Genomic DNA, 110,640 nt, shown 5'->3' with positions numbered 1-110,640 from the left:
GCTCCCAAGTCATTGGTGAAAGAAGCTTCGTTAGTCACTTCTGCTTCGTCTACTCCTAATTTGTCAACAATGATCTTTTTAACTCTAGTTGCGATGTCTGACATTGTAGTAAAGTTTAGTTACGGCTGCAAAAATATACTTTTTGAGTAAATAACAATTTTTGCCTCTTTTTTTAATTATTGAATGTCAAATCCTTTTTTCATTTCACAATTACTAACATTTGTAAGTAAAAACGGTACGAGTACCTGATTTTTGTAATTTAGGCAACTTATTTCTTCCAAAACCAATCGCGGATGGCACTTAAAATCATTGATTATGGCTCGCCTGAATATTCACAGATGATCCGGCTCCGGAATGATATTTTGCGCAAGCCACTTGGTCTCAGCTTCAGCCAGGACGAACTGGACAGGGAGCGGGAAGAGATCCTGATCGGTGCTTTTGAAGACGAAAAGATGCTGGGGTGCTGCATGCTGGTAAAGGAAGACAACAGCATTGTCCGCCTGCGACAGATGGCAGTCAGCAATAACCTGCAGGGAAAAGGGATCGGCAGGGCGCTGATGAACTTCGCCGAGAATATTGCGCGGGACAGGGGATTCAAGAAACTCACCATGCACGCGCGCAAGACAGCTGTAGGTTTCTATGAACACCTCGGTTATGAGGTTTGCGGCGAAGAGTTCCAGGAAGTCACCATTCCACACTTCGTCATGGAAAAGAAGCTCCGGTGATTTTTACCATCTACTGCCAATTCTTCACCTATTGCCATCCCATAGCCATCCTATAGCTATCCTATTACTTAAGGCTTTCCCCGCCTGGGCTGTTCTACGGTAAATTTTACAGGTTTCGTCAGGCTTCTGTCTTTTCACTTTCCGTTACTTTCCGGTGCATCCGCTGGAGGAATTGCAGGATGGTCTTCATATCCCGCTGGTCTTCCACCACCAGCAGGAAATTCTTGCCGGTCTGCTTCAGCCTTGCCTTATTGGTATCCGTCTGCAGGTAGGCCAGGATGCGGTGAAACAGGTCGGATTCAAAATACGGCGAATCGTGTTTGTTGATAAAGAAGCACTTCAGCGTTTCGTCGCGTAATAACAATTTTTCAAAGCCCAGCTCCACTGCGATCTTGCGAACCCTGACCGTATCGAAAAGGTCTTCCACCTGCTGGGGTACCGGGCCGAACCGGTCGTGCATTTCGGTGTGAAACGCCTGCAATTCCTTTTCGCTTTCGCAGTTGTCAAGGCGGGTATAAAGCGACAGCCTTTCCGTTATACTTTCCACATAACTGTCGGGAATCAGGATCTCAAGGTCGGTATCGATCGTACAATCCTGGACATAATCCTCCTGTTTCTCGATCTCCTCTTTGAAAAGCTCGCGGAAGGAAGTCCGTTTCAGTTCCCTTATCGCCTCATCCAGGATCTTCTGGTACATCTCGAATCCAATTTCGGCCATAAAGCCACTTTGCTCGCCACCTAGCATATTGCCGGCTCCCCGGATGTCAAGGTCGCGCATGGCGATCTGGAAACCGCTTCCCAGGTCACTGTGCTGCTCCAGGGTCTGAAGCCGTTTTTTGGAATCCGAAGGCAGCGTGCTCATTGGTGGTGCAAGCAGGTAACAGAATGCTTTTTTATTACTACGTCCTACCCTGCCCCGCAGCTGGTGCAGATCACTCAGTCCAAACTGGTGGGCATTGTTGACAATGATCGTATTCACGTTGGGAATGTCAACCCCGCTTTCCACGATATTCGTACAAACCAGGACATCATATTTTTTGTCGATGAAATCCATGATCCTTTCTTCCAGCACGTGGCCTTCCATTTGTCCGTGTGCATAACCGACACTCAGGTCGGGACAATGTCCCTGGATTATACCTGCCATTTCTGCCAGCCCATTCACCCGGTTGTGAATGAAGAATACCTGGCCGTTCCGTTCCGTTTCAAAATAGATGGCATCACGGATAAAGTCTTCATTATATACCTGTACTTCCGTCTGGATCGGCTGCCTGTTTGGTGGCGGCGTATTAATGATGCTGAGGTCTCTCGCTCCCATCAGGCTGAACTGCAGTGTTCTTGGGATGGGTGTTGCCGTTAGTGTAAGGCAATCAACGTTTGTGCGGAGTGTCTTGATCTTTTCCTTATGGGCTACACCGAACTTCTGTTCTTCATCGATGATGAGGAGCCCGAGGTCTTTGAACTTGACTTCCTTTCCGAGCAATGCATGCGTGCCGATGATGATATCGACCTTTCCTTCTTCAAGCCGTTTCAGCGTTTCCTTCTTCTCTTTTGTTCCCTTGAACCTGTTCACATAGTCAACGGTTACAGGAAAATCCCTCAGCCTTTCACTGAAAGTTTTATAATGCTGGAATGCAAGAATGGTCGTTGGCACCAGTATGGCAGCCTGTTTTCCATCCACCACTGATTTAAATGCTGCGCGTACAGCGATCTCTGTTTTTCCAAATCCGACGTCGCCGCAAACCAGCCTGTCCATCGGCGATGGGTTCTCCATATCCTTCTTAACGTCTGCAGTGGCTTTACTCTGGTCGGGTGTATCTTCATAAATGAAGGAAGCTTCCAGCTCGGTCTGCAGGTAAGTATCCGGTGTATGACGGAACCCCGTCTCCGCTTTTCGCTGGGCATACAGTTTGATCAGGTCGAAAGCGATTTCCTTGACTTTGGTCTTGGTTTTCTCTTTCAGTTTTGCCCACGCATCGCTGCCCAGTTTATTGACCTTGGGAACTGTTCCTTCCTTACCGGTATACTTCGAAATTTTGTGCAGTGAGTTAATGTTCACATACAGGATATCGCTGTCTTTGTAAATGATCCTGACTGCTTCCTGTAGCTTACCATTCACGTCGAGTTTCTGGAGACCACTGTATACTCCAACACCATGATCGATATGCGAAACAAAGTCGCCGGGTTGCAATTCGCGCAGGGTCCGCAGGGTCAGAGCCTTATTCTTGTTGTAAGCCTGCTTGACTTTATACTTATGATAGCGCTGGAATACCTGGTGGTCGGTATAACACACCTGTTTCAGGTCTTCATCTATAAAGCCCCCATGGATGGCAACGGGTATGGGAGTAAAATGGATCTCAGCTTTAAGATCATCGAAAATACTGTGAAGCCTTTCGAGCTGGCGCGGGTTCTCCGCGAATAGATACAGGCCGAAACCTTTCTTTTCCCATTGCTGAAGGTCTTTTATCAGTAGTTCGAATTGCCGGTTGAACGACGGTTGTGGCCGGGTATGAAACTGAATTTCAGTTTTGAGGTGACCAGTGATCGTGGAATTGCCTTCCATTTCAAGAAGGTGCATGGACTTGAGTTTATCTTCCACTTCAATTGCGGTCACGAATTCTTCACGGTTCACCGAACGCCGGATGAGTTTATCCTCTTCTTCTTCCGGCTGGCTGACGCTTTCCTGCCTGTCCAGGAACAGTTGCAGATCTTCTTCCTGGATCTCAATCCGTTCTTTCACGAATTGCCAGTCGTTCATCCAGACTGCGGTGTTATCAGGGAGGAAATCAAACAGGGTTACCGTCGCTTCTTCCGGCAGTTCAGCCTGCAGGTTAGGGATGATATTAACCTGCAGTAATTTTCTTTCGCTCAACTGGGTTTCGGGATCGAAGAGCCTGATTGAGTCCACATCGTTACCGAACAATTCGATGCGATAGGGCTTTTCATTGCCAAAGGAATAGATGTCGAGGATACCACCGCGAACGGCAAACTGCCCCGGCTCGTATACAAAATCAGTCCGGGTAAAACCGGCATCGGTGAGCTGTCCGTACAATTTCACACTATCCAGTACATCGTTCACTTTGATGCGGATAATGTTTCGGTTAAGCATTTCCGGTCTTACTACCTTTTCAAACAGTGCCTCGGGATAAGTGACCACGAGTTTTTTATTACCGCCGGAACTGAGCCTGGTGAGTGTTTCTGTCCGAAGCATCACGTGGCTGCTGTTCAGGATCCGGAAGTTTTTTTTATTCCTGAATGAAGAAGGGAAATAGAACAGGTCAAGTGCCCCGGTCAAGTTTTCCAATGTATTGTGGAAATAAGCGGCTTCCTCCGCATCGTTCAGAACAATGATATGATTGAGTTGTTCGGTGATGCTGTGGCGGAAAAGCGCTGAGACGATGAATTCCGGGGAGCTGCCGGAAAGATTTTTCAGTACCATGTGTTGAGGTTGGGACATGGTGAGCCTGTCCGCAACCTGAAAAATGCGGTTATCATTAAGGTACTGCTCCAGTAAATGTTCCAGATTCATTTATCACAACCCGCTGGTGAAGCGGGAACGGCAAAGATAATGATATGTAAATTTAAGGTATCTTAGTAAGAGCCTCTTTCTTCCGAAATGCCTATAATACGCGCTGTATGTTCAAATCCCTGCCAGTTCTTGCAATCATAGCTGTGTGTGTTGTCGTTTCAATTTATTTTTTGCGGAAAAACCCGTCGGAAACAGAACACAGGAAAATCTACCTGGGCAACGGAAAGAAAAAGAAAAAGACACAGCAGGAACGCGCGATGTTCACCGAGGAAAGGATAAAGTATGAGTATGATATGATCAAGGATGGTGGTACCGGGCTCATTCCCAGGGGAATTCATGAACGTGAACTGCAGCAGGCATACCGGTTGCCGGTCAAAGAACGTGACCAGAGCATGCGGCTGTCACCTTTCGCCGACAACAGTTATTCTGAAGCAGGTCCACACAATATCGGCGGTCGTACGCGGGCTGTTGCGTTTGATGTTCGTTTCGGTACGGCAGGAAACAGTGTTATAATAGCGGGAGCTGTGAGCGGTGGCCTGTTCCGCTCAGCAGATGGTGGCGCAAACTGGACGAGGGTAACACCGGAAAATGAGATCCACAATGTAACGGCCCTTGCACAGGACCCCCGACCTGGAAAGCAAAACATCTGGTATGCAGGGGGCGGTGAACCAATCGGCAATTCCGCATCACCTCCTGCAGGTGGCGCGTTTTACTATGGATACGGCCTGATGAAATCAGTGGACAACGGGGCTACCTGGCAACGGATCCAAAGCACGTACACAGGAACGCTGGAGGAATTTGACGATGTATATGACATTGTACACAAGATCATTGTAAACCCGGTTAACGGTCATGTATATGTGTGCGGCCACCGGCGGCTGATGCGCAGTACCGACGAAGGGGTAACGTTCGGTGCAGTATTCGCCGGTACGCAGCTTGCTGGAGCAGATAACGGGCAGATGGATATTGTGGCTACAAATACGGGAACCCTGATTCTTGCGGTAAATGGCGGGTTTCCGGAACAGTCGTTGCGGGGCGTCTGGCTCTCGAATACAGGCAACCAGGGTAGCTGGTCAAGGTTTGCAGGTGGACAAACGCTTTCTGGTGATTCCATTGTCGGGTGGCGGGGAAATTCCTATGGCAGCGGTGGTACTGTTTCTGAAGCGTCGAAGCGGATCCTGCTGGCCCTGGCTCCATCGAACAATAACATACTTTACACTTTTTATGAGAACGGGCTCTCACAGGAAGGCTCAAACGGCAAACCCGAAGCGGACCTGTTCAAGTTCGATTTCAGCAACAGTTCTTTCACCAATCTCTCCGCTAACATGCCCGATTTCAACGGCCAGCGTAATGGCATTGACCCGCTGGCAGTGCAGGGCGGATATGATATGCTCGTTGCCGTTAAACCAGACAATCCCAATGTCGTTTTTGTTGGCGGCACCAACCTGTACCGCTCCACAAACGGGTTTACGACCAAAACCGCTACAAGCTGGATCGGTGGCTATCAATACTGGGGGCCGAATACTACCGAGTACGATGTGGTTCAGTATGAAAACAATCACCCCGATATCCATAATTTAATTTTTGATCCTACCAATGCCTCGCGTGCATTGTGTGCAACCGATGGTGGATTGCACCTGGCGGAAAACATCCTGGCAAACGCAGGAGCAACCAAACCTGTAACCTGGCAGATGATCGGTAACTACCAGACCACACAATATTATCATGTCAATCTTGAAGTAAGGCCATCTGGTAACCAGGTGGATAATTTCATTGGTGGCATGCAGGACAACAGTACTTACCTGCGGGTTGCCGGCAACAACGATCACGTGAATGCAGGCAGCGGTGACGGAGGTGCAGCTGCGATAAGCAAATTCAATAGCTTCAGCGATTACATGATGTATGTGACGAGCCAGCTGGGCAGTATATCGAGACTGATTCCCAATGATGCCACCAACATCAGGCCGAATGGGCTTACATCGAATTTCAGCGGTGGCTTTGGCGAATTCGTTACCTACTTCGCTCTCGACCACGATAACACGGAGGACATGTATTACGTGAACTTCAACAGGATCTTCAGGACAACTGCCGCATCTTCGGTAACCCCTTCTACCTGGACCGAACTCACGGGGGTAGCGAACAGGGTGAACCCGGGCAACTCCAATGGTACGGACATAGGCATCAGGGCTATTGAATTGTCACGCGGGCCATATATGAGCTCACATGTAATGTATCTAGGGTCAACGGAAGGAAGGGTGTTCCGGCTGAACGACCCAAGGAATGTTGCGGTCGCCACGGCTCCGGTCGACATAACACCCCCTGTAATTGAGGATCTCATAACAGGTGGCACTTTGCAGAACGCCAGGGTGAACGTATCCGATATCGCTGTAAACCCTAACAATGATGACGAGGTAATGGTAGTGTATTCAAATTACCAGGTTACAGTGGGAACCACGACACATACTGATATCAATATCTGGTGGACCACCAACGCCAAAAGCTCTTCGCCGACATGGACGCTGATAGAAGGCAACCTGACGCTGCCGTCTATCCGCAGTTGTGTGATTGTAGCCCGTAAGGATCCGGCAGGCAATCCTTTCACTGAATATTATGTCGGCACTTCAGTGGGGCTTTACAGCACGCTGGGAGTAAAGGACACACTCAATGCCGGAAGACCGGTTACCTGGAAAAGGGAAGGCGGTTCAACGCTGAATTACTCTTTGGTCACTTCGCTGGCTTACCGTCCGCAAGATAACCGGCTGCTGGTGGGCACGCATGGAAACGGAATGTACTTTACAACCATCCCGTCCCCTAATTTTACACCGAACATCAATACAGGAACTGTTGATCCGGTGATCAACAACAAGAATTTTATCCGTTATTCATGGCCCGGAATTACCAGGTCCACCATTGGTTACCAGACCGGGAATATGTTCGAAATAAAGCGGATCACTGTCCAGGTTCATAACGTTAACGGCCAACTGGTATTCAGGAAAGAAACCGGGTACCAGAACGGTGATATTGATGTGGCCAGGTTACCAGGTGGCACGTATGTGCTTACCATAACAAGTGAGGACAACAAACAGCGATTTATAACGAAGTTCATAAAACAATAATCCATATGTTACAACCCTGGCAAACCGGTAAAGTTATCCGTATCGTGGATGAGTCCGCCAGTACGAAACGGTTCTGGATAGAAATGCAGGAGACTGAAAATTTCGACTTTAAGCCTGGTCAGTTTGTAACACTGGATCTTCCGATTCATGAGCAGAAAAACAAAAGGTGGCGCAGTTATTCAATCGCTTCCTGGCCGGATGGAACCAATGTGATCGAACTGGTAATTGTATTACTTGAAGGCGGGCTCGGCACTCACTATCTCTTCAACAGCATCCAGGAAGGCAGCCTTCTGACACTAAGGGGACCACAGGGAGTTTTCGTTTTACCCGAGGTTATTGAAAAGGATCTTTTCTTTATATGCACCGGAACCGGCGTTGCGCCATTCAGGGCGATGGTACATGATATCCTGATCAGGCAAAAGCCGCACAAGAACATCTACCTGATTTTCGGATGCAGGAAATTTTGCGACGGACTGTATGGAGATGAATTGAAGCAGCTGGAGAAGGAGTTACCTTCATTTCATTATATCCCAACTTTTTCAAGGGAGGAACCTTCAAACGGCGATTATCGCACGGGATACGTGCATTCAATATATGAGGAGATCTGCAGTAATGAAAAAAGGCAGGGCGTAGACAGCCCGTATCCTGCAAATTTCTTTCTTTGCGGATGGAAAAATATGATTGATGAGGCAAAGCAGCGAATCCTGGCGATGGGATATGAAAAGCGGGATATCCACCAGGAGCTGTACGGCTAAGCTCAGGCTTTGGCCTTGGTCTTTGACCCGCCTGAATCACCTAAACTTAGACTGATTACCGGCACTTTTATAGAAGAATCGTCTGACATTTCCGAGTTATGCTTATGTAATCGGAGGATTTCTGCGTGATTTTCAACCATTTCAGTTTCCAGCTCTAAAATTCTCTTTCTCGACTTGGCAATCTGACGGGAACGGAAGGCAAAACCTATCAAGGAACCTGTCAAGAACGCTGCGAACACCCAGACAAAGGCATTAGCGTTTATTAGAACAGACATCATAGATATTGGTTTGAGTCATTGTGGATATTCACAGGGTTACCCTTTATAAACGAACCGTTTATAAAATTATTGTCCGGCACTGCGGTCAATGGGAATTACTGTGAAGCAAGTTTGTTCTTACCGTTATCTGTCTGTGAGTCCTTTTCTTTAAGGGAAACCACTGGAGTGGCCGCGGGGTGGGAACTGTTCACCGAATCAGAAAGCTTTCGCTGAAGGGAAAGAATTTCCGCATGGTCGTCCATTTTTTCCTTTTCCAGTTCAAGGAGCTGCTTACGGAGCAGCTTCACCTGAATCCAACGGAACAAGAGTCCGACAGAAAATGCGAGGGCGCCGGCTAAAACAAGCAATCCTAGGTGTACAGTAATCTGCATATTGTTATTATAGGTCCCGGTCCGAAGGTCAGGGATTTAGGGTCTAACAAATATATAATTACAGAATGGCTTTGTCAACCAATTCTTTTACTGCCTTTAAACTAATTCTTTCCTGTTTCATCGAATCCCTGTACCTGATGGTCACTGTTCCGTCTTCTTTCGTCTGGTGATCTATAGTTACACAAAAAGGCGTGCCAATAGCGTCCTGGCGGCGGTAACGCTTGCCGATAGCGTCTTTTTCCTCGTAAAAACACCTGAAAGCCGTCTTGCATTCATTCATCAGTTCCCGTGCGATCTCGGGAAGGCCATCTTTTTTTACCAATGGTAAAATCGCAAGCTTTACCGGTGCAATCCGTGGTGGAAATTTCAGAATTACCCGGCTGTCAGGTTTTCCTTCCGTGCTTAGGTCCTCTTCTTCAAAGGCCTGGCTCAGCACCATCATAACGGTACGGTCAAGGCCGATAGAAGTTTCGATCACGTATGGAATATAATTCCCGTATGGTTTGCCGCTCTCATCAAGGTCATTATCGAAGTACTGCATTTTCTTCTTGCTGTACTCCTGGTGGTTCCGCAGGTCGAAGTCGGTACGGGAATGGATTCCTTCGACTTCCTTGAATCCGATCGGGAAGTCATATTCAATATCGCAGGCAGCATCCGCATAATGCGCGAGCTTCACGTGGTCGTGAAACCGGTATCTTTCTGCCGGGATGCCCAGGCTGAGGTGCCACTTCATGCGCTCTGCCTTCCAGTATTCGTACCATTCTTTCTGGGTGCCAGGCCTGATGAAGAACTGCATTTCCATCTGCTCAAATTCCCGCATCCGGAAAATGAACTGCCGGGCTACGATCTCGTTGCGGAATGCTTTACCAACCTGTGCGATACCGAATGGAATACGCAACCTGCCGGTTTTCTGAACATTCAGGAAATTGACGAAGATGCCCTGGGCGGTCTCAGGACGGAGGTAAATTTCACTTGCCTCTTCGCTCACACTTCCCAGTTGGGTGGAAAACATGAGGTTGAACTGGCGCACATCCGTCCAGTTGGACGTTCCGCTGACAGTACATTTAATTTTTGAATCTTCGATAAGCTGCTTCAGGCCGCCGAAATCTTCTTTAGCAAGAAGCTGATCCATTTTTGCGAGCAACTTATCCCCTTCTTCTTTCGGCAGGGTTTCTACATGCGCTTCGATAAGGTGATCTACCCTGTACCTTTTCTGGCTGTCTTTGTTGTCGATCATCGGGTCGCTGAAGTTGTCAACGTGCCCGCTGGCTTTCCAGGTGGTAGGATGCATAAAGATGGCTGCATCGATACCTACGATATTCTCATGCATCTGGGTCATTGATTTCCACCAATAGTCCCTGATGTTCTTTTTAAGCTCTGAACCGTTCTGACCATAGTCATAAACAGCACTAAGGCCGTCATAGATCTCACTCGACTGGAAAATGAATCCATATTCCTTACAATGCGAAATGATCGCCTGAAATTTATTTGAATCGGTAGCCATAAGTGGGCAAAGATAATAGAAAGTAAAAAGTTAAACCAACTTCTCATTGTCCCGATGGCGGTCGGAATCCCTGAGATTTTTCTTTTCGAAATTCTTTTTAAGGGCTGCCGAAAGGTCAACTCCGGTCTGGTTGGCCAGGCAAATGAGTACCCAGAGCACATCAGCCATTTCGTCGTCAAGGTCTTTCCCCTTATCTGACGACTTCCACGACTGTTCCCCATATTGACGAACCATGATCCGGGAAAGTTCACCAACTTCTTCCATTAATACGCCGAGGTTAGTGAGTTCATTGAAATAACGCACACCGACAGTCCGGATCCAGGTATCGACCTGTTGCTGCGCTTCCCTGATGGTGATGTCTTCCATTGCAAAACGGGTTTATTCTTTATTCTTTGAATCAATGCAGATCGTGACTGGGCCGTCGTTAACCAGCTCCACTTTCATATCGGCACCAAATATACCGGTACCAACAGGTTTACCGAGGTCAACCTCCACCTGCCGGACGAAATTCTCGTATAACGGGATTGCAGTATCCGGTTTCGATGCACGGATATAAGAAGGGCGGTTGCCTTTTTTAGTGCTCGCATGCAATGTGAACTGGCTGATCACCAGGATCCCTCCATCCACTTCCTTTACCGACCTGTTCATCACGCCCTGGTCATCATTAAAAACCCGCAGCTGCACCAGTTTGCTGCTTATCCAGTTTATGTCTTCCTGCGCATCGGTGTCTTCGAACCCGGCCAATACCAGTAATCCCTCCCCGATTGAATCTTTTACCTTTCCGTCAATTGTAACCGAAGCCCTGCTTACCCGCTGTATGACCACTCTCATAATTTGTGTAACTTTCTGGTGTGAATACCGAAAATAGATATTCTCTGCTTATCCTGTGCCTTACCTTGATGGTGATTGGCACTTCGTGCCAGAAAGAACTCAGCAGTGATTCGGCAGCAACTGCATATATCAGCATCCGCTTTCATCCTAAAATCAATGGTACGCCGTTCCGGTTGAACGAAACATATACCAATTCCTTTGGTGAAAGCTATTCGGCTACGATATTCAAATTCTATTTCGGGCAGATCGCGCTTTCCGGAAACCCACAACATTCGCAGGCTGTAAACGGTGATCCATATTACCTGGTCGACCTTGCCGACCCGTCAAGCCTGGAAATCAATACAACCATAAAGCCAGGCACGTATAACGCCATTTCGGTGTTGCTTGGGGTTGACAGCGCAAGGAACGTGAGCGGTGTCCAATCCGGGGCACTTGACCCCGCGAAGGGAATGTTCTGGACCTGGAATACCGGTTATATCTATACGAAACTTGAAGGTACTTCGCCTTCAAGCACTCAGGTGAACGGCAAGTTCGAATATCATATCGGTGGATTCCGGTGGCCTTACAGCGCCATCAGGAATTTTACCGTTACACTTACGGACACGGACACCTGGCAACTGCAGGAAGGCAAAACGCTGGAATTGGATATATCTGTTGATATGGATGCCTTCTTTAACTACAGCTACCCGGTACGGATAAGCGAAGAACCGGTTTGCATGACTCCCGGTGAGTTGGCCTACCAGATCTCCGGGAATTTTGCCGGGGCTTTCCAACTAACCCAATTCGATATTAACTGATGCGCAGCCGGATCCTGATAATATGGTGTATGCTGGTAGCGATAGCTTCGCTTTGGGGGTCGGGCTGCAACAAGAGCGACGACAGCCCCCAGCGGGCAACACCGTTGGATTTTCCAAAGCCTGCGGGATGGCCTGACACCAGGTACGATTTTGCTTCCAATCCACTCACCAAAGAAGGTTTTGAGCTGGGTCGGAAGCTGTTTTTTGACGGTCGGCTGTCGAAGGATGGCAATTTTCCCTGCGCAAGCTGTCACCAGCCCTTCGCTGCATTCGCCACTTTTGAGCACGATTTCAGTCACGGTTTCAATAACCAGTTCACTACCAGGAATGCACCGGCGTTGTTCAACCTGGCCTGGCATACTGAAATGCACCACGACGGCGGGATAGCAAACCTGGACCTGCAGCCACTGGCTCCATTAACTGCCCCAAATGAAATGGCCGAAACGATCCCATCAGTACTCGAGAAGTTAAATGCCGACCCCCAATATCAAAAAGACTTTGCCCGTGCGTTCGGCAGCCCGGAAATTTCGACCTCCACGCTTACAAAGGCCCTTTCGCAATTCATGCTGATGCTGGTATCCGCCGACTCAAAATACGACCGGGTGAAAAATGGTAGTGACCTTTTCAATGTAAATGAAGAAGCGGGCTATGCCATTTTCCAGCAAAAGTGCAGCAGCTGTCATACCGAGCCGCTGTTCACCAACCTGGCTTATGAAAAGAACGGGTTGCCTGTTAATCCCGATCTCAATGACCTCGGCAGGATGCGCATCACCGGTAGCAGCCAGGATTCACTTCGTTTTAAAGTGCCCAGCCTCAGGAATGTTCTAAAGACATTTCCCTATATGCATGATGGACGGTTCTGGAACCTGTCCGATGTATACACTCACTATAATGGCAACGGAATCTCACTCTCGCCAGTGGAGAGAAGCTTTCTTACCGAATTCCTGCGAACCCTTACAGATTCCACCTTCCTGTCGGACCAGAAGTTCTCAGGAGGTGAATAAGGGTGTAAGAGTGGACTTATGATTTCCGGCGCGACTTCGCTGCTTCGAGGGCTACGCGTTGCTTTTCCAATTCGGCAGCCTGCTGTTGGAGCGATGTACTGTTCAACATTATCTTTTCTTCAAGCTGGAGTTTTTTGCGTGACAGGTCAGTGCTGTCACTTAACAGATCAGAATATTTCTTTTCGAGTTTCCGGATATTATCTTCCTGCGCCATTATTTCAAGCTTCAGGTTAAAATCTTCCAGGTAAGGGGTGAAATCGTTCAGGAACTCCTTGCCGTCACCAACTCCATGGCGATCACCGGCAGAACGCGCAGAAACCATTTCATTCGGCTTTGCAAGAACGATATATACAACAGACGCATCTTTTTGCTTTCTGCTCTTGCGTTCTGTCTTTATGTACACATCAAAAATATTTTTTCCCGAACCGACAGGAACAGAACGGAACAACTGGTAATCTTTCGCTTTATTGGCTTTGAATCCTCTTTCTGCAAGTTTTTCGGCCAGGGCCGTTTCCACTGTTTCCGGCGGATAAGGAAATTCAATTACGGCAGCCGCAACATTTTTACCCTGGATTTCGGCCACTCCCTCAATAGCTTTTGGCTGTGCCAGTGAGGCCAGGGAGAAGAACATTGTCACCACGGTCACATATAAGGGTTTTATCATAAGGGGTTATTTAAAGGTGAAAGTTACAAAATCAAAGGGCGCAGTTGAAATCCGACTAAATTTGCCCAAATTCATTCATTCCTTTTGAGCGAAATAAAGAAACTGGCAGGACAAACGATCTGGTATGGCGTACCCACCATTGTCAGCAGGTTTTTGGGCTACCTGATGAATATGGCCCTCCCCTTCCTTTTTGCACAACCCGCAAAAACGGCGGATATCACCCAGGTATATGCGATAATTCCCTTCCTTAATGTATTATTCACATATGGACTGGAAACTGCTTACTTCCGGTTTTCCCAGGAAAAAGAACGCCAGCATTTATATAATACACTTTCGGTTTCCCTTTTTGTCAGCAGCATTCTTTTTACGGTCATTTTATATATTTCCCGGTTTTACATCGCCGAAGCATTCAACCTTACCGCACACCCTGAATACCTTAGCTGGATGTGCGGCATCATCTTTTTCGATGCGCTGGCTACACTGGCTTTTGCCCGGCTACGGCAGGAAAACAGACCCCGGCGCTATGCTTTTGTCCGCGTCGCAGGTATAGTAGTGAACCTCACCATAGTCTTTTTCTTTCTTGGCTTTTTACCTGGCTATACATCAAGACACCCTGAGGGCTTCCTGGCAATGATCCAGCGACTCGATATCGGTATAGGTTATTACCTGATCGGCAACCTGCTGGGCAGTATTGCGACTTTCCTGTTACTGATTCCGGAATGGAAGGAAGTGAAGCTCGAGTTTGATTCCGTTCTTTGGAAGGAAATCATGCACTATAGTTACCCGCTGATAATTGTCGGACTTGGGGGAATGGTGAACGAAATGCTCAGCAGACTGGTATACCAGCACCTGGTAGATCTACCCGCGGAGCAGGCCAAGCACGAGTTGGGAATTTTCGCCAATGTATACAGGTTGTCGGTACTCATCACCATAATGATACAGGCTTTCCGTATGGCGGCGGAACCCTTCTTTTTCAACCAGTCAAAGAACGAAGGTGCCCAGAAGAGTTATGCCCGGGTCATGAAATTCTTTGTAATTGCCTGCTGTTTTATGTTCCTGCTGATAGGATTGTATCTCGATGTCCTGAAATGGATCATCACCCTTAAGTCTGAAGCGTGGGGAGAAGGCATGTATATTGTTCCGATCCTGGCGATGGGAAATATTTTCCTGGGCATTTATTATAACCTGAGCATCTGGTTCAAGCTGACAGGCAAAAACCTGTCGGGGGCTTATATTACACTGGCCGGTGCCGTGATCACCATCATACTGAATGTGTTGCTGATTCCCCGACTGCATTACCTGGGGGCGGCCCTCGCAACCTTCTCCTGTTATCTTTTCATGATGGTTATCAGTTATATCCTGGGTCAGCGGTATTACCCTGTTCCTTATGCGAAGAAGAAACTGCTTTCCTACCTCGTGCTGGTGAGCGTGATCGTATTACTCCACCGACTGTTGCTGTATTTCTACAGTCCGCTTTGGTTCAGCATTGCAACAGGCACAATAATGCTTTTGGCTTTCGGGGCTTTTGTTGCAAAGGTGGAAAAAAGAGAGTGGACGAATTTGCGACGGGTCGGTAAGTCAATAAGTCAATGAGTGACAAATGACCTATGATTCGGGTAAGAGCCGAATATGGCAAACGGGTAATATGGAGTTGATTGTTTCAGGAAGCTGCAACGTATTCACTGAGCTTGTAAAAAGGGATTAAATTTCTTCTCATAACCGATTGTAGTGGATTCGCCATGGCCGGGGTACACTTTTACATCGTCGGGAAGCACGAAAAGCTGGGTGCGGATGCTGTTGAGCAGCTGCTGGTGATTTCCGCCTGGAAGGTCTGTCCGGCCTATGCTGCGGCGGAATAAGACATCGCCGCCTATCAGGAAATGTTGTGATTCACTGTAGAAACAGATGTGGCCGGGAGAATGGCCGGGAGCTTCAATTATGGAAAGTTCGTCGTTGCCAATCCTGATCTTTTCCTTTGGATCAAGAAAATGAAGAGGACCGTTGTAATTGCTGAAGGGCAGGTTCCATCGTTTACCCGCTTCAGGTGCATAATCCAGAACCTGTTTTTCGGCGGCATGAATATATAATTCGAGATCCCAGGTCTCATGCACAAACCTGTTGCCAAACACATGATCCAGGTGGCAGTGCGTGTTAAGCAACAGCCGGGGATGAAGCCGATGTTGTTTGATGTATTCTTTCAATACCTGCTCCTCACGCTGGTCATAACAGCCCGGATCAATTATGATGCACTCACTTTGTTCGTTATACAAAACATAAGTGTTTTCCATAATGGGACTAAATTCAAATTGGCGGACTGTTAACATAGCTCTATTATTTAAGAGGGATTTCACAGATAACCCTGAAAAACATAATTTTAGACTACAATCATTGGGTATGCAATTTCCGAAGAATCATTCGTTTTTGAGTGTTTGTTATACGATTGCTGTGATTTTCATCCTTTCCCTGTTGAACGCATTAAATCCCGTAAATGCCCAGGTCAATACAGTGGAATTTGGAAAGAACAGGGTACAGTATAAAAAATTCAAGTGGCAATATTACCAGACCGACAACTTCAACACCTATTACAGCCAGAAGGGCGAAAAGATAGCCCAGACCGTGGCAATGATCGCGGAAAAGGAGCTACCGGAACTTGAAACCTTTATGGAGTACGGCCTCCAGAGAAGGGCTAACCTGGTTGTTTACAACAGCTTCAACGACCTTCAGCAAACGAATATCGGGCTAACTACCGATTGGCAGACCAACGGTGGCAATACGAAACTCGTTAACAACAAAGTAGTCATTTATTACAACAGTGACCATGAAAACCTGCGCAGGCAGGTCAGGCAGGGTATTGCAAAAATTTTGCTTGACAATATTCTTTTTGGTGATGACCTGGGCGAATTTGCTGCAAACCAGGCATTATTAGACTTACCGAAATGGTTAACCGACGGATTTGTTGCCTATGCTGCGGAAAACTGGAGCACCGAACTGGACGACCGGTTGAAATCCGCTTTATTATCCGGCAGGTATCGGAATTTCTACCAGTTTGCGCACGACCAGCCGCTTCTCGCCGGTCATGCTTTCTGGAATTACATTGAAGAGATCTATAAAAAAGAGAACACCAAATATTTCCTTTACCTGGCGAGACTGTACCGTAATCTCAATGGAGCCTCCAACCGCATCTGCAAAAAGAAATTCAAGGATGTGCTGGCTGACTTTATGTTGTATAACGAAGACAAGTATTACAAGGATATCAAGGGACGGCGAAATAATCCGAAAGGCTCCATGCAGGTAGTTGAAGAAGTGAAAAAAAACAGGGACTTCTACAACTTCACCCCTAATCCCGTACCCCGGAGCCAGGCGTATGCAGTCGTTGAATACATTAAAGGCCAGCAGTGTGTTGCCTTCTACGAAGATTACAGCACCAAAAAGATCCTGCTGCGCAATGGTGTCCGTAACCTTGAAGCCAGGCAGGACCCGCATTACCCGCTGCTTGCGTGGAATGAAAAGGGCAACAAGCTACTCGTGGTCTACAATACGGAAGGCAAGATCCGGATGTTCACCTATGATATTTTTTCACGGCTCAAAAGGGATAAACTGGTGCTCGACCAGTTTGAACAGATCCAGGACGTTAAGTACATGCTCGATGACAATACTCTGTTGATGAGCGCTGTGCGGAACGGTCAGTCCGACATCTATACTTTCAAGATCGACAGGGAAAGGATAGAGCAGATCACAAATGACAAATATGACGACCTCGACCCCACGTTTGTAGCTTTCCCGAATAAATCGGGAATCCTTTATGCGTCAAACAGGCCGTCTGCCACCGCACCAACTGGCGACACCATTGTTCCTTCAAACAGTCGTTACAATATTTTCCTGGTAGACAATTTCAATAAGAGTGAATTCAAACAGATCTCACAGCTGACAAAGCTGAAATATGGAAACGCACGCTTTCCGACACAGTATAATACATCACACTTCACTTTCGTCGGTGATGAAAACGGGATACATAACCGCTTTGCAGGCTTCTTCACTACTGAAAGGGCAGGTGTTGACACGATTGTTGTTGTCGGTGATGATATCCTGAGAAATCCAGGTCGCCGTGATATCGACTCCCTCCTGCGCTTCTATGATAAAGCAGAACCTGATACCACTTTCTCCATGTCAATTACCAGTGATTCTGCTTATGTGTTTCCATTGACCAACTACCAGAGTGGACTTGTAGAAACAAAATCAGCTGGTGAAAAAGATGTGGTTAGTGAAGTTCGCCGTGAGGGTGACCTGAAATTCCTTTATAAACTGAAGGTGGACGAAAACGCACTGAAAAGAAGGAATGTGAATCCCAGGCCAACCGATTACCGCAGGCGCAGCATTGATAAAATGCGGGTTGCCAGTGGTGAAGCGCTCAAGTTCCAGGTGCCTGACAGTACTACCGATTCAGCCCGCAATGCCGTGAGTGAATTTGAATCTGAATTCGGGCGCGACAAGGCTGATTCAGCGATCCAGCAGATGATCACCAGGGGCCAGCAGGAAGAAAGCCAGCCTTCAGTGTTGAAAAGGGCCGGACGATTTGATTACCGGTTGAAGTTTTCAGTGGACCAGGTAACAGGGTCACTGTTCAATAATGATGTGTTGATAACCAGGTATGAGCCATTTACGGGCGCACTACCGGTAACGAACAGTTCAAACAACGGCTTTAACGGTATGTTCAAAGTGACGGTGTATGACCTGATGGAAGACCTTCGATTCACCGGGATGGTCCGTGCACCATTGATCAATACTGCAGGCCAGGGAATTCCTGTTGTGGTAGGTGATCCCAATATCTTCGTACCAGGATCACAGTCACTGTTCAACAGTGGTTCCGAATACCTTGCAAGAGTAGATTACCTGAAGCACCGGTTTGACTATTCATTGTTGTACTACAGGCGAACAGATGTGGGTAGTACTGTATTCCAGCAAAGTTTCCTTGTTCCTGCTAAGTTGTATACCAACCTCTTCCAGGGTGGTGTAAAGTATCCTTTCGATAAGCTAAGGAGCATCAGGGCGAACGTTGGTGTGCGGATGGACAAGATCGTTACAAAGGCATATGCAGGTCCGCCAAGCACGATCGCCGAGCCCGATAAGAAAAAAACATTTGGCCTTCTGCGCCTGGAATATATTTACGACAACTCCGTTGAAAAGGCAACCAATATCTGGAATGGTCTTCGTTACAAAGTGTATGTTGACTACAATACGCAATTGAGCAAGGTGGTTTATGCAGAAGGCAAGACCAGTTTCAATTTTGGATTTGATGCGCGTTATTATTACCCGATCATTGGCAACTTCATCTGGGCCGGGCGTGCAGCAGGAGACGCTTCATGGGGCGACCAGAAGATCCTGTATTATCTCGGCGGACAGGACGGATGGCTATTCCCCAAAGCAAATACAGAAGTTCAACCGCAGGATCCTACCTATGCATTCCAGGCACTGGCCCTGAACCTGCGCGGACACAACCAGAACATTACGAATGGCAACAATAACCTTGTTATAAACAGTGAGTTCAGGTTCCCGGTATTTACGACATTGTTGAAGAGACCTATCAATAATGCATTTGTAAGGAACTTCCAGCTGACCCAGTTCGTTGACCTTGGTACTGCATGGAACGGCAATTACAACGGGATTGCCCGGCCTTCAAAAGTGTACCAGGAAGGAAATATACTTGTACGCATCAAAGCGGGTGGAGTTGGTCCATTTGTCGGCGGTTACGGTTTCGGTGCAAGGAGTACGTTACTGGGTTACTTCATGAGACTTGATACCGGTTGGGAAATGTCCGGGTTCTTCAAAGGAAGACCTATTTGGCATTTTGCACTTGGTGTTGATTTCTGATCCATCATACTGAATAAAAAAAACTGCACATCGGTCGATGTGCAGTTTTTTTTTATTCAGTACAGCAATAATTATCCTATTGAGCGGATCATTTTTTCAAGTGCGTCCAGGTGCACTTTGAATGCTTTCTCCCCCGCTTTTGTCACGGAGTAAGTGGTGTTTGTTTTCCTGCCGATAAATCCTTTCTGAACCTTTATGTATCCGCTTTCCTCCAATGTTTTAACGTGCGTCGCAAGGTTGCCGTCGGTAACATCGATAAGTTCTTTAAGTTCATTGAAGTTCACTGATTCATTCACCATAAGTGCGCTCATTATCCCCAGCCGGATACGGCTGTCGAATATCTTGTTTAAATGCTCTATCGGGTTCTTCATCATTTTCAGTTACCTGTTCGTTCATATTTCCACCACATGGCAATGCCGTATACGATATGCAGCAATCCAAAGCCAATAGCCCAAAGGGATAATCCCAACTCCGGCAACCACAGGCTTATCAAGCCCGTTGCCAGTTCCGCATAACCCAGGTACCTCACTTCCCCGATGGTGTACCGGCTGCCATTGATCAATGCCAGTCCATAAAAGATCAATGATACTGAAATAATTATATCGTATTGTTCCAGGCTTACCAGTCGCAATATTACGAGCCCACCAGCTAACATGGGGAACAAGGTATTCCACAGCAGCCTGCGTGCTGCCGGTCCCCACAGAACACCGCCGTCACGGCGACTGCGCAAAAAGGTGAAAAAAAATGCCGTGGCAAACGCCGCCGCAAAAACCAGCGAGGCGATTACCAGCAGATCAGTTTTCAGGCAATCAATACATTGGGATGAAGCGCTGTTTGCCTGTGCATGAAAGGCGTTGATCCGTTGCCAGGCGAACCAGGTTCCTGCAAGCCCGCAAATGCCCGCCGATATGCCGCTCCAGCCACTGAGACTGATAAAACGACTGCTTTTTTCCATCATGTTGCGGATGTCCTGCAGTGTATTCAGTCCGGAAATATTCGTTGACATAAAAGTACTTTGGTCTTCAAAGTAAGCACTTTGCATCCGGATCTCAAAATTCTTCCCGCTTTTACACAACTGTTAAATGTTAAACTGCGTTAATGACTTGTAGTATTTTTGTCTCCTTATGGAATTGAGACCCAATAGCATACGTGCCGTCGGGGTGCTGACTTTTCTTCTTGGAACCTTATTCGCCGAGGCACAGAGCAGGACCATCCGTGGATACGTTAAAGATAAGCTGAGTGATGAACGCATTCCTTTTGCATCAATGAAGTTTACCCGGTCCCACCAGGGCAGGCTTACAGATTCTGCAGGTGCTTTTTCCTTTCATTTCGATACATGGCCAAATGACACCCTGGAAATCACTTATGTGGGTTACCAGGATGTCCGGATCCCGATCAACCCCGAAGTGGCTGCAAGGTTCAGCAATGACAATGGCGCGTCCTTCGAACTGGTAGTAGCGATGGAGCGGGGCAAGGTAACGAGCGAAGTGGTGGTGAAAAAAAAGATCGACCGAGGCTACCTGATGTGGAAGCGGATCGTAAAGAGAAAGCCTTTAAATGACCGTTACAGGTACACCAGCTTCTCCTATGAACTGTATAACAAACTGGAGCTTGATCTCAACCGCATCAAAAAAGAAAAGCTAAAGGAGTTTGGTCCGCTTAAACCGTTCGGATTTATTTTCGACAATATAGATACTACGGAAGGCCAACCCTTTCTGCCAGTGTACCTGACAGAAACAATTTCAGACTATTACTACCAGAAATCGCCCTGGAAGACCCGGGAGATCATTAAGGCGGTTAAAACGATCGGCATCAACAATGAGAGCATAAGCAAGCTTCTTGGCGGAACCGAGCAGAATGTGAATGTGTACAACAATTTCATCCCGGTATTCGACAAGCAGTTTATCAGTCCCATCAGCGATAACGGCGACGCATATTACAGTTATAAAGTACTGGATACACAGTATGTTGCCGGGCGGCGGCTGATCCATATGCTTTTCACTCCGAAGAGAAAAGGCGAAAATACCTTCAACGGGGACTGCTGGGTGCATGATACCACCTGGGCGATCCAAAAAATGACGCTCCATCTCAGCAAGGAAGCAAACATCAACTTCGTTGACAAGTTAAGCCTGATCCAGGAATACAGAATGATCAATGACAGCACCTGGTTCCTGGGTAAGGATAAGTTCGTTGTGGATATCGCTCCACTCGGCAAAAGTGGTTTTGGTGCCATCGGGCGTAAGACAACAACCTATCGGGATGTGATTGTGAATGAGCAGTACATCAGAGACAGTATCTCTAAGAACAAGGTGCAGTCTGAGATCCTTTTTGCACCGGGTGCCATGCAAAAAGCCGACACGTTCTGGTCGGATTCACGACATGAAGAGCTCAGCAAAAATGAGCAGGGCATTTACGCCATGATAGATACGCTCCGGAAAATGCCTCTCTTTAAGAGATATGTAAATACCATCAACTTCCTGGCCACAGGATACAAGAATGTGGGCAATTTTGAAATCGGCCCATGGTATAACTGGTTCACCGGAAACCAATGGGAAGGTTTCAGGATGCGTTTTGATCTCGGCACCAACCCGAAATTCCACAAGGATCTTTACCTGCATGGTTACCTTGCGTATGGTTTTGGCGATAAGGCATTTAAAGGAAAGCTGGAGGCAAAATATATCCTGACGCGATCACCAAGGTCACATATCCATGCGAGTTTCACGAAAGATCTTGACAACGGGCAGGTGTATTATGATGAGATCAGTACAGACAACATCTTTGCCCTGGCGATCCGTAAGCAGGGAGTCCCTATTAAATTCATGCAGATCCAGGAAGCCAAAGTGGAATATTTCAAGGAATGGAGTCCCGGCATCTCTGCGACTTTCATGGCCATAAACAAGAAATTTGACCCGCTGATGAACCTGCCGCCAAAGGAACTATTTGAAACGAATGGCGGAAAGGGAGAAGCGCTGAATAACTTCGAAGCCGGAATCCGGCTGCGGTTCGGTTACAATGAAAGATTCCTGGAAAGTAATTTCAACAGGTTCAGCCTGGGAAGCCCGTATCCTATTGTTGAATTCCTGTACGCCAGGGGAATTCCCGGGGTGTTTAACAGCAATTATAAATATGACAAGTTCTACCTCAGCGTATCTGATTACATGAAGATCGCACCGTTTGGCAGTCTCTACTATAATGTATTCGGTGGAAAGGTTTCAGGCACATTGCCATACATGATGCTTAACGTAATACCCGGCAACGAAATTTATTACTATAACAAGTATGCATTCAACCTGATGCAGCGCTGGGAGTATATCGGTGACCAATATGCGGGATTCAATATCGAACACAACATCGGCAATGGCCTGTTTCGTTATATCCCCATAACAAGAAAGCTGAAGTTCCGCCAGTTCTGGAGTGCCAAGGCTATTACAACTGATATAAGCCAGGCCAACTATAACCTGAATTTCCTGACACCAGAAAACAATTTCAAGAACCTTGGCGGAAAGATGTATATGGAATTGGGCACTGGCGTGGATAATATCTTCAAGGTGTTCCGGCTCGATTTCGTGTGGCGCGTACTACCTCAGCCACTGCCACCTGAAAAGGTTGCAAGGTTTGGTGTCTTTGGCAGCTTCAGGTTAGCTTTCTAGAACTGCGATAATTTAATAAGCGAATAGCTTAATAGGTCAATAAGTGAACGAAAAAGAATCACTTATTGACCTATTGACTTATTGACCTGAATGTAATTCGCATGACGAACGGATATCTTGTGGTTTTTGCTTATCTTAAAATGCAAAACCCAGCCTGCATGCCGGAAAAATTTATCCTCGCGCTTGACCAGGGAACTACAAGCTCAAGAGCCATTCTGTTTGACAAAAACGGGCACATAATCCAGGTTGCACAGAAAGAGTTCACACAGCTTTATCCACATCCTGCCTGGGTCGAGCATGATGCAGAAGAGATCTGGGCTTCACAATTTTCTGTGCTTGCAGAAGTGATCGCAAAGGCGGGAATCACCACCAGTGAAGTAGCTGCAATTGGAATTACGAACCAGCGCGAAACTACGGTTGTATGGGATCGTTCCACCTCCAGGCCTGTCTATAATGCAATTGTGTGGCAGGATCGCAGGACTGCAGACTACTGTGACCAGTTAAAAAATGAAGGGCTCACTCCAATGCTCCAGGAAAAAACCGGCCTGGTGCCTGATGCTTATTTTTCAGCAACCAAATTGAAGTGGATACTTGATCATGTGCCGGGGGCGAGAGAACGGGCTGTAAAGGGTGAACTGGCATTCGGAACCATCGACTGCTGGCTGTCGTGGAAACTTACTAACGGGAAGGTACATGTGACAGATGTATCCAACGCATCCCGCACCATGCTGATGAATATCCAGACATGCGAGTGGGACACGGATCTCCTGAAACTTTTTGATATTCCGGCATCATTACTACCCGAGATTATTCCCAGCAGCAGGATCTACTCCGTTACCGAAGCGATAGTAAAAAATGTAAACATTCCATTAGCCGGAATTGCCGGGGATCAGCAGGCTGCATTATTCGGCCAACAATGTACACAGCCGGGAATGGTTAAAAACACTTATGGAACAGGTTGTTTCCTTTTGATGCATACGGGAGAACAGATCGTGAGGTCGGCCAACAACCTGTTGACTACAGTCGCCTGGAAAATCAATAACCGCGTTGAGTATGCTGTCGAAGGAAGCATCTTTATCGGCGGAGCGATCGTGCAATGGCTTCGCGACGGGCTGTACATGATCAGGGCTTCTGCCGATATTGAAACGCTTGCAACCGGCGTCAGCGATACGAACGGAGTTTATATAGTTCCGGCATTTGCGGGCCTGGGGGCACCACACTGGAACCAACAGGCGAGAGGTACGATTTTCGGTCTCACCCGGGGAACATCTAAAGCTCATATCGCAAGGGCGGGACTTGAAAGTATTGCTTTCCAGGTTCGGGATGTATTGAAAGCAATGGAGTCAGATGCAGGTATGCCTATAAAGGAGATCCGTGTAGATGGCGGTGCAACGATCAATAACCTGCTGATGCAATTTCAATGTAATGTGCTGCAGGTACCGGTTGTACGACCACAGGTTTACGAAACAACGGCACTTGGAGCAGCATATCTGGCAGGACTGGGAGTCGGGTATTGGGAAAGCATTGCGGATATACAGCAGCAATGGAAGGCTGACAAATATTTCTACCCGGACAAGACCATGGAGGAAATGGAACCCCTGATACGGGGCTGGAACCGGGCGATCAAAGCCAGCATAGCCTGGGCTGACGAAACATGACCCTATGAAACGTTCAGAAATGCTAAGCAGGATGAACTCCAGGTCGCACTGGGACCTGTGCATAATCGGTGGAGGGGCTACCGGCCTGGGCATCGCCATTGATGCATCGTCACGTGGATACAGTACAATCCTGGTAGAGCAACACGATTTTGCAAAAGGAACATCATCACGTTCAACCAAACTCGTGCATGGAGGCGTAAGATACCTGCAGCAAGGAAATGTAAAACTTGTGATGGAAGCGCTGAAGGAAAGAGGTTTGCTGCGACAGAATGCACCACACCTTGTAAAGAACCAGTCGTTCCTGCTACCGAATTATAAATGGTGGGAAGGTCCATTTTACGGACTCGGACTCAAAATATATGATTGGATGGCGGGCAACCTGGGGCTGGGGCCTTCGGTAATTCTTTCGCGTGAAGAAGCATTGCAGCATGCACCTACCCTTGACCCGGAAGGCTTGCGCGGTGGCGTGTTATTTCATGATGGTCAATTTGATGATGCGAGGCTGGCCATCAATATGGCGCAGACTGCGGCCGGACAGGAAGCTGTTGTGCTTAATTACATGAAGGCAGAAAAGCTGCTGAAAACAAATGGAAAGATATCGGGTGTGCTTGCCCGTGACCAGCTGAATAACGACTCTCACGAAATACTTGCAGGCACAGTAATCAGCGCCACAGGTATCTTCACTGATGTGCTCCGGCAGGAAGATGACCCATCGCGTTCGCCGGTGCTGACCATGAGCCAGGGAACACACCTGGTTGTAGACAAATCCTTCCTTCCCGGTGATACGGCAATCCTTATTCCGGAAACTTCCGATGGCCGGGTGTTGTTTGCCGTGCCCTGGCACCAGCAACTTATCATCGGAACAACCGACATCCCGGTCAGCGAACCTGTCGCCGAACCAATTCCGAAAGAAGAGGAAATTGACTTCATATTGCACCAGATAGGTAAATACCTTGCCGGTGACCCCAAACGTGAAGATATCCGGTCGGTGTTTTCAGGGCTTCGCCCGCTTGTGAAAGGCTCGGCTGCAAGTACTGCCGCATTATCGCGGGATCATTTTATCGAAACGAGTGAGAGCGGACTGATCAGCATAACCGGTGGCAAATGGACAACTTACCGGAAAATGGCTGAAGATGTGTTGCGGGTTGCCATTCAACAGAACAGGCTGCCCGATATACCATGCGTAACACAGGATCTGAGTATACATGGCGCACAGGTTGTGAATGGGTATCATGATGCGGCTTACTATTATGGAAGTGACCTGGCTTTTATCCGGGAAATTGAACATCATGAACCCGCGATGGCTGAAAAGATCCATCCTTCCCTCCCCTATTCCAAAGCCAGCATTATATGGGCGGCACGTGAAGAAATGTGCATGACCGTTGAAGATGCTTTATCGCGAAGGACAAGGGCATTATTGCTTAATGCAAAAGCTGCAATTGAATCATCAACGGTGGTTGCAACATTGCTCGCCAAGGAATATGGTCATGGAGATGAATGGATAGAAGAGCAGGTATCCGCTTTCAGGTCGGTTGCTCTTCACTATCTACCCGAAATACAAACTAAAACCCACTGATGCATCCCTACCTGGCTGAAGTATTAGGAACACGCTGTTGCATTCAACATGGTAAGCTAGTCGTTTCAAACATTTCCCATTGCATGCAGGAGTACTTCACAGGTCCGTTTAATTTCTTTTTTAGAGATCGTCAGTGGTGGTGCAATGCGCAGGCAATTTGCAGCAAACAGGAACCAGTCTGTAAGAACACCATTCTCAATGCAGCGGTCAATTATCCTTTTACAGGTCTCTGCAGTATCAAACTCCACAGCAATCAATAAACCGCGTGACCTTACCACCCGGATAGCAGGGTGCTGAAGCAACTGGCGGAAAAGAACTTCTTTTGCGGCCACCTTTTCGATCAGGTCTTCCTTCAGCAATACTTTCATCGCAGCCATACCTGCTGCACAACAGACAGGATGACCACCAAAGGTTGTGATATGTCCAAGTACCGGCTTGTCAGTTAGTGCATCCATCAGCTTCTTGTCTGTAATAAAAGCTCCCAGTGGCATTCCGCCACCCAGCGCTTTACCAAGGAGAATTATATCCGGCACAATTCCAAATGCCTCGAATCCCCAAAGGTGACCGGTGCGTCCGAACCCAGTCTGAATTTCATCCATGATCAGCAAGGTGCCAACTTCAGAACATCGTTTGCGCAATGCCGATAGCCACTCCTTCGAAGGTGCAAATATTCCCCGTTCCGCCTGCACAGTTTCCAGGATCACACATGCCACATTATGGTCGATACTGTCGATCATGGAAAAGTCATTATACTGCATATGCAATATGCCTGGCAGTAAGGGACGAAAAGCATTTCTCCAGTATTCGTCCCCTATTATACTCAGGGCACCCTGCGTTGAACCATGGTACGACTGGTTGAAAGCGATAATCGTTGTGCGCCCTGTAACACGTTTGGCAAGCTTCATGGCACCTTCCACTGCTTCCGCGCCTGAATTGGTGAAGTACACACAATTCAATGAATCAGGGAGGTGATCTGTAAGCAGCTTTGCATATTGTACCTGCGGCGTTTCGATGAATTCCCCATATACGAGAAGATGGAGGTATTGGGAAGTCTGCTGGCGGATTGCTTTGACAACCCTTGGATGGCAATGACCGACATTGCAAACACTGATGCCCGCGATCAGGTCTATATATTCCCTGCCGGATTTATCTGTGAGCGTAACACCGCTCGCCTTAACTATTTCCAGTGCAAGTGGTGCAGGTGAAGTTTGTGCGACGTGCTGCAGAAAGATCTGCCGTTGATTCATAATCAGCTTTATTGCACAAAGATGCTGATATTTGTATCAAACCTCAGACATATTATGCCGCTTATAATGCATGTAGACGGAGTGTATCCACAGTTTGGTGTGAATTGCTACATCGCACCAAATGCCACGATCGTCGGAGATGTTGTAATGGGAGACGACTGCAGTGTATGGTTCAGCGCAGTTGTAAGGGGAGACGTGAACAGCATCAGGATGGGAGACAGAGTAAATATCCAGGACGGCGTTGTAGTACATGCAACATACCAGCAAACCAAAGTTATACTGGGAAACAACGTTTCTGTAGGACATAACGCCATCATCCACGGGTGCATCATTCATGATAATGTTTTAGTGGGAATGGGAGCAATCATTATGGATAATGCGGTTGTTCACAGCAATACCATCATAGCTGCGGGAGCAGTTGTACTGGAAGGCACGGTATGCGAACCAAACAGTATTTATGCTGGGGTGCCGGCCAAAAAGATAAAAGACATCAGTGGAAGCCAGATCAGTGGTGAAATTGACCGGATTGCGCACAATTACATGCGCTATGCGGACTGGTTCCGGGAACAAAAGGGAGAAGAAACGCGGGAACAAAACGGGTAACTGGCATACTATTTTCATGACTTATTCGTTTCTAAATAAAAGTGATATGAAATTCACCCGGTCAGGAGCCTTGTTATTAACCTTCGCATTTGCCTGCGTATTGATCTCATGCAATGCGTCGCGTAAATCCGGTTGTCCCAGCAATGGGAAAAATGTGGGTGCGGAAAGGCTGCTCAACGGCGAAAAAGTGCCGAAAGCGAAGAAGTTTAAGGCTTAGTGCCTTTTTGATCCGTTACCTAAATCCTACACATATGTGCCCCGTACTCCACACCCATGATGGTTTCACTGAAGCCGTAATTGATGAAGATGGCGGACTTAAACGATTTTATGAAGTAGCTAACCTGCTTGCCGAAGGACTTAAAGTAAGGTTCAGTAACAAGGTTGACGATTTCGATTCCCTGATCTGGGATTTTAACTACCGTGGAAATCCGCTCAGCCTGCATTATAACATCTATACCGGGATCTGCCTTTATCCGCAAAAGGTAAGCAAAGCCCTGGCTAATCACAACAAGGCTGTATCTGATGTGGCGCAGTTCCTGGAATCAAGACTGTTGATCAATACTGCTAAAAAGTTCATCAGCTGACCTGTCCTTCAGTAATCTTTTTCATCTATTGAGTCCAGTATGGTGCAATAGCTGACATAGCGGTCTATGTCAATTGTATCGTTACTGACAGCTGCTTTAACAGCACACCCCGGTTCATTCATATGAAGGCAGTTGTTGAACTGGCAATCGTTAAGCACTTTCCGCATTTCCGGAAAATAGTGTGACAATTCCTGCCTGGTAATGCCTACCAGGCCCAGTTCCCTTATACCCGGCGTATCAATAATACGTCCTCCGTCCGGAAGGTCAAACATTTCTGCAAATGTGGTCGTGTGCATTCCTTTACCACTCCATTCACTCACCTCCTGTGTGCGTAAAGCCATTTCCGGGAAAACAGCATTGATGAATGTGGACTTACCCACACCCGAATGACCACTGATCAATGTTGTTTTGTTCTGCAGAATGTCTCTTACAGCTTCAATGCCTTTATGTTCTTTCACACTGATCAGTTCCACGCGGTAGCCTATATCTGAATATACCGATTCAAGATGCGCATATTTGTCTGTTTCCTTCTTCCTGTAAAGATCAGCTTTATTAAAAACAAGAATTGCAGGTATATGATAAGCTTCAGCTGTTACAAGAAACCTGTCGATAAATCCCTGTGATGTACGCGGTTCCTTCAGAGTTGCAAACAACAGTGCCTGGTCAAGGTTAGCGGCAATGATATGGTGCTGAACTTTACGGTGTGGAGATGTGCGCGTGATATAATTTTCCCTGTCGTAGATAGATGTGATGATCACACTGTCTTCCTTTTCATTCTCCATTTCCGCATCCACCCAATCGCCGACAGCAAGCGGGTTAGTCGACGTAATGTCGCCGATCTTGAACACTCCCTTGATCCGTCCGTTGAATTGCTTTCCGGTCTCGTCTTTCAGGATATACCAGCTGCCGGTGGACTTATACACTCTTGCTTTGATCATGGGAATTTTTTTAAGACCGTAAAGCGCAGGACCCATTCGAGCATGAGAAAAAATAGCGCTGCTATAACAAGCGGAAGGAATCGTTCGGTATATCTGCGGATGGCAGTGACTTCAATCGTGGATTTCTCAAGCTTGTCAATTTCCGCATATACCTGTTCGAGACCTTCATTATCCTGCGCACGGAAATATTTTCCACCGGTTTCATTCGCGATCTGGGTGAGCAGCTTTTCATCGATGTTCACTTTTTCCCTTTGCATTACAATAGAGCCGTCAGAAGCCTGTACAGGTATTGGCGCATACCCTTCTGTACCCACTCCTATTGTATATACTTTAATGCCGATTTTTTTGGCAATCTCTTTTGCAGTAACAGGAGGAATCTGGCCACCATTGTTCTCTCCATCGGTCAGCAGAATAACGACCTTGCTTTTGGCCTTGCTGACACGAAGGCGGTCGGCACTCGTTGCAAGCCCTGACCCTATCGCAGTACCATCTTCAAGCAATCCGCTCTGGATACCGTAGAGCTGGGTCTTAATGACAGATTTATCGGTAGTCAATGGACATAAGGTGAAGCTTTCGCCTGAGAAGATTACGACTCCTATCCTGTCTGTTTTGCGTGTATCAACGAAACGTGCAGCTACTTCCTTTGCCGCTTCAAGCCTGTTCGGGGTAAAGTCCTGCGCAAGCATACTTCCGCTGACATCAATGCAAATGATGATATCCACCCCTTCCCCGCTAACCTGTTCTTCATCAAATCTTGTTTGAGGACGCGCCAGAGCCATAATAACGCAGGCAAGCGTAAGCAACCTTAACACGAAAGGAAAGTGTGCGAGCCTGGTTTTCCATCCCCTGTTATTCGTCGAAATGGATTGTGTCGTGGAAACCAGCAGAGTACCCGCCAGGGAGCTGTGCTTTTTCCAATACCACCAGCCAAGCAGTGGAATGATCACAAGCAGCGACATGACCCAGGGCCATGCAAAATCCACACTTTCAAAATACCGGGTGATCAATTGGTTTGTTTTTGATGAATTTGCTCATTGATTCCTTCAATTGCATGCTGAACTGAATTCAACACTTCTTCATTTTCACCGGATGACGGCTGATATTTTGCAAATTTAACTGCATCTACCAATCTGAGTGACTGCGCGAGACGGATTGCCTGTTCTTTATTGATATATCGTTTTATCCTGACCACAAGCTGATCATTTGTACTGTCCGGTTCCAACACCAGTTTTTCTTCACGGAAATAATCGCGAAGAATGTCATTCAATTCGATATACAGATTTTTTACGTGCCCGTTGCTCTGCATCAGTCTTGGTTTAAGCGCAGACAATAAAGACAATGCCTTCTCGTAGGCTGTCATTACAGGACCTGTCGGAATTTTGGCCTCAACTTTTTCTTTCTTTTTCCTGGTAAGCAGGTAGATCAGCCCAGCTATTGCGAGCAATGTCACAATCGCAATTATATAATTAACCTTGTTGGTTTCAGCAGCCGGCACTTCGATAATATCCCGGATATCATGATAAGGCTTGTTGGGATCGGCGTTGCTGTATTCAACACTTACTGGTATGGAATCTGTAAGGTAACTGCTGTTCTTCACCTGGAGGGAAAGCCTGGGAATGGTCCAGCTGCCCGAATCAAATGAGGTGATAGTTACCAGTTGTTTATACAGTTTTCCCTGTACCGCATCAAGGGTATCAACAGAACCTTTTGCCAGCCATTCAAAATGATCGATGGAATCCAGGCGGAACCAGGTGTATGATTCTCCTTCCGGAAGTTCAGCTTCAAGCTGGAGAACGATTGGTTCGCCGATAAGGATACGGTCCCGGTTAACGGAAGCTTTCACCCGCACCTGCTGCGCATATAACATGGTGCATGACAGGGTGAATATGATAGTCACAATTGTTTCTTTCCTGCTGAATCGCATATTCCGATCTAGGTTCTTCCGATAAAAAATTTCTGTAACACTTTAACGTAGTCTTCTTTTGTGGAGATGTGCAGCAAGTCGCACCCTGCACGGGTGAATACCTGCTTACACCATTCCGAGTGCCGGAAAAAAGCGTCCTGGTGTGCTTTCCTTACCAGGTAGTCAGAGGTATCGATCCTGGCTACCTGTCCGCTTTCAGCGTCTTCTATTTCAAGGACACCGGCATCGGGAAGTTGCATATCCATCGGGTCATATACTTTAATACCAATCACATCGTGTTTCTTACCGGCGACCCTTAATGCATCCGCAAAACCCGGATCAAGAAAATCGCTGAGGACAAACACAATACATTTCTGCCTGGTCGTATTGTTGAGATAACGCAGTGCCCGAGAGATATCAGTACCTTTCTTTTTTCCTTCGCGGGTAAGCAATTCCCGAACTATATACAGACCATGGTCCCTTCCCTTTTTTGGCGGGATGTATTTTTCGATGTCTTCACTGAACAGGACGCTGCCCACTTTGTCATTGTTACTGATTGCCGAGAATCCCAGCACGGCACCTATCTCGGTAACCATATCCTTTTTCCTGGCGAGCACTGTTCCAAACAACGAGCTGGCACTGATGTCAGCAAGAAGCATCATTGTAAGTTCCCTTTCTTCTTCAAACAGCTTGCTGAAAGGATGATTGAAACGGGCGGATACATTCCAGTCTATAAACCTGATGTCATCACCTGCGGTATATTCCCGCACTTCCTTGAATGACATGCCACGGCCTTTGAACGCACTGTGATACTCACCTGTAAACAGGTGACGTGTCAGGCGCTTGCTCTTGATCTCAAGTTCCTTTACCTTTTTTAGTATCTGTGAAGTGGTTAACAAAGTGAATATGTGAATTTGTCAATGAGTGAATGAGAACTCTCTCAAGGCACCTGTATTGTTTTGAGAATATCTTCGACAACCTGCTCAACGTTCACGTTTTCCGCTTCTGCTTCATAAGTAAGACCAAGGCGGTGCCGCAAGACATCTTTCGCGATCGCTTTCACATCGTCCGGAATAACGAAGGCACGCTTCGACAGGTATGCGTAGGCTTTGGAAGCCAGTGCCAGGTTAATGCTGGCACGTGGTGACCCGCCATAGGAAATCAGTGGCTTTAGTTTACTCAGGCCATATTGTTCCGGTTGTCTTGTAGCGAAAACAATATCAAGGATATACTGCTCTATTTTTTCATCCATATAAACCTTTCGCGCCAGGTCTTTCGCTTCGATCATTTCACGCATCCCGACAACCTGCTGGATCTTCGGCGTCTTGAATCCCTGGACATTCTGCCTGATGATCAGTTGTTCTTCCTGCTTTGACGGATAACCCACAATAACCTTCATTATGAAACGGTCTACCTGCGCTTCGGGAAGCGGATAGGTACCTTCCTGTTCGAGAGGGTTCTGGGTCGCAAGTACGAGGAATGGTTCTTCCAATGGATAAGTGTTATCACCTATCGTCACCTGCCTTTCCTGCATGGCTTCAAGCAGGGCACTTTGCACCTTGGCCGGGGCCCGGTTGATCTCATCCGCGAGGATGAAATTGGCAAAAATGGGTCCCTTCCGCACCACGAATTCATTTTTCTGCTGGTGGTAGATCATGGTTCCTATAACGTCTGCAGGGAGCAGGTCCGGTGTAAACTGGATCCTGCTGAAACGCGCATCTATGGCCTGTGCCAGGGATTTTATGGTGAGTGTTTTTGCGAGTCCGGGCACACCTTCAAGCAATACATGCCCATTACTCAGTAAGCCGATAAGCAAGCGGTCAAGCATATGGTGCTGGCCAACGATTACCCTTCCCACTTCATCACGCAGGCGATCTATGAATTCGCCCTGATATTGTATCTTTTCATTCAGCTGACGGATATCCTCCGAAGTAGGTAACATAGTGTAACTTTAATAATGTAAAATACGAACTCTATGCTTGCAATTCCTCTGCCAATGTATTCAAAATCATTTCGGGGACTAATATTTTTTTGCCGGCACAATAAAATACCCTTTTTCCTGTTATTAAAGGCAAAATCCACCCTTATGATCAAAAGCATGCGGAGTCCCTTGCTTTTTTTAGGTTGCTTGTTTTCTCTGGCCATGCTCTCTTGCGGGAAGGATAACGACGAACCCTCTTCCAAATCAAAAACTGAATTACTTACCGCACAGGTATGGAAAATCTCAACTGTGGGACTGGATATCGACAAGAACGGGACAGTAGACTTTCCTTATCCCCTGGAAGATTGTGATAAGGACGATAAGTTCACTTTCAAAACCGGTGGCACCGGTATAGCTGACCAGGGCACTTTAAAGTGTGATCCTGCCGATCCTCAAACCACCGACTTTACCTGGGCTTTCAAATCGAATGAAACTATATTGAATGTGTCCATTCCCAATTCACTGTTAACAGGGGATATGACGATCAAAACCCTCGACGCCAGTACGCTTGAAACGTATATTGATGTCGTTGATCCGGACACACAGGCGAATGTTCGCCTCCATATCAAACTGATTCATTGATTCATCTGATTACATCAATCCTGCATTAAGTTTTTATCTGCTGATTTCATAAACAGAGCCCCTGTATTTCTATACGGGGGCTACAATTTTTATGGGGTTGACGACTTTACACCTAGCTTAAATATTTTCCTACGATCGGCAATCTTCTTCCTACGCCGAATGCTTTTGAACTCACGCGGATGATAGGACAGAACTGGTTACGCTTGTATTCATTTGTGTTCACAAGCTTTAGGACCCTGTTAACCAGGGCGGCATCAACACCCATCGCAATGATCTCCTGTGGCCCCTGGAAACGCTCGATATACTGATACAATACTTTATCAAGCAAATCATACTCGGGCAGGCTGTCGCTGTCCTTTTGCCCGGGGCGCAATTCCGCCGACGGTGGTTTGGTGATGATATTGCCCGGGATAATCTCTCCGTTCCTGTTGATATAACGGGCGAGTGCAAACACCTGCATTTTATATACATCACCGAGTACACTGAGACCACCAGCCATGTCACCATACAAGGTGCCATATCCTGTCGCCAGTTCGCTTTTATTGGAAGTGTTCAATAGTATGTATCCAAACTTGTTGGCGATAGCCATGAGCAGGTTACCACGCGTGCGGCTCTGCAGATTCTCTTCTGCCACACTGAAAGGCAACTCACCAAATACAGGTTCCAGTGTTTCCATAAAGGAATCAAATACCTGCCTGATTGGAATAATATCATAAGGATTGCCCAGGTTAATACTCAGCTGTTCTGCATCAGAAACAGAATGAGTAGTCGAATACTGCGAAGGCATCAGCACAGCCCTTACATTGTCTTTTCCCAATGCATCGCACGCAATGGCGAGGGTAACTGCACTGTCAATTCCTCCACTGCTTCCAAGGATGGCTTTGTTAAAGCCCATTTTACTGAAGTAATCCCTGATGCCAAGGATGAGGGCATCATAGATCTGGGCGATATTTCTTTGGTCCGTCAGATAATCAATCACCTTGTCCGGATCTGTCACTTTTGAAACCCGCATTTCCTTATCCAGTTTTTTCAACTCCACGTCGTGAGCAGATTGCTGATGATCGCGCTCGTTCAAATCTATTAACCCGGTATCTTCTTCGAAATATTTCATTTCTTTTAGCAGCTCGCCTTTCGCATTGTAATATACACTTCCACCATCGAAGACTACTTCCGTCTGTGATCCAACGCAGTTGCAATAGAGCATTGGCAAACCATATTTCAACACATTCGCTTTTACGATTTCCTTCCGGTCTTCATCATGATCATAATCAAAAGGTGAAGCAGAAATATTGATCATCAGGTCCGGCTGCTGTTTCATGAGTTCATCCATCGGACTCACGCGATAAAGGGGATTTTCGCTTAATGCCCAGATATCTTCACAGATGGTGAGGGCGATTCGTCGGCCCTTGAACGGGATTACATTCCAGGAATATCCCGGCTCGAAGTAACGGTATTCATCAAACACGTCGTAAGTTGGCAGGCAGGTCTTGTGCGCAACAGCCTTAACCTCTCCTTCATAAAGAAACCATGCGGCATTGAAGAGGTCTTTCCCTTCGCTTACTGCGTTTCGCTGCGGGGCGCCGACAATAACTGCTATATCCTGTGTATATGCCCTGATCTCATCGATTGACAGGTAACACTGGTCGATGAAATCTTCAAACTCGAGGAAGTCGCGGGGTGGGTACCCGCAAACACACAGTTCGGAAAAAACAACCATGTCTGCTCCCGCTGACCGGGCCTCCCTAATGGCCTTAATGATCTTTGCAGTATTTGCACTGAAATTCCCGATATGATAATTCTGTTGCGCCAGTACGATCTTCATCTGAATAAATTTTCCCGGTTATCTTTATAGATACGAATGTACGTTACGGTATAACAACAAAACAAATGATCAAACGTTTCGGATTTATGAAATACAGCAGGCTCCTCGTCTTCAGCATATTATTCCTCCATGCTTGTAAAGGTGGCGTTAAAAATAGTCCGGATGTTTCCGGGATCAAAGTGGATACCCATATCGAAAGGTTCGACAGGGATTACTTTTCCCTGGATTCAAACAGACTTGATTCGGGCCTGAAAACGCTGTCTGCCAGGTATCCTTATTTCATAAATGATTTCACTGCCAATATTCTCGGTGCCGGACTGATGAATGATACTAATGAAGTTCTGCGTTCCGCCAACCGCCATTTCTTTACCAGTTATTACCAGGTATACACTTCTACAAAAAAACAATTTGACGACCTGTCTGCTGTTGAAAAGGAACTTAACAGTGGCTTCAGGCATATTAAATATTATTTCCCACGGTATGAAGTACCGAAATTCATCAGCTATCTCGGGCCGTTTGACGCCCCGGGAGCAGCCATTACAGAAAGCGCTGTAGCCATCGGTCTCCAGTTGTATGCCGGGCAGGATTTTCCCTTTTATACGTCGGTTGAAGGACAGCAGCTTTTCCCGGCTTATATCTCGAAAAGATTTGAAAAAGCATACATCCCGGCAAATTGTGTAAAGGTTGTTTTGGAAGACATTTACCCTGACCGGAGTGAAGCGCAACCCCTTATCGGGCAAATGATCTGGAAAGGAAAATACTGGTGGCTTACATCCAGGATGCTCCGGGAAACTGCCGACAGTATAATTACAGGATACTCGTCAAAACAACTGGAATGGTGCCGCGAAAATGAAGGGACAATCTGGAACCTCCTGCTGCAGAATGATCACTTATACAGTACCGAACCTGCCATTATCCAGATGTATATTGGTGATGCGCCCACAACACAGGGATTCCCATCCCTTTCACCAGGCAATATTGGCCAGTGGATTGGGATGCGGATCATCGAAGCATACATTGAAAAAAATCCATCCGTAACTCCCGAACAACTGCTCGCATTATCACCAGGTGAAATTTTCGAAGCAGCGAAATATAAACCGAGGTAAAGTCAGAAAGCATTGCAGTGCATTCACCTGCTGTTATTCGTTATCTTCCTTCGAAGCAGTTCTCTTGTTTCCTGTTGATCGGTAATGTTTGCAAAAGCGTCTTTCGGCACGAGAAAGAATGAGCGGTTATCAAAATAAAGGTGAAAGAAATATGGCGTTTCGATGAACTTGCTGAAACGCTGCCAGGGCCAGTGCTGGACGCCTCTTTCAGTCGTGAGGGTAACATCATTTTCGTTGATGGTCATCATGAATTCATCACGGAAAGTGTGCGATCGTTTATAGATGCTATTGGGGAGTATACGCCAGATCACAAGCATCAGCGCCATCCACAGTGTTGAGAAAAGAAGGAAAGAGAATGGCTGGATCTTTTTCAGGTAAAGCAATACCGCAGCAGCGATAGTAAATACGTTAATAAGAATCACGAGGATCCTTATTTCTACCCGGGTAAAGAAATGATACCGTAGTGCCTGGATTACCTGCTTCCTGTCGTATGAGAATGAAATTGTCATTGCCTGTTATTTTGCTTTCAGTTCCTTTTCGTTTACAGACCAGGTGGCGATCTCTGCACCTTTCAGATCCTTGTACACGACGGTGAGGGTTCTCTCACCTTTTGACCCCGTAACTGATATCCTGCCAAAATTCTGCTTTTGATCGATACCTACAATGCGGTAAGGATTGTCTTTTTCCGGACCAAAATTATGTGACCCGGAAGTTAACGGAGAAATGGTAATATCAATGAGCGGGTAATTGCCCGGGCGGTTTACTTTAATGATCTCACTGTGATGCCGGTCACCGGTCATGAATAATACGCCACTGATCTTCTGTTCCGCGATGAAACCAACAAGCTGGTTATATTCAAAGGGAAAGTCGAGCAGTTTATCCACTGCAGAAACCGGGTTCAACACCTGGCTTCCGACTGCTATGACCTTGAAAGTGGCATTGCTGAACAACAACGATTGCTTTAACCAGTTTAGCTGATCCGCACCAAACATCGTTTTATTGGGATTCGGCTGGCCGTTTTCGGTAGGTGGCATCCGGTCCGGGCTGCGCCAGGTACGGTCATCGGTGAGAAAGAAGTCAACATCACTATAAGAAAGTTTTGTGTATATACCTTTACCGTCTTCCCCATAGGAAGGATTACCCCAATAGCTCATAAAAATTTTCCTGCTTGCATCCTTCAGATGGTAAATGCTCCCGATGTCATTGGGTCCGAAATCGTGGTCATCCCAGATGGCATAATGCGGCATTGCTTTCAGGAAGGATTGCAGGATCGTCATACTCCGATCGCGGCTTGCCCTATACCACAATCCCCATTCACTGGAATAATCAGCCTCGCGGGTGTACCAGTTGTCACCCAGCCATAACATAAAGTCGGCTTTTTCATTTGCCATAGTACTGAAGATGGAGGAGTCCTGGCCGTACGGTTTGCCGGGGCGGTCAAAGGCAGGTTCGTTGAAATATGTGCAGCTTCCGGCAAGGAAGCTGAAGTCGGGTGCCGGCTTTCGGAATTGCCAGAGTTCCTTTGTAACAAATGAGCCGGTATAACTGGTTTCCCTGCCATTATATATGATGCGGTATTGGTAGCGGGTATTCATTTCAAGACCGCCGATCTCAGCCTGCATGGGAGAAAACCTGTCATAGCCATAAATCTTTGTAAACGGCACCTGGGAACTGCTTTTTTCACTCTCTTTCCAGTATTTAACGGTAGCCGATTTCAGATCGCTGCCCGCCTCGAACCAGATCCGCGCGGTACGTAATTCCACCTGTGCAAGCATCGGACCTGAGACCACTCCTGTTTTTTCCTGCGCCAGGAGCGGAAGGCTGTATGCCAGCAACAAGATGATGATCCGTCTTTTCATTCCTGTCTGTTTGAGGCTGCAAAGTAGTAAAAGGGTAAAAACAAACCACCCCGGCTCTTTGGGGAACCGGGGTGGAGTGTCAATTCATTTACCAATCAGGCTTAGCGAATAGCCCGGCACTTCTTGTATTTGTGGTTGGCAGCCTCACTCGGAGTAACCGCCCTGCTACAAGATGTGAGCAAAATCGCCAAAGCAAAAATGGCCATCAGTTTTTGCATACGGTAGGGGGATTTAGTTAACGATACGGATGAAATAACGCATTACTATGTCGGAAAGATATGCCAAATCATAAATAAATACAATTTATTAGGTCCTTCTACCTCTCAAAAAAAAAATGATCCACCTGTAAAAACAGGCAGATCATGGTATTAGAAACCGTCCATTAAACTAATTAACTGCAACCGAGGCTGTTTCCGCAATTCAGGCACTTATAGCAGGTACCGCTGCGTATGGTCAGGTGACCACATACATTGCAGGCCGGGGCATCACTCTGCATCGATTTATTGGCTGCATTAAGGGCGTCCAGTCCGCTTCCGTTTTCCACCTTTACCGGTGAGCCTGCTTTTGCAGTTCGCGCCGCATCGGGATTGCTTTTCGGCTGCGCTGCCGCAACAACACGCACATCACTCAGTTCCGGCTTTTGTTCCTGTATGTCATCCCAGGCTTCTGTTCCGGTATTCATTACTTCCGGCTTATCGAGCACATGAACCAGGTCGGAGCGATCGAGGTATTCATAGGCCAGTGACCTGAAGATGAAGTCAACTATGGAAGTAGTACTCTTAATATTCGGATGGTCTACCATTCCGGCCGGCTCAAAACGGGTAAACACAAATTTCTCTACAAACTCTTCGAGGGGAACACCGTATTGCAAACCGATAGAAACCGCAATTGCGAAACAGTTCAACATACTACGCATTGTTGCGCCTTCCTTCGCCATATCGATAAAGATCTCACCCAGTGTATTATCACCATATTCTCCTGTGCGGATGAACAGGGCCTGGCCATTGATCTTGGCTTTCTGCGTATATCCCCTTCGCTTGGCGGGAAGTGTTCTTCTTTCTACGATCCTTGCCAGCTGGCGTTTCAGTTTTGTATCCGGTGAAGCCTGAACCCTTTTCTGAACCTCATCAAGAAGTTCTTCAACAGTCAGCTTTCCGAGGTCTATGATGTTTGATGCAGCAACGGGAGCAGCAGTCTCAGTTTCAGCTGCCTCTTCATCAGTTTTCTTTTTCTTGTCACTTTTATTGCTCAGAGGCTGGCTTAGTTTAGAACCATCCCGATACAGAGCGTTGGCCTTAAGACCAAGTTTCCAGCTAAGCATATAACAATCTGCAATTTCTTCCACGTTCGCCTCGTTCGGCAGATTGATGGTTTTCGAAATCGCACCGCTGATGAACGGTTGTACTGCAGCCATCATCCTGATATGTCCGTGCGCATGAATATACCTCTCCCCTTTCTTGCCACACTTGTTGGCGCAATCGAATACTTTCAGGTGTTCAGTTTTCAGGTAAGGTGCACCTTCAACAGTCATGGTACCGCACACATAATCATTTGTTGCGTCGATCTGCGCATCTGTGAAGCCCAGCGCTTCGAGTAGATTGAAGTTCCAGTCGTTGTATTGTTCCGCTGTAAAACCAAGTCTTTCCAGGCAGGCTTCGCCCAATGTAAACCGGTTAAACACAAAGCCGATCTCAAATGCACTTTTTACTGCTTCGTCGAGCTTTTTGATCTCTTCCGCGATAAAACCTTTTTCACTGAGTGACTGGTGGTTGATGAACGGAGCACCGCTGAAGCTTGCTGCACCTACAGCATACTTAATGATGGCATCCATTTCCTTTACACTGTAACCAAGGTTTTTCAGCGCTGCAGGAACTGATTGGTTGATAATCTTGAAATAGCCACCGCCACTGAGTTTTTTGAATTTTACCAGGGCGAAATCAGGTTCAACACCAGTAGTATCGCAATCCATAACCAGGCCGATCGTTCCGGTAGGAGCGATAACGGTTGTCTGCGCGTTACGGTAACCGTTTTTCTCACCAAGCTGCACAGCCTCATCCCAGGCCTTTGTTGCCGCTTTCAGTAAGTAATCAGGGCAATATTTTGCCTGGATACCCATTGGCTTGATACCAATGTTTTCATACGCTTCATTGGCATCATATGCCGCTGCCCGGTGATTGCGCATTACGCGGAGCATATGGTGCTTATTCTCTTCGTATTTCGCGAACGGTCCGTGGATACCCGCCAGTTCTGCAGATGTTTTGTATGCAGTGCCGGTCATAATTGCGGTGATGGCACCTGCAATTCCCCGTGCTTCTTCACTGTCGTAAGATATACCGCTTACCATCAGCATGGTTCCCAGGTTTGCGTAGCCGAGACCGAGGGTACGGTAATCGAATGAAAGCTGCGCCACTTCTTTCGAAGGGAATTGCGCCATCAATACAGAGATCTCAAGTACAACTGTCCATAGACGGCAGGAATACGCATATCCTTCTACATCAAATATGTTGGTATCTGCATCAAAGAACTTCATGAGGTTGGCAGATGCCAGGTTACAAGCCGTGTTGTCGAGGAACATATACTCGGAACATGGGTTTGAAGCCCTGATAGGACCACCTTCTGGACAAGTATGCCATTCGTTGATTGTAGTGTCGTATTGAAGACCGGGATCAGCACAACGCCATGCAGCGTAGGCTATCTTATTCCAAAGTTCACGGGAGGACACTTTTTTCATTGTCCTGCCATCGCTGCGGGCCTTCAGTTCCCAATCTTCATTTTTCTCCAGCTTTTCGAAGAAACTGTTGGGAACGCGAACTGAGTTATTTGAGTTTTGTCCGCTTACTGTGCGGTATGCTTCACCTTCATAGTCACTTGCATAACCTGCAGCAATGAGAGCGGCAACTTTCTTTTCTTCCTCTACCTTCCAGTCTACAAACTGAACTATCTCAGGGTGATCCAGGTCAAGGCAAACCATTTTAGCGGCGCGACGGGTAGTACCACCACTTTTAATGGCCCCGGCTGCACGGTCACCTATTTTCAGGAAACTCATCAGGCCTGAAGACGTTCCACCACCACTCAGCTTTTCACCCTCTCCCCTGATATTGGAAAAGTTAGTTCCTACACCTGAACCATATTTAAAGATCCTGGCTTCCCTTACCCACAGGTCCATGATACCGCCATCGTTCACCAGGTCATCTTCCACACTCAGGATAAAGCAGGCATGCGGCTGCGGGCGCTCGTAAGCGGATGTTGACTTTTTCAACTGGCCATCAGCATGGTCTACATAATAGTGACCCTGGGGTTTACCCGTGATGCCATAGCATTCGTAAAGTCCTGTATTGAACCATTGCGGACTATTAGGTGTGCAGGCCTGGTTGAGAATGGAAAAAACCAGCTCTTCGTAGAAAACCTGAGCATCCTGTTCTGTGGCAAAATACCCGTTGCGCTCACCCCATACGCGCCAGCAGTGTGCCATACGGTGGGCAACCTGTTTGGACGAGGTTTCACGGCCAAGACTTCCATCAGCCTGCGGAACGCCGGCTTTACGGAAATATTTCTGGGCGAGAATGTCTGTAGCGATCTGGCTCCATCCTTTTGGCACTTCTACATTGTTCATTTCAAATACTACTTCACCGCTGGGATTCCTGATCACAGAGGTGCGGTAATCGTATTCAAACTGATCAAATACAGGTACGCCTTCTTTCGTGAAGCGACGGCTGAACGACAGCCCCTTGGCTGCGGGTTTTTTTGTGGCCATACAATATTTTGGGTTGACTGAAGGTTAAGAAAATATGAAATCCAAAATCCGAGTGTGAAGACGAAAATAATCGGCTCCCCACACATTCACTACCCGGAAATATCCACCTATGTGGATAATGATTGGGGAAAAATTCGTCTTCCAGTACAGGGCTGGATTTGCGGAAAATCCGGCATTTCAAAATCTTTTTTTTGGGGTTTTAACGGTCGGTTTTCCGTAAAACTGCATTAAAAAACTACGTCGGTATTTTAACAGGTGAAAAGCCGCGCCGGTTGTAGATTTGGCGGCTAAATTTAACCGCTCCGATGAATAAGTTTTTGGTGCTAAGCCTGTTATGCATTGGTTTACAAGCATCTGTATATAGCCAGAAGACAAATACAGGCTGGCTGGCCTCGTTCAATACCATTACAATAAGCAAAAAGTTCAGCCTGCATGCTGATATACAGTTCAGATCGGGTGACGATTTCAATACTATGCAAAGCCTTCTTTTGCGTCCGGGACTTAACTATAAAATTTCTTCCCGGGTCACAGCTACTGCCGGTTATGCGTACATACTGAACCGGCGGTCTATAGACGAAATAACAGGATATGCACCGGAACACAGGACCTGGCAACAGCTACTGGTCAGTCAATCTGCCGGTCCATTAGCGATCAGCCACAGAGTGAGAATGGAGCAGCGGTTCATAAGCAAAACCGTGGTTGATGGGGACGAGTTAAAACAGGACGGCAATATATATGCGAACAGGTTCCGCTACTTTTTCAGGGGGGTTTTACCCTTTAATGGCTCGGTTCCCTTTACAAAGGGGGTGTTTGCAGCGGTCCAGGACGAAATTTTTCTGAATGTGGGAAACAATTCGGCAGTGAACGGCCGGAGTTTCGATCAGAACAGGGCCTACCTTGCCCTTGGATATCGCCTGAGCCGGCGGCTCGATCTTGAAGGCGGGTACCTGAATCAATATATCCAGGGCCGGGGCGATTCCTTTACGAATAACCATGTCATTCAGCTGGCTGTATACACACGCTTCTAAGGTCGATTGTGCCATACCAGCATTTTTTTGCATTTTTGTGACCAGCCATTACCTTTTGAATGCAGCAAGGCATCTATACTCAAATCCAGGAAAAGAAAAAGACAGGTCAGAAATCGTTCGCCGTATTGGTTGATCCAGATAAGGTTCAACCCGATCAGCTGGAATCACTTGTCCGGCATGCCATCGATTCCAGGGTGGATTATTTCCTGGTGGGCGGAAGCCTGGTCATATCAAATCACCTGGATGAATGCATTCTGGCTATCAGGGAACAATGTGACATCCCGGTAATCCTGTTTCCGGGCAGTCCATCGCAGATCTCCAGACATGCCCAGGCACTACTTTACCTTTCGCTGATTTCCGGCAGAAATCCGGAGCTCCTGATCGGTCAGCACGTAATCAGTGCTCCCTTCGTGAGGCAGAGCGGCCTGGAGATCATGAGTACGGGTTATATGGTAATAGACGGGGGCGCGCCCACAACAGTATCCTACATTAGCAATGCTTCGCCAATACCGGCAGATAAAAATGAAATAGCACTCTGCACTGCGCTTGCGGGGGAAATGCTCGGGATGAAGCTTATTTACATGGACGCGGGCAGCGGCGCAAGAAAACCAATTCCGGAACAGATGATCGCCGCTGTTGCTGCGCAGATTACCGTTCCGCTTATTGTGGGTGGTGGCATAACGGATCCCGAAAAAGCTTACAGAAACTGTAAGGCTGGTGCTGATATTATAGTTGTGGGAAATGCATTGGAAAAGAACCTTTCCCTGATGAGTGAAATGAGTGCAGCCGTCCATTCCGGAAGTTACTCCACCTTACCTTAAAATGATCCTGGATGGTGTTTTCGCACCAGAAATGATCTCACTTACGGAGGCAATTATGCCATTTGCCAGCAAAGCCATATTCGTGAAATCGATCCGGCCGGGTTCATCGCAGGGTTTATGGTAGCATCTTTCTCCATCGTCACTGGAAAGAAAGGTATGGGCAGGTACGCCAAGAGCTGCAAAAGAAAAATTATCTGAGCGGGCAAAAAGATTGTCTTCCCTGTCGCCCCTCAGCTTAATACCCGAGTCTTTCATTGGTTTGCCTATGATTTTCACCATATCCGATTTACCAATGCCGGTCATAATCAGTTTCTTCCTGCCGATCTGGGGCACGCCAAGCATTTCCAGGTTTATTCCGGCAACATATTTTGCCGGATCTATATTTTCTGTAAAAGCTGCCGAGCCCAGTAAGCCTTTTTCTTCCCCGTTGAAGGCACAAAACAAGATGCTGCGTTCATTCCCGCGCCAGCCGGCATAATACCGGGCCATTGCCATCAAAACAGCGGTGCCGGAAGCATTATCGTTTGCACCGTTGAAGATGCTGTCTCTCTTCAATTTCCTGTCAGTTCCCAGATGATCAAAATGGGCAGAGAACACAATGATCTCATCCGGCTTCGAACGGCCCGGCAACAGTGCAATTACGTTGCTGAGCGTATTGAGGGAATCAGCGGAATCAGGATAAAATTTTTGTTCAAAGGAATCGTTGGCTGCCGGGAGTAATCCGAGTTGTTGGAAGTAAGAGCTGATAAATGCGGTTGCCTTCCTGTTCTCGTCACTCCCTGCACGCCGGCCTTTCATACTGTCGCTGGCCAGGAACGAAACTAATTGACGGAGTTCATCTTCCTGAACGGGCACATTAAGTTGCTGCGACATTGCTACCTGAAGGCAGAACAGGAGTACGGCGGTAAGCAGTAAACGCATTAACGTAATTCGCTTGTATTGACGCGCGATGGGGTATCAGTCCCCTTCACTATTGACCTTGAGCTGAGTGCTATAGCCCTGATAATTTCTGTCATGTTGGTCATATCAAGCGTTTCGAATTCATCATCCGCAGTATGGTAAAATTTCTCACTGTCCATTTTTGATGTGCTGATGGTATGCGCAGGCACACCGAGGCGCGCAAGAGTAGCATTGTCTGAACGATAGAACAATTGCTGATCAGGATAGGGATCCGGATGAAACTGGAAGCCTGTGCCTTTCAGGTTCTGCTCCATGATCTTTCCCATGTCAGATTTCTCAAAGCCTGTGATGTAAGCAGAGTTCTTACCCCATTTACTTTCTGTTCCAATCATTTCTATATTGAACATTGCCATCACTTTCGCCGGATCGAATTGCCTTGAAAAATATTGTGAACCGTAACCGCCTGATTCCTCAGCTGTGAAAGCAGCAAAGATGATCGTACGTTCGTTGTCTTTCAGCTGACTGAAATATTTTGCAAGCATAATGACTGCAGTAGTGCCGGCAGCATCGTCATTCGCACCATTATAAATGCTATCGCCATTCAGCGGTTTACCAATACCGAGATGATCATAGTGCCCGGAAAAAATTACATATTCATCTTTCTTTGAACGCCCTGGCAGTATGCCAACCACATTGCTTAAAGGAGCTTTGGAAATCTCATGTTTGGCGGTGACAGTAAATGTGGAGGGTGCCTTATTCCCAAGAACAAAAACGGTACTGTTTCCGGTTTCCATCATCTGGCGCTTGAAGTAAGTCAGGCGCTGAAAATTCGCTGCAAATGACGTATCAACCAGCACAAGGCGGTTTTTACCTGAAATGATATGTTTATGCGCTTCAGAAAACAGCTGTGTTTTCGGGTCAATTGTTACAATCTCATAGCCGGATGCCTGGTCTATGGAAAAGGCTTCGCTTGTTGTAACTACTATTAGGTTTTTCAGTTCAACCGGCTGGCCATCAAAAGTGGCTGCAGCTTCGATAAAACGAGGACGGATAACCGAAAATTCCTGCAGGTACCCGTTTCCGCCTTCCGGCTTTTGCAAACCTGCCTTCTCAAACTCTGAAGCTATGAAGCGGGCAGCTTTATCGATGGCAGGAGTAAATACTTTACGGCCCTGCATGTCATCAGACGACAGGGTTTTTTCTATCCTGATTACATCATTGATATCGATATTAACCTTTTGATTCTGGGCATAGGAAATACATGCGGCTGTAGTTGCTGCGAAAAGCAGAATAGTTCTTTTCATTAATGTGGGGATTAGAGGCTCATCATTTCTTTGAACTTCACCGTTTGCCTTCTGCTTACCTCGATTTTTTCTCCTCCTTTCAGTTCGAGCAGCAGGCCGCCATTGAAGTACGGTTCAATTTTTTCTATCAGTCGAAGGTTGACGATATGCTTCCTGTTGGCACGGAAGAATACTTTTTCATCAAGTCTTTCTTCGAGTGCATTCAATGACTTTAGTATAAGCGGCTTATTGGCGCCGAAGAATACTTTTGCATAGTTTCCTACGCTTTCGAACAGCCTGATATCGCTGAGGCGAACGAACCAGCAACGTTCTCCATCCTTCACAAATACCTGGTCGTTTTCACTCAGCAGGCTGCGGTTTGTCCCGATTGCCGGTGACATCGCTTCCTTCTCTTCTGCGATATGCAATTTGTGAATTGCGTCTGCAAGTCTTTTTGGTTCAACTGGTTTCAGAAGGTAGTCAAGTGCATTCACTTCAAATGCCTTGAGCGCATATTCATCGTAGGCGGTTGTAAAAATGACGTGAGGTGCTTTTTCAAGTTCACTAAGCATGTCAAAACCTGTTTTGCCAGGCATCTGGATATCAAGGAAAACAAGGTCAGGTTGCAGATTCTCGATGGATTCAATTCCTTCAGTTGCGTTCGCGGCCTCACCTACTACTTCAATTTCCGGGAAATCCATCAGTAATTTTTTCAATTCGGTACGTGCGAGGCGTTCATCATCGATCAGTACAGCCTTTATCATATGTGTTAGTTTATGCTGAAATGGAAACAGGTATCTTGACACATGCTTCAACCAGGTTCCCGTTTGATTCGCGGATACTGAAGTCAGCTTTATTTCCGAACAGCAATTGCAACCTGTTACGGGTACTGCTGATGCCAAATCCATCTCCATTGAAAGCACCGCCATTCAGGTGGCCGGTATTCTGGACCATTAGCTCGTGGTAGTCCTCCTTGAAGTCGGAGATAATCCTCACCACCCCACCGCGCATTTGTTTTCCAATGCCGTGCTTGATAGCGTTCTCTACAAGGGTCTGCAGCATCATGGGCGGAACGGGCTGATCAAGGGTATCTTCATCCACATCATATTCAACCTGGAGCCTGTCTTCAAATCGGATATGCTCCAGCGCGAGATAATCCCTTACGATGTTCAGTTCTTTCTCGAGCGGAACGGTCTCTGATTTTTCAGACTGCATGCTGCTCCTGAGAATATTGCTGAGTTCAGTTATAGCGGTCCGGGCCCGTTCAGGATTTTCATCGATCAAAGCCCTGATGCTGTTTAGTGCATTGAAGATGAAATGAGGGTTGATATGCGCTTTGATCGTCTTGAGTTCGAGCTCCTTTACCAGTGCCTCCAGTTTTAACGTATCCACTTCCTGTTTCCTGCTTTTCGCTACATAATGGTAAATGTAATAGATCAGGGTCCATGGTATGATGAACAGTCCGATATCAAGGGTGGAAGCGAGCAATTTCGTTGAAAACTCGATTTTCCTGGGAACCTCTGACTGGACGTTGAGGAAGCTCACCAGTCCCATATATAACAGGCTACAGGCCAGGCTGGTAACAATAATTGCAATGACCATGCGTGGAATTACCTTCTCCACCGGCAGCAGCAGCCATTCACTTTTCCGGATATACGCCCGAAGGATATGCGTACTGAAGATCCCGGCGCTGAAGATCAGGAAAAGCCTGACAAAGAACCGCGAATCTATTTTCGAGGGCGAAAAAGTGTACGCGAAAAAAAGCATGGACAGGGTAACGAAGGTCCAACCCAGGACCTGGCAGAGCCAATAATATTTATAACCACGTGGGAGCATGAGACAAATCTAGCTGTTTGGTCGGGCACTAATATACTGAATTGTATTAATGGCCAATAGGGGGTATTTAGGGGGAAGTGGGTAGGATGGTCGGCATGCTTCCAAATACGTATCTTTGGGCATTATCGGCAACCGAATGGAAATTAAACAGGGTCAGCTATTACAAGGCATAGGTTCTCCCGCAGACCTGAAAAAACTGGGCAAAGAGCAGCTTCACCAGCTCTGCGATGAATTACGACAGTATATTATCGACGTGGTGAGCGTCCACGGCGGACATTTTGCTGCCAGCCTTGGCGTGGTAGAACTTACCACTGCACTCCATTACGTGTATAATACACCGTATGACCAGCTTGTATGGGATGTAGGCCACCAGGCTTACGGGCACAAGATCCTCACCGGCAGGATGGATAATTTTGCTACAAACCGAAAGTATGGCGGACTGAGTGGATTCCCCAAAAGGTCTGAAAGTGAATACGATACATTTGGCGTCGGTCATTCCAGCACTTCCATTTCCGCTGCACTTGGCATGGCCATGGCGGCGAAATATAAGGGTGAGGACCGGAAATCGGTTGCGGTAATAGGTGACGGCTCCATGACCGCGGGAATGGCTTTCGAAGCGATGAATCATGCAGGTGTAACCGATGCAGATGTGCTCATCATCCTGAATGATAACTGCATGAGCATTGACCCGAATGTCGGTGCGCTTAAGGAATACCTTACCGATATCACAACATCCCCGGCATACAACAAGCTTAAGGACGATGTCTGGAAGGCACTCGGAAAACTGCCGGTAGGCAAAAACTTTACGCGGGAAATGGCCAGTAAGCTGGAACATTCCATAAAAGGGATGGTCAGCAAGAGCAGCAACCTCTTCGAAGCCTTGAATCTGAGGTATTTTGGCCCGATCGATGGACACAACATCACCAAGCTGGTGGACACATTAAGTGACCTGAAAAATATTCCCGGACCCAAGATCCTTCACGTGATCACTGTTAAGGGAAAAGGTTATGCACTTGCCGAAAAAGACCAGACCAAGTGGCATGCACCCGGACTATTTGATAAGATCACAGGTGAGATCTATAAAAAAAGCTTCGATACCCCCCAGCCTCCGAAATACCAGGACGTATTTGGACATACTATCCTGGAACTGGCGGAAAAAAATGACCGGATCTTCGGCATTACACCGGCCATGCCTTCAGGTTCTTCGCTGAAGATCATGATGGACAAAATGCCGCAACGGGCAATTGATGTCGGTATTTGCGAACAGCACGCCGTAACGGTCAGCGCCGGTCTCGCCACACAGGGAATGAAGGTTTTCTGTAATATCTACTCATCATTCATGCAAAGGGCATACGACCAGGTTGTACATGATGTGGCGATCCAGAAGCTGCCGGTTGTTTTTTGCCTTGACCGCGCAGGACTCGTAGGAGAAGACGGGCCCACGCACCACGGAGCATATGATATCGCCTACATGCGCTGTATACCTAACCTGGTCGTGAGCGCACCAATGAATGAAAGCGAGTTGCGGAACCTGATGTATACAGCCCAGCTCGACGAAACGGAACACCCTTTTGTCATCCGGTATCCGCGTGGTGAAGGAGTTATGCCCGAATGGAAGACTGAAATGAAGGCAATCACTGTTGGAACCGGGCGCAGGTTGAAGGAAGGAGAAGAAATAGCCGTGTTGTCTTTGGGCCACCCGGGAAATTTTGCTGCTTCGGCCATCCGCGAGGTAAGACAATACGGGATCAATGCAGGCCACTACGATATGCGCTTTGTAAAACCACTTGATGAAGCTATGCTTCACGAAATTTTCAAGCGTTACAGGAAGATCATTACGGTTGAAGACGGAACGATTACCGGTGGTTTCGGATCTGCCGTCCTCGAATTCATGAGTGCACACAATTACCAGGCGCAGGTCCGGATCCTCGGAATTCCTGACCGCATTGTGGAGCACGGTACGTTAAAAGAATTGCACAGGGAATGTGGCTTTGATGCGAATGCCATTGCAGATGTTTTGAAAGAGATGATGAAAGAAAAAGTAAGCGTATCCTTGCACCAATAACGGGACCTGTGGTTTTAACTTTTTCACTGCAATACAGACCAAAATAATTCAGGCAGGTTTATCGTTAAGAAAAGAGCAGCGTGATGCGCGTTATGCAGTCCACAATATGAAAGTGATAAAAGGTCTTACCCTGCTGATTATTTGCCTGGTGCTGATTCCGGCGGCACTGGCGGTTCACTTTGCGCCTGCGGGAGGCGAACCTGAACATACAGTTTCTGCCGCTACCTTTGATAGACTGAAAAGGCAGTCCGCAGACCTTCTCTCCTACACCAGCAGGTACAATTACAATTCCTACTATTGCTTCATGGTAGACATGAGCCTTCCTTCCGGGAAAAACAGGTTCTTTATTTATGATCTGAGGAAAGACAGCATCAGGGCAGCGGGACTAACTTCACATGGATGCTGCGGTGAGGCATTTCTTACGGGAAGGAAGTTCTCAAATGGCAAAGGCAGTAAATGCAGCTCACTGGGAAAATATATGATTGGCCAGTCTTATATTGGAAAATTCGGGCGGGCTTACCGGTTACACGGACTTGAAAACAGCAACAGCAATGCGTATGAAAGATATGTTGTACTTCATGCTTTCGAGTGCATTCCCGACAGGGAAATTCATCCTTACCAGCTTTGCCAGAGCGATGGCTGCCCTACAGTTTCGCACCCGATGTTTCGTCGTCTCGACAGCCTTTTAAAGTCAAGTACGCGCCCGGTGTTACTACAGATATTTGAGTGAATCCTCAGGTCGCGGGAAAAAGGAAATCCACCGCATCTTCCTGCCTCTCATCATTCCATTCTACTATAAAGTTATTGCGTCCTTCGCCGGTCATGATCCGCATATATTTCTGTTGCACCAACTCCAGCATGCTCAGAAATGAAAAGATCGCATGGATCCGGTTCTCGCAATGTTCAAACAGTTTTTCAAACGAAAGTGTCTTCTGCCTGCGGCAAAGGTCAAGCACATTTTCCCGGCTTCTTTCCATGGTGTAATTGTATTGCACCACGGTGTGAACAGGCTTGTTATTCCGTTCGTACACTTTCTGCATTACCTTTTCAAAAGACTTCATCAGTTTGAAAAGTGTGATCTGCTGAATTTCTGTTCCCTCGGAAGATTCCTCTCCAATTGAACCCAATTCGCGGGTAATATTGCCTCTTTTTACCATCAGCATACGAACTGCTTCCATTTCGGCAAGTTCGGCAGACGCCTGCTTGTATTTCTTGTATTCGAGGATTTTATCGATAAGTTCCTGGCGGGGATCAATTTCATTGCCCTGGGCATCCATTTCCTTCCTTGGAAGCAGCAGCCTGGCTTTAATCCGCATCAATGTGGAAATGAACAGGATGAATTCACTTGAAAGTTCTATGTTGAGTTTTTCCTGGCTATGGATATAATCCAGGAAATCATTGATGATCCTGGTAATCGGTATGTTATAGATATCCAGCTCATCGCGTTCGATGAAGAACAGCAACAGGTCGAATGGACCTTCAAACTGAGGTAACCTGATCTGGTAAGATTCCTGGAACGCCGCCATACAAACTCTTTTATGAAATAAAATAATGTCCCGGTGGTCAAAGTACAACCAAACCGGGACATGACAAAGGTACAAATATCGATGCTATGGCTTACAGTTTCGTCGTAAAACCAACACCAAGCAATGACCTCAGCTGAACACGCGCTGCATCTTTATCCGGTCCGAACTGCCTGACGTCATCATCATATATAAGATCAAAGTTATAGGTAACACTCAGCCACTTATTCACTTTCATGATTACAGAGTTGGTCCAGAAGATATCGATATTCTGGGGTTTGGCACTTCCCTTTTCGTCTGTAATCGGGTCCCTTTTTGAAACATAACTGGAGAAAAGGTCGAACCTGGATTTATAGGTGACATTTTTCATCACTTCCTTAATAAAGTTGGCCGACAGATATGCACCAGCCTCAAAAGTTACTTTTCTTCTTGGGTTAACACCATACTGGGCGGCAAGCGGGGTTTCCTGTCCACCATCCGGGAGGGGAATGATGCCATCTTCATAATAGTAGCTGTAAGGATCATTGCTTACCACCACCCATCTTGCCGAAATCGGCGAGAGGAAGATGCTGAAATATGAAGCAGGTTTCCATTCAACACCCGGCGAAACCAGGATATAGGCAGGCGCGAACAAGCCGGAAATACGCCGCTTGATGTCTTTACCTAAATAGTCATAATCATACCCGTCAGTGAACTGTGTACGAAGGTTAAACACGCCTGCAAGAGCCCATTTGTCAGTGAGGTTATGGCCGGCTTTACTATAGAAGTCTATTTTGTCGTCGGTTTTACGTGTGCCCAGTGAACTGGTACGCTGCATTGCGTAGCCGAGATCGAGCATATTGTTCCAGAAGAACCTGTTCTTTTTCTTGTTAGCAAAAAGCGTTGTATAACCTGCAAGCGAGAACGAAGATTTTTCAGCACCTGCGGCCCAGTTATCACTGCTACCCTGTGCAAAATTGATGGAAAGTACACCGCCTTTTCTCCAGCCTTTCGCGTTGTATTTGTAGGTGGTATCGTCATAACTGGCGCGTTCCGAATCCCTTTTCATTCCACTGACATTGGGATCCTGTGCAGAAACGACAGCAGGAATAATAAGTAAGACAGAGGAATAGGTTAACAGTCTGGTTAAGCTTCTCATAATCGAGTATTAAATTAAAAAAAACGGCATTTCGGATAACTCCAAAATGCCTGAACAAATATATAAAGGAATCGTTATTTCTTTTTCAGTTCATCCCTGATTTCAGTGAGCAGTTCTTCAGTTTTGGTAGGCCCCGGTTTCGCATTTGGATCCTTGCGCAATATAGCTTTGATGAAAAGATAACATACAAGGGCAACGATCACGAAATCCAGTACTGAAGTTAGGAAAGCTCCATATTTGAAGGTTATGGCTTCACTGACTACCTTGTTACCTGCATCCACTACTGCGGGCTTGATGGTCCACACCATCTTGGAAAAGTCCTTACCACCGGTAAGTAAACCAAGAATCGGAGATACCAGTCCTTCCGTAAATGAACCTACCAGTTTCGTAAATGCAGTTCCCATCAGGAAACCGATGGCAACATCAACGAGGTTGCCTTTGGTTGCAAAAGCTTTGAAGTCGGCCAGAAATCCCATGGTAATAAATATTAATAATTAAAAATAACCGGTTTATACATCAGGAGAAAAACTATTTTCCGGAACGCCGATGGATATCCGAAAATATAGAGTCAGGGGATGAAACAGCAAAAGCTGCCCATTTGCCGGACAGCTTTTACCTTATTGTGCAGATTGTATTCGCCCTGCGTTATACCGCCATGATTTCCTTCTCTTTGGAAGTGAGATGTTTATCTACAAGTAAAATATACCTGTCGGTTATTTCCTGTGCGTTTTTTTCCGCATCTTTCGCTACGTCTTCGCTTAGGCCGTCTTTTTGCAGTTTTTTGATTTGTTCGATCGCTTCCCTGCGAATGTTCCGGATAGCTACTTTAGAATGCTCACCTTCCCCGTTACAACGTTTCACCAGTTCCTTACGGCGTTCTTCGGTGAGCGGCGGCAGGAACATCCGGATAATCACTCCATCGTTCTGAGGATTAATCCCGATGTTTGAATTGATGATAGCCCTTTCAATTGGCTGAAGCATGTTTTTTTCCCACGGTTGAACCGTAAGTGTGCGGGCGTCAGCAACCGAAATATTGGCAACCTGGTTCAAAGGTGTTGCGGAACCGTAATAGTCTACTACTATGCCATCAAGCATCTGGGGATTGGCTTTTCCTGCGCGGATCTTGACAAGTTCCGCTTCAAGGTGCGAAATAGCTTTTTTCATGGATTCTTCTGTGCTGTCCATGATGAATGATAGATCTTCTGACATTGCTTATAAATTAATCGGGGCAAAACTAAGGAAATGCCTTTATTTCTGCTGTAACACCGCGTCTTCTGTCAGTGGAACGATTTTTTTCGGATCCTTTGCTCCCTCCTGTTTAAGGCTGGCTCCTTCCACTTGTTTTACACTTGTGACAAACAGCCTGGGCCGTTGCTGGCGGGCATAGTACATTATGCCGATAAGGACGGCAAATATGCCAACCAGGATCGCCATCAGCCAGGTACAACCGATATTGTGGAATAGAAATGCCATTGCAATACAGGCCGCATTCAGGCCGAGCAGCATAATGGCAATTGCACGGTGTGAGAATCCGTTGTCGAGCAGGAGGTGATGGATATGATTCCTGTCGGGAGAGAACGGAGAGCGGCGACGGAACATCCGGATGGCAAACACCCTTAATGTGTCGAGCAAGGGAACTACGAGCACGCCGAAACCGACCGCCGGTGCAGCTTTGATAGGGATCAGGATGCCGGGGTTAGATGCCACATTTATGAATTTTATGACCAGGACTGCATTGATCAGTCCAATCAGCAGGGAACCTGTATCCCCCATGAATATGCGCGCTGGCTGAAAATTAAAAATGAGGAACGCCAGTATGGATCCGGCCAGTGAGAATGCAAACACGGCATCAGCAGTATGACCCACACTGATAAAATAGATCCCGAATACGCAGGTGGAAAGTAATCCAAGACTGCCCGCAAGGCCGTCAACACCGTCAATCAGGTTAAAGGAGTTGATGATAACAATGACCGTGAGATACGTAAACAGCAGGCTGAACGTATCAGGCAGATCATGGATTCCCATGAAGCCACCCATGCTGCGGATCTGCAGGTTTCCATAATAGATGACTATAAATGCGGCCAGTACCTGGCCGATAAATTTCTTGATCGGAGAAATAACAATTATGTCATCTTTTAGCCCCAGGTAAAAAATCACTACCGCTGCTGCAAGAAAGTATTGCAGGTCTTTGCCCTCCTGGAAATTCGCTATCAAAAGTGCTGCAAAACAAAACCCTGCAAATATGCCGAGGCCACCAAGTGCAGGTATGGGTGCCTGATGCACTTTCCGTTCATCCGGGATATCATACAACTTCTTCATCGCCGAAACCCTGATAATTACCGGAATCGCAAGAAACGATACAGCAAATGAAAGCGTTAAGGCGAGTATTACATCAAACATGAAAATTGTTTGTTGGTTAATTTATTGCTATTAAACAGGCGACCTTAACGCCGCCAAGATAGTTCAATTACCTCAGAAAAAATTGAGCCACAGATATACATGAACGAAAAAACGGGCCATTTTAGTCTGAATATTCCGGATTGCAGATAGCGCTAAATGGGTTAGATTTGCCCCACAAAAATTGTATATGGCTAGTTTACAGGAGATTGCCTCACAGATTCGCCGGGATATAGTAAGGATGGTACATGGTGTTGCGAGCGGTCACCCGGGTGGCTCACTTGGCTGTACCGAGTATTTCACAGCACTCTTTTTCAAGGTGATGAAGCACAATCCTGCTTTCAATATGAATGGTACTGATGAGGACCTGTTTTTTCTTTCAAACGGCCATATTTCTCCTGTTTACTACTCAACACTTGCCCGTTCGGGGTATTTTGATATAAAGGAGCTGGCTACATTCCGCCGGATCAACAGCAGGTTGCAGGGACACCCCGCAACACATGAGCATCTTCCTGGAATCCGGATCGCCAGCGGTTCACTCGGCCAGGGCATGAGTGTAGCCATCGGCGCCGCCCTTACGAAAAAGCTGAATGGTGAATCTAACGTAGTTTATTCGCTGCATGGAGATGGTGAGCTGGATGAAGGCCAGAACTGGGAAGCTATCATGTTTGCTGCACACCATAAAGTAGATAACCTGATATCTACTATTGACTGGAATGGCCAGCAGATCGATGGTCCTACGCTTAAAGTAATGAACCTCGGCAATCTTGACCAGAAATTCCTGTCATTCGGCTGGGAAGTGATCATCCTCGAAAACGGTAACGACGTGGACGCAGTGGTGGAAACTCTTGAAAAAGCCAGGACTTTTGTTGGAAAAGGAAAGCCCATTGCAATCCTCATGAAAACAGCGATGGGCAAGGGTGTTGACTTTATGGAAGGAAGCCACGAATGGCACGGGATCGCTCCCAATGATGAGCAGCTCGCAAAGGCACTTTCCCAATTGCCCGAGACCCTGGGTGATTATTAAGTTCCTCCGGATCAGCTCCGCAACTGTACCGGTTCCATAGCGCCTTTTTTTGCCGGGAACCAGGAAGCGAGGAATGATACTACTATCACCGTTCCAAATACGAGCAGGAAATCACGCGGGTGAAATTTTACGGGATAATAATCGATCACGAATGTTCCACCTTCCAGGGCAACCAGTTTGTATTTGACCTGTGCCCAGCAAATAATGAAGGCGAGGATGGTACCGGCAATCGCCCCTATCGCGGCCAGCAGGAAACCTTCACTGATGAAGATCGATTGAACGCGACCGTTGGTGGCTCCCATAGCTTTTAAGACCTGAATATCTTTCCTTTTTTCCAGCACCAGCATGGTCAGTGACCCGATCATGGTAAAGGCGGCAACCACCAGGATCAGCGACAGCACGCCATAAATCACCCATTTTTCCATTTGCATGATACTGTATAGTCCCTGGTTTTGCTGGTAACGGGTCAGGACCGAAAATTTGTTTCCGAGCAGGCCGGCTATTACCCGTCTCACCTCCTCTTCATCTGCACCTTTATCGATGGAAATCTCCAGCGCACCGAATTCATCGGGTGCTAGGTTCAGCATCCTGCGCATGAAAGGGAGGTTGGTAATGACATACTTATTGTCGAAGTCCTGCTGAATCGCAAAGGATCCCGATGTATATAAGTTTTCGGCGCTTAATGACTGCATAGGATCAACTGCATTCATACCTGCCCCGCGCCTGGGTAAATAAGCTGTCAGGGGCAGCAGGGTGCGGTCGCTCCAAAGGCCAAGTGCGTTTTCAATACCTACTCCCAGCACCGCAAAAGGTTTATCGGCGTCACCTGTGGCAAATTTGCCTGCAAATACCTGGTCGGCAACGGTAGTTACTGAAGTATAATTGCTGTCGACACCTTTCAGGTAGGCGATCGTTGAGGCTTCCCCGTTTTTCAGCAGGGCTTTTTCTTCCATGACCTGCGACCAGGAAGCCACACCCGGGATACCGGCAATAGCTTTAAGCTGGCTACCGGAAAGCTTCATCACTTTTCCTGAAGCCGGTACAACCTTGATATCAGTGTAGAAGGTGGCATACAGCGATTTCACCAGGTCTTCAAACCCGTTAAAAACACTCAGCACTACAATCAGCGAGGCAGTTCCCACAATTACGGCAGAAACGCTTACCCAGGCAATGATATTTATCGCATTGGTGGATTTTTTCGACTTGAAATAGCGCCAGGCAAATAGGAAATTCACTCTTCGGTAGGTTTGTTTTGATCTGGGTTATCCTTATTGATCTGTTTGAACAGCTCTTCCATTTTATAAACCTGGTCAAGAGTATCGTCAAGGTAGAACTGCAGTTCGGGAATCCTTCGAACCTGGTGTTTGATGGAAGCTGCCAGTTCCCGTTTGATTTCCCATGCCCGGTCAGCCAGTTTCTTCATGGCTGCGGCCCTGTCCTTCACCTGGAATAAACTTACATATATCCGTGCTTCAAGCAGGTCGGGAGTCATCTTAACGGATGAGATGGATACCATACCTCCATCCATCATGGTAAGGCCAAGATGCTGAAATACCGTGTTCAGTACTTCCTGTACCTCACCTGCTACCTGTTTCTGTCGTTTCGATTCTTGCATAGGGGAACCCGGTTATTTAGGGCAAAGATGCGAAGAAATTCATAGGCTGCCCCCAAATTGTGTAGGTTTGCAGTTTCTTATTATTTCAGCAGAATGAAAAAATTCTCCAGGATCCTTAAATATCTCTCACATAAGAAGGGGAACATCGCCCTTTATTTTCTCTTCAACCTGTTATCGATTCTCTTTTCGCTGGTGTCGCTGGCCATGCTGGCCCCGTTTCTACAGTTACTGTTCGGACTGGAAAAAACTGTTGATGTGGAACCGGTTTTCAACTGGTCTGCTTCAGGGCTTATGAACTACATGAAGTTCCACCTCAGCCAGCTGATACGCGTGAGTCCGGTATATGCGCTGAAAATGATATGTATAACTATCATTATCACAATATTCCTCAAGAACGCCTTCCTCTACCTGTCCTACAGGGTGCTCGCTCCCATGCGGAACTATGTAATGACCAAATTAAGGGCGGACCTCTACACGAAAATCCTTGAACTCCCGATCGGGTATTTTACTGAGCAGCGTAAAGGCGACATCATCAGCCGGATGAGCAACGATGTAAATGAAGTTGAATGGAGCGTGGTAGCCGCACTGGAAACACTGATCAAGGAACCTCTGACGATTATCATCGTGCTGGTATCCCTGATTTTCCTGAGCCCTGCCTTATCCCTTTTTCTTCTGATCCTGCTGCCTGCGATGGGTTTCATCATCGGAAGGGTGAGCAGGTCATTAAAGCGCCAGTCGACCACAGCCCAGGAGCAACAGGGCCTGCTGTTATCGGTGCTGGATGAAACCCTGGGAGGTTTGAGAGTGATCAAAGCTTTCAATGCGGAAAAAATCATTGGCAATAAATTTTTTGGCATAAATAAACACCTGAATCATATCAGGAATTCGATGAATTTCCGCCGGGACCTTGCATCACCGATGTCAGAATTCCTTGGGGTAATGGTATTGACTGCAATTCTCTGGTTTGGTGGACAACTGGTATTACAGAAACAAATCCTGGAACCCGCAGCATTCATCACCTACATCGTTTTTTTCACCCAGATCATTAACCCGGCCAAGTCCTTTTCAAATGCATTTTATAATGTGCAGCGGGGAAGCGCTGCCGTGGAAAGGATCGAAGCAGTACTGACTGCCCCGGTGAAAGTCCAGGAGGCCCCGAATGCCCGCGAGCTTACCTCTTTCAATCACAGCATCGAATTCAGGAACGTGTCTTTTGCTTATGAGGACACCCTGATCCTCGACGATATCAACCTGGTAATCGAAAAAGGCAAAACCATTGCGCTGGTTGGATCCTCCGGTTCCGGTAAATCAACCCTGGCCGACCTGGTACCACGTTTTCATGACGTAACGAAGGGCGAACTGCTGATTGATGGCATCAATATCCGGAATTATACACTGAGCTCTGTACGTGAGCAGATGAGCATCGTAACCCAGGAGCCGATCCTGTTTAATGACAGTATCGCCGGTAATATTTCTTTGGGACATCCGGAAGCTGGTCAACCTGCCATCGAACATGCGGCGAAAGTGGCAAATGCCCATAACTTTATTTCCATGAAGGACGAAGGGTATGACACCAATATCGGTGACCGGGGTAGTAAACTCAGTGGTGGTGAACGCCAGCGCCTCACCATCGCCAGGGCATTGCTCAAAAATCCCCCGATCCTGATCCTGGATGAAGCCACGTCATCGCTTGATACAGAAAGCGAAAGGTTGGTACAGGATGCAATTGATAACATGATGCAGAACCGCACCAGTATTGTAATTGCCCACCGCCTCAGTACGATCCGGCATGCAGACGAAATCATCGTACTGCAAAAAGGAAAGATCGTGGAAAGAGGAAACCATGAAAGCCTGATCAGCCAGAATGGTTTTTATAAACGGCTCGTAGAAATGCAGGAAGTAAAATAGATTTGACAAAACCCGATACACACATGAATAAAACAGCATTGCTTGCCTTTGCCCTGGCCCTCTGCACAGGCACACAGGCCCAACAAAAATCCGTCACTTTTGACCAGGCATTCAGGGGAACTCCGACCAACCTGATGAAACCCCTGCCAACATTCAGCAAATGGGTCGACAATTCCCATTACATTGAAACCAGGAAGTCTGCCGATGGAGCGACAAAGCAATATTCGGTTGACATAAAAACAGGGAACTCCACAGAGTATACAGGCGCTGTTGGTGAAAAATCCGCAGCTGTTCCGGCGATAGCTATCACAGGTGCAAGGAACCAGACCGCATCTCCCGACGGTAAATATTTCGCTTACACAAAGACCGATAATAACCTCTATGTAATGGAGGTCGCAACAAAAAAAGAGACCCGCCTTACTTCAGACGGCAATGATTCACTGCTGAATGGATATTCATCATGGATCTACTTTGAAGAGATCCTTGGCCGCCAGACGAGATACAAAGCTTTCTGGTGGAGCAATGACAGCAGGCAACTGGCTTTTATGCGGTTCGACGAAACAGGCGTACCGGTATTCCCGATCTATGTTGCAGATGGCCAGCATGGGTACCTGGAAAATAACCGCTATCCCAAACCTGGTGATAAAAACCCGAATGTCCGTATTGGCATTGCACATCTTGACAACAACAATATCACCTGGGCGGATTTCAATGAGAAGGACGACCAGTATTTCGGCACTCCTCTCTGGACTCCAGGTGGTCAGCTCTGGGTGCAGTGGATGAACCGCGGACAGGATGAACTGAAGGTTTATGGCGTAGATATCACTTCGGGACAAAAATCACTTGTTTACGAAGAAAAGCAAAAGACCTGGATCGATCTCGATGATACTGACAGAATTGAATTCATTGCTGATGGCAGGCAGTTCATCGTAAAAAGTGATGAGTCAGGCTGGAGACACCTTTACCTTCACGACGCAACAGGCAAGCGCATTGCCCAACTGACAAACGGCGACTACACGGTAGGTGAGATTTATAAAGTTGATGAGAAAGCCAAACGAGTTTATTTCGGCGCACGCAAGGAAAACAGTGCCCGGTGGGACCTTTACAGTGTTGGATTGGATGGGAAAAAGATGCTTCGTCATTCGTTCGGTGAATATTCTTTCAACGGCATGAACATTTCCCCTGATTACAAACATTTCATTACCACGTATTCAAACTTAGCGACCATTCCCACTGCTGTTGTCGTAGATATGAAAGGAAAGATTGTAAGGGAAATCGCTTCGGCAAATGGAACTGAAGCCGCTAATTATACCCTTCCTAAAAAAGAACTGCTGCGGGTAAAATCAGCTGATGGACTGTTTGACCTGCCGGTGCTAATTACCTACCCGGTAAACTTCGATCCCAACAGGAAATATCCTGTACTGGTAAGCATTTACGGAGGACCAAATGCCGGGCAGGTTTACGACCAGTACCGCATGAGTGCAACCGAGATCTGGTGGGCACAGGAAGGCCTGGTACAGGTTTCCTTCGACAACCGCAGCAGCGGTCACTTCGGTAAAAAAGGAATGAATTTTATTCACAGGCAGCTGGGCAAGTACGAAATAGAAGACTTTATGACCTGTGCAAAATACATGAGATCACAGCCCTGGGTAAACGATAAGAAGATTGCCATTACAGGGGGATCATTCGGTGGTTATATGACCTGCATGGCGCTTACCTACGGAGCTGATGTTTTTACGCATGGCATTGCGAATGCGTCTGTTACCGACTGGCAGTTGTATGACACCCATTATACCGAAAGATTCATGGATACTCCTGCTGAGAATCCTGAAGGCTATAAAAACACTTCTGTTATGACTTATGCTGACAAATACAAAGGCCTGCTGCGAATCGTTCATGGCACCACGGACGACAACGTACACATGCAAAACAGTATTCAGCTGATCAATAAGCTTGAAGACCTTGGCAAACACTTTGAAATGATGGTTTATCCAAACGAACGCCACGGTATCGGTGGAAACAAACAAACCAAGCGGATGCACCTGATCTCGGAAAACGCAGCGTTCTACTACCTGCAGTTACTCGAGAAACCTATTCCGGCTGCTTTCTGGAAGAAGGAAGTGAAGGGTTTCTGATCATTGGAAAAAATTATCCCGGAAGCGATACCAGATTTTGGTATCGCTTTTTTTATTTTGGGGACATATCAGTACCAATATGTCAATAATTAAAGCAACACTCGAGGATGTTCCGGCTCTTGTTGAACTCATCAACAGTGCATACCGGGGTGAATTTTCAAAGAAGGGGTGGACGAGTGAGGCTGACCTGCTTGTAGGCGGGAAACGAGTGGATGAGATCCATATGACCAATATGATCCTGAAAAAAGGGAGTATGGTACTCAAACATGTAACTGCGACCAACCAGATTACCGGTTGTGTTTACCTTGAAGCACATGGTGACCACCTGTACCTGGGCACATTAACGGTATCGCCGGTTGAGCAGGCAAAAGGAATCGGAAAACAATTATTGAAGGCTTCGGAAGCAGAGGCAGTACTGCAGGGAAAGGATTACATCATAATGACAGTTATCACGGTTCGTCCTGAACTTATAGGGTGGTATAACCGTCATGGCTATGTGGACACAGGTATACGCAAGCCATTTCCACACGAGCCCTGGCAGGGCAGACCCAGCCAGCCGCTTGAGTTCATGGTGCTGAAAAAAATGGTCAGGTAACGAGTGCCGCGACCGGCCTGGTTACCTGACCACCAAAATTATTTATTCATGGTATTTTTTGCCTCGATACTGAGCGTGGCATGTGGCACTGCACGAAGGCGCGCCTTATCTATCAGTTTGCCTGTAACGCGGCAAATACCATATGTTTTATTCTCAATGCGCATGATTGCCTTTTCGAGGTGATCGATAAAGGTGATCTGCCGGCTTGCCATCTGTGCAAGCTGCTCACGTTCCATGCTGACACTTCCGTCTTCCATGGTCATGTACCTGCTTTCACTCTCGTCACCACCCATCTCATCTTTGCGGGTTATCAGGCCCTGCAGGTAAGCCAATTCCTTCTTTGCTGCATCAAGTTTCTTATTGATCAGTTCCTTGAACTCTTGTAATTCTGCATCACTGTATCGCATAGTTGGTCCTGTTGGTGTTGAAGTATTCTGATCGAGCACACTCTTCGTAAAATCAGGATTATACGGTTGCACGGTCTTTGTCTTGATTTCCGGCATCACCACCTTGGTCGGTCTTTTTTCCGGGGGTGGGGCCGGTTTTTTAATGGGTATCGGTGTAGTTTGTTTTGAATCGTCTTTTACTGCGGGCTTAATTGGGGCAGGTTTAATTGCCTGGCGGATTGTTTTTACCGGCGCTTTTTTTTCAGCTGCCTTTGGGGCGGCTTTGGCAACAGCTGCCGGAGCTTTCACTTCAGCTGCTTTTTTCACGGGTTCTTCTTTCTTAGGTGCAGGTTTAACAACCGGTGCAGGTTTTGGGCTTACGGCTTTTGAAGCTTTGGCAACAGCTTTCGCGGGAGTGGCTTTGGCCGGAGCTGCTTTAGAGGCTGGTGCCTTTGAAGGAGCGGCTTTGGCTACGGGTTTGGCTGGTTTAGTCGCAGCTTTCTTAACCGGCACAGCTTTTTTCGCTACGGGCTTCGCAGCGGCTTTTTTAGCTGGGGCAGGCTTTTTGGCCGGAGCAACTTTTTTGGCGGCGGGTTTAGCGGCCTTTTTCTTTGTTGCCATACATTGTTCCTTTTATCCGGTGATGAATTGTCTGTTTATCAGGATCGGGTTGCTTTGTCAACCCAAACTTTTATAGCTTGTTCATTTACTTCTATGGCCGTTCCTTCTTCAAGTTCTTCAACCAGCTCCAGCTTATCGGCCAGTACTTCGGCTTTTATATAGTGGCCAAATTGCTTTATGGAGTCTGCAAGTGTTCCTGCCTTTGAAAGTTTTACCAGAATCCTGTCTGTCAGATCATAGCCATTGTCCTTCCTAATCTTCTGGATCCTGTTGACCAATTCTCTCGCATTTCCTTCTTGTTCCAGTTCCGGAGTTACAGTTACGTCCAGCGCCACGGTTAACGGGCCTTTTGAGCTGACCATCCATCCCGGAACATCTTCACTGGTTATTTCAACCTCATGGATTTGTAATATTAAGGGTTCGCTATCAATTTCCAAAGAATATGAACCTTCTTTTTCAAGTGTTGCGATTTCTGCCTGGGTGAATGCATTGATCGCTGAAGTCACCGCTTTCATTTTATTTCCCAGCCTCTTACCAAGTGCCTGGAAATTTGGTTTTATTTTCTTCTTTATAAATCCGTCTGCATCAGTCAGATACTGCACTTCTTTCACATTCACTTCGCTTTTGATCAGGTCTTCCACTTTCTGCAACTGTGTCTGCATGGAGCTGTTGAGTACCGGAACCAGTACGCGTTGCAATGGCTGGCGGACTTTAATATTCACCTTCTTCCGGAGCGACAAAACGAGCGATGAAGCATCCTGGGCCAGTTGCATCCTTTCCTCAAGGGCCGGATCAATTACAGAAGTATTTACCTCCGGGTATAAAACATGATGCACTGAACCCTCTGTGAATCGATTGGAAACGGAATTAAGGTTACCGAACAGCCAGTCAGCAAAGAATGGCGACACAGGGGCAATAAGCCTTGAAATGGTTTCGAGGCACTCATACAAGGTCTGGTAAGCACAAATTTTATCATGTTCGTATTCGCCTTTCCAGAACCTGCGCCGGCAAAGTCGAACATACCAGTTGCTGAGATGTTCATCCACAAAATCTTCAACAAGTCGGCCGGCAATGGTCGGCTCATAATCGTCAAAAGCTGCAGTCGCCTCTTTCACCAGGGTGTTTAACGAAGAAAGGATCCACCTGTCTATTTCCGGACGTTGATCGAGTGGGATATATTTCTCAGAAAAGGAGAACTTGTCGACATTGGCGTACAGTGCGAAAAACTGGTAGGTATTATAAAGCGTACCAAAGAACTTTCGTTGCACTTCCCTGATCCCTTCGAGGTCAAATTTCAGGCTATCCCAGGGCGAGGCGTTTGTGATCAGGTACCAACGGGTTGCGTCAGCACCAAATGTTTCGATGGTTTTGAAAGGATCCACAACGTTCCCCAGGCGCTTACTCATCTTATTTCCATTCCTGTCAAGTACCAGCCCGTTCGAAACCACAGTTTTATACGCAACACTATCATACAACAGTGCACCCAGTGCGTGAAGGGTATAGAACCATCCACGGGTCTGGTCTACTCCTTCCGCGATGAAATCTGCGGGGAAGTTCTGGTCGAACGGCGCGTTGAAAGGACGCTCATCCCCTGCTGCGAGTTTTTCCTGGTTAAGTCCCCATTGTGCATATGGCATGGCGCCACTGTCAAACCACACATCAATCAGGTCAGGCTCACGGCGCATTGGCTTTCCGGATGCGCTTACGAGAATTACTTCATCCACATAAGGTTTGTGAAGGTCAAGTATGCCATCATGCAGGTAATGCTTATTGATATCTCCGCCGAGCACTTCATTGGCCTTGCGGATTTCCGTATTCAATTCATTGATCGACCCGATGCATTTTTCTTCTGAGCCATCTTCAGTACGCCAGATGGGAAGCGGGGTACCCCAGAAACGGCTCCGGCTCAGGTTCCAATCCACCATATTTTCAAGCCAGTTGCCGAAACGGCCCTCGCCAGTTGCTTTAGGTTTCCAGTTGATGGTCTTATTCAGCTGTACCATCCGGTCTTTGATCGCAGTGGTCTTGATGAACCATGCATCAAGCGGGTAGTATAAAACGGGCTTGTCTGTCCTCCAGCAATGGGGATAGCTGTGTTCATACTTTTCCACCTTGAATGCCCGGTTCTCTTTTTTCAGCTTCACACTGATATCCACATTGACGTCCACATACGCGGGATCATCCTTGTAATTCTTTACAAAACGTTTGCTGAACTCACCCAGTCCGTCCACAAACTTCCCTTCCCGGTCCACGAGGGTGAGAATCCCGATGTTATATTTCCGGCCGACCTTATAGTCATCAGCACCGAAAGCTGGTGCAGTGTGAACGATACCTGTACCATCTTCTGTTGTGACAAATGTATCGTTAAGCACCCGGAACGGATCTCCGCCGGCACGCTGTGCAGTATTAGCATCGAATGGCAGCAGCTGTTCATATCGACACCCTTCGAGGTCACTTCCCTTAAACTCAGAAAGAGTCTTCCAGGGGAGCAGCTTCGACTCAGCAGAGTAATCAGCAAAGTCCGCATTTTCTCCCTCGGCTTTGAAGTATTTTGCTACGAGCGCCTTCGCAAGCACGACAGAAACAGGCAGATGTGTGTATGGATTGAATGTGCGGACCAGGACATAGTCAATTTTTGGTCCGGCTGTCAGTCCCAGATTGGAAGGCAGGGTCCACGGAGTTGTTGTCCAGGCCATGAAGAAGACCTCTTCGTCGCCGGCGGCGTCAAACAGGAAGCGGCTTTTGTCATCGCGGACTGCCTTGAACATGGCTACTACACTGGTATCCTTGACATCTTTGTAGGTTCCAGGCTGGTTAAGTTCATGTGAGCTCAGGCCGGTGCCTGCTGCCGGTGAATATGGCTGAATGCTGACGCTCTTATACAATAATCCTTTTTCGTATAACCGCTTCAGGCACCACCATAGTGTTTCAATATAATTATTCTCAAAAGTGATGTAGGGATCGTTCAGGTCGACCCAATAACCCATTTTATTGGTCAGGTCATCCCATTTGTCCTTGAACCTCAGGACTGCCTGGCGGCATTTCTGGTTATATTCCTCAACGCTGATGGTCTTACCGATATCTTCTTTTGTGATGCCCAGTTCTTTTTCAACGCCCAGTTCGATTGGAAGTCCATGTGTATCCCAGCCGCCTTTTCGCTTCACCTGGTAACCCTTCATGGTCTTATAGCGGCAAACCAGGTCTTTTAATGTCCGGGAAATCACGTGATGGATTCCGGGCATTCCATTAGCACTTGGCGGACCTTCATAAAAAACAAAGGGGGTTGCTCCTTCGCGAAGGGATACGCTTTTTTCAAATGCCTGATACTCAGCCCATTTTGTCAGAATTTCGGCTTCGATGGAGGGTAGATTCAATTGCTGGTATTCACGATAGCTGGCTGCCATATAAACTCGCTGATTCTTAACTACTTATAAATTCAATATTCGAAATAGACGCGAAGTTACTGAAATTCTACGGCTGTTGCTCCGGTGTAATGGCGATTCCCTCCTGAATGGTTATTCGTGAATTGTCCCATATCCCATCAAAATCGGGAACAATCTCCACAAATATTGGCGGCTCTTTTCCTACCAGGCCCCCTGAGCCCGACAAGTCCTGACCAAGGAATCATTTTTGAGTTTTTCAGCAGATATAATAAATGGAAACACCCCGAAGCAGTTAACATAATTTCAATACGTTAAAATTGACCCTTGCTGTTTCACTTTTTTCCACACTATTAACGTTTGGCACAGTTTCTGAAACTATGAATTTGAACAAAGCAACGAAGAACATACTGATTTGGTCAGTATTCAAAATATTCCTGAAGTCATCAGGTAAAAATTTCTACGGTTTAGGGTTTAGGGGTTAAAATAGGGGGTAGTCTTGCCCCCTTCCTCTTTTTTAGGACCTGCCGGTTGATACGCAAAGCGCTTTATTTGCTCCCTTTATTTTCCCGGGTCCAACGGTAAACCCTAATCGCTGTCATCAGTAATACTATAAGAAGCGCGAGTCCTACAAGGCCATAAACCAGCCCCATTCCCTGTTTTACCACCACAAGCATAACAATCGCGAATAAAAAGACGGTTGCCACTTCATTCCATAGCCGAAGTTGATTGGATGAATAACGAAAGTCGCCGTTCATTTCCTGGCGGAAGATCCGGTGCAGGAACAGGTGATAGACGTACAAACCTGCTACGAAGATGAGTTTGATCAGCAGCCACCTGCCTTCCGGGGCAAGAAGGACTGCCTCCCAGTTACCGGTAAAAAGTACCGACAGTCCAAAAATTAAAGTGAGAACTGCAGAAGGCCAGGTGATTCCGAACCAGAGCCGCTTCATCATAATAGAGAATTGTGACTGGAGTACCTGTTTTTCTAATTGAGGCTTTTCCCGTGCTTCGGTGTTATAAATGAACAGCCGGGGCATGTAAAACAGGCCGGCAAACCAGGTAACTACAAAAATGATATGCAGTGCTTTAATATATAGGTACAAGCTGAGTCGGTTTTATCAACTGTTATATGCCGTTATGAGACCATTTTTCCAGGGTGCTTACCCAGGCCGGGTGACTGTTCAGGCAGGGGATCATGGTAAATTTTTCCCCTCCTGCATGCAGGAAAATCTCCTTTCCTTCTTCGGCTATTTCTTCCAATGTTTCAAGACAATCGCTCACAAAAGCAGGGCACGCTACCAGCAGGTTCTTGATTCCTTCACCTGGCATTTCCTGCAGTCTTTGCGCTGTATAAGGCTTCAACCATTCATCCCGGCCAAGCCTGGACTGGAAGGAATGACTGTATTTTGATTTCGGAATATCCAGGGCAGCCGTTACCCGTGCCGTCGTTACCAGGCATTGATGCCGGTAACAATGCTGGTGTGCAGGTGAGTCAACTGAACAGCAGTCCGCTGATTTCAGGCAGTGATTCCCCGTAACATCATCTTTATGAATATGTCTTTCAGGTATTCCATGGTAACTAAAGAGGATATGGTCGTATTCTTCCTTTAAATAAGGTGTAATACTTTCTGCCAGGGCGTTCAGGTACCCCGGCTCATCATAAAAGGGCGGAATGATCTCGAGACGGAACTTGTATCCACCTTTCTTATGGCATTCCTTCGCATATTCAACAGCAGTTTCATAGCTGCTCATGGCGTACTGCGGGTATAGGGGAACAACTATCACTTCTTCGAGGCCGGGGGCCTTTTGCAGCAATTCGTCGAAACCCTGGCGAGGTGAAGGATTTCCATACCGCATGGCGATGGCAACGGGCTCGGCTATACGTGACTGCAGGGCAGCCTGGAGTTCGCGGGTCAGCACGATCAGTGGTGAACCTTCCGGTGTCCAGATCGACGAATAGGCTTTTGCCGATTTTGGCGCCCGGAAAGGGACGATAATGCCTTTAACCAGCAACAGCCTCGACAAGTATGACATATCGATCACCCGTTCATCCATAAGGAATTCATTCAAATACCTTCTTACGTCCTTTACAGATGTCGAGTCGGGTGAGCCGAGGTTCATGAGCAGGATTCCACGCTTCATATTAACCGAAAAATTAAGATTTAAGATGCAAAACTACTTCTCCTGACGCGGACGAAATTAAATAAGCAATTCATACCTGCGAAATGACAATTCACTGACCGTTGAAGACGGTATACAGGTAATATGACAGTTCACTGACAGTTCGTATAGGGTCTTTTCCACCGTTAGAGTTTAAATTTGTGGCGGAATTGAGCTATGAATATGGGAGACTATCCAAAAGACCTTCAGCATTTCTTCGTCGCCGGCATCAGTTATAAAAAATCTGATGCGGCTGTTAGAAGCCGATTCGCCATCAGCCACGATCAATATATCCGCATCATTGAAGAGGCGAAAAAATCGGGTGTTGCAGAATTATTCGTTCTCTCCACATGTAACCGCACCGAAATTTATGGTGTTGCCCGTGATATTGAGCAACTGGTAAGCCTGATCTGTGAAGCAACCGGTGAACCAGCAGAACTTTTCCGCCCGATCGCTTATTTACACCGTGGTAAGGAAGCCATGCAGCATCTTTTTGAAGTAGCAGCGGGACTGGATTCCCAGATACTCGGCGATTATGAGATTGTGGGCCAGATAAAACTTGCCGTGAAGTTCTCAAAGGAAAGAAACGGCATAGGTCCATTTATTGAAAGGCTTTTCAACCAGGTACTTCAGACTTCCAAGCTTATTAAAAATAATACCGCGCTGAGCAGTGGTACGGTTTCCGTTTCTTTTTCGGCAATCCAGTACCTGAAAGAGCAGGTGCCGGATGTAGCTTCCAAAAAAGTGTTGCTGATTGGTACCGGGAAGATAGGTGCAAATACCTGCCGCAACCTGATTGATTACCTGGGCTGCCGACAGATCACGCTGATCAACCGCACACACGAAAAAGCCGTAGAGCTGGCGAATGAACTTGGCATCTCCGCCCTCTCATCCGATCACCTCAATTCCGCCATTACAAGCTCCGATATTATCATCGTTGCAGCCAATGCCAGCGACTACCTTATAACTGCTGCACACCTCGGCAATTCCAGCCGGCAGTGGATTGTTGATCTTTCCATTCCCAATAACGTTCATCCGGAAGTGGGTAACCTCCAGGGCAAAAAACTCCTGAATGTTGACGAGCTTTCCCGCATCAAGGATGAAACATTACAGAAAAGACTCGAAGAAGTGCCTAAAGCACTTGCCCTCATTGAAGAACAGTCGGCAGAATTCCTCGAATGGTGCCGGATGCGCAAGCAGTTGTCAGTTCTTGGGGTGGTAAAACTCAAACTCGAAGAGATCCACACCCGGGGGCAACAATCTTCATATGGATATACGACCTGTACTACCTTCACATCAGCGGATGAAACGGCGGTAAGGATCCAGAAAGTGTTGAATACAATGGCTGCAAAAATGCGCACCAGGAACGAACGTGGATGCCATTACCTGGAAGCGATCAACGATTTCATTGCATTCGCTGCAAATTAAGATGACAAACAAGATGATCAGAATTGGTACAAGGGACAGTCAGCTGGCCATGTGGCAGGCTATACGGGTACAGGAACTCCTGAAAAACAAAGGCTTTGAAAGCGAGTTGGTACTCATCAAAAGTGAGGGAGACCTTGACCTCATAACTCCACTATACGAAATGGGTGTGCAGGGTGTCTTTACACGGACACTTGACTCAGCACTGCTTGCAGGCAGGATCGACATCGCAGTACATTCCATGAAAGATGTACCCACGCAACCAGCAAAAGGAATTGTTGCTGCCGCAGTGTTGGAAAGGGGAAACTATATCGACCTGCTGGTTCCTAAGAACGGAACAGCATTTCTTGAGGATACCGCATCGCAGGCGCTGGTAGCAACAAGCAGCATCCGCAGGCGGGCGCAGTGGCTCCACCGGTACCCGCAACACAATATCACCAATCTGCGGGGGAATGTAAATACACGTCTCCGTAAACTAGCCGAATCTGACTGGGACGGTGCCATTTTCGCCGCTGCCGGTCTTGAAAGGACCGAACTTCGTCCGGCCAATGCAGTTTCGCTCAACTGGATGTTACCTGCACCTGCACAGGGCGCGATCCTGGTCGTATGCAGGGAAGATGACGCTGCTTCACTTGAAGCATGCAGCTTACTCAACCACGCGGAAACAGCAATATGTACTAAAGCGGAAAGGGATTTTTTGCGTGTACTGATGGGCGGTTGCTCCACTCCCATCAGCGCCCTGGCTGAGATCTCAGACGACACGATACGTTTCAGGGGAAATATATTCTCTTACGATGGCAGGGATCACTTTTCCATAGAGCTGGATGAAAAGCTCGGGAACGATGCCGGCGATATCGGCATAAAAGCTGGTAAAAGAATACTTGAAGCAGGTGCACACAAAATAATTGAACAAATCAGGAAGAGTGGATAACGGTATCAGGATATTGAGCACCCGGCCGCTCAGCGACGAAATTATCGAAGCTGCAACAAGCCGTGGTGTGGATATTACGGTACTTTCATTCATAGATACCGCTTCTATCCGGACTACGGAGGTCATCGAGGAGATAGAACACGCATCCACACAGATTACCACAGTAGTCTTTACGAGCATGAATGCCGTGGAAGCAGTTGCGGAAGTGCTGCAGGGACTACGCCCTGAATGGAATATTTTCTGCATTGGAAACTCCACCCGCAAGCTTGTCGAAAGATATTTCGGTGAGGAATTTATAACTGCAACAGCCAATGATGCGGTGAGTCTCGCAGAAACGATCATCGAAGAAGGAACAGCAGAGGAAGTAATCTTTTTTTGCGGCGATCAGCGCCGGAACGAATTACCGGAGTTATTGCAGGATGCAGGCATAGAGGTGACCGAAATTATTGTGTATGAAACTATCGAGACGCCTCATCGCTTAAGTGAAGAATTTGCTGCGGTGCTCTTTTACAGTCCAAGCGCCGTAAATAGTTTTTTCCGGTATAACCGGCTTGGTGAACATACCCTCGCTTTCGCAATTGGAAAAACAACCGCAGTTACAATACAACAATTCAGCAGGAACAGGATCGTCATAGCTGATGAACCCGGAAAAGACCAACTGGCCTGGAAGGCAGTGGAAATGCTGAATACTGATAAATAAAAAGCAATTTTTACGGATATGATTCAGAATGACCTGATTTTACGTGCACTTAATGGAGAGGAAACAGAAAGAGTACCGGTATGGATGATGAGGCAGGCTGGCCGCTATCTTCCTGAGTATATGGTATTGCGTGAGAAATATGGTTTCTTCGAAAGATGCCAGACACCCGAGCTCGCATGCGAAATTACCCTTCAGCCGGTTGATATTGTCGGCGTCGATGCCGCTATTCTTTTTTCCGACATACTTGTGGTTCCGCAGGCAATGGGCCTTGAAGTGCAGCTTGTCGAAAGCAAAGGCCCCATCCTTCCGCAACCCATACAACAGGAGAAGGATATGCAGCGCATAATGGTGCCGGATGTAAATGAAAGGCTTCACTATGTTTTTGATGCCATTCGCCTGATCAAAAAAGAACTGAACGGACGGGTTCCGCTCATCGGTTTTGCAGGTGCGCCGTGGACATTACTCTGTTACATGGTGCAGGGCAAGGGATCCAAGACATTTGACGAAGCAAAAGCATTCTGTTATGCCAAACCTGAGTTGGCGCACCGCCTGCTCCAGATGATCACAGATACGACAATTGCTTACCTGAAAGGCCAGGTGAAGGCGGGTGCAGATATCATCCAGGTATTCGACAGCTGGGGTGGATTATTGAGCCCGCATGATTTTGAAACCTTTTCTCTGAAATACATCAGGCAGATCGTTGCAGCTCTCAAAGATGAAGTGCCTACTATCATATTCGCAAAAGGTGCATGGTTCGCGCTCGAAGAAATGGCGGCGACCGGTGCACATGGACTAGGTATCGACTGGTGCATTCAGCCACAACGCGCAAGAACATTCGCAGGAAGAAATGTGACCTTACAGGGAAATTTTGATCCGGCGAAACTGTTGTCGCCTATCCCGGTTATAAAGCAGGAAGTTGAGACAATGCTCACACAATTCGGAGGCCACCGTCATATTGCGAACCTGGGCCACGGTATCCTGCCGAATGTGCCGGTAGATCATGCAAGAGCCTTTGTTGATACGGTCAAGTCATTTGACAAGGCCAGGTTTGAAAAAGAAAAAGTAGCCGGATGAAACAATCCTGGATCGAATACATTCACGAACTTCAGGACCGCATCTGCCAGTCCATCGAAACCTGTGACGGAGAAGCCCGGTTCCGGGAAGACAAATGGAACCGCCCGGAAGGTGGTGGCGGAAAAACACGCGTGATAGCCAACGGTAAGGTATTTGAAAAAGGCGGCGTTAATACTTCCGTGGTAGAAGGCAAAGTGACAGATAGCATGCGTACCTATCTCAAAATAAACGGAGACGGATGGTTTGCCTGCGGACTAAGCCTTGTTTTACATCCATTCAATCCGTTTGTGCCTACAGTACATTGCAACTACCGGATGTTTGAATTATATGATGAGAAAGGAATGGTAATTGACCGCTGGTTTGGCGGAGGCACAGACCTGACACCCTATTATCTTTTCGAAGAAGATGCACGACATTTTCATCAATGCTATAAAGACGCTTGCGATAAGTTTGACTCCGGGTTTTATGCACGCTTCAAAAAGACATGCGATGACTACTTTGTGAATACACATCGCAATAATGAAAGACGCGGGATTGGCGGAATATTTTATGACTACCAGCGTCCGGACGAAAACAGGAATGCTGATTTCTGGATGCGCTTCGGACAGCGATGCGGCGATAGTTTCATCCCTGCTTACCTGCCGATTGTTGAAAAAAGAAAGGATATACCCTTCACTGCGAAACACAAATACTGGCAGGAGATCAGGCGGGGCCGATATACTGAGTTCAATCTCGTGCATGACCGTGGTACTTTGTTCGGGCTGAAAACAAACGGCCGCACTGAAAGTATCCTGATGAGCCTGCCTCCTACTGTGCGATTTGAATATGACCACAAACCTGAACAAGGTAGTGAAGAAGAAAAATTGTTGATGGCTTGTTTAGAACCGAAAAATTGGTTGGCGGAGCAAGCGAATAAGGTAACAAAATGATCAACAGAAAAGAAATATTATGTACCTGCAAAGAAGAAACAGAATATTAAGGAAATCTCCGGCGATCCGTTCAATGATAGCGGAGACAAGGTTGTCGCCTGACGATTTTATTGTACCGCTCTTTATTGACGAAGGAGCGGGTATCAAAACAGAAATCCCTTCCATGCCCGGCTATTACAGGAATAGTCTTGACAATACGGTTAAAGAAGTGAAGGAGTTATGGTCAATGGGACTGAAGAGTGTACTTCTCTTTATAAAATGTTCCGATGAACTGAAAGATAATACGGGTAAGGAAGCGTGGAATTCAGACGGTCTGATGCAGCGGTCAATTAAGGCAATCAAAGATGCAGTTCCTGAAATGCTTGTAATGACCGATGTCGCCTTGGATCCGTATTCTTCTTATGGCCATGACGGCATCGTTGAAAACGGGCAGATCGTTAATGACATTACAGTAGAGGCGCTTGTAAAGATGAGTGTCAGTCATGCGCAGTCGGGAGCAGACTTCGTAGCGCCAAGTGATATGATGGATGGACGCATCGGTGCAATCCGCAAAGGGCTTGAAGGAAGCGGGTTCAGCAATACCGGCATCATGAGCTACAGCGCGAAATACGCGTCATGCTTCTATGGACCATTCCGCGATGCGCTTGACAGTGCCCCGGGGTTTGGCGACAAGAAAACATACCAGATGGATTATTCCAATCGCGTTGAAGCGATCAGGGAAACGCTTATGGATGTAGAAGAAGGTGCAGATATTGTGATGGTGAAGCCTGCGCTTTCATACCTCGACATTATCCGCGAAGTAAAAAACAGTGTGTCTGTTCCCGTCAGTGCCTATAATATCAGTGGTGAATATGCCATGATCAAAGCCGCAGCAAAGATGGGCTGGATCAATGAAGAAAAAGCGATCATGGAAACGTTGACATCAATCAAACGTGCAGGCGCCGACCTGATCGCCACATATTTTGCCAAAGACGCAGTGAGGATATTGGGGTGACAGGCAGATTTATTGACTTATTCACTTATCTATTTATTGAAATTCCATGAATACTACTACCAGTCAAACTCTTTTTGCCCGTGCGCAGGAATCAATTCCAGGCGGTGTCAATTCTCCGGTGCGGGCATTTAAAAGCGTCGGCGGAACACCGTTGTTTATTAATCATGCAAAGGGTGCATACCTGCATGACGTAGACGGGAATTCGTATATAGATTATATCGCTTCCTGGGGTCCCATGATCCTGGGTCATGCATATGAACCCGTGGTAAAAGCGATCCAGGAATATGCTACCTATTCCACATCGTATGGCGCACCAACTGAACTGGAAATCAGGATGGCCGAACTGATCAGGAGCATGGCGCCGAATATAGACCTGATCCGGATGGTCAGCAGCGGAACAGAAGCGTGTATGAGCGCTATCAGGGTTGCCAGGGGATATACGGGAAAAAACAAGATTATAAAGTTTGAAGGTTGTTACCATGGACATGCAGATGCATTTCTCGTTAAGGCAGGGAGCGGCGTTGCTACATTCAACATCCAGGCAGTACCAGGGGTAACAGCAGGTGTCAGTACGGATACGCTTACCTGTGCCTACAATGATATCGAAGCAGTAAAAAAGATCTGCGCAGGTCATATGGGTGAGATCGCCGCAATTATTGTGGAGCCGGTAGCCGGGAACATGGGCTGTATCCTGCCAGAGAAGGGATTCCTTGAAGGGTTAAGGAATATATGTGATGAGGAAGGCATTGTGCTCATCTTTGATGAGGTGATGACGGGCTTCAGGTTATCAAAGGGCGGTGCGCAGGAGAAACTGGGAATAGACGCTGATCTCATTACTTACGGTAAGGTAATCGGTGCCGGTATGCCGGTTGGAGCTTTCGGGGGAAAAAGAAAGTTTATGGAAGTTGTGGCTCCCCTGGGAAATGTGTACCAGGCAGGTACACTTAGCGGTAACCCGATTGCCATGATCGCGGGGTATACATTGCTGTCCGAACTCAATAACAATCCATCGCATTATGCGGAGCTTGATCAAAAAACCACTTACCTGAAAACCGGACTTACAGAAGTGTTGCAGGACTGGGGACAGCCATTTGTGATCAACCAGTTGGGATCGATGATCAGTGTGCATTTCAGTGATGTGCCGGTGAGGGATTTTTCAACTGCATCTGAGGCGAACAACGACCGCTTTAAAAAATATTTTCACGCCATGCTCAACAGGGGTGTCTATCTGCCTCCATCTGCATTTGAAAGCTGGTTCCTGAATAATGCGCTGACAAAAGAGGACCTTGACAAAACAATTCAGGCCACCAGGGAAAGTCTGCAGGAAATAATTTAGTAATTTCAGAAAAATCATTGCCATGTTATCAAAAACAATGCAGGAGGCACTAAATAAGCAGGTTCAGATGGAAGCCGAATCATCCCAGGCATACCTGGCAATGGCTTCATGGGCTGACATACAACCGGGATTGCAGGGTGTAACTGCTTTTTTTTACAAACAGTCGGACGAAGAGCGGGTGCATATGCTTAAACTGATCACCTTTATCAATGAGAGGGGTGGTTTTGCCATTGTTCCGCCGCTCGAGCAGCCGATCCTTACGTTCCGGAGCCTTCAGAATGCCTTCTCCGAGTTTTTGAAACATGAAATAAAAGTAAGTGATAGTATTAATGACATTGTACACCAGGCTTTGTCAGAAAAAGATTATGCAACCCACAACTTCCTGCAGTGGTATGTAACTGAGCAAATGGAAGAAGAGCGCCTGGCCAGGACACTTAATGAAAAGCTGGAGCTTATTGGCGAAGATAAAAGTGGTCTCTACCTGTTCGACAGGGACATTATGGCCTACCGTGGGCCCGGAAAATAACAGATCAATAAATTTGCGGGGAATCGCACAGGCGACTGTTAATGGAGCAACAGTTCACAGGGCTTGATTCCGGTGTGCTTCTTGAAGGCAGTAGAAAAATGCGAAATCGAGGAATAACCCAACATCAGGGATACTTCTGTCACGCTTAAACCTTTCTCATAAAGAAGGTAACGGGCGTGTTCCATTCGCTGGCTTTGATAAAAGTCGAATACGGTGGTACCATACAATTCCTTGAAACCTTTTTTGAGGTAGCATTCATTGATGGCAACCTTCCGGCTGAGTTCCTTTATGGTAAGCGGTTCACCTATATGCTGCAGTAATACTTCCCTTGCTTTTTCGATCTTTTCCCTGTCGGCATCATTAGCCAGGAACTTACAGGAGAAAGCAGTTTCCTCCTTTTCACCGATCATGCATTCCAGGCTGTACAGCAAAAGCATCTGCAGCTGTGCATTGATGAAAATGTTTTCCATTGAACCGGAATAAGTATGGTTCAACAGGGCTTCCAGTACCATCCGGGTCCGGCTACAAAGGGAAAGGGTCTTGGAAAACGACGACGCATGCCGGAAGCTCACTATTTCGTCCGGTAAATTCTTTCCCTTTCCGGCATAACTGTACTGGGATAAATGGGTAGGAGAAAACACAAAGCTCAACACATCGATACTTGAAGCCCGATGTTCACAGGCCAGCGTCTGGTTAGCTTTACAGTTGTTACATTCCGAAACCTTCTCCCGACAATACATATTACCGGATATGCAAAAGCGTAACTCTATATAATTCTGGCTGCTTTTCGGTTCCACACGGTGATAAACGAGCATGCCCAGGTCATCCATATCCCATTGTGGCACTTTCCGGTACCGGTAAATGGTATACTGAACAGATCCGGGAATCTGCTGGCCTTTCTGGTGCATCAATTCGAGTTCATCGTGCATAACCGGTGCTTTCCGGGCCAGTGACAATATATCGGGTGCCTGATGCATGGGGCGACAAAAGTACATCAAAATGCCTTATTGGAGGCAGAACATCGAAAGCCCGGCAGATTTTACAGTTTGCTGACAGAGCGGGCCTGCAGGTGATTTCACCCTCCTTTCTACCCGTTTTCCACATTGCCATTAAGGGCGTTAAAAACAGCCGATCTACCCTTGCTTTTCCGTACATTTGCCAATAGCACAATTTTATTTAAAACAGCGATTTACAGACAGATAGTATGAGTATTGAAACCCCCGAAAAAACGCTTACCAGTCCGAGTGGTTATGGCGCTGATAGCATCCAGGTACTTGAAGGCCTGGAAGCGGTTAGGAAACGACCGGCCATGTACATTGGTGACATCGGCGTTAAGGGATTGCACCACCTGGTTTATGAAGTGGTAGACAACTCCATTGATGAGGCCCTTGCAGGATATGCCAAAAACATTATCGTCAACATACACGAGGACAATTCCGTTTCTGTTTCGGATGATGGCCGGGGAATCCCGACCGCCATGCACACCAAAGAGAAAAGAAGCGCACTCGAAGTGGTAATGACGGTCCTGCATGCCGGGGGTAAGTTCGATAAGAACACCTACAAGGTATCAGGCGGTCTGCATGGTGTGGGTGTGAGCTGTGTGAACGCACTGAGTACCCGTCTTCATGTAACTGTTGAACGCGAAGGAAAAATCTTTGAGCAGGAATACAGTATCGGCGTGCCGAAGTATGCCGTTCGGGAGATCGGCACTACCGACCAGACAGGTACCAGGGTACATTTCTGGCCGGATCATTCGATCTTCACCGTCACTATTTACAACCGCGAGATCCTCGAAGGTCGTCTTCGCGAGCTGGCATTCCTGAATCGCCGGATCAGCATTACGCTTAATGACCTGCGCGAAAAAGACGACAACGGCCAGCACTATACGAATACTTTCTACAGCGAGGGTGGTATCGTGGAATTTGTTGAAATGCTCGATGCCAGCGCAAACCGGACTTCGCTTATTGCCAAGACATTGTATGTCGAAGGCTATGATGAGGGGTCACATGTATCCGTTGAAGTGGCGCTTTCATATAACAACGATTTCAAGGAACATATCTTCAGCTACGTAAACAACATCAATACCATTGAAGGTGGTACCCACGTAACCGGCTTCCGAAGGGCGCTGACACGGGTGTTCAAAAGCTATGGTGATAAGGAAGGCATGTTTGAGAAAGCCAAGATCGAAGTGGAAGGAGATGACTTCCGCGAGGGCTTAAGCGCCATCATTTCGGTTAAGGTTCCCGAACCGCAGTTCGAAGGCCAGACCAAAACAAAGCTGGGAAACAGTGAAGTGAGCGGTGTGGTGGAAACAACTGTGAGCAGGGCACTCGATTCCTACCTGGAGGAAAATCCCAAGGAAGCGAAAAATGTAATCAGCAAAGTAATCCTCGCAGCACAGGCAAGGGTGGCAGCCCGGAAAGCCCGCGAAATGGTGCAGCGGAAAACTGTTTTGAGCGGTGGTGGTTTGCCTGGTAAACTGGCGGATTGTTCAGAAAGGGATGCAGAGCGTTGTGAGCTCTACCTGGTGGAAGGTGACTCGGCGGGCGGAACTGCAAAGCAGGGCCGTGACCGTAACTTCCAGGCTATTCTTCCACTCAGGGGTAAGATCCTGAACGTGGAAAAAGCCATGGAACACAAGATCTATGAGAATGAAGAGATCCGCAATATGTACACCGCGCTTGGCGTAACCGTAGGAACTCCGGAAGACCCGAAGGCCCTCAACCTCACCAAGCTGCGCTACCATAAGCTGATCATTATGACCGATGCCGACGTTGATGGCTCGCATATTGCAACACTGATCCTCACTTTCATCTACCGGTATATGAAAGAAATGGTTGAGCAGGGATATGTATACATTGCACAACCACCTCTTTACCTGGTTAAGAAAGGAAAGGAACAGGCTTACGCATGGGGAGAAGAGGACAGGAAAATGCTCGTTGAAAGACTCGGCGGGGGTAAGGAAGACAGTGTAAACATCCAGCGTTATAAGGGTCTTGGTGAAATGAACGCTACCCAGTTATGGGAAACAACGATGAACCCGGATACGAGGTCATTGAAAAAAGTAACAATCGAAAGTGCTGCAGAAGCAGATCGTGTGTTTAGCATGCTGATGGGTGATGAGGTCGCACCACGCCGCGAATTCATTGAAAGCCATGCGAAATACGCAAAAATTGACACATAATTTTAAAATTGTCGAAATAGGGCACTGATTTTGTTGGTTTTGGGAATTTTTGGCTAGCTTGTAAGCCTTTGAAATTTTAGATTTAATATTCACTAACCATAAAAAACAATTAATCATGGCTGATATCAAACTGACCGCATATAATGTGAAGACAAAGGAAAAAGGCGTGGAGATTAAAGAAGCGGTGATCACCAAAACCGCCCGTGGGGGTTATATGGCCCAGGGAAATGACGGCAAAGGAAATAAGCTGACCACAATGCTCAATGAAGAAAAAGCATTGGCTGCCATCAAAGCAGGAATCGCAAAACAAGGCTGGTAATAAAAATTACCGCTTATTCAATAAAAAAACATCATTCCAATCCAAAGGAATGATGTTTTTTTATTACCCGAATATTGACATTGAAGCCCTCCCTCCTCCTATACCTGTTACTGTTATCCGCTTTTTCCGGAATTGCCCAGCCGTCGCAGGTTGACAGTCCCTATCATATCAATGGTTCTGCATACAAGGAAAACTGTAACTGTTACACGCTAACGACTGCTGAAAATTTCCGTTCCGGCTCAGTATGGAATATCAACAAGATCGACCTGAGCCAGCCGTTTGATTTCAAGTTTGATGTTAACCTCGGTTGTATTGATGCAAATGGCGCGGATGGAATGGTCTTTGTGCTTCAACCGATCAGTACAAATATCGGCAGCTCCGGTGGCGGCATAGGTTTCCAGGGCATTTCACCAAGTGTGGGCATTGTGATCGATACCTGGCAAAACACTGAATACAATGACCCCGGCTACGATCATATTACGATACACCTGAACGGCGACATCAACCACAGCAGCAGTAACAATCTTTCCGGGCCTGTAACGGCACTTGCCAACAACGACAACATCGAAGATTGCCAATGGCATATTCTACGGGTAAGCTGGAACCCGCTCACAAAGATCATAGCTGCTTCAATGGACGGGGTTGAACGCGTATCCGCAACCATTGACCTGGTATCCCGGGTATTTGCAAATGATCCGCTGGTTTTCTGGGGCTTCAGTGCTGCAACAGGGGGCAGTGTCAACCACCAGCGCTTCTGCACTTCACTACGATCCACATATGATATTGTTTCGTCTGCTGAAACCTGCGCACCACAGCAGGTCACATTCAACGAAAACTTCTCCTCATTCGGCAGCATCGTAAAAACCTACTGGGATTTTGGTGACGGATCATTTACCTATGAACGAAATCCTCCCCCGCATGCATATCCGAACCCTGGCGTTTACACAGTTGGCGCAAGCATCCTTGGAAATAATGGCTGCTGGTCGGACACCTTCAAACAGGTAATCACAATTGGTTCAATCCCGGTTGCCGGTTTTAGTGCTCCCGATACAATCTGCGGACACAGTCCTTTATCCCTGGCAGATACTTCATATGTGCAATTTGGAACTATCAGTGAATGGAACTGGATTATCGATGGCAATACATTTTCCGGTAAATCCCCTCCCCCGCTCCAGGTGAGTGATAAATCCACCGCAGAGATCAGTCTCGCGGTAAAAACAAAGGAAGGCTGTGAATCGGCAATCGTGAGCAAAACAGTTGCATTACTGGAACTCCCCGCCATCAGCCTGGCAGACTCATCAGATAACTGCGTGGGAGAAGAATTGCTGCTCCAGGTCAGTTCCACCAACCCAGGCAACCCGGTTGTGAACTGGCAATGGTCACCGACAGGCACGAATACGGCATCTGACTCCTACCGGTTTAGGCCATCTGCGGCGGGGTTATATACGATATCAGTGACAGGCCGGGGTGAGAATGGGTGCTTCAGCGACCTTGTAAAACATTCGGCGGCATTCTACCAGACCAGGGCTTTCGCGGGAAGGGATACTGTAGCTGCTGAAAACCAGCCGGTGCAACTGAACGGAACAGGTGGCACTTATTATGTTTGGTCACCTGCAGGCGGACTCAGTGACCCGGCCAGGCCAGACCCGGTTGCCACTAATAACCGGCAGGCTACCTACGTTCTTACCGCCTATTCACCAGCGGGTTGTGAAACTACAGATAGTATCACCATCAAGATATACAAGGGTCCGGAGCTTTACATGCCAACAGCATTCTCGCCAAATGGAGACGGCCGGAATGAGCGCTACCGCTTTATCGCCGTCGGCATGAGATCGCTTCAATATTTCCACATTTTTAACCGGTTGGGACAACAGGTATACAGCAGCACCAGGACGGAAGGATGGGACGGCACTATCAATGGGATAAAGCAACCTGCCGGAAACTATACATGGACCATCAGTGGTACAGATTATAACGGCAAGCAATACCTGAAAAAAGGCAGCTTCATACTGATCCGATGAATTGACCGGATTACTTAACTTTAAAACGTTAACTGAAAAACATGAAATATCTATTCTTTTCCTTAAGCGTATTATTGGCCATGCAATCTGAATCAAGCGCCCAGCAACAGGGTGATCCGAAAGCAACTGAAGTCTGGCAACCAGTACCTCCCGTTATTGAACCGGGAAATGCACAGAAAGCTCCTTCTGATGCAATTGTATTATTTGACGGCAGCTCCCTTAATGAATGGGTCAGCGCGAAAAATGGCGGCCAACCGGGTTGGACAGTCGAAAATGGGATCCTGACCGTTAAAGGCGGAGCGGGCGACATCAAGACCAAACAGCAGTTCAGCGACTGCCAGCTGCATATTGAGTGGAGAACACCGGCTAAAGTAGAAGGCGAAGGCCAGGGAAGGGGCAACAGTGGCATTTTCCTGATGGAGCAATATGAATTGCAGGTTCTGGATAACTACAACAATAAAACATATTCCAACGGACAGGCAGGAAGTCTTTACAAACAACTCATCCCGCTTGTTAATGCCTGCCGTAAACCCGGAGAGTGGCAAAGCTATGATGTGATCTTCACAGCACCCAGGTTCAAAAGCGACGGTACACTGGAAAGTCCGGCTCGCATCACTGTACTGCATAACAATGTGCTTGTACAGAACAATGTTGAACTTACCGGCAAAACACTGTATATCGGAAAACCGTTTTATGAAAAACATGGTCCCCTCAGCATTCAATTGCAGGATCACGGTAACCCGGTCAGCTTCAGAAATATCTGGCTGAGAAAATTATAAGAAAGGCAGGGGCGTAAATTTTCCGTTAAGGATCGTTTGTGATTGTACGCCAAGCCAACTTTCCAGCAGGGTCGCATAAACCTGCCTGAAATCAACCTTGTAACGGATGTCACCATCGTCGAGGTCTGCAAGATCAGGAAGGTCGTTCAGCAGGCCCTGCTGTTTTATTTTACCACCCAGAAAGAACATGTTGTTGGCAGCACCATGGTCTGTTCCGCCACTTGAATTCTGTTCCACCCTTCTGCCAAATTCTGAAAAGCCTGCAATAAGAATATCATCAAACCGCGAGTGCCGTTTCATATCTGCAACAAAAACAGCAATGGCTTCGTCCAGATCCCGGAACAGTTTCTGTTGCCTCGATTCCTGTGCTGCATGGGTATCAAAACTGCCAACAGATAGATAATAGACACAGGTATTGATATCAGATAAAATGAGTGAGGCAATTGTTTTGAGATCCTTCCCGATACTGGTTCCCGGGTACGCCGCAGATACAGGGAACTGCCTGCTGTTTTGAAAAATGTAACCGGCATTATTCACAGTGCCTGCCAGTGTCTGGTAGAGGTAATCAACCGTATGTGAGGAATGTTCATGTTCGTGTGAGCTGACGAGTTTAGTCAACAAAGGATCCTTTGCCGTGCGGTACAACCTTGCAGCATCAGTGAATGCAATTCCGTTATGTATATTGCCTTTCAGGCAAAGACCCAGCACTTCATCAATTTCGAGCGCCTGTGAGGGATGTTCGCATGAAGCGCATTCCTGATCCAGGTATCTTCCAAGCCATCCGGTATTTAAATATTCAGTTGAATTGCTGGCGGTATGCCAGATGTCCATGCTTCGAAAATGTGACCTGTCAGGCTGCGGATAGCCAACACTGTTCAGGATGCCCATATTACCTTCATCAAATAAAGTTTTGAAGTATGGCAATGCACTATTGACTCCCATTTCATCCGTCAGGTGCAAGGCACGTTCCCTTTTAATTCCAATTCGTGGCCGCGAGCGGTAATACAGGTCATTGCGGTAAGGAATAAAAGTATTGAGTCCATCATTTCCACCGGTCAGCTGCAACACTATAAGAATCTTATTTCCCGCGGGAAGCGCTCCCGGACCTTCAAATGCCTTCAGCATCCGGGGAACAAACAAAGATGCGGCAGCGAGTGACCCGGACTGGATAAATGATCTTCGTTTAATCAGCATAGTTAGTTAGTTTGAATCAGCACATTTGGTATTCAGGTGTACTCAACAGGTTCAGTGAAACAGACATGATCATTTTGTCTTCCGGATCTCCGGCATTCACATTGTGAAGCATACTGTCAGATGATGGCGATGAAGGTGACTGTAACCAATAACCAGTTAATGCCTGTATTATCTTACTTCTTTCCTTTTCTGCAAACCCCGCTGCGAACGTGGTCCATGCGTCCTGCTTTTTAAGAGACAATAAAGCAGGAAGGCGAAGCCTGAACAATAAGGAAGCTCCGTCTATCCATCCCCGCCCCGTTGGCCAGCCCGCTACACCTGGCGGCACGAAGAGTGTCTGTCCCAGCACGCGCTGAATCATCAGTTGCGATGATTTTTCATAAACAGCCATAGGGAACTGCCTTCTCACCCCGGCCAGCAATTCAACAGGTGATTTAATCCGGTTGCCAATAATGGATGGATGGTAGAACCAGTCGCTTAACAGGATATCCTCCAGGAGTGACCGGATGTTATAGCCGGATTGATAGAATCGTTTGGAAAGCCAATCTACATGGGCCGGGTCAGGGCTTTCGCTAACATAGAACCGGTACAGTTTTGTAGTGATGAAAGTAGCTGTCGCCGGTTGTTCAAGGATGATATCGATGATGTCGTCGCCGGTAAAATTTCCCTGCCTGCCGAGAAATGACTTCCGGCCCTGGTCATGAAGCTGTTTACGGAAAACAAATTCACCCGCTTTATCAGTGCTCCACCCGGTAAAAGCACGGGCTGATTCCTGCACATCGGCTTCCGTATAGTAGCCCCTGCCCATGGTAAAAAGCTCCATCAGTTCACGCGCGAAATTTTCGTTCGGGTGACCTTTCCTGTTCTGGTTATTGTTGAGGAAATAAACCATTGCTGCCGACCTGCTGACGCCCTTGAGGAGAGTTCCGAAATTTTCCAGGGCATTGGTACGGATAACATGGAGCAGTTTTTCATGAAGACGGGGATCACGATTGCGGCAAGCGAAATGACCATGCCAGAAAAAAGCCATTTTTTCACGCAGCTGTGCTTTACCGTTGCACATCTCATCAAGCCACAACAGGTTCAGTACTTTTACCTCTTCCCGCTGCAGCTTACGCAACGCATCATCCGGTAATGTTCCGGGCATTATCGGCTCTCCGGAAGCTACCGGCTCCCTCTGCACGCTTATCGGCTTAATTATTCCCGCAGATGCCTGGAGAAGTTCATGATAAATGCTCCTGGGTGTTGAGTTTTTTAAGGCATTGACATCGCCGGTTGAAGGACCAAATGCAGCCCGCCACAAAAGATGACGGTTATGGATAAGGTGTTTTTTCACTTTCAGGATTTCTGGTTTGACCAGCCACATGATCAAAAGTTTAAACGTTCATTACAGTGCAGCAGATCAATTTTACTCATTTACCCTGAAATGCAACGTGGTATTGATTTTTGACACTGAACTTATCTTGAATTTTTAATAATTTCCAGATCACTACACATCTGTTCACCATTAAAACGTACTGAATGAGAAAAACATTTTTAAACATCACTGCGGCCACACTTTTGCTGGCAGGATGTACCAAATCTGACCTTGGGAAAACCGGCAATGAAACTGATGAGCCGGTAATGGCAGTTACCCAGCGGGAATGTGCTGCGATGGAAGTTTTGGAGCAGGACATCAGGGAGAACCCCTCACTCGCGGTAAAGATGCAGGAGATCGAAAGTTTTACGGCAAGGATGATCCAGTCACGGAGCATGCAACTTGCTGCCACCGGCACAATTACCATCCCCGTTGTGGTAAATGTGATCTACCGTACCGCAACTGAGAACATTTCAGATGCACAGATCGCTTCGCAGATAAGTGTGCTGAATGAAGATTTCAATGCGACAAACAGTGACTTCAGTAAGACGCCCTCCGTCTTCACCTCTGTGGCAGCAAATGTCGGCATTCATTTCACCTTGTCGAAAGTTGTACGCAAGTATGCAAACAAGCGTAGCTGGCGCACTAACAACGACATGAAGAAAAGTGCAAAGGGCGGTATTGACGCGACAGACCCGGCAAACAACCTGAATATCTGGGTAGTCAATGATATGGGAGGAATTTTGGGATATGCGCAGTTTCCTGGCGGAGCGGCAGCAACGGATGGCGTGGTGGTAGCCCAGCGGTATTTCGGAAGAACGGGGACTGCTACAGCTCCTTTCAACCTGGGCCGGACTGCAACCCATGAGGTTGGTCACTGGGTTAACCTGCGTCACATCTGGGGTGATGCAACCTGTGGAAATGACCAGGTTGGCGACACCCCTTCACACAATGCTGCAAACTATGGTTGTCCATCCTTTCCACATTACAGCACATGCGCTGGCAGCCCGGTTGAAATGACCATGAACTATATGGATTACACGGACGATGCCTGCATGTACATGTTCTCAAATGGCCAGAAAAGCCGGATGCTGGCAGTTTTTGCAACTGGTGGACCAAGGGCATCATTTGCGGATTGAGTGAACCTACTTGCGACTTATCGGTAAGTGAATAAGTCAATAGGTCAATAAGTGAATATTTCTAAGCGCGACCTCAGATTTATTCACTCATTGACCTATTCAGTTTTTGACTTATGAATTATTGCAGATCAACCACCAATTCGTTCCGCGCCGAAATAAGAATGCAGAACCTTAGGCAGCTTTATTCCGTCTTTATCCTGGTTATTTTCCAGCAGGGCGGCAACTATGCGGGGAAGCGCCATGGCACTTCCGTTCAGTGAATGCAGCAATTGCGATTTACCGTTGGCATCTTTGAACCGGATCTTCATCCTGTTGGTCTGGTATGACTCGAAGTTTGAAACGGAGCTCACTTCCAGCCATTTTTCCTGGGCAGCACTGTATACTTCAAAGTCGTAAGTGAGGGCCGAGGTAAAACCCATATCCCCACCGCATAACCGAAGTATCCGGTAAGGCAGTTCAAGTGACTGGATCAGCTTCTCCACATGTGCTACCATTGCATCGAGCACTTCATAACTTTTGTCGGGGTGTACAAGCTGAACGACCTCTACTTTATCGAATTGATGCAGCCGGTTCAGACCACGCACGTCTTTCCCATAGCTTCCCGCTTCCCTCCTGAAACAAGGTGTGTACGCTGTCATGCGGACGGGAAGCTCGGTTTCCTTTAAAATCTCATCGCGGTAAATATTGGTAACCGGTACTTCGGCAGTAGGGATCAGGTAAAAATTATCCTCCGTAGCATGGTACATCTGGCCCTCCTTGTCAGGAAGCTGGCCTGTGCCGTAGGCTGATGATTCATTAACCATAAATGGCGGCAGGTATTCTATATAACCGGCGGCAGTGTTATAATCAAGAAAATACTGGATCAATGCACGCTGAAGCCTGGCTCCCTTGTTTTTATAAACCGGGAAACCACTGCCTGTGATCTTGTTACCCAATTCAAAATCTATCAGGTCATATTGTTGCACAAGATCCCAGTGCGGTTTTACTTCACCGTTGAACGCGGGCCTGATGCCACCTTCCCTGACAACTTCATTGTCTTCGGGTGTCTTTCCCTTTGGTACGAGTGGTGATGGCAGGTTTGGAATCTGGACAAGGATCGCATGAATGGAAGATTCTATACCGTCCAGTTCTGCCACATCATCCATAGCTGCTTTCAGGGCAGTCACTTCCTGTTTCTGCGTTTCCGCTTCTTCCTTTTTCCCTTCCCTCATCAGGTTGCCAATCATTTTGGATGCCGAGTTGATCCTTGATTGAATTTCATCCCTTTCAAACTGCAGTTTCCTACGCTTTTCGTCAAGAGCCAGCAATTCATCGACCAGCTCGGGCCTGGAAAAATTCCTGACTGCCAGCCTTTCTTTCACGAGATCAGCATTTTGCCTGATAAAGTTCACCTGTAACATCTCAAAATAAATTTGCCGCAAAGATAAGCGTCAGGGGCGGTTATCTTTGCCATTATGAATTTACATGATGACCTCCAGGTACGCTGGTGGAACCTTGAAGCCAAACTGGTGGAACGATTCGGAAAGAAGCCCGATATGGAAACAATTCTCTTCCTGGTGGGAATCCAGGAATTCGGCGAGATCCGCGAGAAATTCAGCAAGGAACAGAAACAGGACCTGATGCATGTTGCCGTATGTTCCCTGCTGTCGCAGAGCGGCTATTATGAGTATGCCGGAACCGACGCTGATGGCTGGCCGCATTTTAAGCAGCTGAAAACCCTGCCTGTTTTAAATCCAAAGGAACAGGAAGATTTCCTGAAAGATCACGTATTACTGTACTTCGAAAAGCAGGGTTTCTGAGACCCAAAAAAATGGTCCAAATGACATACCACAGCCGCCTTGTCCGGAACTGCCTTATACTGGCCTGTTTCGTATCTGCCGTTATACCTGCCTGTAATCCAAAGCTTGGTAACGGGTTGCGAAAAAAGGATCTTTCAAAGGATGTGGTCCTCGAAACTACCAAAGGAAATATCACTTTACGCCTGTATGAAGAAACGCCGGCACATCGGAACAATTTCCTGAAACTCGTGAAGGAGGGATACTATGACAGTGTCCTCTTTCACCGCGTTATACAGAACTTTATGATCCAGGCCGGTGACCCGTTGAGCCGGAATGCTTCAGACACAGCAGAATTGGGAAACGGCGGACCGAACTATACGGTACCTGCAGAATTCTGGCAGCCTTATTTTCATCATAAGGGGGTATTGGCTGCAGCCAGGATGTCCGATGATGTAAATCCTACAAAAGCAAGCAGCGGCAGCCAGTTCTATATTGTGCAGGGAAAAAAATTTACGGACGCGGGACTTGACTCAGTGGAGGTTTACCGGTTAAAAGGGCGAAAAATTCCTGCAGAACATCGTGAGGTTTATAAGACAGAGGGCGGTGCACCCCATCTCGACCAGAACTATACAATTTTTGGCGAAGTGATCGCCGGGCTCAATGTTGTTGACAGTATCGCATCTGTACCCACAACCGGCCGCCAGGGCGGGGATCGGCCATTGCAGCCGGTTCGCATTATCAGAGCAAAACTTGTCAGCAAATAGCCGTTTCAAAAATTCGCCCCGGCTTGTATCTTTTTCCCATATTTGCACTACAAAAAATTACCTGATGAATATTCCTGATAAGTTACGTTACACCAAAGACCACGAATGGGTCAGCCTGGAAGGAAATGTTGCCACAATCGGTATTACTGATTTTGCACAAGGCGAACTTGGTGACATTGTTTACGTGGAAATCGAAACAGTTGGTAAAGCCCTGGAGGCCGAAGCCATATTCGGAACCGTAGAAGCGGTTAAAACTGTTTCCGACTTGTTTCTTCCAGTTTCCGGAACGATCAACGAGGTGAACCCTGCGCTTTCCTCAACACCGGAGCTGGTAAACAGTGATCCTTATGGAGATGGATGGATGATTAAAATGACCGTAAATAACCCAGCTGATGTTGAAGCACTGCTCGACGCTGCCGGTTATAAAACGATTGTCGGATAACCACGATGTTACAAATATTCAGGAAGTCATATTTCCCGGTAGCATGGGTTATCCTGCTGCATGTTCTGCTCCTTTTTCCCGACAGGGAATTCACGGAAAGAAAACTCATCGTTATTCCTCACCTTGATAAAGTTGTCCATTTCGGATTGTACTTTATCCTGACAGGATCATGGATGATCTTTCTGAACCTGAAGGGGGATATAATTCCCCAGAAAAAAAGGAACCGGGATCTCCTGATTATTTTCCTTGCAGTACTTGACGGACTCCTGATTGAATATCTCCAGCAATCAAAATGGATCCAGCGCGACTTCGATTGGTATGATGTGCTGTTTGACGGGATCGGCGCTGTAGCAGGGGTTTTGGCCGCTTCTTACCTTTTCTCAAAGTTCTGGGCACAAAAAAAGCCCCTGTAGAAACAGGGGCCGTAACCAAAACTAACTGCTTATGAGAAAATTGACTGCTTATGTGAGAGTCAAAAACTTAAATCGCTTTCTTTAGATATATAACGCAAAATAGTTGCCAGGAGTTGTGTGCCATTAGTTAAAGAACTTTGAAATCTACCTTTCCTCTCTTTTCTTCTTTCACTCCCTTCAACACCACAAAGAAACGACGATTATATTTTCCCCGCAACTAACGAAGGGTTATTTTATAAATAATTAACAGGCACACCCTGCATCTGCCCTGAATTCCGTCGATTTCAGGCATCTGCATACCACTTATAGGTAGGTTTACGGAAATTATACGTGTACCACTGACACTTATTTCACCAATGGTTACATAGGAATTTTCCTAACCTGTAAAATTTACCGCTTTTTTACTGCTGATTGGTCAGTTTGCCCGCATTCTCGGCGAACTGGAGCTGGTCAATAAATTCCTGGATGCCCCCGTTCAGCACTGCGTCCAGGTTGTAGGAGGTATGGTTAATCCGGTGGTCAGTTACCCTGCCCTGGGGGAAGTTATAAGTCCTGATTTTAGCGCTTCGGTCGCCGCTGCTCACGAGGCTTTTCCGGTGCCTGGCAATTTCTTCTTCCTGTTTGCGGACTTCCTCCTCATACAGTTTCGTCCGGAGCATTTGCATTGCCTTCTCCCGGTTACCAAGCTGGGTACGTTCGGTCTGGCAAATTACGACGGTACCTGTCGGAATGTGGGTGAGCATCACCTTGGTTTCCACTTTGTTTACGTTCTGTCCACCTGCTCCCCCGCTCCTCGCGGTTTCCATTTTTACGTCAGCGTCCCTTATTTCGACATCCACGTCTTCCGCCTCTGGCATTACTGCAACAGTAGCAGCACTTGTGTGCACCCTGCCGCTGGCCTCTGTGGCCGGTACCCGCTGCACCCGGTGTACCCCGCTTTCAAACTTCAGGGTTCCATAGACTTCTTCACCGATCACTTCCACGTTCACTTCCTTGAACCCGCCAACCGTTCCTTCGTTTTCACTGAGAATTGCTGTTTTCCAGCCTTTACTGTTGCAATAGCGCAGGTACATGTCGAGCAGATCTCCTGCAAACAGGGAGGCTTCATCACCGCCCGTTCCTGCCCGGATCTCCAGGATTGCGTTCTTATCGTCCTGCGGATCTTTCGGGATCAGCATCTGCCTGATTTCGGCGGCGAGTTTTGCTTCCTTTTCTTCCAGTTCAGGCAATTCGATCTTGGCGAGTTCACGCAGCTCCTCATCGTCGCCGCCTAAAGCTTCACGATATGTTTCCAGGTCAGCCAATACATTTTTATAAGAATTGTAGGCGTTCACAATCTTCTCAAGGCTGCGGTACTCTTTGCTCATCGCACCGAATCTTTTATTATCGCTCACGATCGCGGGGTTCGTCAACGCAATTCCCAGGTCGTCAAATTTCGCCTTGATCGCTTCCAGTTTGTCTAACATAGTTCCGTTGTTTGATGCCGCTAAATAATTAGCTTCGGCGGGCAAAATTAACTCAATTAAGGGATGGGATTTCGAAAATTCAGGGGATCGCAGTTGTTTACGGGGACAGGCTTTGCCCCGGATGATTCCGTATTGGTTACGGATGAAGGCGGAAAAGTGGAAGGAATTGTTCCGGAAGCTGATGCAGGAAGTGATATCCAGTTTGTTGAAGGCATCATCAGCCCGGGATTTGTTAACTGTCATTGCCACCTTGAACTCAGCCATCTTAAAGCTGTCATCCCTGAAGGCACTGGCATGGTACCATTCCTGATGGATGTAATGCAGCGACGGGGGGAAGGCGCAGAAAGAATACAGGACGCAATTACACATGCAGAACACCAGATGTGGGCTACGGGCATTGTTGCAGTCGGCGATATCTGCAACACCACAGATACATTGACGAAGAAAAGAAAACCACTTCTCTTTTATCACAACTTCGTCGAGGTCAGCGGATTTGTTGAGGCTGGAGCTGCCGGCCGATTTTCGATAGCGGAGTCAGTGGCAAGGCAAATGGCCGATACCGGCCCGACAACCATCGTCCCACATGCGCCGTATTCCGTTTCACCTGCGCTATTCAATTACATCAGTGCATCTACACCGGAACTGCCGATAACTATGCATAACCAGGAAAGCAAGGATGAAAATGATTTTTTCCTGACCGGCGACAGCGGGTTCCGGAAGTTGTTCGAGTCGCTAGGGGTGAATCTAGATTTTTTTATCCCGCCTGGCGTTTCAAGTATCCGTGCTGTTCTGCCACATCTCCGTACCAATGGTATTCTTATACTTGTACATAACGTAGTCACTTCAGCAGAAGATATAGCCCAGATAAAACAACATAATAGCGACACCTACTTTTGCCTATGCCCTAATGCCAACCGGCATATTAATGATTCAATGCCTCCCGTAGATCTGCTGATAAACAATGGTTGCAAAATAGTTTTGGGAACCGACAGCCTGGCTTCCAATTCCCAGTTAAGTATACTCGAAGAAATCAAGACACTCCAATCTGCATACCCTTCATTACCGATTGAACAGTTGCTTACCTGGGCAACATCAGAAGGAGCAAATGCGCTCGGAATCAGCGACAGGTTTGGAAGTTTCGCACCAGGAAAAACACCGGGAATTATCCAGATCAATAATGGACAAAGTATCAGGAGGCTGTAAAATTATTCAACCAAATTGGGCAAAAAGCGTGTCGTTCATGCACCCCCGTATGTGTCGTTCATGCACTTTTGTAGCTTCCGGCATGCTTCGGAGACGCTTCATTATGGCTTCAAACATGCTTCAAACATGCTTCCAGGAAGCTTCCCGGATGCTTTTTTTATGCTTGGTTTATTCTTCTAGACGGCTCTCTCACGGCTTTGTGACGGCTTCCGGCAGGTTACCTATCTGAAGCATTATACGCAAAAGCAAAATAATACACAAGCACTATTTCATAAACCAACCAAAAAAGGGAATAATCCGACAGAAAAGCGGAATAATCAGTTTATAAAGGTTGGCAATATCGGGCAACTGCTTAAGTTGGAGAAAAGTAATTCGGCAAAATCCCAACTAAAAATTCGTTTTTCTCAACCAGAATTTAGTTTTCAGACTGCCTACCTACCTGCAAACTTAAATGCCTGCACATCCGGGAAACATTGTTGGCGCGACCAGGTGAACGAAACCTATCGATCTGTCGCAGCTGGAAGCCTGACGAAAAATGTGCTGCCTTCACCAGGATTGCTGACAACCGAAATATGTCCATTCTGTGCTTCTATGAATTCCTTGCTTATAGCCAGTCCAAGACCGGTTCCGCTTTTCGTTTCGCCCGGCACTTTGAAATACCGGTCAAAGATGCGCGGTTGATATTTTTCGTCGATCCCTTTTCCGTGATCGGTCACTGAAAAAACCACTTCACCATTTTCAGCAGTAATCTTTAATTCGACCGTAGTGTTATCAGGTGCAAAGCGAATAGCATTGGACAACAGGTTTACCAAGATCCAGGTCGTTTTCTCTTCGTCTGAATAAACCAATGGCAATAGTTGCTGTTCATTGAAATTGATGTTAACTCCTTTCGGTACTGCAGAACTGTTTACTGCATGGATTGCGTTCTCAGCTATTTTTTTTGGTGACACAGACTGCATCCGCAATTGAATATTCCCTGTTTCAACCTGTGCCATATTCAACAATTCGCTGGTTATTTTCAGAAGCCGGTCCGTATCATCACCAATGCTTTGAATAAGTTCCTGCTGCTCATTGTTGGTACTTCCGACGCGCTTGTCATTCAACAACTTTGTACTCATCCTGATTGCGGCAAGAGGCGTTTTTAACTCGTGTGATACTGTAGCTATGAAATTGGTTTTGGCTTCATTTAATTCATGAAATGGCGTGATATTCCGAAGCACAATAACATGACCCACAATTTCCTCTTCGTCTTTAACATCCAGCATATCCTTCATGAAATAACTTTCTTTTCCGTCAGCATAGATCTTCAGTTCACTGCTTCCGTTTTCCTGCAACAATGTCCGCATCAGGTCGTTGTGCACTGCCAGGTCAGGAGCGTATTTCCCGACTATTTCAGGCTCCTTTAACCCGATCATCTTCTGGGCAACTTCATTTAAGAAAAGGATATGCTTTCGTTCATCCAACCCAACAATCCCGTCCCGCATCTGGTTGATGATCGTCTCAATCCTTTTCTTTTCGAACTTGATCCTGGCCAGGTTGCTACTTTCGAATTCATCCAGTTTCTCTGCCATCCTGTTGAAAGTTTCTGCAAGTTCCCCGAACTCATCGCCCTGCTTCAGATAAATGCGCTTCCTGTAGTTCTTCCGGGAGATCTCTGCAATTCCTTCGGCCAGGGCACTGATCGGGCGGGAAATAACAGAAGGGAAATTCAACACGAACGAAAATGCAATCAAAGTGAGAATGGTAAAAAGTACCGACAGCCAGATATTCGCCTTCTCTGCAGTTCCTGTAGCAATTTCATTTTTCCGTTGAATAGCATGTTGATTGAGCGCCTCCAACTGGTATAAATGATTTCTCAAACCGTTTATTTCATTTATATCCCGGTTCTGCCTGTACTTTTCGAAGCCTACCCGTAGCGCCATCGTGGCTTCCTTTTCTCCCGGCTCAGTTACATTATTTTCCTGTTTGGCCAGGTTGCTTTCAAACAAGTCCAGAGAGCTTGCATTCAACGAAAGCTCCTCCGACGCCCTTAGCATGTTGTTACAATAAACCAGTGATTCGTAATTGTTTTTCAGAACCACATTGGCATCATTCTTCAGTTTGTTAATATGGAAAATACTAAGGACACTGAAGAGCAGGATCAGCAAAAACAGGAACCCAAGCCCGAGAGATAATTTAGTCTTGATACGCATGATTAATTCAGGATAATATTACAATATCAATATCTGCAGCGGATAATTTGTTCAGCAACTGGTTGAAAACCGCAGTATTCAGTATTACGCCCGCCAACGACAAATGAGGCTTACCCAGGCAGATGGTAGTCGATTTCTGTTGCTCAGCTACTTCGATTATTCCCCTTGCGATGTTGTCATTCTTTGCTTTTATCACCTCTGCTCCAAGTTCTGTAGCCAGCTTGAAATTATTGATCAGGTGTCGTTGTGCAGCAAGGCCTATCCGGTTTCCATCCTCCCGCGGAGTCTGCACGTACAATACGGCCCAGCGTGAATTATAATAGGTTGCCAGCCTGGCTGTTTTCCTGATCACCTTCTTTGCGATTTCATGATTACTGCTGATACATGCGAGGAACCGCTCACTTCTGAGGTGTTGGTAACGTGGCAGTTCAGTCTCTATTTTCCGTTCAACCTGCGAGGCTACTTCCTTTAAAGCAAGCTCCCTTAATTGCAGGATCTTTTCCGACTGAAAAAAATTCCGCATTGCGGTTTCGACCTTATCCTTCGTATAAATCTTGCCCTCCTTTAAACGGGTGACCAGCTCTTCTGCGGTAAGGTCGATATTGACAACTTCGTCCGCCATCCTTAACACGCTGTCCGGGATCCGTTCACTAACCTCAATTCCGGTTATTGATTTCACTTCCCCATTCAGGCTTTCAATATGTTGAATATTGATCGCACTGATGACATTGATACCTGCATCCAGGATTTCAATCACATCCTGCCATCGCTTTTCATTTTTACTTCCTTCGATATTGCTGTGGGCCAATTCATCGACGACCACCACCTCAGGGTGCAGGTTCAATACTGCCTGCTTGTCGAATTCATCAAGCTCCTTCCCCCTATAAAAAAGTTTCCGGCGGGGAATTAACGGAAGGCCGGCCAGTAAAGCTTCGGTTTCACTTCTTCCGTGCGTTTCAATATAACCGATCTTTACGTCAACCCCGTTTCGCAGGAGCGTCTGGGCTTCCTGCAACATGCGGTATGTCTTTCCCACACCGGCACTCATGCCAATATAAATCTTGAACTTACCTTTCCGTCTTTTCCGGATCAGTTCGAGGAAATGTTCTACGCTTTCATTCTCTTCCGGCATAAGCGATCCTTTAGTTGTTAAAATGAAACTGCAATTGATGCAGTAACCATAGTATTCGCATCTGTAGGTTGCAGTTGCTTTGTGAAGACATTATCCCTGCTCTTCAGCGATCTTGCCTCTAACCTTATCAATGCATTTGAAACCGGTGCGTAGTCGATATTTACGGAATACCCTGCTGCCTGGAAACCATTTTCTGTACCTGATGCGATAATCACTCCTTTCTCGTCTTTGTAATATTCACCTCTCGCAGCAATTGTCCATTTTTCACTCAAAGGATAACGAAGGATCAGGACCGGGGTATACCAGACATTCATATTGCTGCTTCCCTTTTCCTTTTGTTCAGACCCGAGATCGAAACCGGCGGTTATACCCAGTTTACCGGCAGTGAAGATTCCATAAAGGTTGTGATAGTAACGCATCAGCCTTACACTATCAGGTTTGTCTGTTCCTATAAATGTACTGTAATTCAGCAATGCTTTATCGCTGGGCTTGAACTGAACCTGGGTTCCAAAACTCATCAGTGAATTCCCATCTACGCGGTTAATACGCTGCCAGCCGTTTAAAACCAGTCCGCTCAACAGCCATTTGCTGTCAGCTGAAGTCCAGGTGAGCTTTGCACCGCTTTCGTAATAGGGTGAGTTGTCTGCGACAATGCTACGGGTCAGGGTCCAGCAATCTTTGCTGATGGCTGATTCAAATCCGATATGCGAAGTGAAAATACCTGCATCAAGCCAGAGGTTTTGTTTTTTTGACAATTTCACACCGGCATTCGCTTCATATATGTTCTTTAAAACGCCTGGTTCTGCAGCATAGTTAGCATTCATGTAGGTGCCTGCAGCCAAAGCAAGGTTAGCCCTAACTCTTTCTGTATTGTAGCTGCCCTTAATAAAACCAAGGTTAAGGTTAAATTCATTATGCCGGTTATGACTGTACATGAATCCGGGTTTGGTATTGTTTTCCGGCTTATTGAAATCATAGGAATAATACGCTTCCACATAACCGCTCACTGAAAACGGAGAGGGTTTTTGCTCTTCCTGCCCAAAACTCTGCAGGCTTGCGATTAAAAAGGCGCCTACCACTGCTCTTTTCATTTATCTTTTGTTTTTCTGTTTATTGTAATTGATCCAAGGCGATGTTAAGTTTCAATACATTTATTTTCTCAGGCCCAAGGAAACCCAGCAAAGGCTTTTCTATGTGGCTTTCGACCAGGGACGCTACTTTCGATTCATTGAGGTGCCTGGTGACAGCGACACGTTTAACCTGCACCCTGGCACCGTCCGGTGAAATATCGGGGTCAAGACCACTGCCAGAAGCGGTTACCAGATCAGCCGGGATCCTTGAGCGCTCAATACCAGGATTATGTAAAAGGAATGTATCAATCCGGTCGCTGACAGTTTTCAGGTATTCAGGATTGGTCGGCCCCTTGTTGGATCCGGATGAGCCGGCTGCATTATAACCGGCGGCTGAGGGCCTGCCCCAGAAGTAACGATCCTCGGTGAAGGACTGACCAATATTTTCATAACCAACCACTTTCCCATCTTTCGAAAGCGTTTCTCCTTTTCCCTTTCCCAGAGCGAATAGTGCTACACCGGCTATGAAGAGAGGATAAATAACAGACAGCAACACCAACATAATAGTTGTCAGCTTTAAAGATGTTATGAGATACTTTTTCATGCAATAAACATTGTAACAATGAGGTCAATTAATTTGATACCAAAGAATGGGATGATAATTCCACCCAAACCATATATAAAGAGGTTTCTCCGCAGCAGTGCCTTTGCTCCAATGGGCTTATAGCTTACACCCTTCAGCGCCAATGGGATCAACAGCGGAATAATGATGGCATTAAAAACCACCGCAGAAAGAATGGCGCTTTCAGGACTGTGCAGGTTCATCACGTTAAGCGCCTGCAACGAAGGAATTGAAGCAATAAACAGCGCGGGTACGATTGCAAAGTATTTTGCAACATCATTGGCAATCGAGAAAGTAGTTAGGGTGCCCCTGGTCATCAGCAATTGTTTTCCGATCTCAACAACCTCTATCAGTTTAGTCGGGTCATTATCGAGATCAACCATATTACCTGCTTCTTTCGCAGCCTGGGTGCCACTATTCATAGCCACTCCAACGTCAGCCTGGGCAAGAGCGGGAGCATCATTCGTTCCATCGCCCATCATAGCCACCAATTTCCCGTTCTGCTGTTCATGGCGGATATAATTCATTTTATCTTCCGGCCTTGCTTCCGCAATGAAGTCGTCAACGCCGGCTTTTTCAGCTATATACTTTGCAGTGAGCCGGTTATCACCAGTGACCATAACAGTTTTAACACCCATTTTCCTGAGACGTTCGAAACGTTCATGGATACCTGGTTTAATTATATCCTGCAGTTCGATCACGCCAAGCACCTGGTCATTCTGGCTAACTACGAGCGGCGTTCCGCCATTCGATGAAATGAGGTTAACCCTTTCTTCAGTAGCAGGAGGAAAATTTTTTCCGCCCCTTATCACGATATTACGGATAGCATCGTACGCACCTTTACGAATTTTTTGCCCATCCAAATCGATACCGCTGCTTCGTGTTTCAGCTGTGAACTGCACATAGGTCACTGCCTCTTTTTTCATCACAGGTGCTTTGATTCCTTTAACCTGGCCAAGTTCAACAATTGATTTCCCTTCCGGAGTTTCATCAGCCAGGGAAGCAAGTACACACGCTTCAATGAACACATTCGCATCAACTCCGGTGGCCGGCCAGAAATTAGTTGCCTTGCGATTTCCGATGGTGATCGTTCCGGTTTTGTCCAGGAGCAGTGTATCGAGGTCTCCTGCAGTTTCAACTGCCTTTCCACTCTTTGTGATCACATTAGCACGTAACGCGCGATCCATTCCCGCAATCCCAATTGCACTCAGCAATCCACCAATCGTAGTTGGAATAAGACAGACAAAAAGGGATACAAATGCAGCGATGGTAATAGGTGTGTTCGCGTAATCAGCAAATGGTTTAAGCGTGACACATACGATGATAAAAATCAACGTAAAGGTGGCCAGGAGAATCGTTAGTGCAATTTCGTTTGGTGTCTTCTGTCGGCTAGCACCTTCCACCAGCGCGATCATCTTGTCAAGAAAGCTTTCACCGGGCTCCGTGGTTACACGTACCTTGATTTTATCACTCAGCACTTTTGTACCCCCGGTCACAGATGACTTGTCGCCACCGGACTCCCTGATCACTGGTGCGGACTCTCCAGTGATAGCCGATTCATCAATTGTGGCAATACCTTCTATGATCTCACCATCCATCGGAATGATATCTCCCGATTCACAAAGGAAAACATCGTTTTTTCTCAATTTGGAGGAGGGAACTACTTTCACTTCGTTGACAAAGATTTCACCGACCGGCTGAATCAATTTGGCATGAGTTTCTTCCCTTGTTTTACGAAGACTTTGTGCCTGTGCCTTACCCCTGGCCTCCGCAAGCGCTTCGGCGAAGTTGGCAAACAGCAGGGTCAATAACAGGATGATGAAGATGGCAAAGTTATAGCCCAGGCTGCCCTGTGACTTCTCTCCGGCCATAATCCAGATACATACTGCGGCCATTATGAAAGTGCCTATTTCAACGGTGAACATAACGGGGTTATGTACCATCTTCCGTGGGTTCAGTTTTGATACAGACTGTTTCAGGGCTTCCCTGACCAGTGACGATTCAAATAATTTCGATGCTCTTTTATGCTTTGACATTTCTTGACAGGTTTGATTGGTCTATTCTATTGGTTGAAAAACTCCGCTATAGGACCCAATGCAAGGGCCGGGAAATAAGACAGGGCATTTATGATGATAATAACAGCGATGGTCATCAGTCCAAATGTGTATGAGTCAACTTCAAGTGTTCCGGCTGAATCGGGGACATATTTTTTCTTTGCCAGCAGACCAACAATTGCAATTGGTCCGATAATAGGCAGGTATCTTGCCAGTATCAGCACTATTCCTGTACTTACATTCCAGAAGATGTTATTATCTGCCAATCCTTCAAATCCGCTACCATTGTTGGCGTTGGCTGAAGTGAATTCGTACAGCATCTCGGTGAAGCCGTGATATGAGGGATTGTTGAGCCAGTTTCCGGGCTGTACTGCCCACGCCATTTCAGGGTGATGCGCATAGAAATAGGCGGCCAGGGCAGTTCCACCCTTTATCAGGAAGGCGGACAATAGTGTAACCAAAGCTGTAATCTTCACTTCCCTTGCTTCTACTTTGTGTCCAAGGAATTCAGGTGTCCTTCCTACCATAAGCCCGGAAATAAAGACTGCTATCATCAGGAAGATGAAATAGTTCAGTAGTCCCACTCCCACCCCGCCATACAGGGCATTGATCATCATGTCCAGGATTATCACAGCCCCTGACATAGGAGTCAAACTATCGTGCATACCGTTTACTGATCCGTTGGATGTGGAAGTAGTTGCCACACTCCAGAGTGCTGTAGCAGCTGCTCCAAGGCGGACTTCCTTCCCTTCCATACTACCATTCTGCGCAATGCCCATCTTATCAATGGCCGGATTGCCTTTCATTTCATAATAGATATTGATCGTACAGAAGGCAATAAACATGACCGTCATAACGGCGAAAATCACCCGCGCAAGCTTTCTCCGTTGGAGGTAAAAACCCAGTGAAAAAACGAGTGCGATCGGGATCACCACAATGCTGATGATTTCGACGATATTCGTCAGGTAGTTCGGGTTCTCCAGGGGGTGCGCCGAGTTCACTCCAAACCAGCCGCCTCCATTTGTACCCAGCTGCTTTATTGCAATCATACCGGCAGCGGGACCGCGTGACACCTGTACGCTGTCGCCCTGTAAGGTTAAGATGGAATCCTTTCCATCAAAACTGGCCGGAGTTCCATTGAAAGCCAGTATAACCGCAACAACAATTGATAAAGGAAGCAGGATCCTGGTGGTGGATTGTACCAGGTATACCCAGAAATTTCCGAGGTTATTGGTGGTCTTTTCCTTAAAACCGTTGAACAGGGCCACCAGGCAGGCAATACCGGTTGCAGCAGTTACGAATTGAAGAAAAGTAATTACAAATAATTGGGTGAAATAGGATAGCCCGCTTTCACCGGAGTAGTGCTGGAGGTTACAGTTAACCAGGAAACTGATGGCAGTATTGAAAGCCAGGTCAGGCGACTGGTTAGCGTTACCATCGGGGTTTAGCGGAAGGCTGCCCTGGAAGCACAACAATAAAAAAGCATAAACAAACCACAACATGTTGATGGTAAGCATAGCTTTCAGGAATTGCTTCCAGTCCATCCCTTTTTTCGGATCAATTCCACTAACGCGATATATAAACCGCTCCAGGGGAAGCATAAAGTCGGTAAAGGTTGGCTTTCCCAGGAATACATTGGCTATGTATTTACCCAGTGGGTATGCCAGCAAAAAACAAAGAAGGAGCGTAACCAACACTCCCAATATTTCAGTGTTCATCGTAACGAGTGTTTAAGGTTAAAATTTTTCCGGTCTTACCAACACATACACCAGGTATATTAAAACCAGGATGCTGATAGCGAATAACAGGTTGAACATGGTGATTAGAATTTTTCAAAGAAATCAATCGATTTAAAGAAGATCGCGAAACATATCAGTCCCGCAGCCAGGAGAACAGCTAATAGCATTTTTGTATCATTTAATGGTTATTGTATGATTTGCCATACTGGAGCCAAACGGGGTGCCGGAAGCGAAGCTGTTCACAGGTTTTTGATGAAACCGTTAACTGACGGGCATTCCAACGAAAAGGGCAGTTACTATTGGGGGGAAGGATAAATAAAAAACCCTTCCAAAATGGAAGGGTTGCCTTTCAAAATGACAGGTCGTTCATGCAGATCCAGGAATTACCGTTCATGCCCAAATCACTACTGTTTCACTGTGAAATCACTAGTGTGGAACCTGGATCTGGTATTCTTCTATTTTGCGGTAGAGTGTAGTGAGGCCTATGTTGAGCAGGCGGGCCGCTTCAGTTTTGTTGCCGCCGGTATGTATAAGTACACGCTGGATATGAAGCTTCTCGACACTTGCAAGGTCAAAAGCAGACAGGGTACCGGTCGCCTGGCGCGTCTCCTGTTTATCGAAGTCAGCAGGCAGGTCCTTAACAGTTAATTCAGGACCGGCGGCAAGGATCACGGCACGCTCAATCACATTTTTAAGTTCCCGGATATTTCCTTTCCAGTTGTGGTCCTTCAGCAACCGGATGCACTCAGCGTCAGCCCCGGAAATTTTACTATTGAGTATAACTGAGAACGCTGCAATGTAATGTTTAGTGAGATCTGGAATATCAGCCCGTCGTTCATTAAGTGACGGCAACCCGATTGAAAACACGTTAAGCCGGTAAAACAGGTCTTCACGGAACCTGCCCTGCTGCACTTCATCCTCAAGGTTCCTGTTGGTCGCAGCAATAATCCTGACGTCTGCTTTTATAACTTTCGTATCACCGACCTTGATGAATTCCCGGTTCTCCAAAACCCGTAATAGTTTCGTTTGCAGTTCCAGTGGCATTTCCCCGATCTCATCCAGGAAAAGCGTTCCCTTAGCGGCTTCTTCAACCAGGCCTTTCTTATCTTTTACCGCACCGGTAAAAGCGCCGGCCCTGTGACCAAATATTTCACTCTCCAGCAGTTCCCTTGAAAAAGCGCTGCAATTGATGGCTACAAACGACTCCTTCGAGCGCTTACTCGCCTGGTGTATGGCCTGGGCAAATACTTCCTTCCCGGTGCCGGTTTCACCGAGCAGCAACACCGTCGTGTCAGTTGGCGCAACTTTCTCAGCCAGTCCGATGGCTTTCCTGATGGGTTCCGACTTACCGATAATTGTTTCAAAAGAATGCAGCTTTCCAACCCGGTTATTTAAACTGGTAACCTTCTTTTGCAAAGCGACCAACTCATCTGCCCGGTTTAATAATGGAATTATCTTCTCATTGTCATCACCTTTAACAATGTAGTCAAATGCACCGTTCTTCATCGCCTGCACTCCGTCAGGAATGTTGCCAAATGCGGTCAGAAGTATGACGGGGATGCCAGGATATTTCGACCTGGCTTCAGAAACAAAATCCACTCCGCTTCCATCAGGAAGTTTAACGTCACATAAGATGATGTCAATGCTGTTGCGTTTCAATGTTGCTGTTGCCTGCGAGAGGTTATTGGCTTCAAAGACGGTAAAGCCTTCCAAACCAATTATCCGCTTCAGCAAATTTCTTAGCTTTTCTTCATCATCAACTATAAGGACATTTGAGGCTGCCATAAAAATATAATGTGCAAAACTAATCAGATTGCCTGTTATCCCAACACTTCCTGTAGCACAGGCAGCGTACGCAGGTGTCCGAACTCCGGCACGTGTAACATGTAATACTTCTCATAATGTTGTAACAAAATGCGACGTACCGCAACCGGCAGACCGATATCCTCAAGCTCAGACGGATGCATTACGCGGAGCAGCGTTGCAGTCGTTTCACTTAATTGTCCATCAAGATAGAAGCTGTGCGCAGGATGCTGCGCCACAAATATTCCTTCTTCAAGGTCTAGAATGTTACGGTTTACACTATACTCATCCGGAATCCTGAAACCAAAAAAGGCCGGCAGGTGAAGGGCAAAGAATAATGGGAAATTAGCCACAACCGAAGACGGTGCCTTATCGAGATGTAGCAATACGTCTTCAACAAAATAGAACATGTCCGGATTGGGTTCAGGTTCGCGCAGGCATTTTTGCAATAGCTCAACCATGAAGGTGGCGACCGATCCTTTGAATACATCGAAAAAAATATGTTCGTACAGTACACTCCATTGGTATTCCTTGATCCGTTGCAGGTTCTTCTGTTCATTGTGATATACCACCAGGTCGAGCAACGCACCGGGCTGAAACAAATTCGCTTTTGTGCCGGCCTTTTTTGAAGAAGACCTTACACCATTGACGATATAACTCTGCAGCCCGAACAATTCAGTGAAGATTGAAACAATCACACTGGTTTCGCCATACTTTACAGTTCGTAACACTATTCCTTTTGTAGTATGATTCATCATCGTTGAATGAATACAATTTTAGTAACCAGTTGTTCCTTCCTGGACTCATCTGTTGTAAATACCAGGTAAACGCCGGTTGAGATCTGCCGGCCATTGAGATCGCGGCCGTTCCAGGTAAATTGTCCGCCATTGGCCCTTCCCTGCGTGACCAGCCTGCCATTCAGTTCGGTTATCTTAACGATCGCATTGGTAACAAGACCGCGTACTGCAATCGTACCATTATAACCAGGCGGTACAGGATTCGGGAACACCAATACATTCCCGCTGCCCGTACTTACCTGCGTGGCATCTCCCCTGTAGCTGCAGATTCCTTCAGCAGTCGAAATAACTACTGTGCCATCCGGGTCAATGGCAATCTTACGCACATCATTGGAAAGAAGCGGGCTGTTCGATACAGTGAAACGCAAAATTGTTTTTTCGCCCCCGGGGGAAATCAGCCAAAGCCCGTTTTTTGTACCTATCCATTTCCTGTTTGCGCCGTCGACAGCCATTGCCTGCACAGCCTCACCCTTAAACAGGTAACCCGCAAAATTATCAGCCTGTACTACCGGCAAAACAGCTTCACAACCAGTTGAATTAAACACCTGGTCAGGACATTGCACAATTCCTATACCATTGTCGGTTCCCACCCAGATAAATCCAAAGTCATCTTTCACGAGACTCAACACGTTGTTGGATGGCAGGTTACCGTTTCCTTGTCCGGCACGGTAGTACCTCCATTGATCGTCACCGGTATTATCGTTTGAAGCTCCCGCGTTATAACAAAACAAGCCATTTCCAGGGGAGATCATCCATTTTTGGTTCAGGTCATCAATGATCAGATCAGCAACAGCATAATCACGGTACATAAAGGGGATCGTGAATTTCTGCACCCTGTTATCGGGGTATAACAGCACCAGGCCCTGCGCTGCGCCATCATTACTTATCCAAAGATTGTTCTCATTATCAGATGCCAGTCCTTTTACCCTGAAAGAATTGGGATCGTTTGCTGCCGGTGAAATGACATTTGGCATGAGGGTGAATGTTTCATTATGGATCCGCAATAAACCACCACCCGAAACGGATCCACTCCACGTAACATTTCCCTTGTCAATTACTAACGGACCCGGGCGACCGAAACTGGCAGGTATCGGTTGTCCACCGCCGTTATAAACCGTCCAGTTATTATCCCTGAACCTGCTGATCGAAGTTCCTGTAGCGGCCCACCAATCGCCCCTGCCGGCAATTATGTCACCCGAGCCGACTGAACCAGGTCCACCAGGTACGATCGCCTCGACAATAATATTGTTCATTTCAAGCAGTCCGGCCAAACTATCTGCCACCCAAAGTGTAGTGCCTGTATAAATGGCCTGGAACGGAAATTGGATCATAGGGTTGCTGACAGTCGTCTCGACTGAACCGTCCGCATACAGCACCTGTATGGATGCATTACTCCCTTTTCTCCGACTGATCAGCAGGCGGTCGCCGGACCATTGAATATGCTTCCATGTCCAGTCATCTGAATAAACCTGCTGAAACTGCGCATCTCCCTGCCGATACAAAGTTGAACCCGCCTGCACATATATTACTGAATCCTTTCCCGTTAAGACCCTTTGCACTTCACCCGTTGGTAACCCGGCTGTTCCGGAAACCGTTTGCCAGTTCCTGTAGTCAGCAAGGTTTACTCCTGCAGCAGGCGCCTTTTTCAAACCTTCAAGTGTAGCTGCATAATAAAAACTTCCGGCCCTGACCGCGGCATTGACTTTTGTAAATGCTCCATTGTTGCCAATAACCCAGGTATCACCAATTTCCTTTTTAACCAGGTTAAGAACTATGATGCCATATCCCGCTGAGAGCAGGCAGTTCTCGCCGGATCCGCTGATATCATAAATGACTTTATCTGCATCGACCTGTTTATCGCGGTAAGCCGGCAGATTTGTGATGCCCTGATTTTCAATTATATCAATATTGCCATGTCTGTATATGGCAACCAGTTGTCCCACACCGGCATAATGGATCAGTCGCATACCTGTTTCAGCAAGCCCTTTGATCCTGCTGAATCTTTCAACCTGGTCATTCTGCCTGTTGACTGAAAAAAACGCATACGGAGTTGCCGCGTAAATCTTTTCTCCATCATCAGCAAGGGAAATGGCACTGTTATAAGGAAGGTGCTCCTGCCAGCTTCCTATGGGCTGAGCAATGAGGGCTACGGAACAACCGAAGAAAAGCAGGAAACAGATGACCAGGTAGCGCATATGTTTCAAAGTTAACCGAATTCGGATGTGGAATTGTCCCGGCAATAAAGCTAAAATGGCTTTCTTTGCCTCTTATAAACAGCAAAACCGGCAGCACATGTGGTATAAACTGGGCTCATTTGTTTTAAAGTACCGATTGGCGTTGATCACCTTGTTACTTGCAGCAACCGCATTTATGGGTTATCATGCCAGCAAGGTGCAAATGAGCTATGATTTTGCCCGGGCGATCCCCACCGACAATCCTAAATACCTCGACTATATCGCATTCAAGCAACAGTTTGGCGAAGATGGCAGGCTTTTAGTGATAGGGGTCCAGACAGATAGGCTGTTTACGAAAGACGTGTTCAATGATTACCGCCGGCTCCAGCAGCAACTGAAGAATGTACCGGGAGTGGAAGACATACTTGGAATTGCAGGTGCGGCCAACCTCGTCAAAAATGACAGCACGGAAAAGCTGGAAGCAAGGAAAGTGTTTCCCGATGGAGAGCTCGACCAAATGCAGATAGACAGCGGGAAAGCAATATTCGAAGGACTGCCGTTTTATAAGGGATTTTTGTATAATGATTCCAGTCGCGCTTACCTGATGGGACTTACAATCAACAAAGAAGTTTTAGGGTCACACCGGCGCACCAAAGTGGTAAACGACATCCTGCAGCTGGCAGACGCCTTTGGTAACAGGCACCAGATCGAGATGCATTACAGCGGGTTGCCGTTAATCCGCACACAAATGGCGGACAGGATCGCAAAAGAAATGAAGTGGCTGCTGGTCGGTTCATTGGTGTTGTCTGCAGTTATCCTTCTTGTATTCTTCCGCAGTTTCAGTGCAATGCTCATCTCACTCGCTGTAGTGATCATGGGGGTAATCTGGAGTGTTGCCACCATTCAACTGATGGACTATAAGATCACTCTTTTAAATGCGCTTATTCCCCCACTCATTGTAGTGATAGGGATTCCAAACTGCATTTATTTCCTGAATAAATACCATATCTCATATAATGAAACCGGGGTCAGGAACGAAGCGATCAGGACTATGGTCAGCAAGATGGGGATCGTAACTTTATTCTGTAATATTTCTGCAGCAATTGGATTTGCTGTTTTTGCCCTGACCAAAAGCGCCATCCTGAAAGAGTTTGGCGTAGTGGCGGGACTGAACATCATGATGCTGTTCTTCATTTCCCTTGTGTTCATTCCGGTTACATTAAGCTTCCTGCCTCCACCAAAGGACAGGCATACCCGTTACCTGGAAAATAAATGGCTGCTTGCGGTACTGGACCGGTTGGAGATCTGGTCGCTGAATCACAGGCGGGTTATTTACATCACTGCAATAGTGATGACGGCAGTAGCCATAGCCGGCATGACCAGGCTGAAGTCCGAAGGGTTTATTGTAGATGATCTTCCCAAAACTGACAGGATCTATACCGACCTGAAATTTTTTGAGCATCATTTCAAAGGAGTAATGCCGTTGGAAATCGTGGTTGACACGAAACAGAAGAACGGATTGAGAAAGAATACCATGCAATTATTCGAGCGAATTGATTCGTTGTCGCGGTATATCAGTTCCCGCCCGGAAATGGCCAAGCCCCTCTCGATCGCAGAAGGCATCAAATTTGCCAGGCAGGCATACTACGATGGCGACAGCAGCAACTATGCGCTACCCAATAGTTTTGACATCAGTTTCCTGTCAGGATACCTGAACCTGAAAGGATCAGGCAATGAAAATAACCAGCTTGGCAAACTCGTAAGTTCTTTCATGGATGACGAAAAGCGCCAGACCCGGATCAGCGTCAGCATGCAGGATGTAGGCAGCAAAAGACTCCCCGAGATCCTGGGTGAAATAAAAGACCGCACGAACCAGTATTTTGACAGCAGCCATTATCATGTGACCCTTACCGGTAGCAGTATTACTTTCCTGGAAGGGAGCACTTTCATCATCAACGGACTGAAAGAAAGTATTTTCTGGGCTTTCCTGCTGATCGCGTTGTGTATGCTGTACCTGTTCAAGTCGGCCCGGATCCTGTTATGTTCCCTGATCCCTAACCTTATACCATTGGTGATCACGGCGGGAATCATGGGCTGGGCTGGTGTATCGCTGAAACCTTCAACCGTATTGATCTTCAGTGTGGCATTAGGGATTGCGATCGACATTACGATCCGGTTCCTTGTAAATTATAAGCAGGAACAGAAGGGGAATGGCCAACTGCAGCAGGACATCGTTATCGAAACCATTCATTCGACCGGCATCAGCATTATTTATACCTCCCTGGTACTCATTGCGGGGTTTGTCATTTTTTGTTTCAGTGGATTCGGGGGTACTAAATCACTCGGCTGGCTTACTTCACTCACGCTGGTTGTAGCAACCATCACAAACCTGGTTTTGCTGCCTGCCCTGCTCATTGATCTTACCAGGAAACCAGGAAATGTGAAAAAATTATCTTGATTGCCGTCAATATTTCAACGCTAAGTATTTTCACTTATCCAAGGTCGTTAGTAAGACTAAGATTCGATTATTACGTGTGAACCTTAGGTTTATACCAATTATGTATTTCTTCAATATGTAACCGAAAACCGTCTTTCGCCGGACTTCTTCTTCTCAAGTCATTCCCGTTCATAAGCAGCATGCGCCGTTCATCATGTGTCACAAAGGATGCATTGATTACATTTAGAATCAGTTAAACCAAAACACACATGAGAAAACTCGTCTTGCTTATGCTGTGCATTATTATGCTCGGCGGGCAACAGCTGTTTGCCCAATCCCGAACCATTTCGGGGAAAGTCACGGATGCACAGGGAAAGCCGGTCCCGAAGGCAACCGTATCGGTTAAGGGAACTTCTTCCGGCACAACTTCAGAGGAAGATGGAAATTTTACATTGGTACTTCCCGAAAAAGCCAGGGTGCTTATCATTTCTTCAGTAGGAATGGCAACCCAGGAAATTGCCATTGGCGACAAATCAACTTTCGCCATTTCGCTCCGGACAGACGACCGCGACCTCCAGGAGGTCGTGATAGTTGGTTATGGTATGCAGCGCCGCCGGGATCTGACCGGAAGTGTTGCCCAGATCAGCGGCAGGAATATCAAGGATGTTCCAGTGCAGAGCTTCGACCAGGCACTCAGCGGCCGTGCTGCCGGTGTGAGTGTGACAATGCCGAACGGCCAGTTGAACAACCCGCCGGTAATCCGGGTAAGGGGTGTCAATTCCATCAGCCTTAGTTCCTTCCCGCTGGTGGTTGTGGACGGGATTCCGACCTTCACAGGTAACGTGGGTGGTACTGCCTCCAACAACGTACTTGGCGATATCAATCCTTCGGACATTGAAAGTATGGAAGTCCTCAAGGATGCGGCAGCAACTGCGATCTATGGATCAAGGGCTTCTGCAGGTGTACTGCTGATCACAACTAAAAAAGGAAAGCAGGGCCGGGCGAGGGTTAATTATGAAGGATGGATGGGCTGGACAAAGCCGTACAACCTCATCCCTATGCTGAATGCGCAGCAGTACACAGACATTAAAAACGAAGGACTTGTCAATGCCGGTACTCCACC

The 110,640-nt window shown here is 47.0% G+C and carries 93 protein-coding genes (1 of these 93 running past the window's edge); 43 read left to right on the top strand and 50 right to left on the bottom strand.

Translation table 11 applies throughout. The features are described 5' to 3' along the window. Positions 1–293 precede the first annotated feature (293 nt). Complete coding sequence (locus OI18_RS03075) at positions 294–725, top strand: GNAT family N-acetyltransferase (RefSeq protein ID WP_039137022.1); 432 nt, start codon at positions 294–296, stop codon at positions 723–725. A 118-nt stretch (positions 726–843) separates the two neighbouring features. Here the strand turns inward: OI18_RS03075 and mfd are convergent, their stop codons facing one another. After that, the gene (gene mfd / locus OI18_RS03070) at positions 844–4,161 is read right to left on the bottom strand and encodes a transcription-repair coupling factor (RefSeq protein ID WP_240312710.1); all 3,318 of its coding nucleotides are present in this window, start codon (positions 4,159–4,161) and stop codon (positions 844–846) included. A gap of 197 nt (positions 4,162–4,358) precedes the next feature. Between mfd and OI18_RS03065 the strand changes: the two genes are divergently transcribed. Then, positions 4,359–7,367, top strand: coding sequence for a T9SS type A sorting domain-containing protein (locus tag OI18_RS03065; RefSeq protein ID WP_039137019.1), 3,009 nt, complete (start codon positions 4,359–4,361; stop codon positions 7,365–7,367). Between the two features lie 5 nt (positions 7,368–7,372). Then, complete coding sequence (locus tag OI18_RS03060) at positions 7,373–8,122, top strand: ferredoxin--NADP reductase (protein WP_039137018.1); 750 nt, start codon at positions 7,373–7,375, stop codon at positions 8,120–8,122. Between the two features lie 2 nt (positions 8,123–8,124). On the opposite strand, the gene OI18_RS03055 is transcribed toward OI18_RS03060, so the two are convergent. From OI18_RS03055 to dtd, 5 genes are all read right to left on the bottom strand, one after another. Further along, positions 8,125–8,400: a hypothetical protein gene (locus OI18_RS03055; RefSeq protein WP_039137015.1), complete on the bottom strand. Its 276-nt coding sequence runs from the start codon at positions 8,398–8,400 to the stop codon at positions 8,125–8,127. A 95-nt stretch (positions 8,401–8,495) separates the two neighbouring features. Further along, complete coding sequence (locus OI18_RS03050; protein WP_039137013.1) at positions 8,496–8,771, bottom strand: hypothetical protein; 276 nt, start codon at positions 8,769–8,771, stop codon at positions 8,496–8,498. Between the two features lie 58 nt (positions 8,772–8,829). Next, entirely contained in the window at positions 8,830–10,275 is a 1,446-nt protein-coding gene (locus tag OI18_RS03045) for a glycine--tRNA ligase (RefSeq protein WP_039137010.1), read from the bottom strand. A gap of 30 nt (positions 10,276–10,305) precedes the next feature. Then, on the bottom strand, positions 10,306–10,641 hold the full coding sequence (locus tag OI18_RS03040) for a nucleotide pyrophosphohydrolase (protein WP_240312709.1): 336 nt from the start codon (positions 10,639–10,641) through the stop codon (positions 10,306–10,308). A gap of 12 nt (positions 10,642–10,653) precedes the next feature. After that, positions 10,654–11,106, bottom strand: coding sequence for a D-aminoacyl-tRNA deacylase (gene dtd, locus OI18_RS03035; protein WP_039137008.1), 453 nt, complete (start codon positions 11,104–11,106; stop codon positions 10,654–10,656). A 20-nt stretch (positions 11,107–11,126) separates the two neighbouring features. On the opposite strand from dtd, the gene OI18_RS03030 reads away from it, so the two are divergent. Then, positions 11,127–11,903, top strand: a complete 777-nt coding sequence (locus tag OI18_RS03030) for an MbnP family protein (protein ID WP_039137006.1) — start codon at positions 11,127–11,129, stop codon at positions 11,901–11,903. A 29-nt stretch (positions 11,904–11,932) separates the two neighbouring features. Further along, on the top strand, positions 11,933–12,907 hold the full coding sequence (locus OI18_RS03025; RefSeq protein WP_240312708.1) for a cytochrome-c peroxidase: 975 nt from the start codon (positions 11,933–11,935) through the stop codon (positions 12,905–12,907). Between the two features lie 16 nt (positions 12,908–12,923). On the opposite strand, the gene OI18_RS03020 is transcribed toward OI18_RS03025, so the two are convergent. Further along, positions 12,924–13,571: a hypothetical protein gene (locus OI18_RS03020; RefSeq protein ID WP_039137002.1), complete on the bottom strand. Its 648-nt coding sequence runs from the start codon at positions 13,569–13,571 to the stop codon at positions 12,924–12,926. Positions 13,572–13,655: 84 nt separating this feature from the next. Between OI18_RS03020 and OI18_RS03015 the strand changes: the two genes are divergently transcribed. After that, positions 13,656–15,164 (top strand): lipopolysaccharide biosynthesis protein, encoded by a 1,509-nt coding sequence (locus tag OI18_RS03015; RefSeq protein WP_039137000.1) that lies wholly within the window; start codon positions 13,656–13,658, stop codon positions 15,162–15,164. An 86-nt stretch (positions 15,165–15,250) separates the two neighbouring features. Here OI18_RS03015 and OI18_RS03010 read toward each other — a convergent pair whose 3' ends face one another. Then, the gene (locus tag OI18_RS03010; RefSeq protein WP_039136998.1) at positions 15,251–15,895 is read right to left on the bottom strand and encodes an MBL fold metallo-hydrolase; all 645 of its coding nucleotides are present in this window, start codon (positions 15,893–15,895) and stop codon (positions 15,251–15,253) included. 70 nt (positions 15,896–15,965) lie between these two features. Between OI18_RS03010 and OI18_RS03005 the strand changes: the two genes are divergently transcribed. Next, positions 15,966–19,439, top strand: coding sequence for a TolB-like translocation protein (locus tag OI18_RS03005; RefSeq protein ID WP_240312707.1), 3,474 nt, complete (start codon positions 15,966–15,968; stop codon positions 19,437–19,439). A 71-nt stretch (positions 19,440–19,510) separates the two neighbouring features. Here the strand turns inward: OI18_RS03005 and OI18_RS03000 are convergent, their stop codons facing one another. Then, entirely contained in the window at positions 19,511–19,810 is a 300-nt protein-coding gene (locus OI18_RS03000; RefSeq protein ID WP_039137129.1) for a winged helix-turn-helix domain-containing protein, read from the bottom strand. Between the two features lie 5 nt (positions 19,811–19,815). Next, positions 19,816–20,445 (bottom strand): hypothetical protein, encoded by a 630-nt coding sequence (locus OI18_RS02995; protein WP_039137127.1) that lies wholly within the window; start codon positions 20,443–20,445, stop codon positions 19,816–19,818. Positions 20,446–20,563: 118 nt separating this feature from the next. Between OI18_RS02995 and OI18_RS02990 the strand changes: the two genes are divergently transcribed. From OI18_RS02990 to OI18_RS02980, 3 genes are all read left to right on the top strand, one after another. Further along, positions 20,564–23,089, top strand: a complete 2,526-nt coding sequence (locus OI18_RS02990) for a DUF5686 family protein (RefSeq protein WP_039136996.1) — start codon at positions 20,564–20,566, stop codon at positions 23,087–23,089. Positions 23,090–23,247: 158 nt separating this feature from the next. Then, positions 23,248–24,747 carry a glycerol kinase GlpK gene (gene glpK / locus OI18_RS02985; protein ID WP_039137125.1) on the top strand — a complete coding sequence of 500 codons (1,500 nt, stop codon included), beginning with the start codon at positions 23,248–23,250 and terminating at the stop codon, positions 24,745–24,747. A gap of 4 nt (positions 24,748–24,751) precedes the next feature. Next, positions 24,752–26,323: a glycerol-3-phosphate dehydrogenase/oxidase gene (locus OI18_RS02980; RefSeq protein WP_039136994.1), complete on the top strand. Its 1,572-nt coding sequence runs from the start codon at positions 24,752–24,754 to the stop codon at positions 26,321–26,323. A 65-nt stretch (positions 26,324–26,388) separates the two neighbouring features. Here the strand turns inward: OI18_RS02980 and OI18_RS02975 are convergent, their stop codons facing one another. After that, positions 26,389–27,570: an aspartate aminotransferase family protein gene (locus OI18_RS02975; RefSeq protein WP_039136993.1), complete on the bottom strand. Its 1,182-nt coding sequence runs from the start codon at positions 27,568–27,570 to the stop codon at positions 26,389–26,391. Between the two features lie 54 nt (positions 27,571–27,624). Here OI18_RS02975 and OI18_RS02970 point away from each other — a divergent pair, with 54 nt between their 5' ends. From OI18_RS02970 to OI18_RS02965, 3 genes are read left to right on the top strand one after another with little or no spacing between them, the layout of a single operon-like run. Further along, positions 27,625–28,173, top strand: a complete 549-nt coding sequence (locus OI18_RS02970) for a gamma carbonic anhydrase family protein (RefSeq protein WP_039137123.1) — start codon at positions 27,625–27,627, stop codon at positions 28,171–28,173. Positions 28,174–28,219: 46 nt separating this feature from the next. Continuing rightward, positions 28,220–28,390, top strand: a complete 171-nt coding sequence (locus OI18_RS24620) for a hypothetical protein (protein ID WP_160290184.1) — start codon at positions 28,220–28,222, stop codon at positions 28,388–28,390. A gap of 34 nt (positions 28,391–28,424) precedes the next feature. Next, the gene (locus tag OI18_RS02965; RefSeq protein ID WP_039136991.1) at positions 28,425–28,757 is read left to right on the top strand and encodes a DUF3630 family protein; all 333 of its coding nucleotides are present in this window, start codon (positions 28,425–28,427) and stop codon (positions 28,755–28,757) included. Between the two features lie 8 nt (positions 28,758–28,765). Here OI18_RS02965 and rsgA read toward each other — a convergent pair whose 3' ends face one another. The 5 genes from rsgA to OI18_RS02940 are packed head-to-tail and all read right to left on the bottom strand — an operon-like array spanning position 28,766 to position 33,540. Next, complete coding sequence (gene rsgA / locus OI18_RS02960; RefSeq protein WP_240312706.1) at positions 28,766–29,695, bottom strand: ribosome small subunit-dependent GTPase A; 930 nt, start codon at positions 29,693–29,695, stop codon at positions 28,766–28,768. After that, a complete protein-coding gene (locus OI18_RS02955; RefSeq protein ID WP_039136988.1) occupies positions 29,692–30,702 on the bottom strand; it encodes a vWA domain-containing protein in 1,011 nt (336 codons plus the stop codon). Before OI18_RS02955 ends, rsgA begins: the two co-directional genes overlap by 4 nt. Next, complete coding sequence (locus tag OI18_RS02950; RefSeq protein ID WP_039136986.1) at positions 30,699–31,619, bottom strand: hypothetical protein; 921 nt, start codon at positions 31,617–31,619, stop codon at positions 30,699–30,701. Before OI18_RS02950 ends, OI18_RS02955 begins: the two co-directional genes overlap by 4 nt. Positions 31,620–31,627: 8 nt before the next feature. Further along, a complete protein-coding gene (locus tag OI18_RS02945) occupies positions 31,628–32,497 on the bottom strand; it encodes a DUF58 domain-containing protein (protein WP_039136985.1) in 870 nt (289 codons plus the stop codon). A gap of 41 nt (positions 32,498–32,538) precedes the next feature. Beyond that, positions 32,539–33,540, bottom strand: coding sequence for an AAA family ATPase (locus OI18_RS02940; RefSeq protein WP_039136983.1), 1,002 nt, complete (start codon positions 33,538–33,540; stop codon positions 32,539–32,541). 144 nt (positions 33,541–33,684) lie between these two features. Here OI18_RS02940 and OI18_RS02935 point away from each other — a divergent pair, with 144 nt between their 5' ends. Further along, a complete protein-coding gene (locus tag OI18_RS02935; RefSeq protein ID WP_152616708.1) occupies positions 33,685–34,161 on the top strand; it encodes a lipocalin family protein in 477 nt (158 codons plus the stop codon). Positions 34,162–34,273: 112 nt separating this feature from the next. On the opposite strand, the gene OI18_RS02930 is transcribed toward OI18_RS02935, so the two are convergent. Beyond that, on the bottom strand, positions 34,274–35,983 hold the full coding sequence (locus tag OI18_RS02930) for an NAD+ synthase (protein WP_039136979.1): 1,710 nt from the start codon (positions 35,981–35,983) through the stop codon (positions 34,274–34,276). Positions 35,984–36,048: 65 nt separating this feature from the next. On the opposite strand from OI18_RS02930, the gene gldB reads away from it, so the two are divergent. After that, the gene (gldB, locus tag OI18_RS02925) at positions 36,049–37,089 is read left to right on the top strand and encodes a gliding motility lipoprotein GldB (RefSeq protein WP_052272814.1); all 1,041 of its coding nucleotides are present in this window, start codon (positions 36,049–36,051) and stop codon (positions 37,087–37,089) included. A 23-nt stretch (positions 37,090–37,112) separates the two neighbouring features. Here the strand turns inward: gldB and OI18_RS02920 are convergent, their stop codons facing one another. The 3 genes from OI18_RS02920 to OI18_RS02910 all read right to left on the bottom strand — a co-directional run bounded on the left by OI18_RS02920 (position 37,113) and on the right by OI18_RS02910 (position 42,702). Next, entirely contained in the window at positions 37,113–37,598 is a 486-nt protein-coding gene (locus tag OI18_RS02920; protein ID WP_039136977.1) for a YcxB family protein, read from the bottom strand. A gap of 6 nt (positions 37,599–37,604) precedes the next feature. Then, complete coding sequence (locus OI18_RS02915) at positions 37,605–38,948, bottom strand: alkaline phosphatase D family protein (RefSeq protein ID WP_039136975.1); 1,344 nt, start codon at positions 38,946–38,948, stop codon at positions 37,605–37,607. A gap of 391 nt (positions 38,949–39,339) precedes the next feature. Beyond that, complete coding sequence (locus tag OI18_RS02910; protein ID WP_039136973.1) at positions 39,340–42,702, bottom strand: vitamin B12-dependent ribonucleotide reductase; 3,363 nt, start codon at positions 42,700–42,702, stop codon at positions 39,340–39,342. Positions 42,703–43,007: 305 nt separating this feature from the next. On the opposite strand from OI18_RS02910, the gene OI18_RS02905 reads away from it, so the two are divergent. Together OI18_RS02905 and OI18_RS02900 are read left to right on the top strand one after the other, a co-directional pair. Then, a complete protein-coding gene (locus tag OI18_RS02905) occupies positions 43,008–43,730 on the top strand; it encodes a DUF2490 domain-containing protein (protein ID WP_039136971.1) in 723 nt (240 codons plus the stop codon). Between the two features lie 59 nt (positions 43,731–43,789). After that, positions 43,790–44,551 carry a phosphoglycerol geranylgeranyltransferase gene (locus OI18_RS02900; RefSeq protein WP_039136969.1) on the top strand — a complete coding sequence of 254 codons (762 nt, stop codon included), beginning with the start codon at positions 43,790–43,792 and terminating at the stop codon, positions 44,549–44,551. On the opposite strand, the gene OI18_RS02895 is transcribed toward OI18_RS02900, so the two are convergent. The 4 genes from OI18_RS02895 to OI18_RS02880 are packed head-to-tail and all read right to left on the bottom strand — an operon-like array spanning position 44,543 to position 48,570. Further along, positions 44,543–45,472: a M28 family peptidase gene (locus OI18_RS02895; RefSeq protein ID WP_052272813.1), complete on the bottom strand. Its 930-nt coding sequence runs from the start codon at positions 45,470–45,472 to the stop codon at positions 44,543–44,545. The two genes, OI18_RS02900 and OI18_RS02895, sit on opposite strands and share 9 nt — an antisense overlap. Beyond that, complete coding sequence (locus tag OI18_RS02890) at positions 45,472–46,755, bottom strand: M28 family metallopeptidase (protein WP_039136967.1); 1,284 nt, start codon at positions 46,753–46,755, stop codon at positions 45,472–45,474. The genes OI18_RS02895 and OI18_RS02890 overlap by 1 nt, the downstream gene beginning before the upstream one ends. A gap of 11 nt (positions 46,756–46,766) precedes the next feature. After that, entirely contained in the window at positions 46,767–47,498 is a 732-nt protein-coding gene (locus tag OI18_RS02885; RefSeq protein ID WP_082037831.1) for a LytR/AlgR family response regulator transcription factor, read from the bottom strand. A 10-nt stretch (positions 47,499–47,508) separates the two neighbouring features. Then, positions 47,509–48,570, bottom strand: a complete 1,062-nt coding sequence (locus OI18_RS02880) for a sensor histidine kinase (protein WP_039136965.1) — start codon at positions 48,568–48,570, stop codon at positions 47,509–47,511. 136 nt (positions 48,571–48,706) lie between these two features. On the opposite strand from OI18_RS02880, the gene dxs reads away from it, so the two are divergent. Beyond that, entirely contained in the window at positions 48,707–50,635 is a 1,929-nt protein-coding gene (dxs, locus tag OI18_RS02875; RefSeq protein WP_039136964.1) for a 1-deoxy-D-xylulose-5-phosphate synthase, read from the top strand. Positions 50,636–50,741: 106 nt separating this feature from the next. Then, complete coding sequence (locus tag OI18_RS02870; protein ID WP_039136961.1) at positions 50,742–51,365, top strand: murein L,D-transpeptidase catalytic domain-containing protein; 624 nt, start codon at positions 50,742–50,744, stop codon at positions 51,363–51,365. A 4-nt stretch (positions 51,366–51,369) separates the two neighbouring features. Here OI18_RS02870 and OI18_RS02865 read toward each other — a convergent pair whose 3' ends face one another. The 5 genes from OI18_RS02865 to OI18_RS02845 all read right to left on the bottom strand — a co-directional run bounded on the left by OI18_RS02865 (position 51,370) and on the right by OI18_RS02845 (position 55,696). After that, a complete protein-coding gene (locus OI18_RS02865) occupies positions 51,370–52,161 on the bottom strand; it encodes a segregation and condensation protein A (protein WP_039136959.1) in 792 nt (263 codons plus the stop codon). 91 nt (positions 52,162–52,252) lie between these two features. Further along, on the bottom strand, positions 52,253–53,296 hold the full coding sequence (locus tag OI18_RS02860) for a DUF3078 domain-containing protein (protein WP_052272812.1): 1,044 nt from the start codon (positions 53,294–53,296) through the stop codon (positions 52,253–52,255). A 74-nt stretch (positions 53,297–53,370) separates the two neighbouring features. After that, entirely contained in the window at positions 53,371–53,772 is a 402-nt protein-coding gene (gene mscL / locus OI18_RS02855; protein ID WP_039136956.1) for a large conductance mechanosensitive channel protein MscL, read from the bottom strand. Between the two features lie 169 nt (positions 53,773–53,941). Beyond that, entirely contained in the window at positions 53,942–54,505 is a 564-nt protein-coding gene (gene frr / locus OI18_RS02850; protein ID WP_039136954.1) for a ribosome recycling factor, read from the bottom strand. Between the two features lie 39 nt (positions 54,506–54,544). Beyond that, positions 54,545–55,696 carry a glycosyltransferase family 4 protein gene (locus OI18_RS02845; RefSeq protein ID WP_039136952.1) on the bottom strand — a complete coding sequence of 384 codons (1,152 nt, stop codon included), beginning with the start codon at positions 55,694–55,696 and terminating at the stop codon, positions 54,545–54,547. Between the two features lie 187 nt (positions 55,697–55,883). Between OI18_RS02845 and OI18_RS02840 the strand changes: the two genes are divergently transcribed. Continuing rightward, positions 55,884–56,720 carry a transketolase gene (locus OI18_RS02840; RefSeq protein WP_039136950.1) on the top strand — a complete coding sequence of 279 codons (837 nt, stop codon included), beginning with the start codon at positions 55,884–55,886 and terminating at the stop codon, positions 56,718–56,720. A gap of 11 nt (positions 56,721–56,731) precedes the next feature. On the opposite strand, the gene OI18_RS02835 is transcribed toward OI18_RS02840, so the two are convergent. Both OI18_RS02835 and rbfA read right to left on the bottom strand, forming a co-directional pair. After that, a complete protein-coding gene (locus OI18_RS02835) occupies positions 56,732–57,955 on the bottom strand; it encodes an FtsX-like permease family protein (protein WP_039136948.1) in 1,224 nt (407 codons plus the stop codon). Then, the gene (gene rbfA / locus OI18_RS02830) at positions 57,952–58,335 is read right to left on the bottom strand and encodes a 30S ribosome-binding factor RbfA (RefSeq protein ID WP_039136946.1); all 384 of its coding nucleotides are present in this window, start codon (positions 58,333–58,335) and stop codon (positions 57,952–57,954) included. The genes OI18_RS02835 and rbfA overlap by 4 nt, the downstream gene beginning before the upstream one ends. 93 nt (positions 58,336–58,428) lie before the next feature. Here rbfA and OI18_RS02825 point away from each other — a divergent pair, with 93 nt between their 5' ends. From OI18_RS02825 to OI18_RS02815, 3 genes are all read left to right on the top strand, one after another. After that, positions 58,429–60,243: an ABC transporter ATP-binding protein gene (locus OI18_RS02825; protein WP_039136944.1), complete on the top strand. Its 1,815-nt coding sequence runs from the start codon at positions 58,429–58,431 to the stop codon at positions 60,241–60,243. Positions 60,244–60,266: 23 nt separating this feature from the next. Further along, positions 60,267–62,378, top strand: a complete 2,112-nt coding sequence (locus tag OI18_RS02820) for a S9 family peptidase (RefSeq protein WP_039136942.1) — start codon at positions 60,267–60,269, stop codon at positions 62,376–62,378. 79 nt (positions 62,379–62,457) lie between these two features. Then, positions 62,458–62,973 carry a GNAT family N-acetyltransferase gene (locus OI18_RS02815; protein WP_039136939.1) on the top strand — a complete coding sequence of 172 codons (516 nt, stop codon included), beginning with the start codon at positions 62,458–62,460 and terminating at the stop codon, positions 62,971–62,973. A 38-nt stretch (positions 62,974–63,011) separates the two neighbouring features. Here the strand turns inward: OI18_RS02815 and OI18_RS24490 are convergent, their stop codons facing one another. The 4 genes from OI18_RS24490 to hemH form a co-directional block, all read right to left on the bottom strand. Further along, a complete protein-coding gene (locus tag OI18_RS24490) occupies positions 63,012–63,980 on the bottom strand; it encodes a TraR/DksA family transcriptional regulator (RefSeq protein WP_152616707.1) in 969 nt (322 codons plus the stop codon). Positions 63,981–64,018: 38 nt separating this feature from the next. After that, complete coding sequence (gene ileS / locus OI18_RS02800) at positions 64,019–67,384, bottom strand: isoleucine--tRNA ligase (protein ID WP_039136938.1); 3,366 nt, start codon at positions 67,382–67,384, stop codon at positions 64,019–64,021. A gap of 524 nt (positions 67,385–67,908) precedes the next feature. After that, positions 67,909–68,466 (bottom strand): CopD family protein, encoded by a 558-nt coding sequence (locus OI18_RS02795; RefSeq protein WP_039136936.1) that lies wholly within the window; start codon positions 68,464–68,466, stop codon positions 67,909–67,911. Between the two features lie 22 nt (positions 68,467–68,488). Further along, positions 68,489–69,505 carry a ferrochelatase gene (gene hemH / locus OI18_RS02790; RefSeq protein WP_039136934.1) on the bottom strand — a complete coding sequence of 339 codons (1,017 nt, stop codon included), beginning with the start codon at positions 69,503–69,505 and terminating at the stop codon, positions 68,489–68,491. Positions 69,506–69,706: 201 nt separating this feature from the next. On the opposite strand from hemH, the gene hemA reads away from it, so the two are divergent. From hemA to OI18_RS02750, 8 genes are read left to right on the top strand one after another with little or no spacing between them, the layout of a single operon-like run. Beyond that, positions 69,707–70,951, top strand: a complete 1,245-nt coding sequence (gene hemA / locus OI18_RS02785) for a glutamyl-tRNA reductase (protein WP_052272820.1) — start codon at positions 69,707–69,709, stop codon at positions 70,949–70,951. A gap of 13 nt (positions 70,952–70,964) precedes the next feature. Continuing rightward, positions 70,965–71,879 (top strand): hydroxymethylbilane synthase, encoded by a 915-nt coding sequence (gene hemC, locus OI18_RS02780; RefSeq protein WP_240312705.1) that lies wholly within the window; start codon positions 70,965–70,967, stop codon positions 71,877–71,879. Continuing rightward, positions 71,872–72,579: a uroporphyrinogen-III synthase gene (locus OI18_RS02775; RefSeq protein ID WP_039136929.1), complete on the top strand. Its 708-nt coding sequence runs from the start codon at positions 71,872–71,874 to the stop codon at positions 72,577–72,579. Before hemC ends, OI18_RS02775 begins: the two co-directional genes overlap by 8 nt. A gap of 18 nt (positions 72,580–72,597) precedes the next feature. Next, positions 72,598–73,653: a uroporphyrinogen decarboxylase gene (hemE, locus tag OI18_RS02770; protein WP_039136927.1), complete on the top strand. Its 1,056-nt coding sequence runs from the start codon at positions 72,598–72,600 to the stop codon at positions 73,651–73,653. Next, on the top strand, positions 73,650–74,582 hold the full coding sequence (gene hemF / locus OI18_RS02765; RefSeq protein ID WP_039136925.1) for an oxygen-dependent coproporphyrinogen oxidase: 933 nt from the start codon (positions 73,650–73,652) through the stop codon (positions 74,580–74,582). Before hemE ends, hemF begins: the two co-directional genes overlap by 4 nt. Positions 74,583–74,601: 19 nt before the next feature. Then, entirely contained in the window at positions 74,602–75,576 is a 975-nt protein-coding gene (hemB, locus tag OI18_RS02760) for a porphobilinogen synthase (RefSeq protein ID WP_039136923.1), read from the top strand. Positions 75,577–75,622: 46 nt separating this feature from the next. Beyond that, on the top strand, positions 75,623–76,912 hold the full coding sequence (hemL, locus tag OI18_RS02755; RefSeq protein ID WP_039136922.1) for a glutamate-1-semialdehyde 2,1-aminomutase: 1,290 nt from the start codon (positions 75,623–75,625) through the stop codon (positions 76,910–76,912). Positions 76,913–76,934: 22 nt separating this feature from the next. Beyond that, on the top strand, positions 76,935–77,438 hold the full coding sequence (locus tag OI18_RS02750) for a ferritin (RefSeq protein ID WP_039136921.1): 504 nt from the start codon (positions 76,935–76,937) through the stop codon (positions 77,436–77,438). 38 nt (positions 77,439–77,476) lie between these two features. Here the strand turns inward: OI18_RS02750 and OI18_RS02745 are convergent, their stop codons facing one another. Beyond that, a complete protein-coding gene (locus OI18_RS02745) occupies positions 77,477–78,415 on the bottom strand; it encodes a helix-turn-helix domain-containing protein (RefSeq protein ID WP_039136919.1) in 939 nt (312 codons plus the stop codon). 227 nt (positions 78,416–78,642) lie between these two features. Between OI18_RS02745 and gyrB the strand changes: the two genes are divergently transcribed. The 4 genes from gyrB to OI18_RS02725 all read left to right on the top strand — a co-directional run bounded on the left by gyrB (position 78,643) and on the right by OI18_RS02725 (position 83,741). Then, positions 78,643–80,622, top strand: a complete 1,980-nt coding sequence (gene gyrB / locus OI18_RS02740; RefSeq protein ID WP_039136917.1) for a DNA topoisomerase (ATP-hydrolyzing) subunit B — start codon at positions 78,643–78,645, stop codon at positions 80,620–80,622. 115 nt (positions 80,623–80,737) lie between these two features. Then, positions 80,738–80,941 carry a hypothetical protein gene (locus OI18_RS02735; protein WP_039136915.1) on the top strand — a complete coding sequence of 68 codons (204 nt, stop codon included), beginning with the start codon at positions 80,738–80,740 and terminating at the stop codon, positions 80,939–80,941. Positions 80,942–81,021: 80 nt separating this feature from the next. Continuing rightward, positions 81,022–82,962, top strand: a complete 1,941-nt coding sequence (locus OI18_RS02730; RefSeq protein WP_039136913.1) for a T9SS C-terminal target domain-containing protein — start codon at positions 81,022–81,024, stop codon at positions 82,960–82,962. 41 nt (positions 82,963–83,003) lie between these two features. Beyond that, positions 83,004–83,741: a 3-keto-disaccharide hydrolase gene (locus tag OI18_RS02725; RefSeq protein WP_082037828.1), complete on the top strand. Its 738-nt coding sequence runs from the start codon at positions 83,004–83,006 to the stop codon at positions 83,739–83,741. Here the strand turns inward: OI18_RS02725 and OI18_RS02720 are convergent. Continuing rightward, a complete protein-coding gene (locus tag OI18_RS02720; RefSeq protein WP_039136909.1) occupies positions 83,736–84,935 on the bottom strand; it encodes a DUF1501 domain-containing protein in 1,200 nt (399 codons plus the stop codon). The two genes, OI18_RS02725 and OI18_RS02720, sit on opposite strands and share 6 nt — an antisense overlap. Before the next feature lie 16 nt (positions 84,936–84,951). Beyond that, positions 84,952–86,301, bottom strand: a complete 1,350-nt coding sequence (locus OI18_RS02715) for a DUF1800 domain-containing protein (protein ID WP_052272811.1) — start codon at positions 86,299–86,301, stop codon at positions 84,952–84,954. Between the two features lie 155 nt (positions 86,302–86,456). On the opposite strand from OI18_RS02715, the gene OI18_RS02710 reads away from it, so the two are divergent. Next, positions 86,457–87,431 (top strand): zinc metalloprotease, encoded by a 975-nt coding sequence (locus OI18_RS02710; RefSeq protein ID WP_039136907.1) that lies wholly within the window; start codon positions 86,457–86,459, stop codon positions 87,429–87,431. A gap of 128 nt (positions 87,432–87,559) precedes the next feature. Here the strand turns inward: OI18_RS02710 and serS are convergent, their stop codons facing one another. Next, positions 87,560–88,831: a serine--tRNA ligase gene (gene serS / locus OI18_RS02705; protein ID WP_039136905.1), complete on the bottom strand. Its 1,272-nt coding sequence runs from the start codon at positions 88,829–88,831 to the stop codon at positions 87,560–87,562. Between the two features lie 54 nt (positions 88,832–88,885). Here serS and OI18_RS02700 point away from each other — a divergent pair, with 54 nt between their 5' ends. From OI18_RS02700 to OI18_RS02685, 4 genes are all read left to right on the top strand, one after another. Continuing rightward, positions 88,886–89,230 (top strand): hypothetical protein, encoded by a 345-nt coding sequence (locus OI18_RS02700; protein WP_039136903.1) that lies wholly within the window; start codon positions 88,886–88,888, stop codon positions 89,228–89,230. Positions 89,231–89,250: 20 nt separating this feature from the next. Further along, a complete protein-coding gene (locus tag OI18_RS02695) occupies positions 89,251–89,973 on the top strand; it encodes a peptidylprolyl isomerase (RefSeq protein ID WP_072038938.1) in 723 nt (240 codons plus the stop codon). A gap of 64 nt (positions 89,974–90,037) precedes the next feature. Further along, on the top strand, positions 90,038–90,415 hold the full coding sequence (gene gcvH / locus OI18_RS02690) for a glycine cleavage system protein GcvH (protein WP_039136901.1): 378 nt from the start codon (positions 90,038–90,040) through the stop codon (positions 90,413–90,415). Positions 90,416–90,420: 5 nt separating this feature from the next. Beyond that, on the top strand, positions 90,421–90,828 hold the full coding sequence (locus OI18_RS02685) for a VanZ family protein (protein ID WP_039136899.1): 408 nt from the start codon (positions 90,421–90,423) through the stop codon (positions 90,826–90,828). Between the two features lie 401 nt (positions 90,829–91,229). Here the strand turns inward: OI18_RS02685 and prfA are convergent, their stop codons facing one another. Continuing rightward, complete coding sequence (gene prfA / locus OI18_RS02680; RefSeq protein ID WP_039136897.1) at positions 91,230–92,294, bottom strand: peptide chain release factor 1; 1,065 nt, start codon at positions 92,292–92,294, stop codon at positions 91,230–91,232. Positions 92,295–92,357: 63 nt separating this feature from the next. On the opposite strand from prfA, the gene OI18_RS02675 reads away from it, so the two are divergent. Then, positions 92,358–93,497, top strand: a complete 1,140-nt coding sequence (locus OI18_RS02675; RefSeq protein WP_052272810.1) for an amidohydrolase family protein — start codon at positions 92,358–92,360, stop codon at positions 93,495–93,497. 500 nt (positions 93,498–93,997) lie between these two features. Here OI18_RS02675 and OI18_RS02670 read toward each other — a convergent pair whose 3' ends face one another. The 10 genes from OI18_RS02670 to porZ all read right to left on the bottom strand — a co-directional run bounded on the left by OI18_RS02670 (position 93,998) and on the right by porZ (position 107,101). Further along, on the bottom strand, positions 93,998–95,689 hold the full coding sequence (locus OI18_RS02670) for a sensor histidine kinase (protein ID WP_039136895.1): 1,692 nt from the start codon (positions 95,687–95,689) through the stop codon (positions 93,998–94,000). Positions 95,690–95,696: 7 nt separating this feature from the next. Beyond that, the gene (locus tag OI18_RS02665; protein WP_039136893.1) at positions 95,697–96,821 is read right to left on the bottom strand and encodes a histidine kinase; all 1,125 of its coding nucleotides are present in this window, start codon (positions 96,819–96,821) and stop codon (positions 95,697–95,699) included. A gap of 17 nt (positions 96,822–96,838) precedes the next feature. After that, positions 96,839–97,912, bottom strand: a complete 1,074-nt coding sequence (locus OI18_RS02660) for a porin (protein WP_039136892.1) — start codon at positions 97,910–97,912, stop codon at positions 96,839–96,841. A gap of 19 nt (positions 97,913–97,931) precedes the next feature. Next, positions 97,932–98,495, bottom strand: a complete 564-nt coding sequence (locus OI18_RS02655; RefSeq protein WP_039136890.1) for a K(+)-transporting ATPase subunit C — start codon at positions 98,493–98,495, stop codon at positions 97,932–97,934. After that, complete coding sequence (gene kdpB, locus OI18_RS02650) at positions 98,492–100,549, bottom strand: potassium-transporting ATPase subunit KdpB (protein WP_039136889.1); 2,058 nt, start codon at positions 100,547–100,549, stop codon at positions 98,492–98,494. Before kdpB ends, OI18_RS02655 begins: the two co-directional genes overlap by 4 nt. 26 nt (positions 100,550–100,575) lie before the next feature. After that, positions 100,576–102,285, bottom strand: a complete 1,710-nt coding sequence (kdpA, locus tag OI18_RS02645; RefSeq protein WP_039136887.1) for a potassium-transporting ATPase subunit KdpA — start codon at positions 102,283–102,285, stop codon at positions 100,576–100,578. Between the two features lie 18 nt (positions 102,286–102,303). Then, positions 102,304–102,384, bottom strand: coding sequence for a potassium-transporting ATPase subunit F (locus tag OI18_RS25180; protein WP_072038937.1), 81 nt, complete (start codon positions 102,382–102,384; stop codon positions 102,304–102,306). 348 nt (positions 102,385–102,732) lie between these two features. After that, positions 102,733–104,091, bottom strand: coding sequence for a sigma-54-dependent transcriptional regulator (locus tag OI18_RS02640; protein WP_039136885.1), 1,359 nt, complete (start codon positions 104,089–104,091; stop codon positions 102,733–102,735). A gap of 35 nt (positions 104,092–104,126) precedes the next feature. After that, positions 104,127–104,867, bottom strand: a complete 741-nt coding sequence (recO, locus tag OI18_RS02635) for a DNA repair protein RecO (protein ID WP_052272809.1) — start codon at positions 104,865–104,867, stop codon at positions 104,127–104,129. Continuing rightward, positions 104,864–107,101 carry a type IX secretion system anionic LPS delivery protein PorZ gene (gene porZ, locus OI18_RS02630; protein ID WP_039136882.1) on the bottom strand — a complete coding sequence of 746 codons (2,238 nt, stop codon included), beginning with the start codon at positions 107,099–107,101 and terminating at the stop codon, positions 104,864–104,866. Before porZ ends, recO begins: the two co-directional genes overlap by 4 nt. A gap of 97 nt (positions 107,102–107,198) precedes the next feature. On the opposite strand from porZ, the gene OI18_RS02625 reads away from it, so the two are divergent. Next, the gene (locus tag OI18_RS02625) at positions 107,199–109,538 is read left to right on the top strand and encodes an efflux RND transporter permease subunit (RefSeq protein WP_039137099.1); all 2,340 of its coding nucleotides are present in this window, start codon (positions 107,199–107,201) and stop codon (positions 109,536–109,538) included. 248 nt (positions 109,539–109,786) lie between these two features. Further along, positions 109,787–110,640 carry the 5' portion of a SusC/RagA family TonB-linked outer membrane protein gene (locus OI18_RS02620; RefSeq protein ID WP_039136880.1) on the top strand. The gene runs 2,299 nt beyond the window's last position, so the window shows 854 of its 3,153 coding nt (coding positions 1–854); it begins with the start codon at positions 109,787–109,789; its stop codon lies beyond the right edge, outside the window.

The organism is Flavihumibacter solisilvae, from assembly GCF_000814475.1.
GTDB classification, from domain to species: domain Bacteria; phylum Bacteroidota; class Bacteroidia; order Chitinophagales; family Chitinophagaceae; genus Flavihumibacter; species Flavihumibacter solisilvae.
The sequence above is the reverse complement of the archived record's forward strand: the minus strand, read 5'-3'. Positions and strand labels throughout refer to the sequence as shown.

Coding starts and splice junctions, on each gene's coding strand:
- OI18_RS02990 (WP_039136996.1), top strand. CDS start 20,564: ATGGAATTGAGACCCAATAGCATACGTGCCGTCGGGGTGCTGACTTTT.
- OI18_RS02665 (WP_039136893.1), bottom strand. CDS start 96,821: ATGCCGGAAGAGAATGAAAGCGTAGAACATTTCCTCGAACTGATCCGG.
- OI18_RS02750 (WP_039136921.1), top strand. CDS start 76,935: ATGTTATCAAAAACAATGCAGGAGGCACTAAATAAGCAGGTTCAGATG.
- OI18_RS02975 (WP_039136993.1), bottom strand. CDS start 27,570: ATGAATCAACGGCAGATCTTTCTGCAGCACGTCGCACAAACTTCACCT.
- hemH (WP_039136934.1), bottom strand. CDS start 69,505: ATGAAGCGTGGAATCCTGCTCATGAACCTCGGCTCACCCGACTCGACA.
- mfd (WP_240312710.1), bottom strand. CDS start 4,161: ATGGTACTGAAAAATCTTTCCGGCAGCTCCCCGGAATTCATCGTCTCA.
- OI18_RS03055 (WP_039137015.1), bottom strand. CDS start 8,400: ATGATGTCTGTTCTAATAAACGCTAATGCCTTTGTCTGGGTGTTCGCA.
- mscL (WP_039136956.1), bottom strand. CDS start 53,772: ATGGGATTTCTGGCCGACTTCAAAGCTTTTGCAACCAAAGGCAACCTC.
- hemC (WP_240312705.1), top strand. CDS start 70,965: ATGATCAGAATTGGTACAAGGGACAGTCAGCTGGCCATGTGGCAGGCT.
- hemL (WP_039136922.1), top strand. CDS start 75,623: ATGAATACTACTACCAGTCAAACTCTTTTTGCCCGTGCGCAGGAATCA.
- OI18_RS02735 (WP_039136915.1), top strand. CDS start 80,738: ATGGCTGATATCAAACTGACCGCATATAATGTGAAGACAAAGGAAAAA.
- OI18_RS02880 (WP_039136965.1), bottom strand. CDS start 48,570: ATGCTCCCACGTGGTTATAAATATTATTGGCTCTGCCAGGTCCTGGGT.
- OI18_RS02900 (WP_039136969.1), top strand. CDS start 43,790: ATGCAGCAAGGCATCTATACTCAAATCCAGGAAAAGAAAAAGACAGGT.
- rbfA (WP_039136946.1), bottom strand. CDS start 58,335: ATGCAAGAATCGAAACGACAGAAACAGGTAGCAGGTGAGGTACAGGAA.
- serS (WP_039136905.1), bottom strand. CDS start 88,831: ATGTTACAGGTGAACTTTATCAGGCAAAATGCTGATCTCGTGAAAGAA.
- kdpB (WP_039136889.1), bottom strand. CDS start 100,549: ATGTCAAAGCATAAAAGAGCATCGAAATTATTTGAATCGTCACTGGTC.
- OI18_RS02710 (WP_039136907.1), top strand. CDS start 86,457: ATGAGAAAAACATTTTTAAACATCACTGCGGCCACACTTTTGCTGGCA.
- OI18_RS02655 (WP_039136890.1), bottom strand. CDS start 98,495: ATGAAAAAGTATCTCATAACATCTTTAAAGCTGACAACTATTATGTTG.
- OI18_RS03010 (WP_039136998.1), bottom strand. CDS start 15,895: ATGTTAACAGTCCGCCAATTTGAATTTAGTCCCATTATGGAAAACACT.
- OI18_RS03060 (WP_039137018.1), top strand. CDS start 7,373: ATGTTACAACCCTGGCAAACCGGTAAAGTTATCCGTATCGTGGATGAG.
- OI18_RS02905 (WP_039136971.1), top strand. CDS start 43,008: ATGAATAAGTTTTTGGTGCTAAGCCTGTTATGCATTGGTTTACAAGCA.
- OI18_RS02890 (WP_039136967.1), bottom strand. CDS start 46,755: ATGAAAAGAACTATTCTGCTTTTCGCAGCAACTACAGCCGCATGTATT.
- OI18_RS02895 (WP_052272813.1), bottom strand. CDS start 45,472: ATGCGTTTACTGCTTACCGCCGTACTCCTGTTCTGCCTTCAGGTAGCA.
- OI18_RS02640 (WP_039136885.1), bottom strand. CDS start 104,091: ATGGCAGCCTCAAATGTCCTTATAGTTGATGATGAAGAAAAGCTAAGA.
- OI18_RS02720 (WP_039136909.1), bottom strand. CDS start 84,935: ATGCTGATTAAACGAAGATCATTTATCCAGTCCGGGTCACTCGCTGCC.
- OI18_RS02820 (WP_039136942.1), top strand. CDS start 60,267: ATGAATAAAACAGCATTGCTTGCCTTTGCCCTGGCCCTCTGCACAGGC.
- recO (WP_052272809.1), bottom strand. CDS start 104,867: ATGATGAATCATACTACAAAAGGAATAGTGTTACGAACTGTAAAGTAT.
- OI18_RS03020 (WP_039137002.1), bottom strand. CDS start 13,571: ATGATAAAACCCTTATATGTGACCGTGGTGACAATGTTCTTCTCCCTG.
- OI18_RS02625 (WP_039137099.1), top strand. CDS start 107,199: ATGTGGTATAAACTGGGCTCATTTGTTTTAAAGTACCGATTGGCGTTG.
- OI18_RS03025 (WP_240312708.1), top strand. CDS start 11,933: ATGCTGGTAGCGATAGCTTCGCTTTGGGGGTCGGGCTGCAACAAGAGC.
- OI18_RS02950 (WP_039136986.1), bottom strand. CDS start 31,619: ATGCGATTCAGCAGGAAAGAAACAATTGTGACTATCATATTCACCCTG.
- gldB (WP_052272814.1), top strand. CDS start 36,049: ATGATCAAACGTTTCGGATTTATGAAATACAGCAGGCTCCTCGTCTTC.
- OI18_RS24620 (WP_160290184.1), top strand. CDS start 28,220: ATGAAATTCACCCGGTCAGGAGCCTTGTTATTAACCTTCGCATTTGCC.
- OI18_RS02725 (WP_082037828.1), top strand. CDS start 83,004: ATGAAATATCTATTCTTTTCCTTAAGCGTATTATTGGCCATGCAATCT.
- OI18_RS02670 (WP_039136895.1), bottom strand. CDS start 95,689: ATGCGTATCAAGACTAAATTATCTCTCGGGCTTGGGTTCCTGTTTTTG.
- OI18_RS02970 (WP_039137123.1), top strand. CDS start 27,625: ATGCCGCTTATAATGCATGTAGACGGAGTGTATCCACAGTTTGGTGTG.
- OI18_RS02840 (WP_039136950.1), top strand. CDS start 55,884: ATGGCTAGTTTACAGGAGATTGCCTCACAGATTCGCCGGGATATAGTA.
- OI18_RS03040 (WP_240312709.1), bottom strand. CDS start 10,641: ATGGAAGACATCACCATCAGGGAAGCGCAGCAACAGGTCGATACCTGG.
- gyrB (WP_039136917.1), top strand. CDS start 78,643: ATGAGTATTGAAACCCCCGAAAAAACGCTTACCAGTCCGAGTGGTTAT.
- hemA (WP_052272820.1), top strand. CDS start 69,707: ATGGGAGACTATCCAAAAGACCTTCAGCATTTCTTCGTCGCCGGCATC.
- OI18_RS02825 (WP_039136944.1), top strand. CDS start 58,429: ATGAAAAAATTCTCCAGGATCCTTAAATATCTCTCACATAAGAAGGGG.
- OI18_RS03075 (WP_039137022.1), top strand. CDS start 294: ATGGCACTTAAAATCATTGATTATGGCTCGCCTGAATATTCACAGATG.
- OI18_RS02685 (WP_039136899.1), top strand. CDS start 90,421: ATGTTACAAATATTCAGGAAGTCATATTTCCCGGTAGCATGGGTTATC.
- OI18_RS02675 (WP_052272810.1), top strand. CDS start 92,358: ATGGGATTTCGAAAATTCAGGGGATCGCAGTTGTTTACGGGGACAGGC.
- prfA (WP_039136897.1), bottom strand. CDS start 92,294: ATGTTAGACAAACTGGAAGCGATCAAGGCGAAATTTGACGACCTGGGA.
- OI18_RS02940 (WP_039136983.1), bottom strand. CDS start 33,540: ATGTTACCTACTTCGGAGGATATCCGTCAGCTGAATGAAAAGATACAA.
- OI18_RS02700 (WP_039136903.1), top strand. CDS start 88,886: ATGAATTTACATGATGACCTCCAGGTACGCTGGTGGAACCTTGAAGCC.
- frr (WP_039136954.1), bottom strand. CDS start 54,505: ATGTCAGAAGATCTATCATTCATCATGGACAGCACAGAAGAATCCATG.
- OI18_RS02745 (WP_039136919.1), bottom strand. CDS start 78,415: ATGCATCAGGCACCCGATATATTGTCACTGGCCCGGAAAGCACCGGTT.
- dtd (WP_039137008.1), bottom strand. CDS start 11,106: ATGAGAGTGGTCATACAGCGGGTAAGCAGGGCTTCGGTTACAATTGAC.
- dxs (WP_039136964.1), top strand. CDS start 48,707: ATGGAAATTAAACAGGGTCAGCTATTACAAGGCATAGGTTCTCCCGCA.
- porZ (WP_039136882.1), bottom strand. CDS start 107,101: ATGCGCTACCTGGTCATCTGTTTCCTGCTTTTCTTCGGTTGTTCCGTA.
- OI18_RS02865 (WP_039136959.1), bottom strand. CDS start 52,161: ATGGCGGCGTTCCAGGAATCTTACCAGATCAGGTTACCTCAGTTTGAA.
- OI18_RS02915 (WP_039136975.1), bottom strand. CDS start 38,948: ATGAAAAGACGGATCATCATCTTGTTGCTGGCATACAGCCTTCCGCTC.
- kdpA (WP_039136887.1), bottom strand. CDS start 102,285: ATGAACACTGAAATATTGGGAGTGTTGGTTACGCTCCTTCTTTGTTTT.
- OI18_RS03005 (WP_240312707.1), top strand. CDS start 15,966: ATGCAATTTCCGAAGAATCATTCGTTTTTGAGTGTTTGTTATACGATT.
- OI18_RS02885 (WP_082037831.1), bottom strand. CDS start 47,498: ATGATAAAGGCTGTACTGATCGATGATGAACGCCTCGCACGTACCGAA.
- OI18_RS02815 (WP_039136939.1), top strand. CDS start 62,458: ATGTCAATAATTAAAGCAACACTCGAGGATGTTCCGGCTCTTGTTGAA.
- OI18_RS02715 (WP_052272811.1), bottom strand. CDS start 86,301: ATGTGGCTGGTCAAACCAGAAATCCTGAAAGTGAAAAAACACCTTATC.
- OI18_RS02870 (WP_039136961.1), top strand. CDS start 50,742: ATGAAAGTGATAAAAGGTCTTACCCTGCTGATTATTTGCCTGGTGCTG.
- rsgA (WP_240312706.1), bottom strand. CDS start 29,695: ATGATCAAAGCAAGAGTGTATAAGTCCACCGGCAGCTGGTATATCCTG.
- OI18_RS02980 (WP_039136994.1), top strand. CDS start 24,752: ATGAAACGTTCAGAAATGCTAAGCAGGATGAACTCCAGGTCGCACTGG.
- OI18_RS02930 (WP_039136979.1), bottom strand. CDS start 35,983: ATGAAGATCGTACTGGCGCAACAGAATTATCATATCGGGAATTTCAGT.
- OI18_RS24490 (WP_152616707.1), bottom strand. CDS start 63,980: ATGGCAACAAAGAAAAAGGCCGCTAAACCCGCCGCCAAAAAAGTTGCT.
- hemF (WP_039136925.1), top strand. CDS start 73,650: ATGAAACAATCCTGGATCGAATACATTCACGAACTTCAGGACCGCATC.
- OI18_RS25180 (WP_072038937.1), bottom strand. CDS start 102,384: ATGTTCAACCTGTTATTCGCTATCAGCATCCTGGTTTTAATATACCTG.
- OI18_RS02845 (WP_039136952.1), bottom strand. CDS start 55,696: ATGTTTGATGTAATACTCGCCTTAACGCTTTCATTTGCTGTATCGTTT.
- OI18_RS02920 (WP_039136977.1), bottom strand. CDS start 37,598: ATGACAATTTCATTCTCATACGACAGGAAGCAGGTAATCCAGGCACTA.
- OI18_RS03045 (WP_039137010.1), bottom strand. CDS start 10,275: ATGGCTACCGATTCAAATAAATTTCAGGCGATCATTTCGCATTGTAAG.
- hemB (WP_039136923.1), top strand. CDS start 74,602: ATGTACCTGCAAAGAAGAAACAGAATATTAAGGAAATCTCCGGCGATC.
- OI18_RS03000 (WP_039137129.1), bottom strand. CDS start 19,810: ATGAAGAACCCGATAGAGCATTTAAACAAGATATTCGACAGCCGTATC.
- OI18_RS02860 (WP_052272812.1), bottom strand. CDS start 53,296: ATGAGAAGCTTAACCAGACTGTTAACCTATTCCTCTGTCTTACTTATT.
- OI18_RS02995 (WP_039137127.1), bottom strand. CDS start 20,445: ATGTCAACGAATATTTCCGGACTGAATACACTGCAGGACATCCGCAAC.
- OI18_RS03050 (WP_039137013.1), bottom strand. CDS start 8,771: ATGCAGATTACTGTACACCTAGGATTGCTTGTTTTAGCCGGCGCCCTC.
- OI18_RS02965 (WP_039136991.1), top strand. CDS start 28,425: ATGTGCCCCGTACTCCACACCCATGATGGTTTCACTGAAGCCGTAATT.
- hemE (WP_039136927.1), top strand. CDS start 72,598: ATGATTCAGAATGACCTGATTTTACGTGCACTTAATGGAGAGGAAACA.
- gcvH (WP_039136901.1), top strand. CDS start 90,038: ATGAATATTCCTGATAAGTTACGTTACACCAAAGACCACGAATGGGTC.
- ileS (WP_039136938.1), bottom strand. CDS start 67,384: ATGGCAGCCAGCTATCGTGAATACCAGCAATTGAATCTACCCTCCATC.
- OI18_RS02935 (WP_152616708.1), top strand. CDS start 33,685: ATGATCAAAAGCATGCGGAGTCCCTTGCTTTTTTTAGGTTGCTTGTTT.
- glpK (WP_039137125.1), top strand. CDS start 23,248: ATGCCGGAAAAATTTATCCTCGCGCTTGACCAGGGAACTACAAGCTCA.
- OI18_RS03065 (WP_039137019.1), top strand. CDS start 4,359: ATGTTCAAATCCCTGCCAGTTCTTGCAATCATAGCTGTGTGTGTTGTC.
- OI18_RS02695 (WP_072038938.1), top strand. CDS start 89,251: ATGACATACCACAGCCGCCTTGTCCGGAACTGCCTTATACTGGCCTGT.
- OI18_RS02910 (WP_039136973.1), bottom strand. CDS start 42,702: ATGGCCACAAAAAAACCCGCAGCCAAGGGGCTGTCGTTCAGCCGTCGC.
- OI18_RS02660 (WP_039136892.1), bottom strand. CDS start 97,912: ATGAAAAGAGCAGTGGTAGGCGCCTTTTTAATCGCAAGCCTGCAGAGT.